The 114,145-nt window shown below is 56.3% G+C and carries 103 protein-coding genes and 18 pseudogenes (1 of these 121 only partly in view); 54 read left to right on the top strand and 67 right to left on the bottom strand.

All coding sequences use genetic code 11. The features are described 5' to 3' along the window. The 5 genes from FHT86_RS04045 to FHT86_RS04065 all read left to right on the top strand — a co-directional run. Positions 1–896: the 3' portion of a metallophosphoesterase gene (locus FHT86_RS04045; RefSeq protein WP_133705641.1), read on the top strand. It extends 409 nt beyond the left edge of the window; the window shows 896 of its 1,305 coding nt (coding positions 410–1,305); its start codon lies off the left edge, out of view; the stop codon is at positions 894–896. Next, positions 889–1,956, top strand: coding sequence for a GTPase-associated system all-helical protein GASH (locus tag FHT86_RS04050; protein WP_133705642.1), 1,068 nt, complete (start codon positions 889–891; stop codon positions 1,954–1,956). The genes FHT86_RS04045 and FHT86_RS04050 overlap by 8 nt, the downstream gene beginning before the upstream one ends. 71 nt (positions 1,957–2,027) lie before the next feature. Further along, positions 2,028–2,972 (top strand): TRAFAC clade GTPase domain-containing protein, encoded by a 945-nt coding sequence (locus FHT86_RS04055; RefSeq protein ID WP_133705643.1) that lies wholly within the window; start codon positions 2,028–2,030, stop codon positions 2,970–2,972. Positions 2,973–2,974: 2 nt separating this feature from the next. Further along, positions 2,975–3,850, top strand: a complete 876-nt coding sequence (locus FHT86_RS04060) for a hypothetical protein (RefSeq protein WP_246779371.1) — start codon at positions 2,975–2,977, stop codon at positions 3,848–3,850. Then, positions 3,840–5,759, top strand: coding sequence for a hypothetical protein (locus FHT86_RS04065; protein ID WP_133705644.1), 1,920 nt, complete (start codon positions 3,840–3,842; stop codon positions 5,757–5,759). Before FHT86_RS04060 ends, FHT86_RS04065 begins: the two co-directional genes overlap by 11 nt. 309 nt (positions 5,760–6,068) lie before the next feature. On the opposite strand, the gene FHT86_RS04070 is transcribed toward FHT86_RS04065, so the two are convergent. Continuing rightward, entirely contained in the window at positions 6,069–6,794 is a 726-nt protein-coding gene (locus tag FHT86_RS04070) for a hypothetical protein (RefSeq protein ID WP_133705645.1), read from the bottom strand. 1,169 nt (positions 6,795–7,963) lie between these two features. Here FHT86_RS04070 and FHT86_RS04075 point away from each other — a divergent pair. The 3 genes from FHT86_RS04075 to FHT86_RS04085 all read left to right on the top strand — a co-directional run bounded on the left by FHT86_RS04075 (position 7,964) and on the right by FHT86_RS04085 (position 9,705). Continuing rightward, complete coding sequence (locus FHT86_RS04075) at positions 7,964–8,323, top strand: hypothetical protein (protein WP_133705646.1); 360 nt, start codon at positions 7,964–7,966, stop codon at positions 8,321–8,323. Between the two features lie 238 nt (positions 8,324–8,561). After that, entirely contained in the window at positions 8,562–9,095 is a 534-nt protein-coding gene (locus tag FHT86_RS04080; protein ID WP_133705647.1) for an HIT family protein, read from the top strand. Between the two features lie 112 nt (positions 9,096–9,207). After that, positions 9,208–9,705, top strand: a complete 498-nt coding sequence (locus FHT86_RS04085; RefSeq protein WP_133705648.1) for an HIT family protein — start codon at positions 9,208–9,210, stop codon at positions 9,703–9,705. Between the two features lie 604 nt (positions 9,706–10,309). Here FHT86_RS04085 and FHT86_RS04090 read toward each other — a convergent pair. Then, positions 10,310–10,726 carry a GNAT family N-acetyltransferase gene (locus FHT86_RS04090; protein WP_246779372.1) on the bottom strand — a complete coding sequence of 139 codons (417 nt, stop codon included), beginning with the start codon at positions 10,724–10,726 and terminating at the stop codon, positions 10,310–10,312. Between the two features lie 267 nt (positions 10,727–10,993). Next, positions 10,994–11,908, bottom strand: coding sequence for a LysR substrate-binding domain-containing protein (locus FHT86_RS04095; protein WP_133705649.1), 915 nt, complete (start codon positions 11,906–11,908; stop codon positions 10,994–10,996). Between the two features lie 92 nt (positions 11,909–12,000). Between FHT86_RS04095 and FHT86_RS04100 the strand changes: the two genes are divergently transcribed. Next, complete coding sequence (locus FHT86_RS04100) at positions 12,001–12,528, top strand: GNAT family N-acetyltransferase (RefSeq protein ID WP_133705650.1); 528 nt, start codon at positions 12,001–12,003, stop codon at positions 12,526–12,528. A gap of 738 nt (positions 12,529–13,266) precedes the next feature. Here the strand turns inward: FHT86_RS04100 and FHT86_RS04105 are convergent. Then, a complete protein-coding gene (locus FHT86_RS04105) occupies positions 13,267–13,941 on the bottom strand; it encodes an IMP cyclohydrolase (RefSeq protein ID WP_246779374.1) in 675 nt (224 codons plus the stop codon). Between the two features lie 146 nt (positions 13,942–14,087). Further along, positions 14,088–14,504: an NUDIX hydrolase gene (locus FHT86_RS04110; protein ID WP_133705651.1), complete on the bottom strand. Its 417-nt coding sequence runs from the start codon at positions 14,502–14,504 to the stop codon at positions 14,088–14,090. Between the two features lie 250 nt (positions 14,505–14,754). Between FHT86_RS04110 and FHT86_RS04115 the strand changes: the two genes are divergently transcribed. Beyond that, complete coding sequence (locus FHT86_RS04115) at positions 14,755–15,297, top strand: NUDIX domain-containing protein (protein WP_133705652.1); 543 nt, start codon at positions 14,755–14,757, stop codon at positions 15,295–15,297. A gap of 193 nt (positions 15,298–15,490) precedes the next feature. Here the strand turns inward: FHT86_RS04115 and FHT86_RS04120 are convergent, their stop codons facing one another. From FHT86_RS04120 to FHT86_RS04170, 11 genes are all read right to left on the bottom strand, one after another. Further along, positions 15,491–16,288 carry a class I SAM-dependent methyltransferase gene (locus FHT86_RS04120; protein WP_133705653.1) on the bottom strand — a complete coding sequence of 266 codons (798 nt, stop codon included), beginning with the start codon at positions 16,286–16,288 and terminating at the stop codon, positions 15,491–15,493. A gap of 231 nt (positions 16,289–16,519) precedes the next feature. Next, on the bottom strand, positions 16,520–17,392 hold the full coding sequence (locus tag FHT86_RS04125) for an ornithine carbamoyltransferase (protein WP_133705654.1): 873 nt from the start codon (positions 17,390–17,392) through the stop codon (positions 16,520–16,522). Positions 17,393–18,082: 690 nt separating this feature from the next. Beyond that, entirely contained in the window at positions 18,083–18,565 is a 483-nt protein-coding gene (locus FHT86_RS04130; RefSeq protein WP_133705655.1) for an NUDIX hydrolase, read from the bottom strand. Between the two features lie 551 nt (positions 18,566–19,116). Beyond that, positions 19,117–19,869: an aminoacyl--tRNA ligase-related protein gene (locus FHT86_RS04135; protein WP_133705656.1), complete on the bottom strand. Its 753-nt coding sequence runs from the start codon at positions 19,867–19,869 to the stop codon at positions 19,117–19,119. Positions 19,870–20,151: 282 nt separating this feature from the next. Then, positions 20,152–20,343, bottom strand: coding sequence for a GNAT family N-acetyltransferase (locus FHT86_RS38735; RefSeq protein ID WP_409527579.1), 192 nt, complete (start codon positions 20,341–20,343; stop codon positions 20,152–20,154). An 18-nt stretch (positions 20,344–20,361) separates the two neighbouring features. Further along, positions 20,362–21,699 carry an LLM class flavin-dependent oxidoreductase gene (locus FHT86_RS04145; RefSeq protein ID WP_133705658.1) on the bottom strand — a complete coding sequence of 446 codons (1,338 nt, stop codon included), beginning with the start codon at positions 21,697–21,699 and terminating at the stop codon, positions 20,362–20,364. A gap of 12 nt (positions 21,700–21,711) precedes the next feature. Beyond that, a complete protein-coding gene (locus FHT86_RS04150; RefSeq protein WP_133705659.1) occupies positions 21,712–22,437 on the bottom strand; it encodes an ABC transporter ATP-binding protein in 726 nt (241 codons plus the stop codon). After that, positions 22,434–23,300 carry an ABC transporter permease gene (locus FHT86_RS04155; RefSeq protein ID WP_133705660.1) on the bottom strand — a complete coding sequence of 289 codons (867 nt, stop codon included), beginning with the start codon at positions 23,298–23,300 and terminating at the stop codon, positions 22,434–22,436. Before FHT86_RS04155 ends, FHT86_RS04150 begins: the two co-directional genes overlap by 4 nt. After that, positions 23,300–24,286 carry an ABC transporter substrate-binding protein gene (locus tag FHT86_RS04160; RefSeq protein WP_246779375.1) on the bottom strand — a complete coding sequence of 329 codons (987 nt, stop codon included), beginning with the start codon at positions 24,284–24,286 and terminating at the stop codon, positions 23,300–23,302. The genes FHT86_RS04155 and FHT86_RS04160 overlap by 1 nt, the downstream gene beginning before the upstream one ends. Before the next feature lie 629 nt (positions 24,287–24,915). Continuing rightward, positions 24,916–25,167: a DUF982 domain-containing protein gene (locus FHT86_RS38740; protein ID WP_133705662.1), complete on the bottom strand. Its 252-nt coding sequence runs from the start codon at positions 25,165–25,167 to the stop codon at positions 24,916–24,918. A 271-nt stretch (positions 25,168–25,438) separates the two neighbouring features. After that, positions 25,439–26,344, bottom strand: a complete 906-nt coding sequence (locus FHT86_RS04170) for an NAD(P)H-binding protein (protein WP_133705663.1) — start codon at positions 26,342–26,344, stop codon at positions 25,439–25,441. Between the two features lie 11 nt (positions 26,345–26,355). On the opposite strand from FHT86_RS04170, the gene FHT86_RS04175 reads away from it, so the two are divergent. Both FHT86_RS04175 and FHT86_RS04180 read left to right on the top strand, forming a co-directional pair. Continuing rightward, positions 26,356–26,850 (top strand): helix-turn-helix domain-containing protein, encoded by a 495-nt coding sequence (locus tag FHT86_RS04175; protein WP_312862255.1) that lies wholly within the window; start codon positions 26,356–26,358, stop codon positions 26,848–26,850. A 332-nt stretch (positions 26,851–27,182) separates the two neighbouring features. Continuing rightward, positions 27,183–28,352, top strand: a complete 1,170-nt coding sequence (locus FHT86_RS04180; protein WP_133705664.1) for a low temperature requirement protein A — start codon at positions 27,183–27,185, stop codon at positions 28,350–28,352. Between the two features lie 459 nt (positions 28,353–28,811). Here the strand turns inward: FHT86_RS04180 and FHT86_RS04185 are convergent, their stop codons facing one another. The 7 genes and pseudogenes from FHT86_RS04185 to FHT86_RS38745 all read right to left on the bottom strand — a co-directional run bounded on the left by FHT86_RS04185 (position 28,812) and on the right by FHT86_RS38745 (position 36,890). Beyond that, positions 28,812–29,375: a GNAT family N-acetyltransferase gene (locus tag FHT86_RS04185; RefSeq protein ID WP_133705665.1), complete on the bottom strand. Its 564-nt coding sequence runs from the start codon at positions 29,373–29,375 to the stop codon at positions 28,812–28,814. Between the two features lie 229 nt (positions 29,376–29,604). Next, positions 29,605–30,408 (bottom strand): hypothetical protein, encoded by an 804-nt coding sequence (locus FHT86_RS04190; protein WP_133705666.1) that lies wholly within the window; start codon positions 30,406–30,408, stop codon positions 29,605–29,607. Positions 30,409–30,820: 412 nt separating this feature from the next. Further along, complete coding sequence (locus tag FHT86_RS04195) at positions 30,821–32,500, bottom strand: adenylate/guanylate cyclase domain-containing protein (RefSeq protein ID WP_246779376.1); 1,680 nt, start codon at positions 32,498–32,500, stop codon at positions 30,821–30,823. 264 nt (positions 32,501–32,764) lie between these two features. Next, positions 32,765–32,974, bottom strand: a complete 210-nt coding sequence (locus FHT86_RS04200; protein ID WP_133705668.1) for a hypothetical protein — start codon at positions 32,972–32,974, stop codon at positions 32,765–32,767. Positions 32,975–34,105: 1,131 nt separating this feature from the next. Then, positions 34,106–34,627: a GNAT family N-acetyltransferase gene (locus FHT86_RS04205; protein ID WP_133705669.1), complete on the bottom strand. Its 522-nt coding sequence runs from the start codon at positions 34,625–34,627 to the stop codon at positions 34,106–34,108. A 68-nt stretch (positions 34,628–34,695) separates the two neighbouring features. Continuing rightward, entirely contained in the window at positions 34,696–35,385 is a 690-nt protein-coding gene (locus tag FHT86_RS04210) for a hypothetical protein (RefSeq protein ID WP_133705670.1), read from the bottom strand. A 998-nt stretch (positions 35,386–36,383) separates the two neighbouring features. Continuing rightward, positions 36,384–36,890: pseudogene (locus FHT86_RS38745) on the bottom strand (NUDIX hydrolase). A gap of 1,678 nt (positions 36,891–38,568) precedes the next feature. Between FHT86_RS38745 and FHT86_RS04220 the strand changes: the two are divergent. Beyond that, positions 38,569–39,393 carry a methyltransferase gene (locus FHT86_RS04220; protein WP_133705671.1) on the top strand — a complete coding sequence of 275 codons (825 nt, stop codon included), beginning with the start codon at positions 38,569–38,571 and terminating at the stop codon, positions 39,391–39,393. Positions 39,394–39,611: 218 nt separating this feature from the next. Here FHT86_RS04220 and FHT86_RS04225 read toward each other — a convergent pair whose 3' ends face one another. Beyond that, on the bottom strand, positions 39,612–39,749 hold the full coding sequence (locus FHT86_RS04225; RefSeq protein WP_166656743.1) for a hypothetical protein: 138 nt from the start codon (positions 39,747–39,749) through the stop codon (positions 39,612–39,614). A 216-nt stretch (positions 39,750–39,965) separates the two neighbouring features. Here FHT86_RS04225 and FHT86_RS38750 point away from each other — a divergent pair, with 216 nt between their 5' ends. Next, positions 39,966–40,289, top strand: coding sequence for a hypothetical protein (locus FHT86_RS38750; RefSeq protein WP_409527564.1), 324 nt, complete (start codon positions 39,966–39,968; stop codon positions 40,287–40,289). A gap of 127 nt (positions 40,290–40,416) precedes the next feature. After that, the gene (locus FHT86_RS04240; protein ID WP_133705673.1) at positions 40,417–40,674 is read left to right on the top strand and encodes a GlsB/YeaQ/YmgE family stress response membrane protein; all 258 of its coding nucleotides are present in this window, start codon (positions 40,417–40,419) and stop codon (positions 40,672–40,674) included. A gap of 539 nt (positions 40,675–41,213) precedes the next feature. Here FHT86_RS04240 and FHT86_RS04245 read toward each other — a convergent pair. The 3 genes from FHT86_RS04245 to FHT86_RS04255 all read right to left on the bottom strand — a co-directional run bounded on the left by FHT86_RS04245 (position 41,214) and on the right by FHT86_RS04255 (position 42,828). After that, on the bottom strand, positions 41,214–41,375 hold the full coding sequence (locus FHT86_RS04245; protein WP_166656744.1) for a hypothetical protein: 162 nt from the start codon (positions 41,373–41,375) through the stop codon (positions 41,214–41,216). A gap of 314 nt (positions 41,376–41,689) precedes the next feature. Beyond that, positions 41,690–42,232 (bottom strand): YidB family protein, encoded by a 543-nt coding sequence (locus FHT86_RS04250; RefSeq protein WP_133705674.1) that lies wholly within the window; start codon positions 42,230–42,232, stop codon positions 41,690–41,692. Positions 42,233–42,309: 77 nt separating this feature from the next. Then, the gene (locus FHT86_RS04255; RefSeq protein ID WP_133705675.1) at positions 42,310–42,828 is read right to left on the bottom strand and encodes a ferritin-like domain-containing protein; all 519 of its coding nucleotides are present in this window, start codon (positions 42,826–42,828) and stop codon (positions 42,310–42,312) included. Between the two features lie 502 nt (positions 42,829–43,330). Between FHT86_RS04255 and FHT86_RS38755 the strand changes: the two genes are divergently transcribed. Then, positions 43,331–43,516, top strand: coding sequence for a DUF982 domain-containing protein (locus FHT86_RS38755; RefSeq protein ID WP_409527580.1), 186 nt, complete (start codon positions 43,331–43,333; stop codon positions 43,514–43,516). A 308-nt stretch (positions 43,517–43,824) separates the two neighbouring features. Here FHT86_RS38755 and FHT86_RS38595 read toward each other — a convergent pair whose 3' ends face one another. Both FHT86_RS38595 and FHT86_RS04265 read right to left on the bottom strand, forming a co-directional pair. After that, on the bottom strand, positions 43,825–44,013 hold the full coding sequence (locus FHT86_RS38595; protein WP_133705677.1) for a hypothetical protein: 189 nt from the start codon (positions 44,011–44,013) through the stop codon (positions 43,825–43,827). A gap of 341 nt (positions 44,014–44,354) precedes the next feature. Beyond that, positions 44,355–44,498 carry a hypothetical protein gene (locus FHT86_RS04265; protein WP_166656712.1) on the bottom strand — a complete coding sequence of 48 codons (144 nt, stop codon included), beginning with the start codon at positions 44,496–44,498 and terminating at the stop codon, positions 44,355–44,357. Between the two features lie 59 nt (positions 44,499–44,557). On the opposite strand from FHT86_RS04265, the gene FHT86_RS04270 reads away from it, so the two are divergent. Next, positions 44,558–44,812, top strand: coding sequence for a DUF982 domain-containing protein (locus FHT86_RS04270; protein WP_133705678.1), 255 nt, complete (start codon positions 44,558–44,560; stop codon positions 44,810–44,812). Between the two features lie 416 nt (positions 44,813–45,228). On the opposite strand, the gene FHT86_RS04275 is transcribed toward FHT86_RS04270, so the two are convergent. From FHT86_RS04275 to FHT86_RS04315, 9 genes are all read right to left on the bottom strand, one after another. After that, positions 45,229–45,471, bottom strand: coding sequence for a hypothetical protein (locus tag FHT86_RS04275; RefSeq protein WP_133705679.1), 243 nt, complete (start codon positions 45,469–45,471; stop codon positions 45,229–45,231). Between the two features lie 16 nt (positions 45,472–45,487). Beyond that, positions 45,488–45,745 (bottom strand): DUF982 domain-containing protein, encoded by a 258-nt coding sequence (locus FHT86_RS04280; protein WP_133705680.1) that lies wholly within the window; start codon positions 45,743–45,745, stop codon positions 45,488–45,490. 581 nt (positions 45,746–46,326) lie between these two features. Further along, positions 46,327–46,560 (bottom strand): hypothetical protein, encoded by a 234-nt coding sequence (locus tag FHT86_RS04285; protein ID WP_246779377.1) that lies wholly within the window; start codon positions 46,558–46,560, stop codon positions 46,327–46,329. Between the two features lie 23 nt (positions 46,561–46,583). Next, complete coding sequence (locus FHT86_RS04290) at positions 46,584–46,772, bottom strand: hypothetical protein (RefSeq protein ID WP_133705681.1); 189 nt, start codon at positions 46,770–46,772, stop codon at positions 46,584–46,586. A 1-nt stretch (position 46,773) separates the two neighbouring features. Beyond that, on the bottom strand, positions 46,774–47,070 hold the full coding sequence (locus FHT86_RS04295; protein ID WP_133705682.1) for a hypothetical protein: 297 nt from the start codon (positions 47,068–47,070) through the stop codon (positions 46,774–46,776). Continuing rightward, a complete protein-coding gene (locus FHT86_RS04300; RefSeq protein ID WP_133705683.1) occupies positions 47,063–47,806 on the bottom strand; it encodes an SOS response-associated peptidase in 744 nt (247 codons plus the stop codon). Before FHT86_RS04300 ends, FHT86_RS04295 begins: the two co-directional genes overlap by 8 nt. A gap of 388 nt (positions 47,807–48,194) precedes the next feature. Continuing rightward, positions 48,195–48,800, bottom strand: coding sequence for a hypothetical protein (locus FHT86_RS04305; protein WP_133705684.1), 606 nt, complete (start codon positions 48,798–48,800; stop codon positions 48,195–48,197). A gap of 12 nt (positions 48,801–48,812) precedes the next feature. Continuing rightward, the gene (locus tag FHT86_RS04310) at positions 48,813–49,016 is read right to left on the bottom strand and encodes a hypothetical protein (RefSeq protein ID WP_133705685.1); all 204 of its coding nucleotides are present in this window, start codon (positions 49,014–49,016) and stop codon (positions 48,813–48,815) included. An 840-nt stretch (positions 49,017–49,856) separates the two neighbouring features. Further along, entirely contained in the window at positions 49,857–50,588 is a 732-nt protein-coding gene (locus FHT86_RS04315; RefSeq protein ID WP_133705687.1) for a hypothetical protein, read from the bottom strand. 400 nt (positions 50,589–50,988) lie between these two features. Here FHT86_RS04315 and FHT86_RS04320 point away from each other — a divergent pair, with 400 nt between their 5' ends. Together FHT86_RS04320 and FHT86_RS04325 are read left to right on the top strand one after the other, a co-directional pair. Beyond that, the gene (locus tag FHT86_RS04320; RefSeq protein ID WP_133705688.1) at positions 50,989–52,800 is read left to right on the top strand and encodes a PAS domain S-box protein; all 1,812 of its coding nucleotides are present in this window, start codon (positions 50,989–50,991) and stop codon (positions 52,798–52,800) included. A gap of 176 nt (positions 52,801–52,976) precedes the next feature. Then, on the top strand, positions 52,977–53,288 hold the full coding sequence (locus FHT86_RS04325; protein ID WP_246779485.1) for a DUF6894 family protein: 312 nt from the start codon (positions 52,977–52,979) through the stop codon (positions 53,286–53,288). Between the two features lie 766 nt (positions 53,289–54,054). On the opposite strand, the gene FHT86_RS04330 is transcribed toward FHT86_RS04325, so the two are convergent. Further along, positions 54,055–54,561, bottom strand: coding sequence for an Hsp20/alpha crystallin family protein (locus FHT86_RS04330; protein WP_133705690.1), 507 nt, complete (start codon positions 54,559–54,561; stop codon positions 54,055–54,057). A gap of 65 nt (positions 54,562–54,626) precedes the next feature. After that, complete coding sequence (locus FHT86_RS04335; RefSeq protein ID WP_133705691.1) at positions 54,627–55,088, bottom strand: Hsp20 family protein; 462 nt, start codon at positions 55,086–55,088, stop codon at positions 54,627–54,629. A 361-nt stretch (positions 55,089–55,449) separates the two neighbouring features. Here FHT86_RS04335 and FHT86_RS04340 point away from each other — a divergent pair, with 361 nt between their 5' ends. From FHT86_RS04340 to istA, 3 genes and pseudogenes are all read left to right on the top strand, one after another. Continuing rightward, complete coding sequence (locus FHT86_RS04340) at positions 55,450–55,677, top strand: DUF6894 family protein (protein ID WP_133705692.1); 228 nt, start codon at positions 55,450–55,452, stop codon at positions 55,675–55,677. Between the two features lie 471 nt (positions 55,678–56,148). Continuing rightward, positions 56,149–57,089, top strand: a pseudogene (gene ligD, locus FHT86_RS04345) (non-homologous end-joining DNA ligase); the annotation flags it as partial. After that, a pseudogene (istA, locus tag FHT86_RS37760) lies at positions 57,049–58,575 on the top strand (IS21 family transposase). The pseudogenes ligD (FHT86_RS04345) and istA, both read left to right, overlap by 41 nt. A gap of 39 nt (positions 58,576–58,614) precedes the next feature. Here istA and FHT86_RS37765 read toward each other — a convergent pair. Beyond that, positions 58,615–58,963, bottom strand: a pseudogene (locus FHT86_RS37765) (transposase); the annotation flags it as partial. Positions 58,964–59,266: 303 nt separating this feature from the next. Between FHT86_RS37765 and FHT86_RS04360 the strand changes: the two are divergent. The 3 genes from FHT86_RS04360 (at position 59,267) to FHT86_RS04370 (ending at position 60,776) form a co-directional block, all read left to right on the top strand. Next, entirely contained in the window at positions 59,267–59,425 is a 159-nt protein-coding gene (locus tag FHT86_RS04360; protein ID WP_246779379.1) for a hypothetical protein, read from the top strand. A gap of 45 nt (positions 59,426–59,470) precedes the next feature. Continuing rightward, complete coding sequence (locus tag FHT86_RS04365) at positions 59,471–59,758, top strand: hypothetical protein (RefSeq protein WP_133705694.1); 288 nt, start codon at positions 59,471–59,473, stop codon at positions 59,756–59,758. Positions 59,759–60,527: 769 nt separating this feature from the next. Continuing rightward, a complete protein-coding gene (locus tag FHT86_RS04370; RefSeq protein WP_133705695.1) occupies positions 60,528–60,776 on the top strand; it encodes a DUF982 domain-containing protein in 249 nt (82 codons plus the stop codon). 157 nt (positions 60,777–60,933) lie between these two features. Here the strand turns inward: FHT86_RS04370 and FHT86_RS04375 are convergent, their stop codons facing one another. Continuing rightward, complete coding sequence (locus tag FHT86_RS04375) at positions 60,934–61,875, bottom strand: YsnF/AvaK domain-containing protein (protein ID WP_133705696.1); 942 nt, start codon at positions 61,873–61,875, stop codon at positions 60,934–60,936. A 431-nt stretch (positions 61,876–62,306) separates the two neighbouring features. Beyond that, positions 62,307–62,553: pseudogene (locus FHT86_RS04385) on the bottom strand (cold-shock protein). Positions 62,554–62,737: 184 nt separating this feature from the next. Here FHT86_RS04385 and FHT86_RS37770 point away from each other — a divergent pair. After that, positions 62,738–62,921 (top strand): annotated as a pseudogene (locus FHT86_RS37770) (hypothetical protein). Between the two features lie 651 nt (positions 62,922–63,572). On the opposite strand, the gene FHT86_RS04390 reads toward FHT86_RS37770, so the two are convergent. After that, positions 63,573–64,499, bottom strand: coding sequence for a LysR family transcriptional regulator (locus FHT86_RS04390; RefSeq protein ID WP_133705697.1), 927 nt, complete (start codon positions 64,497–64,499; stop codon positions 63,573–63,575). A 72-nt stretch (positions 64,500–64,571) separates the two neighbouring features. On the opposite strand from FHT86_RS04390, the gene FHT86_RS04395 reads away from it, so the two are divergent. Beyond that, complete coding sequence (locus FHT86_RS04395) at positions 64,572–65,480, top strand: DMT family transporter (RefSeq protein ID WP_133705698.1); 909 nt, start codon at positions 64,572–64,574, stop codon at positions 65,478–65,480. A 35-nt stretch (positions 65,481–65,515) separates the two neighbouring features. Here FHT86_RS04395 and FHT86_RS04400 read toward each other — a convergent pair whose 3' ends face one another. The 3 genes from FHT86_RS04400 to FHT86_RS04410 all read right to left on the bottom strand — a co-directional run bounded on the left by FHT86_RS04400 (position 65,516) and on the right by FHT86_RS04410 (position 66,966). Beyond that, positions 65,516–65,749 carry a hypothetical protein gene (locus FHT86_RS04400; RefSeq protein ID WP_133705699.1) on the bottom strand — a complete coding sequence of 78 codons (234 nt, stop codon included), beginning with the start codon at positions 65,747–65,749 and terminating at the stop codon, positions 65,516–65,518. Between the two features lie 124 nt (positions 65,750–65,873). Beyond that, complete coding sequence (locus FHT86_RS04405) at positions 65,874–66,083, bottom strand: hypothetical protein (RefSeq protein ID WP_133705700.1); 210 nt, start codon at positions 66,081–66,083, stop codon at positions 65,874–65,876. 565 nt (positions 66,084–66,648) lie between these two features. Continuing rightward, positions 66,649–66,966, bottom strand: a complete 318-nt coding sequence (locus FHT86_RS04410) for a helix-turn-helix domain-containing protein (protein WP_133705701.1) — start codon at positions 66,964–66,966, stop codon at positions 66,649–66,651. 594 nt (positions 66,967–67,560) lie between these two features. Between FHT86_RS04410 and FHT86_RS04415 the strand changes: the two are divergent. Both FHT86_RS04415 and FHT86_RS04420 read left to right on the top strand, forming a co-directional pair. Further along, positions 67,561–72,970: pseudogene (locus FHT86_RS04415) on the top strand (HAMP domain-containing protein). A 10-nt stretch (positions 72,971–72,980) separates the two neighbouring features. Next, positions 72,981–74,660 carry a response regulator gene (locus FHT86_RS04420; RefSeq protein WP_133705702.1) on the top strand — a complete coding sequence of 560 codons (1,680 nt, stop codon included), beginning with the start codon at positions 72,981–72,983 and terminating at the stop codon, positions 74,658–74,660. Positions 74,661–74,744: 84 nt separating this feature from the next. Here the strand turns inward: FHT86_RS04420 and FHT86_RS04425 are convergent, their stop codons facing one another. Next, on the bottom strand, positions 74,745–74,918 hold the full coding sequence (locus tag FHT86_RS04425; protein ID WP_166656746.1) for a hypothetical protein: 174 nt from the start codon (positions 74,916–74,918) through the stop codon (positions 74,745–74,747). A gap of 156 nt (positions 74,919–75,074) precedes the next feature. Between FHT86_RS04425 and FHT86_RS04430 the strand changes: the two genes are divergently transcribed. Continuing rightward, positions 75,075–76,532 (top strand): PAS domain S-box protein, encoded by a 1,458-nt coding sequence (locus tag FHT86_RS04430; RefSeq protein ID WP_133705703.1) that lies wholly within the window; start codon positions 75,075–75,077, stop codon positions 76,530–76,532. Positions 76,533–77,432: 900 nt separating this feature from the next. Here FHT86_RS04430 and FHT86_RS37655 read toward each other — a convergent pair. Together FHT86_RS37655 and FHT86_RS37660 are read right to left on the bottom strand one after the other, a co-directional pair. Continuing rightward, complete coding sequence (locus FHT86_RS37655; protein ID WP_208116635.1) at positions 77,433–77,864, bottom strand: helix-turn-helix domain-containing protein; 432 nt, start codon at positions 77,862–77,864, stop codon at positions 77,433–77,435. Positions 77,865–77,893: 29 nt separating this feature from the next. After that, on the bottom strand, positions 77,894–78,463 hold the full coding sequence (locus FHT86_RS37660) for a DJ-1/PfpI family protein (protein WP_208116636.1): 570 nt from the start codon (positions 78,461–78,463) through the stop codon (positions 77,894–77,896). 89 nt (positions 78,464–78,552) lie between these two features. Here FHT86_RS37660 and FHT86_RS04440 point away from each other — a divergent pair, with 89 nt between their 5' ends. The 3 genes from FHT86_RS04440 to FHT86_RS04445 all read left to right on the top strand — a co-directional run bounded on the left by FHT86_RS04440 (position 78,553) and on the right by FHT86_RS04445 (position 80,931). Next, positions 78,553–79,929, top strand: a complete 1,377-nt coding sequence (locus FHT86_RS04440; protein WP_133705704.1) for an FAD-binding oxidoreductase — start codon at positions 78,553–78,555, stop codon at positions 79,927–79,929. A 405-nt stretch (positions 79,930–80,334) separates the two neighbouring features. After that, entirely contained in the window at positions 80,335–80,466 is a 132-nt protein-coding gene (locus tag FHT86_RS38385; RefSeq protein ID WP_281413631.1) for a hypothetical protein, read from the top strand. Positions 80,467–80,586: 120 nt separating this feature from the next. Then, complete coding sequence (locus FHT86_RS04445) at positions 80,587–80,931, top strand: hypothetical protein (RefSeq protein WP_133705705.1); 345 nt, start codon at positions 80,587–80,589, stop codon at positions 80,929–80,931. 675 nt (positions 80,932–81,606) lie between these two features. Here FHT86_RS04445 and FHT86_RS04450 read toward each other — a convergent pair. After that, positions 81,607–82,212: a CHAP domain-containing protein gene (locus FHT86_RS04450; protein WP_133705706.1), complete on the bottom strand. Its 606-nt coding sequence runs from the start codon at positions 82,210–82,212 to the stop codon at positions 81,607–81,609. 420 nt (positions 82,213–82,632) lie between these two features. Then, a complete protein-coding gene (locus tag FHT86_RS04455; RefSeq protein WP_246779380.1) occupies positions 82,633–82,878 on the bottom strand; it encodes a hypothetical protein in 246 nt (81 codons plus the stop codon). A 200-nt stretch (positions 82,879–83,078) separates the two neighbouring features. On the opposite strand from FHT86_RS04455, the gene FHT86_RS04460 reads away from it, so the two are divergent. The 4 genes and pseudogenes from FHT86_RS04460 to FHT86_RS04475 all read left to right on the top strand — a co-directional run bounded on the left by FHT86_RS04460 (position 83,079) and on the right by FHT86_RS04475 (position 84,906). After that, positions 83,079–83,231, top strand: a complete 153-nt coding sequence (locus FHT86_RS04460; protein WP_166656747.1) for a hypothetical protein — start codon at positions 83,079–83,081, stop codon at positions 83,229–83,231. Positions 83,232–83,333: 102 nt separating this feature from the next. Next, positions 83,334–83,579: a DUF6894 family protein gene (locus FHT86_RS04465; RefSeq protein WP_133705707.1), complete on the top strand. Its 246-nt coding sequence runs from the start codon at positions 83,334–83,336 to the stop codon at positions 83,577–83,579. 375 nt (positions 83,580–83,954) lie between these two features. Continuing rightward, entirely contained in the window at positions 83,955–84,269 is a 315-nt protein-coding gene (locus FHT86_RS04470) for a PepSY domain-containing protein (RefSeq protein WP_133705708.1), read from the top strand. A 39-nt stretch (positions 84,270–84,308) separates the two neighbouring features. After that, positions 84,309–84,906 (top strand): annotated as a pseudogene (locus FHT86_RS04475) (hypothetical protein). Positions 84,907–85,038: 132 nt separating this feature from the next. Here the strand turns inward: FHT86_RS04475 and FHT86_RS04480 are convergent. Further along, positions 85,039–85,767: a class I SAM-dependent methyltransferase gene (locus tag FHT86_RS04480; protein ID WP_246779381.1), complete on the bottom strand. Its 729-nt coding sequence runs from the start codon at positions 85,765–85,767 to the stop codon at positions 85,039–85,041. A gap of 755 nt (positions 85,768–86,522) precedes the next feature. On the opposite strand from FHT86_RS04480, the pseudogene FHT86_RS04485 reads away from it, so the two are divergent. From FHT86_RS04485 to FHT86_RS38760, 9 genes and pseudogenes are all read left to right on the top strand, one after another. Continuing rightward, positions 86,523–86,699: pseudogene (locus FHT86_RS04485) on the top strand (alpha-amylase family glycosyl hydrolase); the annotation flags it as partial. Positions 86,700–86,960: 261 nt separating this feature from the next. Beyond that, positions 86,961–87,542: a nutrient deprivation-induced protein gene (locus FHT86_RS04490; protein ID WP_183868529.1), complete on the top strand. Its 582-nt coding sequence runs from the start codon at positions 86,961–86,963 to the stop codon at positions 87,540–87,542. Further along, the gene (locus tag FHT86_RS04495) at positions 87,535–87,951 is read left to right on the top strand and encodes a phage holin family protein (RefSeq protein ID WP_133707069.1); all 417 of its coding nucleotides are present in this window, start codon (positions 87,535–87,537) and stop codon (positions 87,949–87,951) included. Before FHT86_RS04490 ends, FHT86_RS04495 begins: the two co-directional genes overlap by 8 nt. After that, positions 87,951–88,949: a DUF3618 domain-containing protein gene (locus tag FHT86_RS04500; RefSeq protein WP_133705710.1), complete on the top strand. Its 999-nt coding sequence runs from the start codon at positions 87,951–87,953 to the stop codon at positions 88,947–88,949. The genes FHT86_RS04495 and FHT86_RS04500 overlap by 1 nt, the downstream gene beginning before the upstream one ends. 586 nt (positions 88,950–89,535) lie before the next feature. Further along, entirely contained in the window at positions 89,536–90,063 is a 528-nt protein-coding gene (locus FHT86_RS04505; protein ID WP_133705711.1) for a sigma-70 family RNA polymerase sigma factor, read from the top strand. Between the two features lie 332 nt (positions 90,064–90,395). After that, a pseudogene (locus FHT86_RS04510) lies at positions 90,396–92,347 on the top strand (ABC transporter ATP-binding protein/permease). Positions 92,348–92,428: 81 nt separating this feature from the next. After that, entirely contained in the window at positions 92,429–93,256 is an 828-nt protein-coding gene (locus FHT86_RS04515; protein ID WP_246779382.1) for a Crp/Fnr family transcriptional regulator, read from the top strand. Positions 93,257–93,574: 318 nt separating this feature from the next. Next, a complete protein-coding gene (locus FHT86_RS04520) occupies positions 93,575–93,736 on the top strand; it encodes a hypothetical protein (RefSeq protein ID WP_166656748.1) in 162 nt (53 codons plus the stop codon). A gap of 307 nt (positions 93,737–94,043) precedes the next feature. Next, positions 94,044–94,431 (top strand): annotated as a pseudogene (locus FHT86_RS38760) (DUF72 domain-containing protein). 304 nt (positions 94,432–94,735) lie between these two features. On the opposite strand, the pseudogene FHT86_RS04530 reads toward FHT86_RS38760, so the two are convergent. Further along, positions 94,736–95,654: pseudogene (locus tag FHT86_RS04530) on the bottom strand (DUF72 domain-containing protein). A gap of 182 nt (positions 95,655–95,836) precedes the next feature. Between FHT86_RS04530 and FHT86_RS04535 the strand changes: the two are divergent. The 4 genes from FHT86_RS04535 (at position 95,837) to FHT86_RS38610 (ending at position 99,276) form a co-directional block, all read left to right on the top strand. Then, positions 95,837–97,258 (top strand): phospholipase D-like domain-containing protein, encoded by a 1,422-nt coding sequence (locus FHT86_RS04535; RefSeq protein WP_133705712.1) that lies wholly within the window; start codon positions 95,837–95,839, stop codon positions 97,256–97,258. 346 nt (positions 97,259–97,604) lie between these two features. Continuing rightward, positions 97,605–98,339, top strand: a complete 735-nt coding sequence (locus FHT86_RS04540) for an endonuclease/exonuclease/phosphatase family protein (RefSeq protein ID WP_133705713.1) — start codon at positions 97,605–97,607, stop codon at positions 98,337–98,339. Positions 98,340–98,583: 244 nt separating this feature from the next. Next, entirely contained in the window at positions 98,584–99,075 is a 492-nt protein-coding gene (locus FHT86_RS38605; protein ID WP_312862259.1) for a sigma factor, read from the top strand. 18 nt (positions 99,076–99,093) lie between these two features. Beyond that, positions 99,094–99,276, top strand: coding sequence for an RNA polymerase sigma factor (locus FHT86_RS38610; RefSeq protein ID WP_312862260.1), 183 nt, complete (start codon positions 99,094–99,096; stop codon positions 99,274–99,276). A gap of 33 nt (positions 99,277–99,309) precedes the next feature. Here FHT86_RS38610 and FHT86_RS04550 read toward each other — a convergent pair whose 3' ends face one another. The 5 genes and pseudogenes from FHT86_RS04550 to FHT86_RS04570 form a co-directional block, all read right to left on the bottom strand. Then, the gene (locus FHT86_RS04550; protein WP_133705714.1) at positions 99,310–99,702 is read right to left on the bottom strand and encodes a response regulator; all 393 of its coding nucleotides are present in this window, start codon (positions 99,700–99,702) and stop codon (positions 99,310–99,312) included. A gap of 800 nt (positions 99,703–100,502) precedes the next feature. Continuing rightward, positions 100,503–100,901: a DUF1236 domain-containing protein gene (locus FHT86_RS04555; RefSeq protein ID WP_133705715.1), complete on the bottom strand. Its 399-nt coding sequence runs from the start codon at positions 100,899–100,901 to the stop codon at positions 100,503–100,505. A gap of 532 nt (positions 100,902–101,433) precedes the next feature. After that, positions 101,434–101,931: pseudogene (locus FHT86_RS38765) on the bottom strand (hypothetical protein). A gap of 1,186 nt (positions 101,932–103,117) precedes the next feature. Beyond that, a pseudogene (locus FHT86_RS04565) lies at positions 103,118–103,325 on the bottom strand (cold-shock protein). A gap of 231 nt (positions 103,326–103,556) precedes the next feature. Then, the gene (locus FHT86_RS04570) at positions 103,557–103,919 is read right to left on the bottom strand and encodes a hypothetical protein (RefSeq protein ID WP_246779385.1); all 363 of its coding nucleotides are present in this window, start codon (positions 103,917–103,919) and stop codon (positions 103,557–103,559) included. Positions 103,920–104,032: 113 nt separating this feature from the next. Here FHT86_RS04570 and FHT86_RS38615 point away from each other — a divergent pair. Both FHT86_RS38615 and FHT86_RS04575 read left to right on the top strand, forming a co-directional pair. Then, positions 104,033–104,239: pseudogene (locus FHT86_RS38615) on the top strand (hypothetical protein); the annotation flags it as partial. 307 nt (positions 104,240–104,546) lie between these two features. After that, positions 104,547–104,807, top strand: coding sequence for a DUF982 domain-containing protein (locus tag FHT86_RS04575; RefSeq protein ID WP_133705717.1), 261 nt, complete (start codon positions 104,547–104,549; stop codon positions 104,805–104,807). A gap of 537 nt (positions 104,808–105,344) precedes the next feature. Here FHT86_RS04575 and FHT86_RS04580 read toward each other — a convergent pair. The 3 genes from FHT86_RS04580 to FHT86_RS04590 all read right to left on the bottom strand — a co-directional run bounded on the left by FHT86_RS04580 (position 105,345) and on the right by FHT86_RS04590 (position 106,262). Next, positions 105,345–105,590, bottom strand: coding sequence for a hypothetical protein (locus tag FHT86_RS04580; protein ID WP_133705718.1), 246 nt, complete (start codon positions 105,588–105,590; stop codon positions 105,345–105,347). After that, positions 105,580–105,735: a hypothetical protein gene (locus FHT86_RS04585; RefSeq protein WP_166656749.1), complete on the bottom strand. Its 156-nt coding sequence runs from the start codon at positions 105,733–105,735 to the stop codon at positions 105,580–105,582. The genes FHT86_RS04580 and FHT86_RS04585 overlap by 11 nt, the downstream gene beginning before the upstream one ends. Before the next feature lie 206 nt (positions 105,736–105,941). Then, positions 105,942–106,262, bottom strand: coding sequence for a hypothetical protein (locus tag FHT86_RS04590; protein WP_133705719.1), 321 nt, complete (start codon positions 106,260–106,262; stop codon positions 105,942–105,944). A 382-nt stretch (positions 106,263–106,644) separates the two neighbouring features. Between FHT86_RS04590 and FHT86_RS04595 the strand changes: the two genes are divergently transcribed. Continuing rightward, a complete protein-coding gene (locus FHT86_RS04595; RefSeq protein ID WP_133705720.1) occupies positions 106,645–106,941 on the top strand; it encodes a PRC-barrel domain-containing protein in 297 nt (98 codons plus the stop codon). Between the two features lie 49 nt (positions 106,942–106,990). On the opposite strand, the pseudogene FHT86_RS38770 reads toward FHT86_RS04595, so the two are convergent. The 3 genes and pseudogenes from FHT86_RS38770 to FHT86_RS38775 all read right to left on the bottom strand — a co-directional run. Then, a pseudogene (locus tag FHT86_RS38770) lies at positions 106,991–107,278 on the bottom strand (catalase); the annotation flags it as partial. 1,992 nt (positions 107,279–109,270) lie between these two features. Continuing rightward, the gene (locus tag FHT86_RS04605) at positions 109,271–109,897 is read right to left on the bottom strand and encodes a PRC-barrel domain-containing protein (protein WP_133705721.1); all 627 of its coding nucleotides are present in this window, start codon (positions 109,895–109,897) and stop codon (positions 109,271–109,273) included. Positions 109,898–110,217: 320 nt separating this feature from the next. Then, complete coding sequence (locus FHT86_RS38775) at positions 110,218–110,814, bottom strand: BA14K family protein (protein WP_133705722.1); 597 nt, start codon at positions 110,812–110,814, stop codon at positions 110,218–110,220. A 1,228-nt stretch (positions 110,815–112,042) separates the two neighbouring features. On the opposite strand from FHT86_RS38775, the gene FHT86_RS04615 reads away from it, so the two are divergent. Continuing rightward, positions 112,043–112,225 carry a hypothetical protein gene (locus FHT86_RS04615; protein WP_133705723.1) on the top strand — a complete coding sequence of 61 codons (183 nt, stop codon included), beginning with the start codon at positions 112,043–112,045 and terminating at the stop codon, positions 112,223–112,225. A 468-nt stretch (positions 112,226–112,693) separates the two neighbouring features. Here the strand turns inward: FHT86_RS04615 and ligD (FHT86_RS38390) are convergent. Continuing rightward, positions 112,694–113,738 (bottom strand): annotated as a pseudogene (ligD, locus tag FHT86_RS38390) (non-homologous end-joining DNA ligase). A gap of 61 nt (positions 113,739–113,799) precedes the next feature. Further along, positions 113,800–113,907: pseudogene (locus FHT86_RS38620) on the bottom strand (Ku protein); the annotation flags it as partial. Positions 113,908–114,145 lie beyond the last annotated feature (238 nt).

Genomic DNA, 114,145 nt, shown 5'->3' on the forward strand with positions numbered 1-114,145 from the left:
TCAGCAGGATCGAAAACTACAACCGCTTCGCAGCACGGTTTCTCTGTGAAGTCGGTAAGTTCGACAAGGTCTCCGGGAAAATGCCATTTGTTCGAAGGGATTTCGAACTGAACGACAAGTCAACCCTTCGCGTTTGGGGTTTCAATTCAGTGCTTGTTTGCGACGAGCACGATAAACCCGAGAAGATGTTTGTCGATCCCTCGGCCGCCCAGATTGAGAGAGGGGGCCCAAACGTGGCGCATCTTGTCATGTGTCATCACCCGTTTAATTGGCTGCGCAACGCACAGCCATTTCAGGATCGAGTGGAAAAGATTGCCAAGGTCCATCTCTTTGGCCATGAACACACACTCCGTGTGAACCCGAGTGTCAACTTCACGCGCATCAAAGCTGGCGCTTTGCAGCCGGATCGCGACGAGCCTAATTGGAAGCCAGGCTACAATATCATCGACATCGACGTCCAGGGCACAGATGCCAAGCGAGAGCTGAGGATCGAAATTTGGGTCCGCCAACACGAACTGGGCAAATTTAGAGCCCTTCCAGACGACGATGACAACATGACGTGGGAATTCACCCATAAACTGGCCACGTGGACAGAGCCGGTTAGTGCGGTCGCAGCGCCAGTAGAGCAGCCCGCGATACCTCTTGTGAAAGAGGAGGTGAAAGTGAGTGGAAAGCCTCCGACTGCCCGGTCAGTTGCCTTTAAGATGCTCGACCTAGCGGCGGCTGATCAAAAGGCGATCATCAAGAGCCTTGCCCTCGGCGGTGATGGCGACAAAGGCCTATTGGACTACGAATCCGCGCTCGCGGCCATCAGACGAGCCGAGGACAAAGGCGTGCTTGTCGAATTGGATCGGGCGATAGACGAAAAGCAGACATCTCGGAGCGCCAATGGCTGAATTCAATTTCATCGATCGTTATCACAATCTTCAACCGAGCGCACCCCGCGATGTTATGGCGGCTCGGCAAGAGGCGTTTAAGGTTGTTGCGCAAGAAGCTACCCAGCCCGAAAAGATAGTCGATTTGACAAGGATCGCGCTCGGATTGCCTCACCCGGTTGGAAGCACTGCTCCAGCTTGGCTCGCGTCCGCCATCAAGGCGAAGGACGAGATGTTCGGCATGCTCGACCGAGAAGAGGCTGCTCGGATGGCCTCCCTGGTGATGTCGCAGCGGCTAGCTCTTGGAAGCTTGGGTGCGCATGTTGCGATCCTTGCAGCCTATTTTGGTGAAAATCGACGCGGACCGGAAGCGGAGTCACTCGCTACCGAGGCAAGAAATGGACTTGCGCGTTTAGTCCGAACGCGTGGCGCTGACATCAAGATCGCCGACCTAGAGATGCCGACGGCGGCGACGTTTTCGGAAGAAGTTACAAAGTTCGATGCAGACAACGGCCCGATCACGGAAATTGTCGATGCGATTGCAAAGGATTACCGGACGCAGATAACCACGTTGGTGAACGCCGCAAACGCGGCTATCGGTGGCCTTCGCACCGCGAATCAACGGCTCGCCGAGGAGGTTGACTTGCTCTGGTGGCATTTGGGCGGGCACAGTTTCCTTCTGGATAAGCCATTGTCGTCGCTGCCGCAGGCTGTGTTGCCAATCGTCGTCGGGATGGATACCGCAAGCATGGTCAATCGGCTGCCAGGCCCTTACGGCACCTATGGCGTCATCCGTAGGGCACTTGGTGAGAATGCTGACAGGGCCATGAAATTGTCTGAGCTGATTGAGCAGCTCCAGGCCCAGAACTATATTGGTATCGTAACGGCGACGGTCAAAGATGCTGCGATGGCACCAATTCACGCCGTAGTTGCTGAGGTCGTCCTAAATCGTGCCCCTATGACGAATGACCAATTCCGGATGCGGACGGGTCTTCACCTCGACCTCGTTGCAAGCCAATACGAGTTCGCGCTCCAAGCCTATCACGAGCGATTGCTCATCAAGCAAAATTGGGTGCTTTGAGCTTGAACGTCTGTTCCAACCCCAGCTGCGATGTGAGAGTCAGCGGGAAATGTGTCCTGGGGAATGACCCGGTGGACGCTTGTCCGCAATACAGCGAAGATGATGAGAAGCTCCTTGATTCCGGTGACGATGAGCCGGGTCCTTCTGCGGCGACTGTTCCGACGGCGACTGACAACGTTCGGCTGTGCCCGAACGAACGAATTCTAACCGCCGAGTTGACGGCTCTTCGAAACAGGGTTCCGACGCACACGATCGTTTTGGTCGGCGAACAGAAGGCCGGTAAGACCACGCTCCTTGCATGTCTCTATGGGATGTTTTGCAAAGGAAGCGTAGGCGAATACTCGTTTGTCACCAGCAAAACGCTCCGGGCCTTCGCGGAGCGTCACCATTTGGCGCTCGCAAAAACCAGGCGAGCGACGCCCACAACGTATCGTACAAGCCGCGCTGACAACGTGGGTTTTTTCCACCTCTGTCTCAGTAGCGGCAACAATACGACCGACCTAATCATATCGGATCGATCGGGCGAGGATTTTGATGACGCCCGCGTCAACACGGCGCTGATACCCGAGTTACGGGAGCTGGCTTTGGCTGACCGCGTTTGCTTTTTGCTGGACGCCGCCAAGCTGACAAACATCAAAACACGCGCAACCTACCGGCGCACGTTCAGTCAGTTGATCCGAGCGCTCATCGATAATCGAGCGGTGCCCAAGCGAGCGAAAATCGAGGTTCTTGTGACCAAGCTCGATAAGGTTTCGCGGCCCGAAAGTGATCCGGCGCTACTTGAGGCAGTGAGAGCTTACGAAAAGGAGTTGATGGACGAATTCAAGCCGCATTGGCCCGGGTTTGCGACATATGAAATATGCGCGCTGCCCAGCGCCAACCATTTGATCGGGTTTGTAGGTCTACAAGAGCTGGTCGCTCGTTGGTGCGAAGCTCCCGTTGCTATCGACACTCGACCGTTACCTGTCGCGGATGGTTTGCGGCAATTCGACCTGTTGTTAGGGCGGTGGAGCTAGTTTTGAGCGAAACGATACGCCATGTTGTCATGGGATTGCAGTCTACCGGAAAGACCACCTTTGCGGCGGCGCTATGGTATTTGGTTGACTCTGGCCAGGTTCCGACGTCCCTGAAGCGCGGGCTGCACATCGGGGACCATGCGTATCTTGAGCGGCTTGCACAAATCTGGGCCGACGGCTGGCGGGTCCCCCGAACCTCTCAGCAGGAACTTGCTCAGATTGCGATGAACCTTCGCGATCCGAAGAGCGGATCAAATATCGCGTTGAAGTTCGTGGACTTAGCGGGTGAGACATTCGAGCGCGCCTATGCTAGTCGCGAGATGAGCAAGGACGCAGCCGGGGAGTTCACCGATGTTGGTGGGCTCATGCTGTTCGTCAGCGCTGGTCACGTCCGTGATGATGTCACATTGCTCGATATGGCCCCTTACGTGGGAGATACCTCTGAGGACGTTCCCGAAGATGAATCGATGGTCGAAGACTTCGATCCTGCCAAAACGCCACGGCAGGTCCAGCTTGTCGATCTGTTGCAGTCCTTCTCCGATGTCCCGGTCAACTGTCGACCGGAACACATCGCGGTCATCATATCCGCTTGGGACCTTGGACCAGATCACGACGATCCCCAACGCTGGCTTCGGGAAGAGATGCCTCTTCTAGATCAATATTTGCGAAACTCGCGAGTGGCGACGAGAGTATACGGCGTGTCCGCCCAAGGCGGCGAGGTCCCAGAGCAAGGCGATGAAACCGGAAAAGGTGATCGTGAGAGGCTCTTGCAACTTTCGAAAGCTAGCGAAAGAATTCGGATTGTCGGAAATGGAGCGAGCGAGCATGATCTAACGCACCCAGTTCGTTGGTTGAGTGGCCTAGAAAATGGTGAGTGACGACTACAATGCAGTGGATCAGGCGGTCTTTGGTTACTCCAATGGCCATCGCCAACTGCGGTCCTCTGTCAGCCTTTCGTCGGTCGATCTATACGAACTGGCTGCCATATCTGATCTAGCGCCCGGCGCTCGCCTCACGGCTTCGCAAAGCTATCTGACAGGGGCGCTATTGCCGGACAGTAAACGGTACGCGCTTATTCGAACCTGGCTTGCTCCGGAGATGCCACGTCCCGGCTGTGTGTGGAGTCACGTCCTGCTGCTGCCACGACCAGTCCTTTCATCGCAGATCGACTTGAGCACGTTTCACCCGCTGTTCCGTCGTCCGGACGACTACGAGACGAACAACTTTTACTCGTCCCAAGTAACTGTACTTCGGAGAGCGCGGGACGGTTCGCGGGCCGAGCCGGATACAATTGAGCGACTCCTCGCTGCGACTTATCTGCGATATCCGCTCCGTTATGATGACATCCCGAGCGAAGACTGGGAGCGGGCGATCCTGGCCATCTGGTCGCAGCAATGGCCCCGATTACGGGCCCAGTTCGGTTTTCGTTCGATACCCTCCACGTCGGTTATGCGCAGCCAGTCCTTCCGGTTCGACGAACACCCGTCCGCGAATGAACATAATCTTTTCCCTCGGTGGCTGCCGTACGCTGTTCACGATGCCAATGCTTCTAACGTGACGCCGTTGCGGCGGTTTTTGTGGCGGTATGGAAAGGACATCGATAAGCCCCAAGAGGCGTTTGCTGATCTGGTGAATTTCTTTGCGATGAGCAACGATCCTGAAGGTTTGCCGCAACTTGCAGAACAGGTGTTTCAGAGGTTCGGAGACGGCGAGGCTGAAACGCTGAAACGCGATCTTCTTGGTCTCGGTGTAAGCTCGTTGTCGCTAGTTCCGCATGTGCGCCCGGCCGAAATGATACGCCTTGTCAGTGATCATTATATGGACCGGGCCTCGACGGCGCGAAATGAGATCGTTTCGCTGTTCGTAGACATACCGGCTGAAACTGTTCCGGATGTTGCGGCGGCCTTGCTAGAACGCAAGGATCCGCTCGGACCGATAGCTCAGGACATCTTCGAAGCGCTCGCCTGTTGCCTGTCGACTGAGATACTCGCCTCAGATCGTTTCCCTGCCGAACTTTTGGTCCCTTATATGCGACAGCGACCGGATTTGATCGCGGATGTTGTCTTGGAACGTGTTTCGACCGGTGATTTGTTCGATCTTGTGCTCTCTGTCACTGACGAGAGCCATCTTGTCATCTTGAGAGCTATCCTTGAGCGGGATCGGGAGGCGTTCCAAGGCGCTCCTAAAGCGGTTCGGATGGAAGCCGTCCTTGAAGTCGCTGTGGAACTTTTCCAAGACCGGCTTTTGGGTAGAGGATGGCAAAAAGCCTTCGCAGAGGGCTTTGTCGACTTTCTTCCCTTCGTCAACGAATTGCGAAGTGGGAGTGCGGTCGCCGCATGTGCGCGGCTATTCGAGTATCCAGTTGGCGGTCCAAACGCTGCCCGGACGTGGTTAGAGGGAATCAGAAAGAGCGACCTCGAATATTCGGACGAAACGCGCATGCTGAGCTTCATTTTCGTGCTCTGTATCGCCAATGGGATTGGAAACAATCATGGTGTTTTGGCAAATGTTTTGCCGATGCTTCGGCCGCGCGTTCTTGCAGGGGAAGTGTCACAAGAGTCGCAGGATTTACTCAGCCGCTGGTTGCCGCACCACGATAAAAATTGGGACCTTGATCGCCGAATTCTTAAATTGTTGCGGCGGCACTACAAGGACGGAGGCAACGTTGATGATGTAGTCGTCGCACTAGGTCTGTCCGAGGAAAATCTTGCATACGCCACAAACCGAGACAAAGAAGAAACGCTCAGCCTCTTTAAGCCCTTTCAGCCGTGGTCGTGGTTCAACTGAGCCGCGCTATCGATGTGCTCCGCGCGGTGCCAGCCTTTATCTCAAAGCTTGGGTATCTCATGTACTTCTGGGTAAGTCTTGTGCTGGCACCAATGGCCGATGAAGGGACGTTTGCTCTGGGCACCTATCATTAGGCCAGGGTGTAATTACTAACGTCCTGATATACGACTGCAAAGTAATTTTGGCTAGGAATTGAATCCTCCCGGATATTAGTCCAATTTCCGAGAGTACTTACTGTAATGATGCCGGTTGTTCCGCTAGCGTCATACGCATTCATTGCAAGTACAGCATCCATTAGAGCTGCGTCCATTACCAGTCATTCCTTTCAAGAAACCGGGGATAATCAGATTGCAATGGCTTCGATTTGCTGTCTGTTTCTGGATAGCGAAAATGTGACGTTGATATATTTTCGTTCGACTTCTGCACGACCTCCTGCTTTTTGACCCAGGGAAGCAAGTGATCGATCCCCGTTGAAACGTGGTCGTCCGTCAGCTTCACCGATACGTTCATCAAGCGCACATTTTCTCCCACGAGAGTTTGAAAATTGTCCTGGTTGGCGATGACCGCGCTTTCGGGATCCGCCATATCGGCGAAGTAAATGATTGTGGGAACATACTTCGGTGGGACGTTCAAAGGATTACGGGGAAGTTCGCTTATCTTCCTATACGGCGGAAGAGGCCTAAACGCTTGATACGGCATGTTTCCGGATCTAAACGAGTGGTCGGCGACACCGAGTAGAACAAACAAATATTTTCCGTTGGAAAGCCCGACAGGAATTGCCTCGCCTTGAACCGCTGTGGTGTATCCGCAAATCCCAATACAGGGCATGTTACGCCGCAGAGCAATGTGCACGACGTTAGAGACGGTTATGCCAATCCCAACATTCAGGACCACCAATGGCACGGCAACCCAATCGCTTGGATATAGGGACATCGCCACATATGAAGCGGCAAGAAATGGGATGAAATATCTCCAGGTGATCCACGCCCGGTGCAAAATATCCCTGATATCAGGCTTTTTGAGCTTGTCCCACACCTGTTTCAGCCCTTTCTAGAAAACAGCACGTCCATCATTTCGGTGTCTCCTCCGAACGTGTCGCCCAATGCCGAAGCATCATGAAACCCACCCAAATGGGAACGGCAAAAGCCAAAATTCCGAAGTAGCAGGCGTAGTAGACGTTAGAAAACGGGCCATGGACTCCCATTATCATTTCGCCATTCATGCACCTCGCAGCATCACGCGAATAGGTAAGGTCCTCGCATCGGGTATGATAAAATATCATCGTTAGACCATCCCAGAGAACCAGCAAAGCCATCCCGTACAGTAGCGTCTTGCGGACTAGCTGAAGATCAGGCCGTGGCCGAATCTTCAAATGGTGCGCGGAATCCTTGCTGACTTGGACGCTTCGCAAGAGGAAACCCAACATGATGGATAGGATTGCTGACGTAACTTGTGCGAGCAAGACCGTCAAAAGCGGCCACGTGGGAGGTGGCCAAAGATACAACGCACCAGCAACTGCAAAGGCTGCGAGGGCCGGGCAACTGAGGAGCGATCCCGCCGTGAGCCCTCTGCGTGTGATAAGCGAACCTAAGAAAGAAATCACCGCCGCAATCGTCGCTAGCCAAGCGACTGGGCCGATCACCCAAGGCTGAGATAGATCAAGCATGCAGGAACGCCTACCTAAACAATCTTCGAAATATGCCCAATAATTCTAATCGGGCCGACTCTATCCGGAGTTGCGCAAAAGTCGAGATAGACGTTGCGCTTACAGCGAACGGCTCCGCCTTTCATGAGTGCATAAAAAACCCGCCTACTAGGTTTCGGCGGGGGAGGAAATATTCCGGAGCTTTAACTTTAGAATGCTCGAAGCGGGATGTCGCGTGACAGATTGCGTGACGCGAAACGCCGTCAAAAGTGAGGGCAACCGTACTTCTGAGCATACACAGAGAGCCACCGGTTACTTCAGTCACCACTTCCGTGAACCACGCGGCTTTGTTATTTTATTGAGCCGTCCGCGTATCGATCGTCCCACTAGTTTACATGAGGAAGCGGATCTCCTTCAGGTTTGGTCGGGGCTCGGGCCCCAGCCTCGGGTCAGTGCGAAGGCTTGGTCAAACGAGCCAGTCGTCGGAACAACTGGTCAACGATCTAGCCTTGTTGCCGTCGGCTGACTATATTTCCTCAACGAATAGTGGTGAAATAGCATGAAAATGCTCGGGTGGTTACGTCAAATATCAGCGTCAATATGGGGCGAACCCATCAAAGGCGACGGCGATAGTGACCTGGATAGTGTTTGGGATGCAGCAGCGGCGGCGGAAGCAATGATTCGCCAACATGAGCAATACCTGAGAGCACGCGGCATCACGCAAAACTCAACTGCCGATGTTCTGAAAGGAATTCAATTGGACGTGGCCGAGCTTCGCAAGGGGCCCATCGACGATGCGATTCACAGTATGGCATTGGCCTACACGCAGTTAGAGCCTCTTCTCGGTTCTGGCGACGAGAATGATCCGTTGCGGGAAGCTTGCAGGCTTCTGGATCAGGCGGTAGGCGAGCTGATCTGAACGTCAATTAATTCCAGCATGGAAGAGAAGATTAGGCTGACTACGATGATGGCCGCATTGGATCGGCAGGTGACGATAGTGATCACTGCGGTCGGTATGCGGTCGATTGGATTGCGCGGGAAGCGAATTTTCTCAGCACCTGGGAGACCGAACAGTTCGTTGATCGTCTATTCTGAATGCAGTGTTCGGTCGAACCGGGATGCGGATGCAACCCACGTCTAATAAGGGGAGGGCAGTCGTGACGGAACGCCAGCGATTCGACCTAGACGCTTACCTCGACGGAATTGGATCAAGGCCATGCTTCATCTGCCGTTGCGTCGCCAATGACCCAGCCTTCTTTCATCATCGTGTCTACGAAGACGCTCAAGCGATCATTTTCTTGAGCAAATATCCAACACTACAGGGGTATTGCCTAGTATGCCCTCGTGAACATCGCGAGGACCTTTCGCACGACCTTTCAAAAACCGAATACCTTCACTTGCAGGAACTGGTGTACGTACTATCCCGCGTTCTGAAAAAGATGTTCGACGCGGAGCGCATATACGTTCTCTCACTCGGCAGTCGGCAGGCAAACAGCCATGTTCACTTCCATGTTGCGCCGCTACCGCAAGGCGTTCCCTTGGAAGCGCAACAATATCATGCTCTAATGGCCGAGAACGGCGTCTTGCGTATCGATGACAACGAAATGGCACAGCTGGCCAAGCGTATCCGTGCTGCCTTTATCGCTGAGCTTGCACATCAGGGTGACGGTTCAGCGGCAGGCCGGAATTAAATCTCGTCAATTTGAAACAGTCGCGATGTCCGGGACAGCCTTGGCAGATGGCTGAACGACGCCGACGCGGCTACGGTCGTTGCCTAGGGTCCCAAACTTGTTAGCTTGGCGCATGGGCACAGTTTACGATATTCCAGAACGCTTCCAGATTGCCGAAACCGAAGGATGGTTGGTGAACCATCGCATCAACTCGGTGCTGCCCGGCTATCTCATGGTCAGTTCCAAGATGTTCACCAATGACCTGAGTGAGCTTTCGAGTGAGGCTCTGGCTGAACTTGGACCGTTGCTTGCCAAAGCTCAGAATGCGTTGAAATCGGGTCTGGGTTCCGAGCGAGTTTACATCGGCCGCTACGGTCACACTCCGGGATATCCGATCCACTTTCACGTGATCCCGATATATGGCTGGGTCGAGGAATTGTTTTGGAATGATGCCCGTTATCGGCTCCTCGAAACATTTGCAGATGGGCCAGGAGAAACGGTTACCGATGGGGCGGAGATGACCTTGTTCGTATGGCGCGAGTTTTGTGAGCGAACGGACCCACCTCCCATAAAAGGTCCGTCTGTGTGCGATGTCATTGAGCTTTTGCGCAAAACGATAATAACGTTATGATGGAGCAGGCCGTACGCGCCGCATTTTAGCCGAGGCGCTGCAAACTGCTCAAGCGGCCGGGCGAGTTTCCAAAGCCACAAGCAACCCCTTCAGCTCTGGTTCCTCTACGCGGGTCGCCGCTTCGACGGGCGACATCCATTCTGTGGTGCGCTCCTTGAATTCAGGGAATTTATCGGAGACTTTCTCGACTGCAAGATGTACTTCCACCAGTGCGGGAGCCTTATTCCCGTCGGCGAGTGTCTCTCGAGGTAGATGTAATAGCCAAGGGGTCTCTTTTTGGCCTTGCCTTTGACACCCGCTTCCTCCCCAAGCCTCATGCTCGGCGACCTCGTGTGGCTTCAATCCCTTGATTGCCCATCCCTTTGGTATCGTCCAGCGGCGTGTTTCGCGAGTGGCAACAAGTAGGATTTCGACCCGCCTTTGCGAGCGGGTGCGGAAACAGACAGCGGGCGCGAAGCAGTCATCGCCTGCCCTCAACGCACCTTAGAATATAAAAAGGCATCTCTCGGTATATCCGAAATATTTGGGTGCAGAAGGTAACGCTGGAGCAGTGCTTCTTTTGTCATTCCGGCCTTTTCCATAACCCTAGCTGATGCTCCGTTCATCACGTCGCAAGATGCTTCAGTACGAAAGATGAGGGGTGCGAAAGCGCATGCTCTACAACCCACCTGACAACCTCACTCGCAACCCCGTCGCCCCACCGATCTCTACGAATAAGCCATCCGTAGGATACCTTATGACCGACAGGTCGCGCATCTACGCGCCCGACCAATTCGTTCGGCTGGTCGCGAAGGCAGATTACGGCAGGAAACGATGCTCCTGTATCCCATTCGCGATGACTGCGTTCAGCCGCCTCTCGCGTCTGGTGAACCTCTGAATGTGGCCTCCAGGTCAGATATTTCGTTACTTCTGGATCGGTGTTCCAGCCATCAAAGATTGCCTGAGCGTCAGATGGGACAATGCGCCTTACCAGAAATCGGTTGGTAAGAAACTCTTCAGGTAGCCTATATTTTTCCGACATTTTGCTGATCGTTCTCAAAATGCAATTTGTATGGGATTGTGGTCATCCGCCGCCAACTATAGCCGAGCAGTCAGTGACAGCAACGTCCGGTTTTGGCGCGTAGTTGCCGCGTCCATCATGGCTGCTATAAGCGACCTCTACCATAGGATTTCGGTCAAGTGCGAGAGGCACGCCGCCTGCTCCTGTCGGCCCATTGCGGTCATTAAACGCTCAAGAAAGTCGGCCGTGAAACCCCGATTTTGTGGCCGATAAATGGGACGGCGATTGCTAGCCTAGCGATTTGGAGAATCTGTCGAAAAACTCAGCATCCTGTGATCCCTCAGTTATCAACCAACGCTGAAATAATCCGACATGACGTGCTATGCCAACAGCAGGCCGCACGAGTACATGAAAGTCTTCCATAGTCAGAGGTAGTTCCGGGAACAATCTGACGAGCCGACCAGCAGCGATATCCGCCGCCACAAGTGCGCTTGGTCCCATCGCGACGCCTGCGCCATCAATCGCCGCCTGTAGAGAATGATAAAGCGGCTCGAAACGCAATTGTGCTTTTCCGGTCAGCTGCGGGTGTCCTGCCTTGTCGAGCCAACGCGGCCATAGGGATGCTACGGACTCGGCGTGCAGGAATGTATGTGCGCCAAGGTCTGCAACGCAGTTTACGGGCAGTGCCTTGATGAGCCGGGGGCTGGCTACGGGAACGCAGCTTTCGGATAGGAAAGGCGTACTGCCATCCTCGATTGGGCCGCGCCGTATAGCAAGATCGAAATGATCGGTGACCTTTTCGATCGGATCGATCGAAGCCGCCAGGCGAATCTCAATTCCCTGATGGGCCTTGGCAAAAGCAGGCAAGCGCGGGATGAGCCAGCGCATCGTGAAGGTTTGAGGGGCGTTGATCCTGAGAACTTTGCACTTCTCACTGCCTGTAAGGCGTTCGCTCGCGAGTGCCAGCCCGTCGAGGAGTTTTGTAGCCTCTTCTAGGAACTGCTTTCCGTCCGCCGTCAATGTGATTCTCCGCCCCTCCTTTATGAACAGACGAACACCTAGCCAGTCTTCAAGAATCTTGATCTGGCGGCTGATTGCGCCGTGCGTCACGCCTAGTTCATCCGCGCCGCTCATCAAGCTCCCGTTGCGAGCGGCGGATTCGAACGATTTCACAGAGTTCAGCGGAGGGAGCGATCTGGGCATATGTGAGATTTCCTGACAGATCGCTCACGCTAACTCAATTGTAAATTAAGGGGAAGACAGCCACAACAGGTTGATAGAAATGGACCTTTCCGATGACAGAACTCGCCCTGATCCGACTGTTGCAGCCGTCTGATTCCATCTCAGAGCTGACGGCCCTTCTCCACAATGCTTATGGACATCTTGCACGGATGGGACTGCGATACATGGCAACCCATCAGACAGAGACCGTCACACGCAACCGCATCGGTCAGGGTACCTGCCTTGTCGCCGTGCTAGATGGGAAGGTTTGCGGGACCATCCTGTTCCGATCCGCAAAGCAGACAACTGGATGCCCTTGGTACGACCGACCAGACGTTGCTTCTCTGGGCCAGTTTGCGGTCGATCCGGCACTTCAAGCACAAGGGATCGGACTACGTCTACTCAAGGCGGTCGAGAGCCGGGCGGTCGCAAGTGGGGCCGGAGAGATCGCGCTTGATACCGCCGAGTCTGCCAATCATCTCGTCGAATGGTATTCACGCTTGGGCTATCGCTTCGCGGAGTATGCGCAGTGGTCGCATACGAACTACCGAAGCGTGATCCTGAGTAAAGCATTTCCTGCCGCCGGAGCTGCACAGTGCTGAAGCTCGTAGATCTTTCCGATCTTCATCTTACGACACCTGGCGAGGAGCTTCACGGGCTACGCCCCGGCGAGCAGTTGGAACGATGCATTTCCCGAATTTCTCGCGAGCATGGCGATGCTGCCTTGTGCATTATCACTGGGGATCTAACCCACGATGGACATCCGCTCGCCTACGCTGAAGTTGCGAGACAAGTGGCCCGACTTCCAGGTGATCGATACGTCGTATGGAAGGCTGATCCTTCTTGACACGCATGAACCGCAGAGGGCGGAGGGCAGGCTATGCGAAAGACGTCTAGCCTGGCTGCGAGATCGAATAGCCGCTGCTGCATCTTACAACAAAGTCGGCAGCCAATGGCGTGGCAAACCGATTTCGAAATTCCAGGACAAGTTTGGCGCACCGACGAACCGCAGCAATTCTGGCGACGCGACCGTTCTAACCTGGCAGCGATCTCGCGTGGCGCGGATATTGCACCATGCTGTCGTCATCCAGATCGAGGGCTCAAGCTACTGGCCCCGTCAACATGCCGAACTCATGCCGGAGCACGTCCGCTCAAAAGCCCTCATCGCTCGGCCCGCCTTCGCGCCGCCATCAAAACCGCGCGGCAGGCCACCGAAAAATGGCCATCTCTCCCTCTCGTCCACGTCGGCATAATTGGGGAATTTTACTTCGGCACTTTTGAGGATTTTTCAATCGGCATTGACGATGTCGGCCCGAAGTAGGTCATCCCATTGCATGAAGTCAACGGATAGAGTTGAGCGTCGCGCTTTCATGTTCTGATGCTGACGCGATCCAGGACGTGGCGCAAACAGGCTTCTCGAATTGAGAGAAGACCGATGCATTGATTATATGGCGGCAAATTGCATTCGGGTCAGCAGCGTCGAAGTCGATATCGATTTGTTCAACACGAGGATGAGGAAACTCATAGGTCGTGATATACGCGAGCTGGCCAGGCTGGGCCTCTATCGGCATAACTGATAAGCTGGTAGCGGTTATGCTGCCGAGCCAAAGCCTGTTTTCGGCAAGGTCAACCAAACCACAAATTCGGGGCGTATCGTGCTGATCGAACTCACGGTCTAAGCCAACGAGAACGCTCACAATCGCATCTCGCGGGGCATTGCCTGCCTGAAGCCGCTCATAAATCGGTCTTGTGTGAGTGCCGTTGCTTACAACTGCAAAACGCGCATTCCAAATTAAACATTCATAGGCGATGTAAGGGCTGTCTGATGCTGCGTCGGCGCTACCCGGCTGAGCAATAATTTTCACAGTGTTGCCCAGCTTTTCTGCATTCCTGTTAGGGTATGATCTGCTTGAAACCCTATAGGCAGCGGTCAAATCGCCTTTTCGATTGCGACCTACTCCAACAATTCGACCAACATACATCTCTAAAATTCTCCGGGTTAATACGGCGGCCATCGTAGCAACCAATTACCAGCCTGCCCAGTTTGCGAGGTTTGGATACACAACTGACTTTTGCGTCGCCTGGATTTAGGGGCATTCCTGCCGAGCGACTTAGGCCCCGGACCGATCAATCCGACGTGACGCCATAATCGCTGTGAGGCTTAAGCGGACTCCGCTCTTCGGTGCATAGCTAGATTCCCGAGCATTTCAGCAAGCTGAGGGAGCGCCAACTCGGCTTCGAATCCTATCGCGGCAGCGGTAAACCATCTTAGCTCGGTATGTTCATCATCGATGAGGCGCGGACAGCCGCGCCACTTATCGACGTGATAGACATGGAACGTGGCGGATGCCTCGGGCGGCGATTCTGAAACGAATCTCCCGACAAACTGCCAATGCTCTGGGTTGACGCCGATCTCTTCCATCAGTTCTCGACACATCGTCGTCTCAGCGTCTTCGCCATTCTCAATGTGGCCGCCGGGGAGGCTCCAACGATTTGGATGCGCCTTGCGCTTGGAACCTCGTCTTGCAAGCAGAACGGTTCCGTTCTGGGTTAGGGCACCCATCGCAATGTCGGGCATCTATGCTTCTCCGATTCATCGACATCGTGCCGATGCTGCCTGTCGCGCCGCCGCTCGTTACAATGAACCAGCAGTAACCGTCATTTTCAGGCTCTGATCAAGCAGTCCTGACCCCATTTAGCTATGGGACAACACAACCATTGCGGTTCCGTCCGAAGTTAAGTTACGCTCGCAACACAGGTTACATTCATGTGGGAACCCAGACAAACCACATGGCAGGCCTTAATCTTGCTTGGGCAAGGAGGAATTAATGAGCGGCTTAATCGACGTTCTTGATGAAAACGGTTTGCGCACAGGAGAGGTCCTTACTAGAAAAGAGGTTCATGCACTAGGTAAGCCTCATCGCGTGATCCATCTCTACCTTTTCAACCAAGACAACATGATTGTCCTCCAAAAGCGGTCACAATATGTGGACCATTATCCAGGTGCATTCACCATTTCAGTTCTATGTCACATCGATGCAGGCGAGAGCAGCATGGATTCGGCGAGAAGAGAGATAAAAGAGGAGCTTGGTTTGAATCCGGATGGATATGAAATTGATTTCTTGTTTTCGTATAGAAGAGACGCGATCCTAAGCCCCACATATATAGATAAGCACTTTAACGATATTTATATTGCACGAGGTACATTTTGTTTTGAAGATATTTCAATTGATAAAGGAGAAGTAGAATCTGTCGAACTCGTTCCGTATGAAATATTCATTGACATGATCAATGATAAAACAAGCAAATTGGCAGATATATATTTCGACGAATGCCAAGATGTAATCTATTTTGTGGGGAATTCCAAATAACAACGCGCCTGACGTTCCCGAAAAAAGCCACCGCGTTATCGACCAAAGGCCTCCTTATCAGTCCCCCTTTTGCGCCAGCAGCCTGAGAATGGCCCCGAACGGTGGTGCTGTCGATTATGCGTTGCCAGTCGTCTATTGGGCCGAGTTCAACGTTACCTAAGACTACGATCCGCTGCATGAATTTCGCGACAATTCAGGACGCTTTCCGGCTGATAAACAGGCCGGTTTCTTTCTCGGCTTCAAGCACGCCGTCGCCCACCCGAAATGCCTCGGTGATCGCATCCCGAAACGCGGCAAGCCGTGCCTCGTCGGCTTCGTCACCGGGCGGATAGGACGTGAGCGCCAGGAATACGTCTTCCGGCTCCGTTACCCGTAGCCGGGCTGGATGCTGCGTCATGGTGACATTCCCGAACTGGGTTTGCATGAGCCGTTCAGCAGTGTCATAGCCGAAAGCGGCCCCGGCAGGATCATAGGGAGGACTGCCGAACACGGTTGTCAGCTCATACATCTTGCGCATGTTGCCAGCCCCGTTGGTCGTCACCGCAAGGAAACCGCCCGGCTTCAGCACACGATACATTTCCGCGATGGCCTGCGGCTGGTCCGGCAAATGGTAGAGCATGTGCATTGCTATGACGGCATCAAAAGAGCCGTCCTCAAGGGGCAAGGCGGTCGCGTCGGCTTGTTGACCTGTGACCTCACCGAACGCCAATGACTGACAGCGCTCAACCGCCTCTTGCACCATACCTGGGGAGAGATCGGAAAGGGTGAGGTCGAGACTTTCCGGCAGTTCGTTCACCGTCGCCGCCCAGAACCAGCCAGGGCCGCAGCCAACATCCAGAATGCGATTTCCGGCGTTGAGGGGTAGCTGTCTCGCCACCCATGGAAACCAGCCGATTTCGGCAATCGTATATTCGCTGTTGAGGCGAGCGCGGGCGGCAAGCTTTCGGCTGTCGCTATACTGCTTTTCATTGCCAGTGGTTATAGATGACATGCGGTGCCCTCGGTGCCATTGAACTCAGATTCGCAAGAGTCCCGATTAAAGCTACGGTATTTCGACTGAATGCGACGTCACAAAGATAGGCATTCTGCGACAACTGAGTCCTCAGAATGCTTGACGAAGATATTCTAAGCAAGAAAAGCCGCCGGGAACGCCCATGGTGCAAGCGGAGTTAGCACCAATATCTACTTTGATTCCACATTTCGGTTAGGGGCTGGCCCTCTACTAGGCAGCAACCCATTCAAGCAAGGCGTTCTGTGCGTGCAAAAGATATGCCTTTGCAACGCCGCTCTGGCAGGCTGGATGGCTCATTGCATCCACTGTCACTTCCTGTCCTCTAGCGACAGGCGGGCAGGGGAGGAAGATCACATCGCGGCGACACGTTTCAAGCATTGATGCTGATATCTGATATCGCAGCATATGGTGTTCACTTGCCCCGCTGGGCCAACAATCCGTTACGATGATATCTGCATTCGACATCTCACTCAGATCGGTGCTGGCGGCAAAGTTGGGGTTCAGTAGCGACACGTCCCGAACATGCCAGTTTTCCGGATAGACCTGTTTGACCTGGATCGGCAACGATATGGACGCTTCAACCCAGGACCGAAGAATATTCGCATCCGGAGCGACCACGGCGATTTTTAGTCCCTCAAGGGTTCCTCTCTTGCTTTGGATATAAGCGAGATCGCCGAGCGTTTCGCACGGGTGATTGGATTTTGTTCGTGCGTTGATCACCGGAGCTTTGGCGCACGATGCCAAGTCCTTCAGCATCGATAGTTCCTTGGTTCGGACAACCAAAATGTCGAACCAGTTGTCGAGATATTGCGCCAAATCAGCTGTCGGTTCGCGGAGATTAAAGCTGATTGGAGAGGTCACGCAGATGCCGCCCAGAGCCTGTACGCCCAGATCAAAGGCGGTCGTGTTTCTCCAGCCACTATCATCGGCAATCAGCGCAACGCGTTTGCCAAACAAGCTTTGGGGCATCGTTCGGTCGGTCCAGGCCGTTGCGAGGAACTGAGCACGGTCGATGATGGATAAGATTACGTCTGGCGGTAGTCCATGGAATTCGAGAAAGTCCCTGTTGGAATTTTTCGGCATTCTCACCTCAGCATTCATCAATCCGAATAGCCCTCGATGGCCGCTAACTTAAACGCGAAATATGCTGGCGAGGAAGGGTGGAATTCCATCGCCGTAGGTTGCGATCTCAACCTACTAGTAGTGGCGGGGATGACGCGCTTGTAAGCGTTTGAACCATGATCGGGGCTTCCATAGCAGGATCAAAACAACGCCGAGAGCAGCCCTGAAGATCGGATGGAGACCCAAGGCTCCTACGCCTAACAAGCCGACCAGCATTCCGACGCCAATGAAGAATCTTGTAACAAAGGGTCCCTTTAGGGCATCCCATAGTTCTTCATGCATTATTCTTCCGAAAAAGCTGCCCCTCGTTGGCAATCTCGGCATGTTTCACTTGCTCCAGGTCCTGGGAGATCGATCCCGCGTTTGCGTGACGCATTGCTCCCAGTTGTATGTCCGCAGCCATGGCAGCATAGAAGGACAACTTCAATTTTCGAAAAGGTTTCGGCGCTACTAGGGCTGATTTGGGCGACGGGATGCGCCTGTGAGTCGGGGTAAAACGGCAGAGTTTTCCAAATGGCCGACAGTTCTAAGGAGTCGGTATCGAGCCTGTTATTCCCGACCGGATCACGGAAGGGGATTTGCGCAAGGGTAATGACGTCATGGTGGAGCAGGCCGTACGCGCCACATTTTAGCCAAGGCGCTGCAAACTGCTCAAGCGGCGGGGCGCGTTTCTAAAGCCACAAGCAATCCCTTTAGCTCTGGCTCCTCTACGCGGGTGGCCGCTTCGACGGGAGACATCCATTCTATGGTACGCTCCCTATATTCAGGGAACTTGTCGGAGACTTTATCGACTGCAAGAAGATGCACTTCCACCATCGTGGGAGCCTTATTCCCGTCGGCGAGTGTCTTGAGATAGGTGTAATAGCCAAGGGGTCTCTTCTTGGCTCTGCCTTTAACGCCCGCTTCCTCCCAAGCTTCACGCTCCGCGACCTCGTGCGGCTTCAATCCCTTGATCGGCCACCCCTTTGGTATCGTCCAGCGGCGCGTTTCGCGGGTAGTAACAAGCAGGATTTCGATCCGACCTTGTGAACCGGTGCGGAGACAGACAGCACCGAACTGTTCAAACGTCTCGCCACGTATCATCACTTCTGTGTATTCAGCGAGACGTGCGAGGTGGGGTCCGTCTTTGCTCATGGGCTTGATCCAGTCATTCCATAAATAATGGGGTGCAAATTGATTCCTGACGATGGCCGGTAGGGTAGCTAGTTACCGCGTCGAGAAGCCCTTTGGCAACGCCCGTCCCAGTCGCAAGATCAAAAGGCTTCGAGCGGCGATCTGGACGCCATGACTGCGGTGCTTCTGAAAGCCGGGCCGCTCGGAAAAATCGTTCGTCAGAACCCAACCCTGCGAGCGATTGCCGAACTTCGCTTGTGCAAGGCTTTGGCTGAATTAGGCGAACTTACGAAGATGGAACTCATGGCTTCCATCTGCATACTGACGGCGCGAGCGGAGAAGGCGATCCGCCTATGGGCGTTAAAATCGACAACGGCTGACGGGACTGAGTGGCGACGCCGCAAAGTCCCCTAATTGGCGTGTTCGGGGTGGCGCTGGGCTTCGCCTATTGGCGCTCCGGAAGTGGCCGTCTTCCGCTGTCGGCCCAATTGTGGTCATCAAGCTGGAGACCCAGCCATTGAATGTGTCGCCTCAGCTCAGACCGAGACGACAAAGGCACCTGTTGATCTCGATTAGGCCCGGTCTGCGGCGATTGACCAATTGTGAAGGCAACGGTCTAGGCCGATGGCTATCTCTAGGACGAGGACGTCGTGTTCGCGGGTCGCGCCCCCCTTCGCTCGGGAGACGAACTTGCGTGGGAAGTCCGTCCTACGTGAGATTGAGCAGATCTCCATCCACTTGAAACCGTTGTCAACCTCCACGTCCATTGTGACCTGAGAGTAGCTCGGCAGACGGTCGGATTCCACAATTCGAGTGGGAAGATTGATCACCGAGGCGATCATCTTCCGGACGGGCTCAAGACATGCCGCGTGGTAGTCCATGTCGCTGTCGGCGGAGAAGGCCGCTTGGAACTCGATCTGCCAAAACTCCTTGAGCCGCATGTGCGCGGTCGTCTGCTCCTGCTCACGACGGTAAGAGCGTCCAGCCTGCCAGACGCAGAGCGGCAACTTAGCACCGGAATGAGTGTTGAGGAGATGCGCCATGTAGGCGTAGGTAGAAGGGGTGGTCTCTGGACGAAGGACAAGTTCCGTTTCGGTGCCCGTCAGCTTCTCTTGCACCCAGACATCGGCGTTCTCGTAAGCATCGGAGATGAGGTGTCGGGGGACGAGCGCGGGGGCTTCCACGCGCCGCGTGTCCCAGGCCGGATTAATGGACCGGAGGAAGGCGCGGACTTCCTCCGAAAAATATCGGATAAACTCTTCACGTCGGAGGATTTCACGTTCCTCCCAGTGCACGAGCGAATTTACATTCAGAATACTGAGCATGGCCGAATCTCCATGATGGCCATTAAGAGGATGGGGTGGATGCTTTACGTCCAGTCGGTCGCGCGAATACGCGCGGCATCACGACCGGACGCGAAGACCTCGTCCTCCGAACACGCATGCGAAGACGGCCCGCTGGTTGCGGCCTTCATTCATCGATGCTGCGTGTGTGTTGCTCATAACGCGCATGAATGCATTCGTCAGTGCAAAGGGTCAATCTTTATTTTGCCAGCGTCTGGCATAGAGCTGTCGATGTTCTCGTCTGCTTCCGGCCTTGTGCGGTCATTACAAGGTCTTCGTCATCAGAGGGCTCGCCCGGTCCGCGTCGACCATTTCCCAACCAATCCGCTCGTAGAAAGCCACTGCATCGGATGCAGCGTGGACTTCGAGCACACTTACATTTTGCGTTCGGGCTAATCTCTCGACAGCGTTCATCATCGTTCTACCAAAGACTCTCCGGCATCGCGGATCGATCACCGCCAATCGCCATTAACGCTATGCGGATTGGGCGAAGGTACGATCAGCTTCGACCTCGCCGAGCCTGAAATGCGATCTCAAGGTATCACCTTCGTAATCTGTCCTGAACAAACCGCGCTTCTGGAGGATCGGCACGACCTCGTCCGCGAACAGCGAGAGCTGACTGTTTATGATTGGCGGCATGACGTTGAAACCGTCGGCAGCGCCCGACTGGAACCACTCCTGGATGATGTCGGCAATCCTCTCCGGCGTGCCCGAGATGGCAAAATGGCCACGGGCGCCAGCGAGCTTGCGCAACAACTGCCGGAGGGTCAATTTCTCCCGCAAGGACATGTCGACGTAACCGATGACGCGGCTCTTGGATGCCTCAACCGCATTGGGATCTGGAAAATCTTCCTTGGTGAGCGGACGGTCCAGCGGAACGTGGCTGAAGTCATGTCCGCCAAAGCGCGCCCTTAGCCGGGTGAGGCCGACTTCGGTGCTCGTGAGTGCATCAAGCTCCTCCCAGATCTGATCGGCTTCGCGCTGCGTCGAGCCGATGGCTGCGCTGATCCCTGGCAGGACAACGATGTCCTCATGACGGCGGCCATAAGCGACCGCTCGGTTCTTCACATCTGAATAGAAGGACTTTGCGGAATCGATCGTCATGTGAGCTGTGAAGATTGCCTCGGCCCATCGAGCAGCAAAGGACCTGCCTGAATCCGATTGCCCGGCCTGGATATAGACTGGCCGTCCCTGCGGGCTCCCCGGAACGTTCAGAGGGCCTTTTGTCCGGTAGTGTTGGCCTTGGTAGTTCGCGGGCGTGATGCGTGAAAGATCCAGATACTGGCCAGCATCGCGATCATCGACGACAGCATCTGAGGGGAAGCTCTTCCAGAGAGCGTCTACCGCCTCGACAAACTCCTCAGCGAGCTTGTAGCGGTCGGCGTGATCGAGGTTCTGCTGGAGTCCGTAGTTGGCGCCTGCTTCAGGTGCCCAGGAGGTGACGATGTTCCATCCGGCGCGGCCTTTGGACAGGTGGTCGAGCGTGGCAAACTGGCGCGCGAGCGTATAGGGCAGGCTGTAGGTCGTTGAAGCTGTGCCGATGAGCCCGATCTTCCGTGTGTGGGCCGCGAGCAGAGACAGCAGGACGATCGGCTCCAGCGAACCGGAGGAAGCCAGTCCACTGCTATTCCCGGCGGCCAAGGTGTCCGCCAGGAAGACCGCGTCGAACTTCGCGGCTTCGGCGATGTGGGCAGCCTCGACATAGAGTTCGAGATCGGTCAGCGCCTTGTGATTGGAGCCCGGATGGCGCCACGCGCCCTCGTGGTGGCCGCGCGACATCAGAAAGAGATTCAGGTGCAATTGCCGGGACATTATCGATACCTTTCAAACGCGCTCAGTGACGCCGAAGCTCAGAAGGAGCTTGGCACGGAGCGAAAGCAATTCGGGGTCATGGGCGCGTCGCGGATGCGGCGCGGGGACGAGGTGGTCTTCGGCTATGTGCCCCTCTTTCAGAACAAGGATGCGGTCAGAGAGAAGCAGCGCCTCGTCTACGTCATGCGTCACCAGGATGATCGTCGGTCTTTCCCTTTCCACCAGGCGCATCAGCAGTTCCTGCATGCGCAGTCGGGTGAGGGCGTCGAGCGCTCCGAACGGCTCGTCGGCGAGCAACAGTTCTGGAGAACGGAGGAGGGACCGCGCCAGCGATGCACGCTGCTTCTGGCCACCCGATAGGGTCGAAGGCCAAACATCCGACTTGTCGCCCAATCCGACGGCGTTCAGCATGTCGAGTGCGGCGGGCCGGGCGTCCGGGCGGCGCAAGCCGAGGATGATGTTTTCGATAACGGACTTCCAGGGAAGCAGTCTCGAATCCTGGAAGAGGACCGACGTGTTCTCCGGAACATAGAATTCGCCCAGGGTTTCGGCGTCGTCGTCGAGTCCCGCCAGGGCACGGAGAAGCGTGGTCTTTCCGGAACCGGATTCGCCGAGCAACGAGACGAATTGGCCATGCGGTATCTCTAGCGAGACACGGTCGAGGATCGTCTTTCCCTTGAAACTGCGCGACAGATCCCGAAGCTCGACGGCATTTGGAATGCGAGCATGTGCATTCATGACCCGAGAGCTCTCCGATAGGACAGAGCGCGTCCCTCGATGAACCGCACCACCGCGTCCGATACGAGGCCGAGCACCGCGTAGATAAAGATACCGACGACGATGACGTCGGTCTGGCCCCAGTCGCGTGCCCGGTTCATCAGATATCCGATGCCAGTCTGGGTGTTCACGAGTTCGAGCACAACCAACGCGGTCCAGGAGATTGCGACTGCGAGGCGAAGGGCAACGAAAAAGCCGGGTAACGCCCCTGGAAGCGCGACGTGGCGAATGAACTCCAACCGCGTCAGCCCCAGCGTGCGTGCGAGCTCGACATGTCCGATGTCGATGGCGCGAAGTGCCGCGTGGGTGTTGATATAAACGGGCACCAGAACGGTGGTGAAGATCAGGAATATCTTCATCTCTTCGCCGATTCCGAGCCAGATGATCACCAGCGGAATCAATGCAAGCGTGGGGATCGCTCTTTTGATCTGGACAACGCCATCGATGAGAGCCTCACCGGTTCGCGTCAGTCCGGATAGCAGAGCAAGGGCGACGCCGACGATTACGCCCAGAAAAAGGCCGGTGTACGCCCTACCGGCGGAGGCGAGAAGGTGCGGAAGCAAGGATCCGTCGAGGATCATGTCGTACCCGGTCTGCAGGGCAGTCGAGGGCGCCGAAAGAGTATATGGCGACAGAAAGCCGAGCCGTGACGCAGCCTCCCAGACGATGACGATCAGCGCTGGGCCAAGCAGCCGCAATCCTGCGGGTAGTTTAGCCGGGGTAAGTCGGACTGACTTCGTCGCGGGGGTCGCAACCCCACGCTGTTCGCCTTTGCCATACCGGCTGGGCGAACGCGCAACAGAAGATTGGAGTACGTCGGCCATCAACTTCCTCCCTGGCGGGCTTGCTCAATCGCCTGATCGAACGTATCGGTGAAGGAGGTCTTCGCATCGAAGCGTTCCTTGATCGACCCGGCCTGATAAAGGGTGTCGATCAGCTTCTGATGGTGCGGGACTGCCTCCACCGATGTCTGGAAGATCAGAGGCGACTGACCCCTGATGATCGCGTCGGCATCAGGCGTCGGAATATGCTGAAAATCGGTGTAGTAGAACTTCGCCCATTCCTTTTTGTGTTCGTTGCTCCACCTGCCAGCACGCACGAATGCAGTCAGGAATTCCTTGATGGCCTCGACCTTCTTCGGGTCTGCCAGAGCTTCCGGCCGGGCGTAGAAATAGGAGGTGCTGGGAAGAAGCTTGCGCTCCTCGGGGTCCAGGACCGGCGAGGCTCCCGCCTGCTTAGTCAGTCTGGTGACGAATGGTTCTTGCAAGACGGCGACGTCGACCGCGCCCGACCTGACTGCATCCGGGAGATCCGCAACGCGTAGATTGACAAGCTGGACGTCGCTGAGTTTCAGTCCGGCCCGGTTCAGGGCCTCGATGAGAAATACCTGCCGCCCGGATCCTTCGACGTAGCTAACCTTCTTTCCCTTAAGCTCGGAGAGCTTGTTAATGACCAGTCCGGGCCTGGTCGTCAGGCGGTATTCGGCGACGTCACGCGTGAAGGTTCCGATAATCGGGAGAAGGGTGCCGGATGCCCTGGCCTGGATTGGCGGCGTATCTCCGACGTATGCGATGTCGAGCGCGCCTGCTCGAATAGCCTCCAGGATCGCCGGACCACCAGCGAAATTAGGAAATTCGATATCGAAATTGATGTTCTTCCGCTCTCCGCTGGCGTCTAGCAGATTGCGAACGAGCTCGCTTTGATCTGCAACGACTAACTTGGTTGACGGGTCGGCAGCGAACGAGCCTGTTGCTCCTGAAGCAGCAAGCAGACCAATCATGACAGCTTGCAACAAAGTCCTACGTCTCATCATGGGCTCCGTGTCTGATCGATCGCGCTCCCCATTAATGTATAGTGACTTTATAGATATAGTAGGATTGAGATTTTATCTCACGGCCGGAAGCGCGAAAACTCTTCCGTTGTCACCGCCGATGCATGAAAGATCGTTTCGTCCCAGGCGCACGGGGGCGTGTATGTCCTTCTGATCGACACCGCTAGTTCAAGTGCGCTTCTGCATTATCGCGCGGGAGAGGGATGGCGAGAGAGAATTTACGACGGGGTGGGAGTGAGCGTCTCCAACGCAATTTCAGCGATGCCTAATATAAAGATAAAGTTGTGCGTGTGCCGCTAGAGGGGTGACGTTCCGATCGGGCGGATCTTCCCGTTGCCGGACGGGCATGTTCTCACAGTTTTCCGAAAGGTAGAATCCCCCGTCCAAAACACGACTTTTGGGGGGCCATATTCGCGCAGATAAGTACTGCCTTCCCGAACCCAGGCAATAACGCCATCGTGTTGGTCGGCGATCTCCCGGGGGTCGCGTATGGCCTCGTGAAGAGACTCGATTGACCGCTCGAAGACCGGAGCCAGTTCTCAGTCTTCATCCCTATCGAAGGCAGCAAGGTAAATCAGCTTGCTGTCGGGTGGCATTTCGAACTGTCCTTAATTATGACGTTTCGAAGAAAAGTATTCCCGCTTCCTCTGCGCCGCTGCTATCAAGGCGCTACGAGCGGATTCAATTGAGGCATTTCCTTCGTAAGCATCGAGCAACACTCGTTTGGCAGTTTCAAAAGTCTCGCCGCTCTGCTCTCTCGGCCACTCCTGCAAGACGTGATGGGCTGCTCGTTCCATACTGTCGATTGTGATGTATTTTCCGATCTGACGACTTTCGATTGTTATTGGTTCGTTCCACACCGCTGATGCTCAAAGGCCAAAGCATAAGTGGACTTCGCGCGCCACTTCGGAACAAAGGCACTCAAGGCTGGAGAGATGAGGCGAACCTTTAGAAGCATCCGCCTCATACCGTGGCCCTAACAAAGGCCGTTGTGACCATTTCGATCTGATCACCTTCATGGGAAGCCTTGGGCACGCCGCCGCGATAGGGTGCAGTCGATTATCACTACCACGCCGAAGAACAGACAAGGGCGGAGTAACTGTGTCCGGTAGCCCAGGCGCAGTCTAATTGTTACCGCTTCGCAGCATTCAGCAGTGCTCCGCGGTTTGCTCTCAGAAACTCAGCGAACGTGCGAGGTGGGGTGCCTGTTAGCCGCAGGACGGTGTCATTGGCGGTGTCGAACGCACCATCGCGTATCGTCGCGTCCAAAGCGGCCAGGTTTTTAGCGATGGGGCTCGGGACGCCTGCGGCGATCAATCCGCTCTCTCGCTCCTCGTCAGTGACGTGGATCAAGTCGACTGACATATCGAACACCTCCTTCACTAAGGAGACAAGATCGCTTGCTGAGAGCGCTTCTGGTCCGCTAATATTCAAGCAGCCGAGTTCATCGGCGCCGGTGAGTGCAGCGGCGGCTACCCGCGCAACATCGAGGCGATCAATGTACGCGGTGCGACCGTTGCCCGCTGCCGTAACCCAGCGCCCTGAGGCAAGGACTGGAGGCAGCCAATAGAAGACGTTGTCGGCATAGCTGTTCACACGGAGGATCGAGAACGGAATTCCCGACTGCTCGATCGCCTGCTCAGTCTGGTAGTGCGTTGCAGCAACCGCAAGGAGTGCGCCGGGTTCTGGCTTGTGCATCGAGGTGTAAACAATGCGCCTAACCTTGGCAGCAGCTGCCGCTTCTACGGCCGATAACTGGCTGCGCACCCGTTCCTCCGGAGAGCCTTGCCTTGCATCCAGCGAAATGATGAGGGCGCGGTCGATACCCCTAAAAGAAGCGGAAAGCGAACCAGGATTATGAAAATCCAAGGTCGTTGTATTCGCGCCCGCACTGGCGAGGTCAGAGATGAGATCCGTATTCCGCGAACCTGCCACGACATTTGTTGCCCCTGCTAGAAGAAGGTTTTTCACTGTCGCGCGTCCGAGATTACCGTTGGCTCCGGTCACGAGCAGTCTAGGGTTTTCGTGAATAGACATAGGTTGCCTCTGTGGTTTCGATTGAAGACCACACCCATATAAAGAGCAGCGAAACGGCGCGTAAGGAGGCACTTTTGTCAGACCAGGTAACGAAAAGGGGACCTTTAGAGGGAGGAGTTCACGAGCTGGTTGAATCCTTCGCACGCCATGAGCCTGAAGGGCGCACGACCGAATGCGCGGTCCGTGGGCTTTTTGACAAGATCGGCGACAAATGGACAATGCAGTTGGTCATAGCCCTTGCTGTTAAGCCCAGAAGGTTCGGTGAACTTCGACGAGCCGTCCGAAACATTTCCAAGCGCATGCTGACGGAGTCATTGCGTGAATTGGAGCGCGACGGGTTCATCACGCGCCACGTATTTCCGACAAAGCCACCAAGCGTTGAGTATCGCCTGACCCAGATGGGAACGAGCCTTCTCGAACCATTGGGTCTGCTGTCGAAATGGGCCGATGCTCGTCAACATGAAATCGAAGCCGCCCGGCTTCTCTATGACGGGGTGCAATCGTGATTGCTATCATTGATCGGTGCGTTGCTGTTCTTGACCCGGCAAAGGTAGGTGCTGGCCTCAACCCCCTAACCGAAGCGTGAGCGATCCACCATCTGATGAGCGAATAAAGGCCGGGCGCGTTCATGCTGTCCGTGCCTTCCTCACCGGACGGTGGCATAGATCCGCGATGCGCCTTCTCATCGGCAAGCAGCGTCGTGTTTTGAACAAGCAATTGTCACAGCAAACTCGCGCCCTACTTTTCCATCGTCAGTCGAGTGGGACTTCGATGCAATTGATTTTCATCATAAGCGGCCCGGACCTTCGCAACGTGATCCTCGGGAACGGCGCTTTACATGGCGAGTGACCGGAGCAGAAATTGGGTTCGAAAGCAGGGTGCAGATCAAACCAAATCCAGCTTTCCCGAACTTTTCTTCGACCTGGTTTTTGTGTTCGCGCTCATTCAGCTGTCACATGCGCTCGCATCCGATTTCAGTTCGACGGCCGCGATTGAATCGCTTCTCCTAATCTTTGCGATCTGGTGGGTCTGGATCAACACTACATGGGTCACAAACCTCTTAGACACTGACAAAGACCCTGTCAGGCTGCTGCTTTTTGGCCTGATGTTCGGCGGCATTCTGCTGGCCATTGCGATACCCGAAGCCTTTGGAACGCAAGGTCCGGTCTTTGCCGTAGTCTATAGCGCTATGCAAGTCGGGCGCTCTGTCTTCACGCTCTATGCATTTCGCGGCGTCAATCAGGCATCATTCTTGACTTTCTTGCGCATTACCCTGTGGATGCTGGTGTCGAGTGTATTTTGGATAGCGGGAGCGCTGGAAGTGCGTACGGCCCTCTGGTCGCTTGCGCTTCTGATCGAGTATGCATCACCAGCCGTTCGATATTACGTTCCCGGCATGGGAAAATCGGCGCGTGAGACTTTGGATGTCTCAGGCGAGCACATGGCCGAACGCTGTGCACTGTTCGTGATAATCTGCCTCGGCGAGACAATCCTGACGAGCGGCCGCAATGCCGCCGAACACATGGGGGGCGATTTGACGTTTGCTGTCTTCTGCAGTGCTTTCCTCAGCACAGGGTTCATGTGGTGGATTTATTTTCATCACGGCCAGGAAAAGGCAGCGGACAAGGCGGAAGCGACGTCTGAACCGGAGAGTGTCGCGCTCAACCTTTTCACATACGGCCATCTGCCAATTGTTGCAGGCATCATCATCGCGGCCGTTGGCCAAGACTTGAGCCTTTCGCATGCGAGCGAGGAAAGCACGCCCAAGGAGGCTCTCGCGATACTGGGCGGTCCGGCGCTCTTTCTCATAGGGAATATCTGGGTGAAACTAGTCGCTGCCCGCGAGATGCCTGTCTCGCATATTGTTGGGCTCGTTTTGCTCGTGATGGTGGCGCTGCTGCTGCCCATAACGGACAACTATCACATCCAGATGTTCGCAACCGCCGTCCTTTTTGTGGTGGCTTTGTGGGAATATATGGCGTTGCGTCGCATAAGAGCTGTTCTCTGAGTGGGAGCGCGGCCAACCCGGCGGTAGGCAACCCGGTCACCAAGGAAACGCCTCTCCTGCCGACGAGGCAGACTACACGGTTGATCTTCTGAACCGCCACGACGTGATTCGTAGGGGAGTCCTTACTCTGCACTGAAGTTTTCCCGCGACAAAAAGACTATCGCAAACGCTACGGGAGCACATTAAGGTCACCTCATGAAGACCCGGAGGTTTCGCCCCAAGAAAACAGGCTTTGGATTTTGGTCGGTGATCGACGTGTTCACGGGAGATGTGGTCGTGCTCCACGATATTGAGGTTGCATGGCTGGAAGACAAGGACGGGGCCGACGATACGGCTGATCTTCTGAACCACCGAGACGAGGAACGTAGGGGTGTCCTGAGGAGCCCCTGAGGCTACCAGAAGAGATTCTTGATGGAGTTCTTGAGGACCTTGACCCAAGATTATCCAGGCGCGTCGGACTCAGCGTGGCCCGCCATGGGAGCTGGCAAAGTAGTCTCTGGAAGCAAGCATATAGCGACACTGGACGATGGTCTCACCTCGGGGACGTGAGAAAAGTTTCGTGCTTTCAATCTGGGTGAAACCCAATTTTGTCAACACGCGTCCCGACGCAGGATTATCAGCCGCGTGACCGGCTTTAAGCGTTGGTAGGCCAACATCAGTGAAGACAAAGCGTACCAACTCTTGCGCGGCCTCGAATGCATAACCGTTACCCCAGCTTGCCCAATCCAGCCAATAGCCCAGTTTTCCGTCGTATTCGGTAATGCCGTCGACGTCGGCAATCCCGATCATTTGTCCTGCTTGCTCGATGGCAAAACGATACGCCGTGCCAGCGATCCATTCGCTTTCGTGCTGAAAAAACCATTCCTCAATCTTTCGTCTGTCGGGAGGGAACAAGGCGTTGCTCAGCATACGCGTCACTTCCCAGTCGCTCCTGATCTCGAACGCCCGCTTTGGATCGGCAATGGACGTCGGCCGCAAAAGCAAGCGAACTGTTTTCAACAAGGACCGTGGAATCACTAACATCTAGCCAACGCCCTAATTCGCCTCATCAGTGTCTTGCCGCATGCATATACAGTTTCAACATTAGCCTTCCCGTCGCATACTTTTCCCGGCTGTCGTTACATAGTGGTAGCCCACTTGCACCATGTCCTTCGATTTCCGCGCAAGGGAAGCCGTCCCGCTGGAAAGCAGATACCATTCGGCAGATCTCGGTTGTCTTTGAGCTGAAGGCCAAGATGATGAGGCGTTCTCTTCAAGGTTCCCGAGTTTCTTCATTTGAGGCGAAAACCTCTTTGAGCATTTCTTCGAGATCGTGATGCGTATCCTTCCGACCATCTACCGATCCGGCAATCACCTCATATTTGTCCGCATTCAGGAACCGTGCGCCCTGAAGCCGTTGATCGGCCATGGCACCGAGGCTTGTTTCCGTCCCGGGTTCAACCAACGCCGGGACTGGTTTCCGCTTAGGTTTGATCTCTGCCAGTCGACTTGGCATCTCGCGTCGCTTCTCAAATATGGCCCGCAACAGATAGGCGTCCTTTGCGACTTGCCATTGATCGTTCAACTCTTTCGGGAGCGGTTTGCAGAGTGCCAAAACCTCGTCGATCGATGACATGAGATCGGTTTGATCAAGATTCGGCTCGGCGAGGTCATGTTCGACCTTCTCCACCGCCGAGGTGAGACCCTCACTCATCTTTTTACGTCGACGGGCATCCGTGAGTGTATGGATCACATCCGATGCGATTGCATGAACGTTGGCGACAGGATCGAATGACATCTTGAATTGACAGACAAAGGCCTGGGTCGCCAGCTTGCCCAATATGTCCTCGGTTCGACCTGACCGTGGATAGTTGGCAGCGAAGATGGTTGCGGCTGACTGACCTGAAGTGTTTACGCCAGACCGAAAAAGAGCGAGCCCATCCTCGTCAGCGCAAGCCCGCTCGGTCACCTGTGCTATTTCTTTTAACGACACCGCAGCAGAAGACGAACGCGTAAGCCTGTAAAGACTTGTGCTGACGAAATCGAGAGCATCTTTAACAGCAAGCGTGAAGGACATAGCACCACCCCTATGTTTACTGCAAATAAAGTAGTCGAATGGTACTATTGATCAATGGCGCGTTCGGTCGATTGGAAAAATCCCTCTCTGACGACTCGATTGAATTTACAATTTTCAGGAAATTGCAAAACGCACCAGACGAATTTTCGTCCAATAATTGAAATAGTCTTCAGAAGAACATGAGATATATAAGAATATAATAAATAAATTGCTTTATAAAGGCAAATAAGTACACAATGGTTGTGCCACGTTACAAACGTTGCCTAGATGTGCTTCACAACATTTGGAGGATATGCGCAAAGACTGGGTACAATTAACTCTCGACCGATTAGCGAAAAATACTTAAACCATTCGACGCCCGGTTTCGGGTCGCCGTTCACTTGAAATGCCGCGTGTGTGAAGGGATACTCAGCTAGTTGGGCAGGTCAAGTTGGTCGAAACCCTCTCGGAACTGCAGACGCTGGCCCTCAGTCTCGACCACAACGCCATCCCGTAAGAATTCATTAATAGTGAAATCAGGATGGGCGGCAAGAAGAAGTCGTGCTTCGTCGGCTGCCTCCTTCGACCGTCCCGCTCGATTGAGGCAAGCTACTATCCGTCCCCAAGTAAACTTGCCGGGATTGGGAAGCCGACGAAGTGCGGCCAAAGCCTCTTCATAGGCACCCCTCAAATACATCGCATTCCCTATCACGGCATAATACCAGTGCGGCGGAAATGGATTGAGCCGCAAACCCTCATCGATCCATCGAACACCCTCCTCAATGCGGTTGCGCCGCGCCAGGAGTCCGCCCAATTGGACGGCGGCGTTCGCGTCGCTTGGATTGAGTGCGCATGCCCGTCGAAGCTCCCCTTCCGCACCATCGAAGTCCTTCAAATATAGAAGGGCGAGACCGAGCACGCGGTGTGAACCCGACTCTGCTTCATCAAGGAGAACTGCCCTTCTCGCAAGGGAAGTGCAATCGCGAAGCACATCGGGCGAAGCCTTGGCGTATCCGTGCACCGCGATTTGCGACAGAGCGAGATAAGCGTGGGCGAGAGCAAACCCGTTGTCGCGATGGACAGCAGCTTCGAACATCTCGCAGGCCTTAAGATTGTCATCGGATTCATACCCTCGAAGATGCGCGAGGCCACGCAGGTAGAATTCGTAGGCCGCGAGATTGTCGGGTGCCTTACGAAAAGACTCCTGGTAATCGATGTTGTGAATTTGACCCACGAGACTTGAGACGAGCATTCTGACGATTTCGTCCTGAATGTCGAAGATATCCCCGGCGCAGCGGTCATATTTTTCCGACCAGATGAGCCGAGCGTTTGCCGCCTCGATCAAGCGGACGGTTACCCTGATCACACCTCCAGCAAGCCTGAGATCGCCCGTGACGAGATAGGTTGCGCCCAATTTCCGAGCGACCTCGGTAGTATCTTCGGACAAATCCTTGGCCGCGAACGACGAAGCGGCTGCGATCACCGATAGACTTCGAAAGCGGGCTAGACCTCCTATGATGTCTTCTGTGAAACCATCGGCAACAAATGGCTGATCATCAGCTTCCCTTAGGTTTCGGAAGGGCAACACCGCTACGACCGGTCTCCCCGAGGCTCGCGGAACGGGAGCCTGAGGCCAATGCCAAACATGGACCGGTTTGGCGATATTCTTCAGTCGAATATTTCCCCCGTCCTTGAATAGTGAATGCGCAGTTCCTTTAACCTGAGCATATGCGGCATCGCTGATGCAGATGCCGCCCGAACTCGCTTCCCGCTCAAGACGGGAGGTCACATTCACCCCTTCGCCGAAAATGTCACCCTCAATCAAGGCGACTTCCGCAAGATTGATACCAATTCTCAAGCGGATTTGTTCTTGGCAGACCGTAAGTTCGGCTTCGCTCCCGAGAAGCTTCTGGATGTTCATGGCACAGGACACCGCCTCGCTCGCGGTATCAAATACCGACAGAACCCCATCGCCGATAAGCTTGACGATCCGTCCTTGGTGCGAGCCGATTTCGGTTGCTAGTATGGTGCCGTGCAATCGTGCGAGAGCGGCAAGCGTTTGTTCCTCGTTGGCTTCCATCAGCCGCGAGTATCCGACAATGTCGGTAGCCATGATTGCCTGTAATCGCCTCTGGGTCATCCGCCACCATTGCTCAACGGCTGCACCGTGACACTATCACATCCCCACAGTCGAAGCACCGATTCGGTCAGGGCGAACCGTTAGGCGGCCAGTCGGTATTCCAACCAGACCGTCCCGCACGTCCATCTCCACGTCATTGGCCGCTTTCCTGACGAACCACCCGCGGGTCAGGGCATTCGACATCATATAAGCAGTTGATCAACAGACGGGCGTAGAGGCGGCTTCCAATCAATCGGATTATTGAAGCGTGGCGAAAAAATAAGTGCTCGGCTTACAGCTGTCGTCTACAAAAGAAAATTCACTGACTTCAAAATCAGAAAGCGGCAAAAAGTCCGGAGCCGCATAGGACCAGTTATAGAATTCACTCTTTCCTTCCGCTTGGATCAGAAGCACGGCGGGGAATCCGAATTGATGATCGCCATGTAGCCCACCGTAGGGCGTCTGCATCGTCAAGCTCTTTAGATCTGCCCACTGCTCGACCTGCCTGTACCAAATTGCGTCGTCCTTCCAAGGGACCAATAAGCAATATGGATTTGTCCGAGCGATAGCGAGTGCCCGCCACTCTACGATCTTCGCATTGAGCGATGAACCCAGAAATACCGCTGCCAAAGGGCCGACGATCAACAGTAGGATCGTCGCGATCAGACCAACAACACTTCGATCAACTGTTCTCTCATCCCTGAGAACCAGAATGGGTCAATCGAGCATTGCAGCGAACATAGCGGACATGACCAAACGGGCAGCCCATGGCGCAAGCAGAACACTCAGGCTGATAAGCAGGCAAACTCCGAAGTGTGCGGCGATGATGCGCGTTACAAATTGAGATGGCGGACGCCTGAATAAAAACAAGATGACCGACAAGGTCAGGGCGACGGCAGGGCCAGATATCCACAGCGCCGCCATCGTGACGGTGTAGGAGTTCCACTGAAGGCCATCGACCCAGGGAACTGTGAACGCGCACAGTAGTGCCATCCACACACACCAAGCAAAGGAGAGTGATGCGGAACGACATGCGTTATCGTGCTCATTTCGTGGCGATTGAAAGGGGTGCATTGTCTGTAAAGTATTAATTAGAAAATTTTAAATTGTGGGATTGTCGTACTTGCTGTTGGGTCGTTTTTTAGGTGAAAAACTGAGCTGTATATTTATTGATCGGCAACGCAGGTGACGATGTGGCGAATATATTGAAAATTGCTTTACTGAAGACCTGCGGCAATGAGCTGACATCATCAAAAAGATTTGAATCCAAGAAATAATCTGCCACTTGCAAGCAAACCGATTTGAGTTACGTCGGCAAGGCTGCAGTGCGACGGTCACAAAGAATGCGATGACAACGGCTTCGGCTATGACGGTGACTTGGCGATTGGCTCGTTGAAGGACGCGAGATTGCCGTCCCCATTTCGCGCGAAGGCGATACCCTCGGACAGGGACGGTACTGGAACGATCTTGCTCCTTTCTCCCGGACGTGGCTGCCTCCCAGCAGAAGATGCCCGCTTCGGAATATAGCCGCCGACGGCACATTTTCACCGGTTGAACCAGCGCTTCGAAGCGTCAACGCGCATCTATCGATCGGCCAAGTTAAATCCGCTTTGAGGAGGAGATGGGCGGAATGCGATAGACGACCGAGCGATATTTTGGATTGATCCGTCGCTCCGCAATATGGCCGCCATATGCCTCAGCAATCCTTCTGCTGGCGATGTTATCCTCTGCAACCGGGTATTCGAAATATTCAATGGCAGCGTCTTCGCTTGCCCAAGCCGCGACCGCACCGATCAGCTCGCGGCCGATCCCCATTCCATGGGCATCATATCGAAGCCATATCCCAAGCTCCGGAGTACCAGATTGCAGAGCGTGTAAGCCGACAATACCGAGACATCGGCCGTCACTTTTGTCGCGGGCGACCAGATGAAGATCGGATCGGTGCTCAATGGCGGGAAGCCACGTTTGCCAAACTTCAGCGAAGTCGGCCTCTGATGCCGGAGGTTCCCAGGCCATGAACCGGGTTATCTCGCGCGATATGCAGGAGAAAACCTCGGCGGCGTCTTCCGGTGTAAAGGGTCTGGCGACAGTTCGGGTCGACGAGATTTCAATGTTTATCATTCTCGCCCTCTCGATCGCTCCGGCCAGAAAAGTTCTCGCCGTCAACTTGTCGCATGTTGGTGGTTGGGTCAGACGCGGGGTTTCTCGATGTCCTCGCCGTTCACTTGATCACGATGCACCGGGGGTTTGACGTTACCAATCCGGTCTCCGCCTAATATCTCGTTGATCTCGTTTAAAGAATGTCCTGACTCGTGGGTCTTGATTTCAGCAATCTTTGCTCTAAAAAAGTCCTGAAGGCTCATCAGCCAAAACAAAATTGCCGAATATGCAATGAGAATATGGGGCAACGTCTTTGTCGCAAGCAAAGCTGCCCCATTGGAGGTTTTGTAAACCAATTCGGCGTGGCGACCATGGTACTGGTCGTCAAACTTGCTGAACAATGCGCAATAGCCTATCGCGAACATGAGACCGAACGTGGCCGGTACCAGTTGGTTACCCTTGTAAGGTGGCTGATGTCGCCAGCCCATACAAATCAGTAGTCCGGTCAGCGCAGCGGCATAAGCGGAAAATATCGACCGTCCCGCCAGGATCATGCATTTGTCCACGTCGGAGAAGTGCAGAAATTTCAGCTCCTCATAGGTGATTGCATTCCACGGCCACAGCATCCGCAGCAGCCAAACATTTTGGAAAGAGCAGGCGACTTCAGGCGGAAGTTCGCGAAGTGCGAGCCAAGTGGCTGGAAACAAAAACGGAAGAGTCCAAACGATCGTACTTACAATGACAGTGCGTCGGTACTTCGCCCGCTCAAACTCGTCCATTTCTGTCCCGGCAGTTGGTCGCTCATTCGCAATGACGATGCGGCAATCCTAAGTAATTTTCGGCGAGAAGTGCAAGTTCTCCGATTTTGTTTGATAGCTTTGACTTTGGGCGATGCGTCGCCAGCCAAGCCAATCGACAACAACTGCAGTTGAATCGAGGTTCGAGACTGTATGCATGACCCCATCGGCAAGGGAACAGTCGCCTATGTATGTTTGTAGTCTACTCGCCTGCATCGCCTTTAGTTCGACCCGGACGGCGTCCTCGACCGCAATCACGGTCATGCCTAGAATTCAAAAGCGAGCTGGGTCGAGCATGCCTTATGAACGGCAAACGAATCGTCGAAATCCACCAACATATGCCCACCCACTCGCCCACTCGAACAACGAACAACTCGATGTTGAAATTGGCAGGGCGTTCCATTGAGCGAAAACCTTCAGTATCCACTTCTGGGCATTCTCAATACTCCGTCGGCGATCCTTGCGCACGTTCGAACCAGCTGAAGACGATATCTAGCGGTTACTTGCTGCTTCGTATCTTGACAATCATTTCAGCGGCCAATTTCGGGCCGGATTGACTGGAGCCATCTGCGACCCCCTTTACGAAGTATCTGCTCTCGTTCTTGCTTATTGCTTGCAGGCCGAGCAAGCGGGTGCTCTCACATGCGGATGCGGCGATCGTGCCCAACTCTAGTGGTGATCCCTGCTGAGGCGCATATGCCTGCGCTCTAGCATAGAGACAATCTTGATACGCAACCCACTCTGGATAACTTTGCAAGGGCTTGTGGCTGCTCTGTGTTTCGCAGCCAACGAGGAAAACGGTTGTCGCAGCTATCACAATATTGGTTTTCAATTCATTCCTCGCGAGGCAACTGGACAACCATACGACTACGTACTGTTAAAATGCTATGTCAAGTAGACGCCAAAAGCTGCACGAAGGATCGAGAACGCGAGGCGCTTGTGTGGCGCCGACTAACGCAGCGTCGGGCACCCCGAGCCCATCATGAGACAGCGTTGCGCCGCACCACGTGCTGGACGCCCGATGGCATAGTCTCGATCAGGGCACGCAGTGGCAGAGGCATCAGGTCGAATTGATCCAGGACAGCCTTGCGGGGGAATGCCCAGCGAAATTCCAGGTCGGCGCTTCCGTCCCGGACGCGGTGCACAATGTCGGTCTCGTGGAAGGGCAGGGGTTTGGCCAACTCGGCTTCATAGTAGAAGCCAACCTCGTGAAGCTTTCGTCCCACCAATTCGAAAAAGTTCTCGATAACGAAACGCAAGTGACCGATCATATCCGAGCAGCCGATCTCCTCTTCGATTTCGCGTGCGAGTGTTTCGGCTCCCGCCTCGTGAAACTACACGCGCCCACCGGGCAGGACCCAGAATGGGTCACCGACAGGGCGATGGATGAGAACGTCCCCGTTAGACCGGATCAAAGCACCGGCACGGAGCTGGAACCAGGATTCTCCCGCGTCCATAACGATCATCGTTCGCGTGGCTTGTGTCATCGATTTACCTACCGGCTGTGAAACCAGATGAAAGCGTTACGGCAAGTACTCGTTGTAATCTAGTCTTCCGATGCTTTAGCCACCGGCCAGGTGGCTGTCCGATTGTTTCATGTACAGCCCGAAAGATCCGGTAATCTGTTAGGGCAATTGCCACTAAATAAATTCCCCTAAGAGCAAGCCAACAAGCTCTGGAGCGCATGTCGGGCTTTGCCTTGGGGAAGGGCTGATCCACATTGGCCGACCTACGCCCCCACTAACGGTCGACCAATGCGCCCCCGGTTACAGCTGCACCGTGGGGACAACTACGTTGCCACGCATATTAGAAATATACAACCATATCGAATTCAGGTCCGTCTGACAAAGATGCTACCTGATCACAACTGACATTCTCCAGCAGCCCGTTTTGCCAGTGCGATTAGCCGAACGTTTGCGAAACGGGATAGAAATGATCACCCATTTTGTCGACGCTGGGCTCTGAGGTGTAATCGTTCGGCGGAAACTGGCCGCCGCCCTGGTTATAGTCCTTTCCGGGTTCGCGCGGCGGTTGATCGAACAGTCTGCTTCGAAACGCGGCGGACCAAGTTAATGGCGGCAATGTAATCTGTCCGTCTCATCATAGACCAAGTCGATTTCGATACTTGCGCTCCCAAATCCACCGCCCATCTCTCCCCATCCCCACTTGATCAAAACAGGATGCCCATGGGTCGCAGCGCTCTCCGCGACATCTTTCAGAAAGTCAGGTTTCGATACTCAAACCGGAGCTTAACTCCCAGCGAAGCATGGAGATCATGTTCAACCGGTTTGCCTTTCGATCTCCAGTTCGCTATCGGCGGTAACGATGTTAGGTAACTCTCCGAGGTCGTCTTCTAGAAGATTTAGGCGGCGGATGTCAGCGACTGTGGCCCCCTCGCGATCGTGCTCCATCGCGGCGGCATAGTGTTTGCCAAAGATGATGTCCCCAGCCTGATAGACTCCGATGCTCTCAACGTGGTGGCCGACATGCGCATCCACCGCTTGAATGGCGACGACAAGTTGGGCCCAATCCCTCCGCGAAAACCCTCTGGGAGCATTCCATCCCCCCGGTCGACCAGCTTCGTTATTCGATCACCCTCCGCAAACTGAATGCCCCAACCTGAGTTGTGGTGAGAGCCTGAACCGATGCGCGGCGGCGTTCGCAGCTTGCCTCAGCCTCTCATGGTGATCGAGCAATGAGCTTAAAGGACAACCTCGTTTAGATCAGCGACCTGAGACCCGCAGATGATGTCGACGACGACGTCAGGTAATACGACGACCCCGCGGCCGGATTTCTTCGAGACGCGAAGCTGGCGAATTCTCCTCGTTTCAGTTTCTACTGACGAGCGCCAAAAACTTCAGAGAGTTTCGACGCTGCCAAGCCAGCGCACTCGCCATGGAGTTTTGGCCGGATTTGCCTTATTGTGAGTTATGATGTCGCATCAACGCGTTCCCTAAACGCTAAAGGCGCAACTCCAATGGCGGAGTTTGACGACAATCGTTTGGCGCTGGACCTCTTCATTCGAGGTTTCCAAATATCGCGAGTGATCCGGCTCATTGCCGACTTGGGGATCGCCGACAGGATATTGCCGGAAGCCGTCTCCAATGTCGCGAGCTTGCGGCAGCCAGCGGCGTCCTTCCGGAGCCGCTGCTGCGGGCGATACGCATGCTCGCTGCTTTCGGAATCTTCCGCATCGACAGAGAAGGCGCGATCACCCACACATCACGATCTCTCCTGTTGCGGACCGATGTCCCGAACAGCATGCACTACGGGGCGCGTTCTTGGACAGTCACCGGTTCTTGGCGCGCCTGGGAGGATTTAGACGCCGCTTTTCACGGCAAGGTCCCGCACGAAGTAGCGTGGGGGACGGGCCGTTTCGACTACCTGCGCCGCATTCCCGACGAAGCCCGCATCTTCGATGCGTTCATGGCGAACTTTCCGGACAAGCGCCACAGTGTCGTCGCAGAGACCTATGATTTCTCGAAGGCTCGGCTGATTGCCGATATCGGAGGCGGCAATGGCGAGACGCTCCGTCGAATCCTGGCCCTCTATCCGGCGACGCGCGGCATTGTCTTCGATAGGACAGACGTCGTTGCGGCCATACCGCGCGACGCGCTCGCCGGGGGCCGCATCACTACCCACGATGGCAATTTTTTTGATGGTGTGCCGGCTGATGCCGATATCTACTTGCTCATTCGCGTGCTGCATGACTGGCCGGATGACGACGCGTCGCGAATTCTGCGGTCTTGCCGGGCAGCCATGCAGAGGGACGCCCGGTTGCTCGTTATCGAAGGGCTCATCAATCCCGATCCCTGCTACGGATCACCGACGGAATATTTAGTCGACATGCAGATGATGGCCATGTTCGGCAGTGCCCGCGAGCGAACCGAGGCCGAGTTTCGCGAATTGCTAAACAGTGCAGGGTTCGACCTCACTAGCGTCATCGGAACAGCCTCTCCTGTCTTCATTCTGGAGGCATCACTCCGCTAGCAATGGCAGAGCTCTCGCTCGAGTCAGATCATGATTTCCCCGCCCGTGACCGGGACGACGGCGCCCGTCGCCAACGCCCCAACCCAATGATCGACCAATGCCTCCATGGTCACACGGAGTATTTGATTCGGGACGGCTACTCTTCCACGTGTTTCAGATGGCTACAACTAATTAGATCGTGATTTTGATGATAATCCCCACGAGGATGGCCATGTAGATCAGGGGCCACCAGCCGGCCTTGCCGTACCCGCCTTGCCGTACCACAGGCCACCAACGCCCAGCACGGCCAGCATCTCGAGCATAAGGCACACCATCGCCACGCCCGCTGCGCCGACAGCATATTCCATTCCTGCCATATTGGCCCCCTGCGCGCACTGCGGTGGCTACGGTTACCTGAGGTGGGTGCGGTCTCCTAATGTTTTGGTGGGCCAAGGTTGGACCGACGCGCTTCGCACGCTTCACCCGGAGTATATCATCTACATCTCTGGGCCTACTTCCGAAATACCTACGCCCGCGACGAAGGCCTGAAGATCGACCATTTCCTTCTGAGCTCGGAGGCGGCCGAGCGTCTGTTGAAGGCCGAGGTCGACAAGCACGTGCGGGGCTGGGAACGCAGCAACGATCATGAGTTTGTCTGGATCGAGCTTTGCCGACTAACCTGTGAAGAGGAGGACGCGCAGATGACGGATTCCGGCTGTAGAGGCGGGATGCGTTTGAAACTCGAAGATTTCATCGACGGCTTCGTGGCGGCCGGCGCGAATCAGAAGGACACCTTCGAGGCGATAGCGGCCGAAATCGAAAACATGCGGGTCTCCTACGAGCGAGAGCTCGATCCGGCGGATGACGACGCCGCGATCGTGGACGAGCCCTCCAACGACTGCCCGACGGACGATTGATTGGTTGGCTGCGGAACCAACCGTCTTCACGAGTGTTTCGATGTTGGACGTCTCCTCAAAGCGACGAGACATGACAATCCGTCGGACGAGACGGCCACATTTGCAAATTCACATACAGGGGACGCACATGGAAAACGCAGGCATCGGCTGGATTGCAGCTATCATCATCGGCGGCCTTGCAGGCTGGCTCGCAGAGATGTTCATGAAGTCCAATATGGGCGTGCTCATGAACATCATCTTGGGGATCGTTGGCGCCATCGTCGCCAACTTTATCCTTTCGCTGTTCGGCGTCGTGCTGGGCGGCTGGCTCGGTTACCTGATTGCCGGTTTCATCGGAGCCTGCATCCTGATTGCGCTTGCACGCATGGTTCGGCGGACTGCGTGAACGAAAGTGCGGCGGTCTTTGACCGCCGCTCAAGCGTCTTCGCGATTGAGGATTCTCAGAGTTCGTATCTGGGCGGCCCGGGCCAGAAGCGACCTCGACATCTCCGACACGCCGCGCGATATCTTGGATCCTGTTCCGCGGACCGATCCAGCGGCGCAACATTCCCAGTCTTTGTCAGCAGGCCGCGAACGGCCACCGACGCCAGGAGTCCTCGCGGAAAAGGCGGCGTCTCTCGCCATGGTCCAATCTTGCGACGCCACCTGACACGTTTAATGGCGAGGTTGGTGGTGATCGTCAAAGCGGATCTGGGTTCCCCCTCGAACCGACTGGAATTCACATCCCTCGACACCGGGTGGTATTTAAGCCGTTCATCGAGGTTCGCCTTCAACAGTTCGTTCGCCTCCGATACGCGGCCGGATCAAGGATCACGGGCTGCCTAGCTTCGAACGCGAACAACAGCCGGGCTGGTTGGTTCCAGAACTCAGCGCCAAAAGCGCTTCGCATCGAGCACCTCGTCGACGAGGCCTGCGCCTTGGCGATCAACGAATCCTTCGAACGACTTCCTTCGATCCCTTGAACGTCTTCGCGAATCCAATGTAGGTCGCCAGCTCGGTCGCAGGCAGATTGCATTGCGCCTTCAGGAAAGCCTTCGCCTCGGGCGCAGAACCGACGTCGAGCAGCTTTTCCAATTCGGCGGCCATCTTATCTGTTCCTGAAGCCCGGTGACCCAGGACGTCGAAGGCCTGTTCAACGAGCAGATGGTGTTCGCGACGCACCTGCTACAGCGAAGCCTTTCCGGAAGACGGGCTGATCACCCTGGCGACGCGGGTCGACATCGCGAGGCGGCCGTCGTCGCCGAGGTGATAGAATGGCGCCACCGTTGAAGGTTGGACCTGGGCAAAACAAGTCGCCGACCCGCCTGATTACACTTCTGAAATCGCGAGCATACCTCAACATGTAAACGCCGCCAGTTCGGCGGCGCCGTATTCGACCTGGCGATGAGATCCGCGAAACGCTAGATCGTTGTTCCGCCACCCGGATTGGTGGCCCTGCTGGCGGAAGAAAGGAAATCGTCCTGCGCATCTGGAATCTTCCCATCCGGCGTGAGGTCATCGACCGCCTTCGGCAGGTCACGCTTCAAACGGCTGAGGATCTCGTCGGGCGTAAGCCCTGTCTTTGCAGCGAGCTCGTTCAGGACGTCGGGCCCGAGAGCCTCGCCGAGCTGCTGGTCGTCGATGTCGGCATTTGGACCGGGCCGCACCCACGATTCGGCCTTCTCGCCGTGTCCGTTCTGCTGGAACGTCTTTAGCAGGTCGCCGAGCCCCCCGCTCAGAATGCCGCCGGTCGACAGACCCCCAAGCAAGTCGCCGAAGCCGCCGGGGCCACCGAAAATGCCGCCGAGTCCACCGGGCTGCTGCCCGCTGGCATTTCCTTGTGGAGCGCTCGTGCCTCGCTGCGGGTTTTGAATGCCCCGTAGCAATTCACCGATCTTGTCGCGGTTCTGATACCCGGCGACGGCAAGCACGCCCAAAAGGGCTTTTAGTGGTCCGCTCATCATTGACTGCTCTCCTTCATGTGAATGACGGCACATTCGAATGTTCGCGTAGCGTGCCGTCTGGTTGCCGGGTTTAAGGTTTAGGCGGCCTTAGGCCCTTTTTCCTTGCCCTTGACGTTCGCCTGGGCTTCCGTAAGCTGCGTGAGCTTGGCGTCGGTCGCTTCTTCTTCTTCGAGATTCGCCTGCAACAGCGGTACAGCGTCCGTCAGGCCGAGCTCGTTCGCCCACGCGATTAGCGTGCCGTAGCGCGCAATCTCGTAGTGTTCTACGGCCTGTGCCGACGAGATCAGGCCGGCGTCGAGAGTTGGCGAGCCCTTGAAGTCCTCCATGATCCCTTCGCCTTCGGACAGAATGCCCTGGATCGCTTCGCAGGGCTTGCCGCGGGCAGGCTGGCCGAGAATTTCGAACACCTGCTCGAGGCGCTCGATCTGGCCCTGGGTTTCGTCGCGGTGCTGCAGGAATCCTGCCTTGCCTTCTTCGGATACGGCGGCGCGGGCTAGCTTCGGCAATGCCGTCAAGATCTGCCTTTCGGCGAAGTAGATGTCTTTCAGAGTATCTAGGAACAGGTCGTCGAGAGTCTTCCTAGAGTTCGTTGCCATGGGCCGTTTCTTTCTTTACTGCGGTTGTTTGATCGACACATCCGCGGCCTGGAGGCCCGGTCAGGTGCACCTGCGTGATCGTCACGAGTGCTAATCTCCCGGATCGCCTTTTGTTCCGGTGTTGCCGAAAACGAGGACCTGATTCCTTGAGCGAGGCCGCCTCTGCGACGCCTCAAGACCCGCCCCAGATACTTCTTGGTCGGGGCATCCCGTTGTGTTGGCCAGCGGCAGGACGATTGGGGGTTGCCTGAAAATATGCCTGACAGACCACGCCTGACGAAACCTTCACAAAGGAAGAGCTGGAGGAAAGGTAAGTTTCTCTGCACTCGCGCCGCGAGCGAAGGAGATTTGCAAAAAATGACGTAAAATCACGACTGTAAAGAAAATCCCTAAGGGAGGAGATCCGTTCACGTTCCCGCACCGAAGGAGGATGTGAGATGCCACCTCTATAGTGGAGCGATCCTATAACGATCGAGACCGATAAGGTTGGCGATACGCAACGATCAATGGCACCGAAAGAGTCGCTGAGTGCATGCTGCAACAATGGCCAAGAAGAGAATTCGCAAGGGTTTCGCCGCGGCAAAACAGGCGTTTATACGCCCACGACGGAAGGTTGACATCCGCTGAGGCGCGCGCCGCCTTTCTTTCCGCCGCTGAAGAAGCGCAGATATTTTTCTTCAAGGAGTAGCTCCGGCCAACGATAGGGAGGTGCCAAATCGAAGCCCGCCGCTGCGGTTGTGCCGCAAGCGACGGATAAGACGCAGATCTTCAATACTGACAATCATAAAGCCCGGCGGATATCAAACCCGATAATGACAAACGGCGCTGCAACTAGCAACGCCGCGAATGTCATGCCGCCAAATGAAAACGCCAAGAAGCCCGCGGTTGGGCGTCGTAAAAACCTCGCCTACATTCACTCGAAATACCCGCCACCATACCGCTCATTTCATCACCGCTCGCTACGATCTATCTGTTCAATGGCCTCCCGTCAGGTGTTCAGGCAGCACCGGACGGATCCCCGGTTGGCAATAGGGCTGGATCAAGCGGCGGGTCGTTTGGATTTTTGGTGTCGCCCGGATCCTGAGCCGGCGTTAATGGCGGCTTCTCCTGAGTACGATCTGGCACTCCGGGAGATGGTGTCGGGCCACGAGGCGATTTAACAGACGTCGGAATATTTGTCGGCATATGCTTTTCTCCTTTTGAAGGGGAACGACATTTCTGTCCCATTGTTCCGAGCGGGCGTCTCAAGCTGATCCGGTACAGTCGCCATCCTCATCTAGCGCCCGCACCGGCAGATACGCGTCCGTCTCCAGCCATTCCTTATCGCATCTTCCACGTTGGCATCCAGCGTGATCGAGGCTGATTTTCTGAGCATTCGTTTGCTCATTTGTAGCTCTCGATCTTGATCAACGGGCTTTTGCGATCGACGCCAGCTCCAAGCTGAAGCTTTCGCGTCTTGCCTCCTGCGGATCTCGCGCAGCTCGGCACGAAGCCGGAGATTATGATGGCGGCGATACTCGACCGGATCAAACACCTGACGATGCTCTTCTCGTATCGCTTGTTAATTGCGGCGTTGATGAGCCGATCAGCGTGTGCGGCTTAATGCCCATGGCTTCGGCTATTTTTTCGACATCGGGGCAGTAAGGAGCGTAAGCTTTGGAGAACGTCATGCCGCCCTTCCCGGAACATTCACGCATGCCGCACGTTCGCCGAGCGGAGGATTGATCAAATGGCACTGCATTTGTGGACTAAGCCCGTCACAGTCGAAGCGAGAGCGACCGGCGGGAGGATAAGAATTCCGAGCCCCGATCGCGCATTGGAATACATGATGAACGAGTGGCCAACACTGGAAGAAGGTCAAGCGTACAAGGAGGCCAAGCAAGCGATGTTGGACGCCGCAGAAGGAAACATCGACCCCGAAAGTGCGAGGCAGGCTTTCATTGCCGCGCTCGAGGAAGGCGAGGTTTACGTGTTTGATAAGTGAGGTCAGGCCGCCTGATCCCTCGTGAGAGCCTTCAGATAAGCGCCTTTGATCTCTTCAAACCGCGGCGCGGTCATCGGGATATGTGACACCACCCCTGTGACCCACTCGAAGAACTTGCCTATTCTGGAATGGTTCCGGCGAAAAATCGCTCCTTATAAAAAAGGCCTCACCTTCACGGGCACGCAGGTGAGGCTACGGAGTTACATCCAGACCACACCAACTATAAGCTTATTAGCCAATAGGCACAAACGGTTACTCCAAAAAGAACCCCCGTCTGAGCGACGGGGTGGAAGTGAGCACGTGCCTAGTTTAATTTTTAGCGAAGCGCGAAAAGGAAGATCAAGTTCGTGGATGTGCTGTGCTAGAGGGAAAGGTCACATTCAGATCGGTGGATCTTTCTGTTGCCAGACAAGTTCTCACAGTTTTTCAAGAGGTAGATCCCCCGTCCAAAACAAGACTTTTGGGGGACCATATTCGCGCAGGTAAGTACTGCCTTCCCGAACCCAGGCAATAACGCCATCGTGTTGGTCGGCGATCTTCCAAGCCTCGTCCAGGGCCTCGTGAAGAGACTCGATTTGCCGCTCGAAGACTGGAACCAGCTCTCCGTCTTCATCCCTATCGAAGGCAGCAAGGTAAATCAGCCTCCTCTCTGGTGGCATTTCGAGCTGTCCTTAATTACGACGTTTCGAAGAAAAGTATTCCCGCTTCCTGTGCCGCTGCTATGAAGGCGCTACGAGCGGATTGAATTGAGGCATTTCCTTTGTAAGCATCGAGCACCACTCGTTTGGCAGTCTCAATAGTTTCACCGCTCTCCTCTCCCGGCCAATCCTGCAACATGTAGTGGGCTGCTCTTTCGGTACTGTCGATTGTGACGTATGTTCCGATCTGACGACTTTCGATTGTTATTGTTTCGTTCCACGGTTGGTGTGCCATTGTCGTATCCTCCCGATGGAAAAACAACAGCACAGCGAACTAGTTCCGCAAGGGACGCCCGGAGGTCACGTTCAATTTCGGGCAAGGAAGGGATGGAAACGTCCCCCGACGTCAGGGATGCTGAAGCGTAGCCTTTGCGTTTCAAGAAGGGGTCCCGGCCAATAATAGCGGAGATGCCAAAAAATCGAAGCCCGCCGCTGCGGTTTGGGACGCAAGCGACGGGCTAAGGGTATCGCCGTTTGGTGAGGTGCGATACCGGGCGGCCCCCCATGCCACCATATAAGCCGGCCTAGGCTGGAATGTCCGGCGCGTTTTTGAACGATGTGCGGACAGGACAATAGCGCCTCTGGAAAACCTCACCGCTACGGGGGGGCGCAATGGTGAGGTCGAAAACCCAAGGCAACTAATGCTGAGGATACGGCATTAGGCTAGGGACAGGGCGACCGAAGGGGATTCAGTCACCCATCACAACAATATGCTTATTAGCCGCGACTAACAAAAGCAAAATATCGAAATCCACAATCGCCTTGGTCCCTCACTGCGGAAGTTTTATTTCCGCTGCGGGTGGGGACTGGCGAGGGTCACGAGCTTGTCTCGTCATGTATTCCCTGCTGGTACAGTGCAATAATGGTTGCTGCTGTTTGCTCGGCGTCTTCAGTATCGCGCGCGATATTCCATTTTAGTAAAACGGCATCAAAAGCGCGTTGACAGACGGCCAGGTCGGTTGAGTCCAGAACAATGCCAAGCTTACCGAGATACTTGCTGATCATTTTCGATTGATGATCTCGTTTGTCATCGCCACAATTGGCGGTCAACTTATCGTCTACTTAAATTGACTTCATGACAATACCGTTTTCGGCAGCAGATATTCCAGCCATCGTTGCTCATAGCAAAACCAGCAGGTTTCACCCCGCCCGATTTCATACCCATGACTACACCATTTGCTACAGCCGCCGGCATGTTCGCAATAGTGTTCAAAATGAACCGGCGCGGCTGGTCTCGTATCGGTCTGCGTGTCGTCGGTCATCTCAATTTACCGACTTCTCCGGAATTGCCTCAATTGCTTGTTGCATCATTGTGGCGAACTTCGCGAAGCTTTCGAGCGCATAAGCCGTGCGCTGCGCGTCATCCTTGTTTGTCACTATGGCCGCTGCTTCCTTAAAATCGTTCGCCACAAGCTGCATGACGCCATTGACGAAAAGGTGCGGGTCGCCCGTTACCATGCCGACACGCGCAAGCAGTTGGGCGATGAACAGTTCCTGCACTTGGCATCGCGCATCTATGTCCCTGACGAGATCCGCGAGTTCATCTAGTCGTTTAGACATGGCTCTTGCTCCTCTCTGGCTCTTCCGAGAAAAGCAATAGCAGCTCGTCGTCCGGCAGGGGACGTTGAAGCCGCTTTGCTTCCTCCCATGAGGCAGTCATCCATAGTTCGATCTCTTCCACATTCCGAAGAATGACCGGCATCGCCTTTTCATGGATTTCGCCAACGACCCTATTCGGCTCTGTTGTCAGGAAACCATAGAGATCGACGGTAACCTCGCCCTCTCTGATCTTTCGAACCGATCGCCATTGCGGCACCCATATGCCCGCAAAGAACAGGAGCGGCTGATCCTCGTTTCCGGCAAACCAGGCGTTCGGAACGCGGCCCCCCTCCACACGGCTTCTGTGGTCCGGCTCAGCAAACCGTGTGAATGGCACAACACATCGGTTTTCGACGCCGAGCCAGCGGGTCCAATGTTTGCTTTCGGTGCGCCTGACATTGGTCGTGCCGCCATCTGGCTCCATCCTCAATAACTGGCCGAAGTCGAATGGTGTGCCCTTTGCCTGAAGCTTGTCGGCGCGCTTTTTAGTGGCCTGCATCAGCGCCTGTTGCGAACTCGGAAGTCCCCATCTCACCATCGCCAATTCACGACCGGCCCCTGTGTTCCGGACGATCGGACCCATTTGGTCGGGATAGAGGTCGAGCGATGGTTGTAGGTTGCCGATGCTGTCGATCATCGCCCTGGTGAATTGTCGGATGGCTTCCTGGTTGGTGGTGACATTGTAGAGATTACACATACTGACCTCCGTCGGCGACCATATGCTAAACTTCCCAAACTCCTCAGGATAGACGATTTCGCGCCTCGGCCGATCACCGAAAGCTGGTGCCTTCTCCCGCTCGGCAAACAAAGCACCTGGTCGCTTTCGCCGCAATAGCGCGCGTGCAGCGTTCTGTAAGTCCCCAATCTCGGCGCGATACATGCAGTGCCCAGAGACCGCGGAAAGTCATAGTTTCTGTGCGAACAATGACGTGGTGTGGCCGGCACCTTGATTGTTCTGACGCGGCTCTTTGTCTTGATCGCCCGCGAACAAAACATCGTCATCCGGTATTGCGTCGAGGAACATCTGAACAGTCGCGTCAATATCGGCACCGGATTTTATCCAACTCGGTCCGGCGATCAGTACCTCAAATCCATTCGGTATTAGAAACAGCCCGCAGGCCTCGCCAGCCTGCTCGTCGACAAAGAATTCCAGTGACCCGAACGGGATGGCGTCCGGAATGGAAAATACACTGGCGTAGTAGCCGCGAAGGGATGATCGTTCCCCAATCTCTACCGTCAACAACGCGTTCAGCGTTCCCACGCGCACTTCGCACAGCGGTGTAAAATCCTGTCTCCACCTCCGGATAATCCATGAGCTTGTTCATGACTTCGCGCATGCGATCCATATGTTTCATAAGAGGCAGAGATTTGGACCTGGCACCATTGGGACGGGGAACGTCAAAGCAGTCTCGACCGACAAAGTTGTCAAAGTCATGGATTGCCTTCGCGCCGTCCTGGCTGATAGTTCGATCCTCGCCGATCTCAGCGAGTACCGCGCGGATCCTAGCAAGATGCTTCATCAGTAGGTCCGACTTGCTGCGGGTGCCGTCTCTATCCCAAACATCAAAGCAATCGCCGCCGACAAAGACCTCGAAATCATGGAGCGCCTGTGCATCTTCTTGGCTTATTGTTAGAATGCCGGCCTTTGGCGTTGTTTCGTCGAAATCATTGTCAAGATCTTCGTTGCTCATGGCCTTTCCCCTTCAGGTCTGATCAAAGCTGGGTGTCCAGCCGCGCGTCATTCCTTTGCTCACAACGACTGAGGCGATTGAAAGCTGATATCTCAGGTGCTGGCACCGGCCGACGAGATCGGCGATAGCGGCCCGCGCATCGCCGCCATGGGCTTCAAGAATTGCTTCGATGGGATCGAACTCCGACTCGTCAGAGGGTGCTAATTCAGCGCTCATTGGACATGCGTCTCCATTCGCCGGCATTGCGGCCGGCTGTCATCAATTGCGAATTCGGTTATTTCTCACGCGACATCGAAGCCAGTGACGTTCGCGCTGCCCTTGTTTGTTCTCATAATGTTCTCATGGGATGCGGGAGTCAAGACGCGGAAAAGAAAACGCCCGCCGCGACCGGGAGAGGAAGCGCGACGGGCATTAGCTGCATTGCAGTTTTGCGGGATGGGACTTGACCCGCACTCATTCAACACTGGGCTGGGGCGTATGTTCCCTTGGTGCGCTTGATGAGATCAAAAATGGTTTCGGCTTCCCGGTCGGTGGTTTATTGGACCCGGTTTATGGCAAAGGGTGACGCGGGAACCCGATTGGATTGGTCTGACCCCGGCGCAACAAGTATTCCGGCGGCGATAACGCATCCCACTGCGATGATCGATCCAACGTAGCACATAAACGCGGTGCGGCTGTGTTGCATTGCCATGTCTTCAACATTCCAAACTTAACGGTAGAGAGCCGAGGCCGGGGCTCCAGCCTTTATCCAATCACTACTGTGCGGGTGCAGTCGCAGGCGGCGTCGCGGTAGCTGGAGGTGGCGTCGTGGTCGTCTGAGCGGCCGGGACGCTGGAATTTATTGTGCCGGCGTGGGGCCAGAAGTTCCAAGCTAGCGCCGCGACTATAATAACCGCAAGGACCGCGATCCACGATTTCCAAGGCGAGGGACGCACGGGCGTGGTTCTGAGGTCGAGGCTGGGTTTGTTGATATCATCACTCATGGGAGTACTCCTTTGCGACCTAAACCTTTGGCTGTAACAAAGGTTCCGCAGATATCGACGCACGCACACATGGCTATGCTATTCTCTTCCCATTCAGCCGCATGATGGCTTCATAACATTTTTCGGCTCGACAGGCGGCCTCTTTGGCGGTCCACTCCCAACCTGCCGAAGGGCATCCGCGTTCGGGACGCTCCAGCGGCACATGCTCCACAAGCCAGAACCATTTCTCAGACTGCATCGTATAATCGATCCGGAATACCCGTCCGAGACAGGTCGTGCCATCGTAGCCGACAAAGTCATCGCCTTTGTCTCCGGCCCAGGTATGCCGCCATTTGTACCGCGGCTTCTCATCCGACTTGATGCATTCATGGGACATCCAACCGTTCGTCTCTTTGGCCGGCGGCGGATTCTGCTCACGCTCGATTTCCGTCACGGTGTAGGCGTTCAACACGGCATCGCGCACTTGCTTGGCCACCTCCTCAATGAACCCGTGCCGGTCTTCGGTGTTCACGCTTGCCAGCTTGAACGCCTCTTCGTCCGTGGCGGCCAACAGGATCGCCTCGATGCGTGACGCAATCACTGGCGCGGAGACTTCCTGGCCATCATCGGCGATATTCACGGAACGCACTATCTCGCTCGCCATGTTCAGCGCGATATGCGGAACGACCGACAAATCGCGGCGCTTCCCGATGCTATAGCCTGAGAAATCTCGTCTGGTTTGCTGGCGCAGCCGGCCGAAGCAAGCGGCGACGACATTGCACAGTGTCTCGAAGGGTGGCGTTGAATCGCGGATATCGCGCGGCATGATTTCCTCGTCATTTTGTTCGTAGCGCCGCCTGCCACGTTCCCAAAATGTTCTGGGTGAGGAAGAGAGTCAAGATAGACAAATCAAAAGCCCGTCACCCGGGGAGTGCGTGACGGGCTACCGCGGAGGCGACGCCGCGGAACAAACTAAAAGTTCGCTAAAGTTCGAACCGCTCCCTTGGTTATATGTTCCCGCCGCTTGCAAGGAAATCGGCCGGTCCAGCTCGAATAGTGGCGATAGGGTATTCCCGCTAGCGAACGGTTAAGGAGGCGGACTCCGTAGCTGGAGTCGAGTGGGCCCGTCGCCAACACCTCTTGCCATAACTGCTATTTAGCATAAGTTTCAGTCAAATAGCGGAAGCGGCACGCATGCCGGCGCCATCGGACTGGATTGGGTAGCGATGTTTACCAGTAAGGGGGAGGTTCTTTGGGGCAAGGACGAGATCTCGCGGCTTATTGAGAGCGGCAATTGGGATCAATCTATCCTTGGCCCCCCGTCGGAGTGGCCAACGTGCCTAAAGACAGCAGTCGATATCATGCTGCCCTCGATGGCACAGATCGTTTTGTTCTGGGGGCCTGATTTTGTGGCTCTCTATAACGAGCCCTACGCACCGACGATCGGGCAACGACATCCAAGGGCTTTTGGCCGTCCGGCAAAGGAGAACTGGAGCGAGCTTTGGGATGACCTTGAGCCACTTTTGCGTCGGGTGCTCGAGACTGGCGAGACGGTGGCCGCCAAAGACCGGCCTTTCTACATCGAGCGGCACGGATATCCCGAAACTGTTTACTTCGACATTTCCTACTCCGCGATCCGCGATGAGGGGGGAGCAGTGCGCGGTGTCTTCTGCATCGTAAACGAAACCACCGACCGCGTGGCGGCCGATCGGGCGCTAGAGGAGAATGAGGAAAGACTGCGGGCTGTGGTGTCGCAGTCGGCGGCCGGGATCGGGCAAAGCAGCCTGGATGGGCAGATCCTGTACGTTAACAAGCGGTTCTGCGAGATTGTCCGTTACCGGGAGCAGGAACTTCTCGGTAAAAACATCAGGGATATCACCTATTGCGATGATTTGCCCGAGCAGACCAGGCTGTTTACCCGTCTAGCAGAGACGGGCGAAAGCTTCGACATGGAGAAGCGATACATCAGAAAAGACGGAAGCCTCGTCTGGGTCAACAATACGGTTTCGGCTCTTCGAAACAAGGAAGGCCGGATCCAACAGGTTGTTGTCGTTTCCGTGGATATCACCGAACGAAAAAAGGTCCAACAGGTCGAACAGCAGTTGGCCTCAATCATAGCGTCGTCTAATGATGCAATCCTCGGCATTGATCTCGCAATGACGATCACAGCCTGGAACGCCGCGGCTGAAAGGCTTTATGGATATACGGCTGAGGAGATCATTGGGCAATCCGTCTTGGGTTTGGTCCCCAATGATCGGCTCGCTGAAGAGCCTGCGCTGTTGAATAGGATCAAGGCCGGATCGGTGGTACAACCCTATGAGACAAAGCGGCGGCGTAAGGACGGTGGTCTCGTCGATGTTCTTCTCAGCGTATCGCCCATCTATGATAGCGCCGGAAAGGTCGTCGGCGCCTCGAAGATCGCCCACGACATTACCGCAAAGAAGGAGGCAGAGCAGCTTCAGGCAGTCCTGGTTGGTGAACTGCACCATAGGGTGAAGAATGTGTTCGCGACAGTGATCGCCATTGCGCGGCTGACATTCTCGAAGGAGGTCGAAGCGCAACAAGCGGTCGCCGCATTCGAGGCGCGCCTCTCAGCAATGGCGCAGGCTCACGATTTGCTCGCCGACGGCAACTGGCAGCGCGCCGAACTCGGGGCGGTGGTTGCGCAGGCCGTTGCCCCATATCCGTCTGAGCGTTTCGATATTTCCGGGCCCGCTGTCTTGCTGCCCCAGAAGGCTGTTGCGTCCCTTTCGCTCGCTCTTCACGAGCTCAGTACCAATGCCGCCAAATATGGCGCGCTTTCCGTGCCGAGAGGCAAAGTTTCGATCAAATGGAACTACGATATGGAAACCGGAAATCTGCAGCTGCGTTGGCGGGAAAGCGGTGGGCCTGACGTAGTAATCCCAACAAGGAAAGGCTTTGGCTCTCGCCTCGTCGAACGATTGCTGGCTGCGGAGATGAACGGCAGATCGACGATTATATACGATCCCGGCGGGGTGATCTGCGAGATTGAGGCGATCCTGTCACCTTCACATTGACGCGCCCGAGGAACCAATTCGTCCGCCGCGACTTTTTTCACGGCAACAACCTTTACGCGAAAAAAAGGATCAATATCAAACCGATGCCCTCGATGCCGGCAATCGCCTTGTCGCCGGCCACGTGAGCGAGGATCCATTCGCGGCCGCCTTCAAGGCGACACGCATTCGAGCGGATGATGGTCGGCCAGGTCGACAAGTGCGACCGCTGTCAAGAGTTGGGTGCCGGAACAAACCACTGGTTGATCAGTTTCAGCGGCATGCCAAAGTATTATTTCCATAGCCGCACCAACGACACCTTCCTCCCGGACGATCGAGGTTTCGATTTTCCAGACTTTGAAGCGGCCAAAAGAGAAGCAATGACGGCGGCCCGCGAAATGATTACGGAGATGGTGCTCGACGGCGACCCTATCGATGGCATGCGGTTTGAGGTCACTGACGAAAGCGGCAATGTCGTCCTGACATTACCGTTTAGATTTGTACTTGACTGATCAGTGAGGCCGTTCGTTTTGAGAGGCTGGAATAGTTTGTAAGTGTAGCGAGGCGCCGCTTATTGAGGATGAGGCTGATCAACATCTGATCTTCCTCGCACAGGGATCGACCTTCCGCTTTCTTGCAACATACGGTGATGGTATCCACTAAGCCATCCACGTCGTCAAACGCGCGAAAATAATTAAAATCGACCATGCCGTTCCTCCCAGAGGCCGCAGCACGAATGGTCTCCCAAGCGGCCGTGGCCAATAAATGCCGACCGATCAAAAAAATACGCTCCGAAGGCAACGATGGCAATCTCTCCATCGTCAAGAGTTTCGCGGCTGCACCCGCTATCGACCGATAGAGAAAGACCAAAAAAAGCCCCGCTTTGCGCAGATATGGGGGCAAGACGGACAAATTAAAAGCCCGTCACCCAGGGAATGGCGCGACGGGCTCTCCCACCACACGGGAGGCGCCCGAAGGGATACCCGACCGTCGCTAGAGCCAAACTGCGGCCTGGCTCATATGTTCCCGACGATCAGGATTGCTTTCGGATCGCCTCAACGATGGCTTCGACTTTGCCTGTCGTGATGAGCCCGAGCATGTGATCGGCCAGGTCGACAAGAGCAGCCGCCAACTTTCCGCTCGTTCCAGTCGGACGCTACGGCATAGCAGCGACCTGAGGCGGCGTGCAAAGCGAACTGACACGATGTTGCCGATTGGGATGGTTAGCGGCAAACTCTGTTCCGGGCCTTCCGCCCCCGGCTTGCTTGGCGGTCGATATTATTTGGTTTTGTCGATGGTGATCCGCTTGACATTGGCTCGCGCCTTTTCGGTCTTCGGCAACGTCACTGCGAGGAGACCGTTCTTGAACGTCGCGGCAACCTTATCCTCATCGATTTGACGGCCAAGAGCCAGCCGCCGCTCGAAGCGTCCGTGGTAGCGCTCGCTGAACCGACGATCCTTGTCCTCGGTTTCCAATTTGTTCTCGCCGCGAAGCGTTAGCATACCATCTTCCACCAGCACCTCAATGCCGTCGGGTTCGATGCCCGGAACTTCGGCTATCACACGGATCTCGTTGTCATTCTCCTCGATCTCCACGCGCGGCCACGAGTCATTGAAAGGCGCCGTGCCACCAAACAACGGTGGTGGTCCGAAGCCGCGGAAGACTTCATCGAACAGACGATTGACATTGCGGTGCAGCGTTAGGAATGGATCCATGTCATCACCGCGGTAGCTAGGTTGGCTGTTGTTGCCGCGGCTCCATGGGATCAGGTCACGTACACTCATGACTGTCATCCTTTCTTCCGTTTTTCTTTTCCTATGGTGCAAACAGGCGAGGGTCGAACACAGCGTTAGGCTGCGTTGTTGCCTTCGATCTGCTTCGAAGCTGGCTTCGTCCTCTCGGATTTGATGGGAATCCGACGGGGCTTCATCTCCTCAGGTATTTCCTTCTTGAGATCGATGACGAGTAGTCCGTCTTCGAGCTTCGCGCGCTCTACGATGACGTGATCGGCGAGTTCAAATCTGCGCGCAAACGGCCTTAGAGCGAGGCCTTGATGGAGGTACTGCACCTCCCCGTTCTCCGATTTAGCGCCGTTGACCACCAGCATGTTTGCCTCATGCGTGATCGTCAGTTCGTCCTCAGCGAAACCCGCCACCAAGACGGCGATGCGGTACGCATCTTCGCCAAGCCTGATGATATCATAGGGCGGCCAGTTCTCAGCGTTGAGGTTGGCGTTTTCAAGAAGGTCGAAGATGCGGTCGAAGCCAATGCTCGACCGGTAGAAGGGGGAAAAGTCGAGATTTGTTCTCATAGCTACATCCTCCGTAGAGCAACATAGGTACAAGGGAGCGCCAAGAAGCTGGGGCTCCCTGACTTGTGCCGACCCCACCTGGGCGTCGACAAAAAATAAGTTGGGGATCACGATGCCTTTCGTCAAGAGGACCCATGGGCCGCCGCCACTTCGCGCTCACTCCATCCGGCCGCCACCGCACACGCGGCGACCTCGACAAGTGCGGACTGCAACGCAAATTGGCACGCGATGTGCCGGTCTGGATGATCATCAGAAACGGAAGGCGGCGGAATATGGCTCTTAGCTAAAGTCTCGTAAGATCGACAAAGCCGTCAAGGCTATTCGGTTTGGGAACAAACCTGGGTCAGCCTGTTTCAGCACAATGGCAAGATATTTCTTTCACATCCGTAACACTGGCGCCTGCGAAAAAGACGACGAGGGTTTCGAACTACCTGGCATCGAGGCGGTGAAAAATCTTCGCATGGCAGTACGCAAATTGGTCATGCATATGGCGACGCACGGCGAGCCGATAGTTGGGTTATCCTTTGAGGTCGCCGACGAAAAGGGCGACATCGTGCTGGTGTTGCCATTTGAATCTGACCTTGACTGATCAGTGAAGCCGTTCGCTTTGAGATGCTTTAATCGCGGAGTAGTTTGCCAAGCGTTAGTTGATGCCGCTGCCTATGCGAAGATGTTGGCATAAAGCGATCACCCTAAACCGCGGCAAGGTCGGTTCGGCCCGTCGCACCCCCACGCGACGGGCCTGCTGCGTCGTCAGACTTGGTCATTGCCGACCCAGCCGCGAGTTCCGGAACGCCCCCGGCACCTCGCGCGTCACCAAGTTGCCGAAAATCTGTTGCTGACGCAAGTGACCCGCCGCAGGGGCTGAGAGACGATGTTTCGCGGCGGGTCGGGGAAACCGAACCGGGAAGGCTGGTTGATCTCCTTGCCTATTGAACATTTCGGCGGAAACAAAGTTCCCACTCATTGCAGGCACGTCGACAGCGCGAACTCGACTCTTTGACTTTTCGGTGCGCTCAATAAGCTAAAGACACCGAAATCGCAGGCACCTCTCCGCGAAATCGAAAAGCACTACCCACCAGGCCGCGCAAGCCGCGCGATCCTGGCCAGCCACGACTTCCTTTCGACCCAATGCGGGACCGTATCGAGCCGTGCCTTGCTTTGTCCGTCGCCAAGCCGCCGAAGGGGCCGGAATGGGTCTATGAGATCAAGTGAGATGGTTATCGCCTGGCTGTCCATATCGAGCCGCAGGGCGTTCGCATCCTGGCGCGGGGCGGCCACGATTGGACGCGCAGCTTTCCGGCTATCGCAGAAGCTGCGCGCGGGATTGGTGGGACCGCGATCCTCGACGGCGAGGCGGTCGTGCTCGACGAGGTCGGTCGATCGGATTTCGATGCCCTTCAACTGGCGCTCGGCGGACGCGGCTGGAAACCGAGTAGGAGTGAAGCGATCTTCTACGCTTTCGACCTCCTTTATTTCGACGGCCACGATCTGCGCCAAATGGCGCTATCCGAGCGCCGCCAAATATTGTCCGGATTGGTCAAGGCGGATGCCGGCGTTATACGGCTGTCGGAAGAGATTGAGGGCGACGGCGACGTTCTTCTCGCAGCGGCATGCGAACACGGCCTTGAAGGCATCATCGGCAAGAAGTTGGACGCGCCCTATCATTCCGATCGGCGCGGCGACTGGGTGAAGATCAAATGCATCCAGAGCGACAGCTTTTTCATCGTCGGATATGAGCCGTCGACGGCTGCTCGGGGTGGTATAGGCCGGCTAATACCGGCTGCGCGCAAGGGCAATAACCTCGTCTATGTTGGCGGGGTAGGGACCGGGTTTAAGCTGCGCGAAACGATAAAGCTGCGCAAGGATCTCGATACCCTGAAGACGTCGAAGCCACCTGTCCCCGTCAAGCGCAAGGGCGCCATATGGGTGCAACCGACACTTATCGCCGAGATCGAATATCGCGCCTGGACCGAGGACCAAATACTGCGGCACGCTACGCTGGCATTTTCGAGAGCATCTATCGATCCGGGAGGAATGCAGCCGGACGGGCCGATCCCGGAATACTATCCGCAGGTATCTGCGTGCGGGCGACGTGGAGCCGAAGTTCAACGTCCCGGAGCGGCCGAGCAAGCTTGACCCGTTTGCGGATCGGTTATCGGCCTGGCTGAAGACGGAATCCAATAAGAGCCGCAAGCAGAAGGACGATAAAGCAGTTGCATTCTGGTCTGGTGAGCCCTGGGGTATGACGGCTCCTACTGCCGCGTTGCGGCCTTTGCTCGAGAATGGAAAGCGGACCGGCAGAGAGAACTCCAGACGACCGGTCGTGGGACGTACGTACCTTTGGCGTTTGAGCCCGGCGAAGCCTTCCAGTTCGATTGGTGGGAGGATTGGGCGGTCATTGGCAATGAGCGCACCAAGCTGCAGATTGCTCACACGAAGCCGAGCTACAGCCGCGCCTTTGTTGTCCGGGCCTATCTGCCGCCGACGCACGAGATGCTGTTCGACGCGCACAATCATGCGTTCCGCGTCTTCGGCGGCATCGTGGCATCTACGACAACACGCGCACGACGACCGACAAGATTGGCCGAGGAAAGGAGCGTGACGTTAACGTCCGCTTCTTTGGCAATGGCCAGCCACTATGTGATCGAACCCGAGTTTCTGCAATCCTGCGTCCGGCTGGAAGAAGGGACAAGTCGAGAAGAATGTTCAGGATGCCCGTCATCGTTTCTTTCAACCGATCGTACGCTTTCCATCGCTGGAAGACCTGAACGACTGGCTTGAGCTTCGCTGCAAGGAGTTCTGGGCAAAGACCCCACATGGTCAGATGCGCGGCACTATTGCCGACATCTGGGCCGAAGAAGCGCTGGCTCTCATGCCCGTTTCCAGGCCGTTCGACGGGTTTGTCGAATATACGAAACGGGTCACCCCAACCTGCATAGTGCATCTGGAGCGCAACCGCTATAGAGTCCGGCATCCTTTGCCAACCGACCGGTAAGCCTTCGAGTCTACCCGGATCGTGTCGTTGTCTAGAAGGCCAGATCGTCTGCGAGCACCGCCGCGTCATCGATCGTTCCCATGACCGACCAGGGCCGACGATTTACGACGGCATTATCTGGCGGTCGTGCAACGCAAGCCGGGTGCCCTCCGCAACGGTGCAACGTTCGCCGAGCTACCCGACGCATTCAAGAACCTGCTGCAATATCCGCTCAAGAAGCCGGGCGGCGACCGCGAGATGGTCGATATCGTGGCTCTTGTCCGTCAGCACGATGAACAAGCTGTGCTGTCGGCGGTCGATATGGCGCTGAAGTCCGGTGTTCCGACCAAGACCCGTGTGTTGAACCTGCTGCATCGCCTCGTGGATGGGAAATCCTTCACGCCACCGACCCTCGACGCACCCCAGGCACTGACGCTCACCAACGAGCCCAAGGCAAATGTCGAACAGTACGACACCTTGAGAAAGACGGAGGCTCGCCATGCGTCATAATCCGGCAAGTGGGGCGATAAGGAACTTGACTCACGCCCATCGGATCACCGTCATCGCGCCGATGATCAGAAGCCGCCGGATGTCACGCTGGCCCATCTTCGACGTTCGGCCGAGAACCTGCTTTCCTCCACTCGAATGCTGCCTGGGGGACAAGACCGAGCCAGGCCGCAAAGTCTCGCCCCTTTTGGAATGTCGTCATGGCCGGGGCGAACTCCTCGATCGCCATTGCGGTGATCGGTCCCATTCCGGGCATGGACGTCAGTCGGGCCGGATTCTCTAAACGTTTCGCTTCGGATCTGAGCGCCTTCTCCAAGGTGGCAATACGACAGGAGAGCACGTCGATCTGCTCAAGATAAAGCCGAGCGGTTTCCACGACGAGGAGCTCAAGACCAGCGTTGTCAACTGGACGAGGAGCGGCGTGTTGGCAACGCGGCGAATGAAGCAAGGCCAACTGGTCTACCAAGAAGCTCCGTGATCCAAGGCGGTGTCCCAGTGCGTCTCAGCTGCAATCAGGTCTTTCCGGACACGCGTCCCAGTTCTCTCTGTCTCAAGGAACTTCGAATGTCAGTTTGGAGTTCCTGTATCGTCGGCTTCGGAGAAACCAATCCCAGCAAGTGACCCTTCCAAAGAACCTGTCGCGGAGCTCCCCTCACGGCTTGAGGCTATGACGGATGATGAGGTCTTTGCCGCAATGGACGCGCTGGAAACGGCGAGCGGAGATTCGCAAGATGCCAAGCGGGAGGAGATTCTTTCGCGTATCGCGATGATCGAGGATGAAATCGAACGGCGCTTTTCCGGGCAAGTACTCGCGCCATATCGCAATTGGAAGAAAAGCCGGCCGCTGCTGTGAGCACGTTCGTCGCCGCGGCGGGCAGAAACAACCAAGGAGGAAACGATGAGCACTTCTGACACAACGACTGACCACAAGACGATCCAGAAGTGGGCGGAAGCGCGGGACGGGCGTCCTTCGGTGATCCGCACGAAAGGGAAGGGCGGCGTGCTTCGCATCGACTTCGGAGAGAAGGACGAGGAGTTGGAGGAAGTCAGCTGGGATGAGTTCTTCAAGATCTTCGACCAGAACAAGCTGGCGTTCCTTTACCAGGACAAGACGAAGGACGGAAAGACTAGCCGCTTCAGCAAATTTGTTGAGCGGGATCGAATTGGCGGTGCCAAGAAATCATGATCCTGGTCTGATCGGAGCCTGAGCGGGAATGGATAGGTTTTTCGGGTAAGGACCGTGCTGCGATCAGCCTAGCCCGCCCCGCTCGATCGCACAGGTTACGTCGACTGGGTATCGGCTTTGCACTACCAGCGAGCAGTGTCTGCCGGTCATTCGGATTTCTGCGGGTGGCGGCCATTCGGTCTGGAACAGCGTCGCGTGGACAAAGGATGATGACTGCCCCCAACGGACGATGATAGGTCAATCAACGAGGTAATAGCGGTGTGCAGTTTTTCCGGCTCTGCGGGCTTTGGCAGCAAGATACCGGCTTTGAAGTAGGCATGAAGGTCCGCAGAGGAACTTCCCGAATACAAGATAAATGGCACCGACCGATCGCTGAGTGTGCGCGCAAAGTCCGTACAATAGCCATCCCGCAATTGCGGGTCGACGATGGCTAAGGCGGGGTGTTGGCCTTAAGCCACTCATCTGCGTCATTGCAGCTCGAAAATGTCGCGACATCGGTCCATCCGGCTCGATGCAACAGATCCTCGACGTCAATGGCAATGAGTGGCTCATCCTCAAGCAGGAGTATAGGACCGGACATGTCAGCTCCACTCTGCATTCGGTAGGAGGCGAAATTGGAAACCACTCGCCCGATACGATAGCACACAACCCTCAAATTCAAAGCGTCATTCAGTTGGGTCGAAAATATCCTTTCACAAATTTTGTGACGTGGCCTCCAGACGGAACACTTGGAAGGTGACCGTGTTAGTTGTCAGTGGGAGACAAGCCGATGACGCACATTTCTATAACGCCGATCCAAGTGAAGGTCTTAGCCGGCGGTGGATTAAAAAAAGCCTCAACCGTCCATGACCTCAAGATGATCTTGCTGCATTATTGGCCGGCGACCGACGGGCCATCCTTCGTCAACGCTTTGGTAGCGTGTCAAGAAGCGCTGGACGGCGGCAAGTCCGTGGAGAAGGCACGAGAAGCATTCTTTATGGCCGCTCGTGAGGCTGATGTCACCGTTGTCGGCGAGTAAGCAAATATTCCTGCGAGCGGGTATCACAAGATAGCCCCACGAGATTTTGTTGAACGGAGCATTGAGTACCGTCGGGCGTGACTGATGAGCTTTGAAAAGCGGCATCCAAAAGCCCGGCGATGTGGCCGGGCTTGCGCATCAAGGCGAGCTATTCCGTCTAGTCGCGTCGGAAGCCCTGATCCTGGCTCTGGCCGAACCGATTCTGCGACTGCGACTGACCGCCGGTCGGCTTATCGTCGCCTTCCACCTCCGTCTTTCGGACGGTGTCGTTCACGGTCTCTGTGCGGTCACTGGCAGTCTTGCGGGGGGCCATTTCCTCGATGACACTGGCGTCCTTCGGAACAACGGCCTCTTCGTGATGCTCCTCGGCCAAGATTGTACGATCCTGGAAGGAGCGGTCAGCATCCGTCAGGGGGCGGTCCAAGGTCCGACGCTCGGTCTCGGCGTTTTCGTCGCGAAGTTTGACGTCCTCATGAACGGGCGTTTCGATCGTATATGCGCGGACACGTACCGAACCATTGTTGACGTCGCGTTTGCCGACGCGGAGTTTCTCCTCGACCACGGGAATCGTTTCGTCGCGATCCGTAGCGAACGCATCCTCACGCGAGGCGGCAGCCTGCTGCGTGCGCTCGATAGAGCTCACACCGGCATTGCGTTCGTAGCTCGCGAACGCTTCGTTCGACCGCTGGGCATCCCAACCTTCCTTGCGCCAGGTATCGGCACGCTCGTCGATATCGATCGAACCTTGGTCGTCGAGGATATCGTGCGCCGTCTCGTAGCTTGCATCGTCGACCTGTACGCAGACCAGGAACCCGCCGCGGCGAAGACCTTCGGCGTAGGTCGCGCGGTCTTCTTCAGGGAAGAACCAGTCCGACAGACTCGCCCAGAAGCCAGAGCGGTCGTCGCTAGCTGTTGTCGCTAAATCGCTATCGGACTCATAATCCGGCATAAAACGGATGGCGCGCTCGGGAATGCCCGCCCCCTTCAGACGTTCGACGGCGCTCTTGGCGTCAGAACGGCTGTCGAAGAATGCCGTCAGGGTGTTATTCGCGGTGCTCGCCGCCACCGACGAGGTGGTCTCATTGTAGGTGCTAACCATCTGATATCTCCTTCTGCGAGCCTAACGAAGGCGATTCCCGATAGTTCCCGAAAAATCCAGGTCGGGATCGAAGCGGCTCGTTATGACTTGCACACGCGACAACCCGTCCTGTCGAAAGCGGTAAGGCGACCCCGTCGCGATCTGGAAAAGTTGGGCGGACGAGGTGACTGGGTTCGGTATGGAAAGCCGATATCATGTCGCCGAGAAAAACCGCAGCGACCTTGCGCGTGCGATCTCCGATTTCCTGCGGTCCGAGATGGAAACACGCCGGATGTAGGTGGCCAGAAATGTACTGACGCAGAGACGCTGTTTGACTGGTGTGGCTCGGTCTCGGTGCCCACCAGACTTGAACGCTATTTCGGTCGAACAGCTGCGATGGAGCGCGCAGTGTGGGTGACACGTTCGGTGTCGGCAAAGGGGCTTACGGACGCCTACGTCCAGATGGGAGCGATGCCAACCTTCGCCTGCGCTCCCCATCTGCCGGACTGTCGCGCGCTAGAGAGCCCGAAGGTCTTCTTCGTCGGCTCGTAACTGAGCTTCTGCCGGTCCTTGAGGGCCTTGCAGGCCCGACCGCTCGGCTGCAGAAATATGCACGAAAACATCCGGCGAACCATCGTCCGGTTGAATGAACCCATAACCCTTTTCAGAGTTGAACCTCTTACCAGTACCCGTTGCCACCTGAAGTCCTCGCATGCTTCCTGCAGATCGAGAATTAGGGCGCGAAAGCGCGCCCGACAAAACCCCTGCCCAAGGGAACGATTATGGTCGAGGAGTGCGGCATCGCCCAATAGCTCAACGACCACGAAAGCCCGAAGCGTTACGAACGGTTCCCGTCGGTGTTGTGCTTGAAAGGAGTACGACCATGGGAACCAACGACACAAATGCCACCCCGAGCAACGTCGCCCGAAAGACGTAAGGACGATACCGGAAAAGCCCGAGCCGGGCGACAAGGAATCGCTTGCTCCTCCTACCGTGCAAAGGCCGGGAGCCAAGGATATGAAAGCGAGCGCCCGATCGTCAATCCGGTGACGGGCGGCGCGCTTTGACGTGGCGGCCATGCTCCACCCTGTCTCGTGGGCTACCAAACCTTTGCTGATGTTTGGTCGAGAGATTGCCGAGTACTACAAGACTGAGATGCAAAGCGGCTGCCCTTGCCCCTTGACCATAGATCGCCAGAGGAATTTGAAACCCAACTCGTCCAGTAGGCGGTCCGGCTCGGAGGACCTCATTGGTTCGAAGCCCTGATACACCAGAGGCGCTGCGGTTCCTCTACGTCATGTGCCGGCGCTGTCCAACAGCGGCGGGCAGCGTGGTCGCGCGCGACGCCAAGCGGGCCTTGTCATATCCTGGAAGCGCAGAATAGCTCATCATTTCCGAATACGGAGCGTACCGACGACGCGGGCGAGGGATGTCGCCGGTTCGGATAGAAATGTTATAGAGCAAACGGCTGGCACCAGTCTCCCAAACTTGCAAGCTGGCCCACCCCTAGTCCGCGGAGCGCGGCGTCGCGCCTTCTGGATTGAGAACCTCGGCGATCAAAGGGCTTAAGGACGCAGGCAGCGGTCGCTGGGAAATGACGGTCGGCTTTGTGTCGAAGTAGAGATCAATGAAACTCTGCGCTATGTCGATCGGGCGAGGTCGCGAGCATGCCGCGACAAGACTCGGAAATTTGACATTGGTATTCCATCACCAGCAACCTACCTCGCCCTGGCCGGCGCGGTAAAGGCGGTGATCGCTGCCTCGGCATGCCCCGCCTCGCGTAAGAGACGCCGGGTGAGTTCCACTGTCGGTCCGCTCAAGGCACCGTCAGGTCGGATAAGGTGGAATGAAACGTGGTAGTCCAACGACCGGTCGGAAATCGGAACCAGGCTACCGCAAGCCAGCGCTGCATCTGAAAGCGGCGGCCGCGCCAACGCAATGCCTACACCCTGAACACAGGCATCAATGACAAGATTATAGTCCTCGAACCGACGATCCTGGCCGCGAGGCAGATACTCGACATCATCGACCGCGAGCCAGCGGCGCCAACCCTCAATATTGGAATCGTGCAGGATCGGCATCTTGAGCAGCGATTGCGCGTCGCGGTCCTGCCCGAGCCGCTCCATCAAGGAAGGGGCCGCAATCGGAAACGATTTCTCGTGCCACAGAGCCATGGCGCGTACACCGGCCCACGGCCCCTTTCCGCAACGAATGGCAAGGTCAGTTCCTTCGCTAAAATCCGCCAGCCGATGCTCGAGCACAAGATCGAGGTGAATGTCGTCGCGTTCAAGCTTTGGCAAACGCGAGAAGAGCCATAAGGAGGCGACAGAAGGCGTCAGGGAAAGACGAACCGTTGTCTTGTTTCGCCGGGGCACCCAACGCTCGTCGGTATCGCTAAGGAGAGCAAGCGCCTCTTGCGTCCGGGCAAAGAAGCGCATGCCCTCCGGAGTAAGGCTGACACCGCGAGCCTGGCGCGCGAAAAGCCGAACGCCTAACCAGCGCTCCAATCGTGATATTTGCCGGGAAACCGCACCATGCGTGACGCCGCCCTGTTCAGCGGCCGCGGAGAATGAGCCAAGGCGTGCGGCTCGGGAAAAGGTTTCAAGCGTATCGAGCGGTGGAAGGGTTTGCGAGCTATGAACCATAATCACATCAGATCATTGATTGCGGTGCTTTTCAAGCCGTGCTTCGAAAGCGTAATTCAGCTGGATTAACGGATGGAGGCGACGATGACTGTGATGACGGGCGAATCAGAAGCGAAGAATAGATTTGACTTGACGGCCATTCTGGCCATCGTCGTCACGATTGTCCTTTGGGCCTCTTCATTTGTCGTCATTCGCGTCTGTCTCGGTCCTCTGACGCCGGTCGAACTCGCCACCGCGCGCTACGTGACGGCCGGTCTTATCGCTCTTGGCTATCTGGCGGTCCGGTGGACTGCACCGAGTAGGAGAGATCTCACGCGGATATCCATCGCCGCTGTGCTCTTCATTGCCGCTTATGCCGTTCTACTCAATACCGGCGAGCAAACTGTGCCGGCGGGGCCGGCGAGTTTCATCATCAACACGATGCCGGTCTTCACCGCGTTGATCGCCACCTTTGCCCTGGGAGAGCGCTTCGGCTTTTGGGGATGGGTCGGCACGGCAGTTTCTTTTTGTGGTGTGGCACTGATTGCCGCCGGCGGGGAAGACGGGTTCAACCTAGATCTCAATGCCATTCTGATCCTCGGCGCTGCTGCCTGCTCGGCCGTCGCCAGCGTTCTCCAAAAGCCTGTTCTCGGCCGCTTGCCAGCATTGACAGTGACCGTGTGGGTTCTGCTGATTGGTTCACTTCCTCTTCTTCCCGCAGTTCCCGCGACCCTCAAGGCCCTACTGGCTGCGCCGGCGATCGTGAACTGGAGTATCGCCTATCTGGTGATCTTCCCGACAGCAATCGGTTATGTGACCTGGGCCGTCGCTCTAAAGCGGCTTTCCGCTGCGCGGGCAACCAACTTCCTTTACGGCGTGCCGCCAACGGCAACGCTGATCGGCTTCATCTGGTTGGGAGAAAAACCCTCAATAATCGGTGCGATCGGTGGCATCGCCGCTATTTGCGGCGTTGTGATCGTCAATGCATTGCGGCGGAGTTGACGCTGCGGGTAGAGGTGAGACGAGGATCCAGCTATCTACGTGGACCGCTTCGATGTGTCGACGCTGGCCCTTTTCTTAACGACCTTATGAAGCTCTTCCCGGCTCAAAAGAACACCAGTCTCCCCCGGCTTCTTGTCCGGATGGCTGAATTTCATGCCCTGTTCTGCCGGCATATCCAGCGCTTGTTTCGTATTCATGAGACCGACCGGCACACGCTTGCCGTCCACCTTCACCGTGGCTTCAACGATTTTCTTCTTCGTCTTTTTCATATTTCGCGCTCCGTCTCTACGGCAAACGCCGTCGAAGCGCGATCGTTCCTGAGAGCAAATCAATCGCGCCATTTGGCGTCCGCGTGGACGGACCTGCGGCAGCGTACTTCGATAGCGCCAACCACTATTTCGCGGGCTTTTCTTCCTCTGACACCCGGTCAGTCTTCTTGAGCAATACAAGCTCATCAGATGTCGTCTGATTGTCCGTCGTAACGCTCGCTGTGGTCATTTTTTCGTCGACGGCCGCATTGTTCTTGGCGTGATAGGCGCATTCGGCAAACGCCATTGGAGCGGATAGGCCAAGGGCCGCCGCCACTACTAGAAGCATCTTCATGGTCTTCTCCTTCTGGCTAACCACAGATAGTAACCGACCATCCCCTAAGCCAGAAATCACAATTCCGTACCGGGTGTCAGCAGTGATAGCCGCTCCCAATCCTGGAACGATGCGGGATTTATGCAGGCGCGAGAAGGGTTAGTGGGATGCAGTGGCTCGATGGCTTTAGCGATCTTGATCAAATGGCAAGACGTAGCCGCTCTGGTGCTTCCGCGGCTGCGTCAATGCTATCTAGCGGCCGTGCGTCATTCTGGCCCCTTCTAAGGCCTCAAACCAGCTTGAAATAATTTTGGATTAAATGGGCCAATACAAACGTTTTAAGCACTTGAAAACTCACAAACTTGTCAAGGCGGCCTACCCGACAGGCGCACGGTAAAGCTAATCAGCTTAATCGGAACTTCCGGTAATCTCGTCGACCGCATCTATACGAAGTCAATCTCCCCGTTTAAGCCAGCGCCGAACGCCTCGCGCACAGCCGAATTGAAGGCGCATGGCCTCGGTGACGTGTTCGGCGGCCTGAGTGGCGTCATGGATCCATCTGTGGTCGCTTTATTGGGAATATGCTTTAGCCGCCACTTCCCGGGCCGCCGTCGCCTTCGAGGAATTCCGGATATTGAATGACTTGACCCTCGTTCGTGTCGATCGTTGATCGGGAAGCCAGGCGTACGCGCACGCCTGGTCCGCCAGGGGTGGTTGCGCCGTCTTCTAAGAAGATCACATCCTTCTCCAATACCGCTCGCAAGGCGTCGAGCGTCGACTGTTTGGCATCCGCGCCGTTCTCAATGCGAGTGACCGTGTTTGCGGTAACTCCGGCCTTTTCGGCTAGTTCCCTCACACCCAAACCGGCCGCGGCTCGCGCCATTTTCAATTGAATTGGCTTCATTTGTGTACCCTTACAAACGCATGTTGACATTGAACCAGAAGCGGTCGAGCGATCGGTACAGTGTACAAACACACTACGACAAAAGCAAATCGGCCATGCCAACCGGGAGGATGTTGGTGAGGCGCGATATTGGACGCCTAAACGCCCAACCATCGCCGTGGCGGCGATCTCTCATCCCCGCCAATTCCCGCGAAGAAAGAGCAGCGCCGGCTAGTCATGTGGACGCCGCACCGCTCCATGGCTATCCCCAGCCGAACACTGTCGGTGTTAGGACCACATAGCCGGCATTTTGCGCGCAGCGCAAGGAAAGGCCCTTTGATCGCATCGCCGGCAGGTGGTTAGCCAATTCTGTTTTTACTAATATTGAGGAAGGTTAGCCGCCTCCCGATCAATTATTTGCAGCGGCTGTAAGTCCTAATACTGCATCGCCTCTGCATGCGACAAGAACTATGCCGCCGACCTCTAGTCTCCATACCATTTTTCGGAAGCAGCACTAGTTAAATCGACACTTTAACGGAGGGGATTTCTGTGAGCAGACAGGGCAGTGACGTTCAGCGCAATGACGCGGATTCAGGCGAGCTCCAAAAATTGGGCATGACGGCAATGGTAAGCGATGACGCTCGGGTTTTGCTGGAGGTCCTCCTAGCCATGCGGCAGGGCGACTTTTCAGTTCGAATGCGATCAGATCTGACCGGGGTCACCGGAAAGATCGCCGATACCTTGAACGATATCATTGCCGCGAACGAGAAAATGGCCGCGCAGCTGGAAAATGTCGGTCAGGTTGTCGGGCGCGATGGGCGAACGAGCACACGTGTCCGCTTTGGTCTTGCGAACGGCGCATGGGCGGACATGGAAGGCTCGATCAACACGCTTATCGACGACCTGCTTTGGCCAACCACCGCTGTGACGCGCACCATTACAGCTGTCGCCAAGGGCGACCTCCTCCAGACCGTTCCCCTCGATGTTGACGGCAGACCGCTGAAGGGAGAATTCCTGCGCTCCGCCGACATCGTCAACACAATGATCAAGCAGCTCAGCGTTTTCACATCGGAGGTAACACGCGTCGCCCGTGAGGTTGGCACGGATGGCAAGTTGGGCGGCCAGGCGCAGGTCGCGGAGGTGACGGGCGTTTGGAAAGACCTGACGGAGAGTGTCAATTCTATGGCCTCGAACCTGACAGCGCAGGTTCGCAACATCGCGGAGGTGACAATCGCTGTAGCCAACGGCGACCTTTCCAAGAAGATCACCGTGGACGTTCGGGGCGAGATCCTGCAGCTGAAGGAAGCGATCAATACAATGGTCGATCAACTCCGCTCGTTCGCATCGGAAGTTACCCGCGTTGCGCGGGAAGTTGGTACAGAAGGCAAGCTCGGTGGCCAGGCGCTTGTGCCCGGTGTCGCCGGCACTTGGAAGGATCTGACAGACTCGGTCAATGCCATGTGCGGCAATCTGACGGCACAGGTCCGCAACATCGCGCAGGTGACGACTGCCGTTGCCCGCGGCGATCTTTCCCGCAAGATTACCGTAGACGTGTCTGGCGAAATTCTGGAGCTGAAGGAAACGATCAATACCATGGTCGATCAGCTGAATGGTTTTGCAGGCGAGGTCACGCGCGTAGCACGCGAAGTCGGCACCGAGGGCCGCCTCGGCGGCCAGGCGCAGGTGCCAGGTGTCGCCGGCACCTGGAAAGACTTGACCGACAACGTCAACTCCATGGCGTCCAATTTGACGGCCCAGGTTCGAAACATTGCTGAAGTGTCGACGGCAATCGCCAACGGTGACCTATCGCGCAAGATCACCGTCGATGTGAAGGGGGAGATCCTGCAGCTCAAGGAAACCCTCAACACGATGGTGGACCAGTTGAACCGGTTCGCCTCCGAAGTCACCCGTGTTGCCCGCGAAGTCGGCACGGAGGGCAAGCTCGGCGGTCAGGCCCAGGTCCCAGGGGTCGCCGGAACCTGGAAGGATCTGACGGAGAACGTCAACTCCATGGCGTCCAACCTCACGGGTCAGGTGCGAAACATTGCCGAGGTGACGACCGCCGTTGCGCGAGGCGACCTGTCGCGCAAGATCACCGTCGACGTGAAGGGCGAAATCCTTGAACTCAAGAACACCATCAACACGATGGTGGACCAGCTCAACGCCTTTGCCGGTGAAGTGACGCGCGTGGCGCGAGAGGTCGGCACGGAGGGAAAGCTCGGCGGACAGGCGCAGGTTTCCGGCGTCGCCGGCACTTGGAAGGACCTGACCGACAGTGTGAACTCTATGGCCGGCAATCTGACCGCTCAGGTCCGCAATATCGCCGAGGTCGCCACCGCAATCGCCAACGGCGATCTGTCGCGCAAGATTACCGTCGATGTGCGCGGCGAAATTCTGCTCCTGAAAGACACTCTCAATACCATGGTCGATCAGCTGCGCTCGTTTGCTGGTGAAGTCACCCGCGTCGCACGCGAGGTCGGCACCGACGGCCGTCTCGGCGGTCAGGCCGTTGTGCCAGGCGTCGCGGGAACCTGGAAGGATCTAACGGACAACGTCAATCTGCTTGCCGCCAATCTCACCACGCAGGTGCGCAACATTGCCGAAGTGACGACGGCAGTTGCACGAGGTGACCTGTCGCGCAAGATCACCGTCGACGTGAAGGGCGAAATTCTCGAACTCAAGAACACCATCAACACGATGGTGGACCAGCTCAATGCGTTTGCGGGTGAAGTCACGCGCGTGGCGCGCGAGGTTGGCACGGAAGGAAAGCTCGGCGGCCAAGCGCAAGTACCCGGTGTGGCGGGCACGTGGAAGGACCTGACCGATACGGTCAACGTCATGGCCGCCAACCTCACCGAGCAGGTACGCGGCATCGTCAAGGTCGTGACAGCCGTTGCCAACGGCGATCTCAAGCAGAACCTCACTGTGGCATCCAAGGGCGAGGTCGCCGCACTTGCGGAAACCATCAACAATATGACCAATACGCTCGCAACCTTCGCTGACCAGGTCACGACGGTCGCCCGCGAAGTAGGCGTCGAGGGCCGCCTGGGCGGTCAGGCGAACGTGCCGGGCACGGCCGGCACTTGGAAAGACTTGACGGGAAACGTCAATCTACTCGCCGCAAACCTCACGACACAGGTCCGTGCAATTGCCGAAGTCGCAACAGCGGTGACCAAGGGCGACCTAACCCGCTCGATTCAAGTCGAGGCGCGGGGCGAAGTTGCCGAGCTCAAAGACAATATCAATACAATGATCGATAACCTGCGTTTGACGACCGAGCAAAATACCGAACAGGACTGGCTTAAAACCAACCTTGCCCGATTTACCAATATGCTGCAAGGTCAGCGTGACCTTACGCTTGTCGGAAGACTGCTCCTTTCCGAGCTGGCACCGCTGGTTGGGGCACATCAGGGCGTGATCTACCAGGTGGACGCAGAGGAGCACTATCCGAGGCTCTCGCTGCTGTCGACTTATGCCGACGGGATCGATGCCACACATCCGCCCTTGCTCCAGTTCGGCCAAGGGCTGATTGGCCAGTGCGCGAGCGATGCTCGCCGAATCCTTATCACCAATCTTCCTGACACGGTCGTACCCATCAGTTCCGGAATTTTTTCGACACTCCCAAAGAGCGCCATCGTCTTACCGGTTCATTTCGAGGGGCAAGTGAAGGCGGTAATTGAGCTTGCATCGGCAAGCGAGTTCACGGAATTGCAGCTTTCCTTTCTGGACCAACTCACAATGTCCATCGGCATCGTGCTCAACTCGATTGAAGCAACGATGCAGACGGAAGGATTGCTCAAGCAGTCGCAACAGCTCGCAACCGAACTTCAAACACAGCAGAGGGAATTGCAGCAGACCAACGAACAACTGGAACAGAAGGCCCAGCAGCTTGAGGAACGGAACGTCGAAGTCGAGGCAAAGAACCAGGAAATCGAGCAGGCGCGGCGAGCGCTGGAGGAAAAGGCCGCAGAGCTTGCGCTCACATCGAAATACAAATCGGAATTCCTCGCCAACATGTCCCACGAGTTGCGTACGCCCCTGAACTCCATCCTTATCCTCGGCCAGCAACTGAGCGAAAATCCCGACGGCAATCTTTCTGGCAGGCAAGTCGAATTCGCCAAAACCATCCATAGTGCCGGGACGGACCTGTTGAATCTCATCAGCGACATCCTGGACCTTTCGAAGATCGAGTCGGGAACGGTTTCCGTCGATGCCGAGGAGATCTTCATAAACAACCTGCTTGAAGTTATGGCCCGACCGTTCAGGCATGAGGCCGAAAACCGCAATCTTTCGTTCTCCGTCGATGTCGGAAAGGATGTCACGAGGAGTATCATCACCGACTCCAAGCGGCTCCAGCAAATCCTCAAGAATCTGCTGTCAAATGCCTTTAAATTCACGGCGGAGGGCGGTGTTACGCTTCGGGTCATGTCGGTGACCGAGGGTTGGTCTTCGGATCACCCCTCTTTAAAGCATGTCCCCTCCGTCATTGCTTTTGAGGTCGCCGATACCGGCATCGGCATACCACCGGAGAAGCAGCGAATTATCTTCGAGGCATTCCAGCAGGCCGACGCCTCGACAAGCCGACAATATGGCGGCACCGGGCTTGGGCTCGCCATCAGCCGTGAGCTCGCGAACCTCTTGGGGGGAGAGATCCAGCTCCGCAGCACCCCAGGCGTGGGCAGCACGTTTGTGCTCTATCTCCCCCTCACATATGTTGGCGCCGGCTCTGGCGCGCCAAAAGCTATTCCGGCGCAGACCAATGTGGTGCAATTGGCGGAGGCGGCCGCAGCTCGCCGTGCAGACAAACCCTTGGAGGTTGTCGAGGACGACCGCAGCGATATCAGACCCGGGGGACGCGGTGCTGCTCGTCGTCGAGGACGATGCACATTATGCAAGGGTCCTCGTGGACCTGGCACATGACAACGGTCTCAAGGCGCTGGTTGCCATGCGCGGAAGCGATGCTCTGAACCTTGCGCAGGAATATCGGCCGACTGCGATCTCACTCGACATCTTCCTGCCGGACATGCTCGGCTGGACCGTCCTCAGCCAATTGAAGCAAAGTGCGGCAACGCGCCATATTCCCATTCAGATCATCAGTCTTGACGAGGACCGGCAGCATGGTTTGACGCGCGGAGCCTTCGCATTCATGAGCAAGCCGACAACGACGGACAGCCTCGCCCGGGCATTTTCCAGGCTTAAGGCCTACGCGGAACCCCGTCGTAAAACGCTCCTCCTTGTCGAAGACAACGAGGCGGAACGCCTAAGCATCGCCGCGCTTCTCGGCCATGATGATATCGACATCACCAGTGTCGGATCCGGCGCAGAGGCGCTGAGCGTGCTCAAGCAGGCTCCGGCCGACTGCGTCGTGCTCGACCTTTCCCTGCCGGACATGTCTGGTTTTGAAGTGCTCGAAAAGATTCGCGACGATGGAGAGATCGCAGAAGTTCCCGTCGTTGTATTCACCGGCCGTGAACTTTCCCCGGAGGAAGATGCGCAGCTGCACACGATGGCCCGCAGTGTTGTGGTCAAGGGGGTGGAATCGCCGGAGCGATTGTTGGACGAGACGGCGTTGTTCCTCCACCGAGTTGTCGCCGACATGCCGCAAGCCAAGCAGGCAATGCTTGAGGTATTGCATAGATCCGATGAGGATCTCGTCGGAGAGACCGTGTTGCTTGTCGATGATGACGCACGTAATATTTTTGCGTTGAGCAGCGTGCTGGAGCGTCGAGGAATGAGGGTCCTTACTGCTACCACCGGCATCGAGGCGATCGAGGTGATCAATATGGATCCGGCGGTCGCCATCGTCCTGATGGACATCATGATGCCTGGAATGGACGGATATGAAACGATGCAGGTCATTCGCTCAGATCCAAAATTTCGGCGCCTTCCAATCGTTGCTCTGACCGCTAAGGCCATGAAAGGAGACCGCGAAAAGTGCCTTGAAGCCGGTGCCTCGGACTACCTGGCAAAGCCTGTCAATACGGAGCAATTGCTTTCAGCCCTGCGCATGTGGTTGCATCGTTGAGGACATGGCCATGACCCCCGCTGTCAACATTCTTCTCGTCGATGATCAACCGGCAAAATTGCTAAGTTATGAGGTGGTCCTCCAGGATCTTGGTGAAAACCTTATAAAGGCTCAATCTGCCAGAGAGGCACTGGAGCAGCTCCTGCGCAACGAAATCGCCGTTATTTTGGTTGACGTGTGCATGCCTGAGCAGGACGGCTTCGAACTCGTCAGCATGATCCGGGAGCATCCCCGTTATCAGAATACAGCCATTATTTTTGTATCTGCCGTAATGATGGCAGAGCCCGATCGTTTAAGGGGCTATGCGGCGGGCGCTGTCGACTACGTCGCCGTGCCGATCATTCCAGAAGTGCTGCGCGCGAAGGTGAGGGTATTTGCGGACCTTTACAGGAAGACGAGGGAGCTCAAGCTTCTGAATGCAGATCTTGAGAATCGGGTACGCGAGCGTACTGCGGAACTCGAGGCTTCATCGCGACAGTTGCGCGAGCTGAATGGAGAACTCGAACAGAGGATCGATCAAAGGACGCGTGAGCGCGAAGAAGCGCTTGCGCAGCTATTCGAGGCGCAAAAGCTGGATGCGGTCGGAAAGCTGACAGGTGGCGTCGCACACGACTTCAATAACCTGCTGATGGCGGTGTTAGGCAGTCTCAATCTGCTCGAAAAGCGGCTTCCGAAGGACGAGAAAACCGCGCGGCTGCTTGCCAACGCGATACAGGCGGCCGAGCGTGGCGCTGCGTTGACGCAGCGGCTGCTGGCATTTTCGCGCCGCCAGGAACTAAAGCCCGAGGCGGTCGATTTCGTCAAGCTCTTCGACAATATTCAAGACCTTCTGAGTAGGGCACTCGGGCCAGGAATAGACGTCAAGAAACAGATCCCCTTACGCATTCCGCCGCTATTGGTCGATAGTAATCAGCTGGAACTTGCATTGCTCAATCTTTTTGTAAATGCCCGTGACGCTATGCCGGATGGCGGCACGATTACCGTTTCTGCGCTGGAGAATGACGTTTCCCGCCCCACCAGTCTCATGGCGGGACGCTACGTGCGCATCTCAGTATCCGACAACGGGGAAGGGATGGATGAAGCGACCGCATCTCGCGCAACTGAGCCTTTTTTCACCACGAAAGGTCTCGGCAAAGGGACAGGCCTCGGCTTATCCATGGTCCACGGTCTCGCCGCGCAATCTGGTGGCGCCCTAGAACTAAGGAGCGTCAAGGGTGATGGGACGACGGCCTATCTGTGGTTGCCAGTCGCCGAAAATGCAGCGCTTGCGGCGCCTTTACCCGAAACAGCACCGCAGGAGAGTGTCCCGGCGCACGCACATGCCCTAAAGGTTCTCGTCGTGGATGACGACGTCCTGGTCAGCATGGGGACGGCCGCGATGTTGGAAGATCTGGGCCATGTCGCCGTCGAGGCATCTTCCGCAACCCGAGCGGTCGAAATCCTGGCCTCTGAGCATGGTTTCGATCTTGTCGTAACCGATCATGCCATGCCGGGAATGACCGGGGCTGAATTGGCTCGGTTCATCTTTGCATCATTCCCCAGGCTGCCAGTGATTTTGGCTTCGGGTTATGCCGAGCTGCCAAACGATGATGCACTTTCGAGGTTATTGCGGTTGACGAAGCCGTTTACGCAAGAGCAGCTTCGAACCGCGGTCGAACATGCAATCGCCAGACACGGGATCGGAGCTTGAGGGGTGATTTCCGAACTGTTCCCCCGACAGTTGGCGCGGACATAAAGCGTCGGAACTCAAAAACTCAGGCGCGGGACGCCTGGTTTAGATGTCGTTTTCGATGCCCTGCGCGAATACCGCAAGGCAGGAGTACGCATCCAAACGACCAAAAGGATCTTCCTTGGCAGCCCGGCGCTCTTTGATGTGTCGGCCGCCGAAGCTCGAGCGGGAAACCTGCGGTGATCTGGTGGAATCCTCCCCTGCAGCCATCGCGCTCAAGGAAGCAACTCTACTGTATTCCGTCGTGTGAATGGGATAATACTATGACATCATCGTCTAAGTGGAATGGTCGTCCACTAACTGCGTTCACCCAGCCATACCGTCCGGGCATCCGGTTGGGAGGCGAAGCAGCAGTGCCGGGTAGCGGAGAACGCCATGAACCATCTGCCGATCAACGAGAACGACTTAGCCGACATGAACTTCGACGTGCCCGCCGGAACTGGATCGCAACCCCATCCTTTTCAGCATCCCCTGGCACTTCCGGACGTCCTGGAAGCCTTGCCGGAGGCCGTCTACACGACTGATGCCATCGGTCGGATTACGTTCTACAACAAAGCGGCCGCCGCAATGTGGGGCGTCAGTCCTGAGCTCGGAAAGAGTGAGTTTTGCGGCTCCTGGAAACTCTATTGGCCCGATGGGACGCCACTTCCGCACGCCGAATGCCCCATGGCGACCGCATTGAAGGAGCAACGTCCAATCAGAGGGCGTGAGGCGATTGCCGAGCGGCCGGATGGCACGCGTATCCCGTTCCTCGCATTCCCAACGCCGATCTTTGACGCGGCCGGGAACCTTATCGGCGCCGTCAACATGCTTGTCGATCTGACGGATCGCACAATTGCGGAGGAGGCCGCCCAACGGTTCGCGGCGATCGTTGAATCCTCCGACGATGCGATCCTCGCAAAAGACCTGAACGGCAAAATCATCACCTGGAACGGCGGCGCCGAGCGGCTGTTCGGCTACACGGCGGAGGAAGCAATCGGCCAGCCCATTGTCATGCTCATTCCGCTGGACCGGCAGAGTGAGGAGCCGGATATTCTGGCTCGCGTGCGCCGTGGCGAACGCATTGATCACTATGAAACCATTCGGCGACGCAAGGACGGCAGCCTCGTCGAAATATCGCTATCGGTCTCGCCGATCAAAAATCGCGAAGGTCGTGTAATCGGCGCATCCAAGATCGCACGCGATATAACCGAGCGGCGGCGCGCTGAAGAGCAGCAACATCTTTTGATCAGGGAGATGGATCATCGCGTCAAAAATCTATTTGCCCTTGCAAGCAGTGTTGTGTCGTTGAGTGCCCGTACCGCGTCAACGCCTGGCGAACTTGCATCAGCCGTTTCCGCCCGTTTGAATGCATTGGCGCTGGCGCATGCCTTAACGGTTCCAAGGACGTCCGGCGCAACCAGCAGACATGAGCAGACGACCACGCTGCACGCGCTCATCCAAACGATCGTGGCACCCTATGATGTCGGCACCGGCAGCCGGCAATCCCGGGTCGCCGTTACCGGTGCCGATACTGCTATTTCTGGCGCAGCGGTTACGAGCTTCGCCTTGTTGATGCATGAATTCGCGACCAACGCCGCAAAATATGGGGCTCTCTCCACCCCTGACGGGCGCGTCGATATCGTATGTGTCGATGAGGGGGACCGCTTTGTCTTGACCTGGAGTGAAAGCGGCGGGCCGCCCGTCGATCGGCAAACCGACGGCGATGGCTTCGGAAGCGTCCTCGCCAAGGCGACGGTACGAAATCAGCTCGGCGGCGAGATTTCTCGGGAATGGAACCGCGACGGTCTGTCGATACGCCTTGTGGTCGCATCAGACCGTCTCTGCGCGTAGGCCGAGTTCGCTCTAAAGCGTGCTCGGCGTCTACTGATCTCGAGCGTCGGGATGCCGCTGAGTGCCATTCGGCAAACGATGCAGCCGCGTCAGCCTTAAGTTCCTTCCGACTTCCTGGCGAGGAAAAACGCTCCCGCTGAGCAACAAAGCAAGCTTGCAAACAAAAAGCCCCACTTCGGATGAGGCTAAGCACCGTGCGGAAGTGAGCTAGGTTAGATAACTCACCGGGAGGACGTCCCAAGAATTTCTTTATTCCATCTGCGATCGATGCATAAAAAGCCCCCGCCTACGCGGGCTTCGGCGGGGGGAGGAAATATCGCAGTAAACGAATTTAGAAGTGACGAATTCAAGATCAAAGTCAAAACCGCGAGCCAAGAGCCCTGTTCGACCAGTTTGGGTAACTTTTTATTTCCGCGTGGGCTCGTTGTCGTCTTCGTGCCTGGAGTCACGTTGGCCACTTCCGTGAGGCCTTTCCCGGTCACCTTTGAACAAAGCCGCACATATCTCTGCATAAGGGCGACCTGTGACAGCCTTCTCTGGCGTTTGCCAATGTCGGGTTTCCCAGACCTTTTTGACGGACCGACTCACTTTCGAGACTTCCACCATGGAAGTGCAAGTCCTTCTATTCCGATGCAGCAATCGTTTGCAGCGCCAACTTCGGGATCTCGCGATCGAGCAATTGCAGCGATCTTTGCCCGATGAGACGGGTGATCACGCGTCGCGTCGGGAGACTCGCGGGTGGTTTCCTCGTCAAAAGGCGTGTGTTGTCGGCTAGCAGATCCCCCGCGATCACGCTGGCGCCAGATGAAGCTGTAGGGCGTGGCATGGCTGACGGGAAGGACCAGCTGAATTCGTTTGTGCCCCAGCCGGAAAGCCAGGCAATTCGCACGGACGCCTCGCCTAGATGTGCTTGAGCGCCTGGCGCAAGGAGCCAAAACGCAGACGATAGTGGGCCGGGGTCAGGCCCGTTTCGCGTCGAAAAAGGCGGCTGAAGAAGCTTGCATCCTCGTATCCCATTTCGTTGGCGATGGCTTCGATCGGCAGATCGGTTGTTTCCAGCACCTGTTTGGCTTCCTCGAGACGCAGCGCGTGCACGTAGCTGAGCGGTTTCATGCCTGCGGCCTTGGTGAAGCGGCGGATGAACGAGCGTTCCGGAAGGCCGGAAAGGGCAACCATCGCGGCGACCGGGCTCTGAACCTTATAGTTCATCGCCAACCACTCCTGGCATCTGTTGATCGCCGCATCCGTCGTCTGCCGGAGGCTCATGAGCGACGCGAAGGGCTGCTGTCCCATGTCATGCCATTGCAGCATATACACCTTGGCAACCTCCATCGCTTCCTTCAGGCCGACAAACCGCGCGATCAGATAGAGTGCGAGATCCTGCCAGCTCGATCCACCCCCTGCCTGACAATGCGTTGCGCCTCGCCACTCAGCACAAGCGACCGATTCACCCTGACCTTGACGCCTGGATAGTTGTTGGTGAGTGTCGCGATATAACCCCAATGGATCGTCGCCTCGCAATTGAAGAGTAGCCCGGCCTCGCCAAGCAAGACAGCACCGGAACAGGCGCTGGCCAGCATCGCGCCATCGTCGTGGGATTGCTTCAGCCAACTTGCTTCAGGTTCATACATCCCCGCGACGCTTTTGCCCGGATTGACGAAGAAATCCGGGATGCACACGATATCGGGTGAAGGGCAGTCGCTGAAACCATAGTCCGGCTTCACCCAGATGCCATTCGCAGCCGCGAAGCCGTCGGTTGAACGCGCGACGACATAGGGACGCATGCGCTGTTCTCCCGCTTGGCCCGTTACGATGAACGACCAATCTCGCCCAGGTGAAGAAAACAGGTCGAACATGCCGAACAACGCGGAGGCCGTGACCTCCGGCACCGCGAGAATGGCGACATTGATACGATTGTCTTGGCCGCGCATGGCAGAAATGACCGCCTTTCAGCATTTTCGACTTTAGACCCAAACCTCCGGATGTACTAGGCTCCTGCGCACCAAGAGGAGATCTGGATATGACCCATGAAGAACTCCGCAGCACATTACACGGTGAACTGCTCGAACCTGGAAGCGCCGGTTACGACGCTGCGCGGATAGTATGGAATGGGATGATCGACAGACGGCCCGCTCTGATTGTCCGATGCCGCAATGCCGCCGACGTTGTGGCGTCGGTAAACCACGCTCGCACCCAGGGGCTCGCCATCGCCGTTCGCAGCGGCGGACACAATGTCGCCGGTTACGCCGTCTGCGATGGCGGGTTGATGATTGACATGTCGCAGATGAACTCCGTTCGCGTCGCCCCCGGACTCGATCGGGCAAACGTTGAAGGGGGAGCCACCTGGGGCGATGTCGATGCAGCAACCACGCCATTCGCACGCGCCACACCTGGCGGGCTGATTTCGATGACGGGGGTGGCCGGACTGACGCTGTCCGGCGGCATCGGCTGGCTGCGGGGTACTCACGGTCTGAGCTGCGACAATCTGATATCCGCTGATTTGGTCACTGCCAGAGGGGACCTTATCCGTGCGAGCGACAGCGAAAACACAGATCTGCTTTGGGCGCTAAAGGGCGGCGGCGGAAATTTCGGCATCGTCGTGAACTTCGAATTCCGCCTCCATCCGATCGCGGACGAGATCATGTTCTGTGCTCCCGCCTATCCCGAGGAGCACGCCAGAGATATCCTCCCGCAATGGCGGGACTACATGGCCACGGCACCGGACGAAGTCAGCGGCCTTGCGGAATTCTCCACCATACCCACTGATCCGGCCTATCCTGAGGAGACATGGGGCAGGCGTGTGCTCGCCCTTGCCACGGTCTACGACGGTCCGGCCGACGAGGGTGAGTGCGCGACCCGGCCGCTGCGCAGCCTTGGCGAACCGTTGTTGGATTTCAGCGGCCGCACGCGGTATCGTGTGCTCCAGAGGATCTATGATGGGCTGTTCCCCAAGGGCCGAGACCGCTGCTATTGGAAATCGACTTACCTTTCCGGTCTCGATGATGATGTCATCGGCGCGATGATCAATCGGTTGGCAAAACGGCCCTCCGATATGACCTACGCTTCGATCTGGAAATTCGGCGGTGCGGTCCAGCGTGTCGCAGCCGATGCCACCGCCTTTGGTGATCGCTCCATGCCGTTCATGCTCAGCCTCGATGCGATCTGGTCCGATCCTGCAGATGATGATGCCAACATCGGTTGGGTTCGCGAGTCTTGGCGCGACATGCAGCCCCATTCCACGGGCCGGCTCTATCTCAACTTTCCCGGCCTGGGAGAGGGCGACAGGCTGGTTCGAGATGCTTTCGGTGCTAAAACCTATGCACGGCTTCAGCAGGTCAAACGTGCCTACGACCCGGATAACATCTTCCAAATGAACCAGAATGTTCTGCCGCATTGAGGTTCATCCGGTCACAGACTTTGAAGCTTTGCCCATGTACGTCGCGAGATCATGTTGCTGGAAGGATTGCAGCCGGACGATTTCCTCGAGAGGCGGTCATTGAGTGAGATTGCCGGATAAGCTCGCCGAGGGGCTACCTGTCGAGCGCGGGACAGCCCTACACTCGAATGGCCATCTCTCGTATGCTCGAACGACAGTCGGAAGCCAAAGGACGTCTTAGTGGTTGGCGTGCAGGGTGGAGCCCAGCCATTCCGGTCAATGGCCACGCGGGGGTGGGGTGGAAAGGGCCTACTTCTCTCACAAAAATCGTGGAACAAAGCCCATCCGCAGCGATTTAAACCCGCCAGGGTATGGGTTTGATTGCCCACCCCGACAAATCCCGCCCTTGAGGCGCCTCATGGTAGGATGACGATTTTGAAGCAGTATGTCGTCTACACCTGGGTCTCGGCGCGGGAGCAGCAGAAATCCGGTCTGGTGGCCCAGTTGGCGGGACCGATGCCGAACAGGGTCTCTCCCTGCAGGCGATATCCGAGCTGAACGACATGAATGTGCCGACTAGCCGAAATGGAAAATAGGATGCCAAGGCGGTCAGCCGGATGCTGGAACGGTTGGAGGAGAAGGCATGAGAGGAAGATTGTCGAGGAAGTCCGGGCTAAGATGAGTGCTAACCACAAGGCTCGCTGGACCCCCGAAAAGCGCAAGGAGGCCAGCGTCAAGGCCAAGGTGCGGGCCCAGGTGCGGACCCAGACGCGAATTGCCAGCGAAAAGGAGTTCCGCCGGCTGAAGGCTATTTTGCCGCCGCTCCGGCAGAAGGCCTACAACGAATGCTTCGCCAACAAATGGCCCTACGTCAACCTGGATGAACGCCGGTTCGGCTGGGATGGCGAGTTCTACTGGGGGCGCTGGTGCGGCAGTTGTGGGCCACCTCGCGAGGAGCCGCTCAGCGACGTGGTCCGAGACAGAACGCGAATTATGTCAAGCTGCAGCGCTGGCGGCGGATAAAGGGATCAACTGCGAAGGTAGAGGGAACGATGCAATGAACAACGAAACACAGACGAAAATCACCGAGTACGAGCGCGCCTACCTCGTCTTGTTGGCATTGCAGGCAGGCCCCAAGTGGTCGAACTCGTCTGCCTGCTGATACTGGCGGCCGAGGAGGCGGCAAGAAGACCGAGGCGCGCCGGCTTCAGTGTTGCGCAAGGCGGTGCGGACGGTCGATGATTCGATCGCGCTGGTTTATGGCGAAGTGCCGCAATGACGGATGGCCCCGCCCTGCTGTAAATGGCGGGTATACTCGAGAACGCCTTCAAAAAGCTCTTTGAATTGTATCCATTGGATTGGCCTTTATGAACGTACATACTAGTCAAGGGACGAGATTCCGGGGGATCGACCGAACGACCCTGGGGCAACGTAGTTGGCGGCACGCGGGCGTGGAAGTACGAGCACGCTGATCAAGTCCTGGCGATGCGCGCTGCGTGCTACCGAGCGAGCCTTAGCGGATCTCAAATCCTAGTGATCAGGGAGACTGGTTTACTTCCCCATTGGTTGACACTTGACGAACAGAAGAGAAATTTGCCTCCGCAATTAGCTGTCGTCGATACCGTGGCTCAGCCGCTAGCGGGGCATTAGAGAAATTTAGATAGACGGTGGCGGAAATTCGCCTTCCAAATCCAATCGCTAGGGCCTTTCGCGTTCATAGAAGCTACCTGGCCGGACAAACATGTTCAAACGCATCCTCACCGAGACGACAGCTCCGGTAATAAGGCGTCTTCGCACTGGTTGATCGCCAAGCGGCATGATCTTCTCGGAAATAATGCTGGAATACTCTTGAGTCGCTTGGTTGCCTCCGACCACAACAATGCGCTCCTCATCCACGAAGCGCCTGAAAAAGGCGACGTGGCCTAGTCCGATATTCTGGCCCTTAGGTTCGCTGAAGCAGGTGAAGATCGCCACGTCGCCTTCTTGGGGACGATCGACAGCGGCAAATGCCGGTGGCAGAAATGATTGAGAGGATGCGCTCAAACTGCCCGCTCCGCCGTTGCGGCAAATGCAAAAATTGATGAATGCGGCACACCATGGAATCGGATCATTATTGGAGTAAGGCGATGTAGGCTTGAGAAACTCGGCGATCAAAGGGTTTAAGGACGCAGGCGGCGGACGCTGGGAAATGACTGTCGGCTTTGTGTCGAAGTAGCGATCGATAAAACTCTGCGCTATGTCGATCGGGCGCGGCCCACTCGGCGTCAAATCGATGATGTCGCGAGCTTGTTTGATCTCGACCATGGTCGGCTTCGAGCGCTCTACGGAAGGCTTTGCTGACGCCGTAGGCGCCGGATACTGAAGCTGTAAAATAGGTTCCCGGCCGACTTTCCGTGCGAAAATGGAGTCCGGCCGGAGCGTCGGAAAAGCTGCCATCAATGCTACGAGCGTCCGTCGCGTGATCATCGCTCTTTCTCATGAACGGCCCAGCGTTCAGTCTTAAAGCCAGCCTAAAATAACGTGCAATCAAGGGCCCTGTTCCACAGTGCAAATAGCTGATCCTTCTTTGCTGCAGCGTTGAAAACTCCCCGGGGAGGATACGGCCGACCACGATGGGAGGGTGGGTATCCGCTTCGACACGCGCTCCATGGCGATTCCTCCGCCGCCATTGTTCCCCCTGACGCCAATGCTTCCGCGGCAGGTGCGGCCGTCGGCGAAATGAGACTAGTTGGCAGCTTTGTTGCCGCTGGCACCAGCTTTGAGGACGGCGTGGCCACTTGAATCCATGGCTTGCCCCGTCTCTTTCGCGTCCCTCGCCATGCCGCGCATCGTGTTGGCGCATGCCGAGAGCGCGAGCAGCGCTACCAGGACTGTAGCGATCGACGGCCGAAACATCTGAAAATCCTCCGCTCCGCCGAGCCCGCGCGCCTCATAGAAGCGGTGGGTGACGCCGACTGTGTTCACCGCCAAAATCGCTTCGCGTCTAGAACGTTGTCAAGAGAAGCCTGTGCTTGGTCTATCAGAGCACCCTTGTCCGCATGGGAGGCGACACTGTCACAAGCTGGGTGGTTAGTCAGGCCATGCTTTCGTAAAACATTAGGACCGGTCGCAAGGTCGTTCAGCAATCCAAGATAGTCCTGAAGCTTCGCCATTGCGCCAATGAGAAATCGGTGACGACGGATGCCACGCTTGTCGCCAAAAAGAAGTTCGAAGAACTAGGCCACGTATCGCAGCTTCTTCGCATCCTTACGAGCCTCGTGGCGTTGCTGGTCGTCGACCGAGCGCTTGCCCGTGCTTCTTCAGCTTCTTGGGCGTCCGGTTGAGTGTCATTGCGGCAAATTCCGCCGTGCTTTCAGGGCAATATTGTGGGTAGCCATTGAACTTTCATCCCCGTTGAGTGTTTCGATGTATCAGCGAGGATGACGATGACGACGTTTTTCTTCACAACGACCGATAAGGATGGAGTCATCGTTGGCGATACCGGCTATGACTATCCGGATCTCATCGCCGCCATCGCGCAGGCGAAGGCGACGTTGGCCGAGATGGCGTCAGACAACATACCGTTGCAAGCTGGTGATGTCTTGTCGGTCTCGATCGAAAACGTGCGGCGAGACACAGTCGCCACAATGCGCCTCGTGTTTCAGATTGAATTCCCAACCAGCGCTGTCTAGCCCCGACCCATCACCGGGATGCCATACAGCTCCAGGTCGCGGATATCCCTTGGACTGACACAACTTCTTCGCTGAGGATCTTAACTTCAGCGTGTTACTTCGCGGGTGGCCGAGGTATCCGTAAGGTGCAATGGTGTGCTGCATCTGCTGCCGACATGACCCGGCTGACGGCTTGCCGTTCTTCGGCGACTGATGATCCACTATCGGCCGCGTTGGATCCACCGGCTGAGTTGCGAGCTATAATTCCAACAGCCTTCCTTGCTTTACGAACGCTATTGAGCTCCAGCGGATTCTTCTGATGCACGCGGAACATAAGCGCCCTCACTTGATTAGGTTTGCAGACTTCAATTCAGAAGACGACAGCGAGGAACTCCAATGAGGAAAATTTTGCTGATTTCGACCGCTCTTCTTATGGTCGCATCGGCTGGCTTTGCACAAACCGAGCAGCCGACGGCCACCCAGGAGACGCCTGCGGTCGCAACGCCCGATACAAAAAACCCCGGGGCGCCGGTGGAGGGCAAGAACAGCTTTACCGAAAGCCAAGCGAGGTCGCGACTGGAGAAGGCGGGTTATTCCAACGTCACCAATCTGCAACTCGACGACCAAGGCGTGTGGAGAGCATCCGCAATGAAGGATTCGAAGCCAGTCCAAGTTGCGCTCGACTACCAAGGCAATATCGTCACGAAGTGAATACCGGTCGCAATCAGAACACAGAGGAAGGAATATCCCATGGCAATCGTAACTGGACTTTTCGATAACCATGACGATGCCAAGCTTGCCGTTGAGCAGCTGGAAGACGCTGGTATTGCGTCGGGTAACGTCAGCATCGTCACCAGGACCAGCGAGGGTAGCAAGGTCGAAGAACAAGGCAATAAAGCCTCTGAGGGCGCCAGTGCGGGAGCAGGTGTCGGCGCGGTGGCCGGTGGAGCGGGCCGCCTACTTGCCGGGCTTGGAATGCTTGCTATCCCCGGTGTCGGTCCTGTGGTGGCCGCAGGTTGGCTTGTCGCAGCCTTAGCGGGCGCAGCTGGAGGCGCTGTCGTGGGCGGCGCGGCCGGTGGGATGGTCGGTGCTCTGGTAAAGTCGGGAGTGCCGGAAGAGGATGCAAATGGCTTCGCTGGTCGTAGCGCGTGTTGAAGGCGACGAAATCGTCGCCGCGAACCAAATCCTTGAAAGTCTGCCACGGGTTAACCTCGGCGAGCGGCGGGCACTTTATAACGAGCAGGGATGGGAGCGCTTTAACGAAACGCTGGATCCTTACGCTCAATTGGGCCGTGATCCCGACGATTACTCGACTCCGCCACGCGCATACCGGTGTCTCTATCGCTGAGCCGGTTTTCGCGCCGGCTCAGCGCGCCAACACAATAATGATGATTTGCGTGGAGGGAGTATGGCACGAGCATTGAGCAACGATCTTCGCAGCCGGGTTCTGGCGATGACCCTGATTAAAAGTGGACTGCTCTCAGATCGCCGCGTTCCTGCAAACCGTCAGAACAAAGAATTCGCGGTAGCAGAAATCAGGCTGATCAAGCAGGCTCTCTGGATTTGCTGCCAGTTCCTTCCAATAATACTGATCGCTTTCAGGGAGGTCGTAATCCGGCGCTACAGTCGTGAAATAGGAGATTAAGTCGCGTACATAATTGCGCGTGTGCTCGCCAGTCGGGGCCCACCGTTCAACGAGCCAGCCTTTGCGCCATATGATCTCCATCCCTGCGTCCCGCAAACGTCTTGGAAGCGAAGAGCCACAATCGGTGCCAAGCACGCCCTTGTCGCGGAACGTCTGCAATCGCGCCGCCATGAAGCGGGTAAATACGCCGCGATCCATAGGCAATATCTGCAGAAGCGTTGAATCGAAATCCTTCACGGCGAGGATGCCGCCGGGCTTCAATACGCGTTTTGCCTCATCGGTCGCCTGCTGAAATTCCGCTGGCGTGAGATATTGCATAACATTGGCCGACCACACGCAATCGAAGGAAGCATGATTGAAGGGAAGTGACAGAATGCTGCCGACGCGGGTGATCACCTTCGGCCCATAAGGAACCTCCTTAATCAAGCTCTCGGCGCGTTGAATGTTCTCAGGCGCAAGATCAAGTGCTGCCACGGACCCGTTGGAGCCAGTCAGCTGGCAGATGAGCGGAAGGAAGCTTCCGCCCCCGCATCCCGCGTCGAGCACGCTCCAGCCATGTTGCATTCCAACCTGGGTAAGTGCGTCTTCGTATTCCGGCCGCGATGACTCGAAATGAAGATCGAGCCAGCTTGCGTCACTCGCTTCATGGCCGGTCGATGTTAAATTTTTGCTGGTACTGATGTTCCCCTCCGCGAATCGCCGACAATATCGGACCTCGATAACTGGCCCAGGTAAACAGACGCGGCAACTGATGACAACTAATCCGTTATCGCCATAAGACGCCTGCCGGACGCATAGCGAATATGACCCTGATTAAAACGGACGTGCTCTAGACGCCCCGATCGACGCTGGAGCCAACTCATGTGTTCCACCGCCGCCATATCGGGCGGGCTTATAATATCTCTCCAACGAAAACTGTCCGTCCTCTCCCTAACGACGAGGTCGTTGTGGAGGACGCATCCCGAAATCCTTCACCAAGGTGAACTGGGTATAAATGACCTGAAGCGCCGAACGCGATCCTCAACAGTGGCGACCGGCGGTTTCTTGCCCTCACGGAAAGATAAATGTCGATCGCAGTTGAAACTCAGCGCCGATCCATTGCCAGCGCACCGAAAAATACGCAATCCAGAGCTTTGGCGCGTGCAAAACCACCTCGCTGCAGGACATGCCTCGACCTTCGAAGGTCTGAACGTTCCCGTTGGCTATTCGCGCCGCCGATGAAAAGCCGGACAGAATCCTCCTGGTACAACACGTCCATCCTTCGCGGGAACAATCTGTGGGCGACGCCATTGCCCATTGGGGAACCCTCGGAGACCGATATGATCAACGACCTCTGGTACAAGAACGCAGTCATCTACAGCTTGGCCGTCGAGACCTTCATGGACGCCAATGGCGACGGCGTTGGGGATTTCCAGGGGCTGATGCATCGCCTGGATTATCTCGCTGGCCTCGGCATCACGGCAATTTGGCTAATGCCGTTTCAGACGTCCCCCGGGTTGACGCGAGATTTGCGCCCGATAGGCGCCACCTAGGGCCGTGTTGATAACCGATCAATTTGGAACGGCCGAAGGCGTCTGCCCACCAGTTCATGGCTATTGCGCAAGCGCCGTTTCCGCCGAATGGAGCGGTCCCAATCTCACATCGCAGGATGATCGGTGCGGTCGCGCCGTTCCGGATGGCTCTGGGCGGAACAAAAGTACTTCCGCTTGGTTCGGCGTCTACGGCAGTTGCCGCGCTAACTAATGTGGGAGGAACAAATGCCAGACGAAATCACACGGTCTCCGGTCGACACAGTGCCGGCGTTGGACGAACCGACAAACAAAGCCGGCAGCGATACATCCACCAGTTCGCCGCCCAGTGTGCAGGACCTTAAGGCCAAGGTGGGCGCCGATATCAGTGCGGCCACAGAGGCCGTCAAGGACGGCGCCAGTTCGGCCATGGAGAAAGTCCAAGACACGGTCGTGGAACGGAGCAACTTTGCCGCACGTCAGGTCGGTGGAATCGCATCTGCGTTGCAAAAAGTAGGTGCTGAATTGGCAAATAGTGATCAACAGGAGGTCGGCCGTTATGCAAAGGAGATTGGCGACGGCGTTCAGTCGTTTGCGAGAAAAATCGAAGGTCGTAATTTCGGTCAGATAGTCGGCATGGCGGAAGAGTTCGGCCGCAAGCAGCCACTGGCCTTCCTGGGTGTCGCAGCGCTTGCTGGGTTGGCGGCAAGTCGATTTCTGACGGCTTCCGCAAAACGCAGCTCTTCTAGCGCTGCAAACGAGCAGACCGGAGCTAATGCCTCGCAAGGAATGGCCCCTTCGCCACTGTCTGGAGGGCGTTATAATGGTTAAAACGATAGACAACACCCCTCTTTCTGAACTGATTGGCGGCCTCGTCTCTGATGTCACCGGCCTTCTGCGCAAGGAGATCGACCTTGCAAAGACGGAAGCGTCTGAAAAACTAGCAAAAGCGCTGAGCGGCGTCGAAGTCTTGTTAATCGGCCTTGTCCTCGCAATAGGCGCCGTTGGCGTCCTCTTGAGCGCCATGGTGAGCGGTATCGCGGCGTTGATGGTCGACCAAGGCATGACCCAGGTCGCTGCAAATGCGCTTTCTGCCTTGATTGTCGGCGCGGTGATTGCCGCTATCGCCTGGGTTTTGCTGTCCAAAGGACTGGATGCATTGCGCGGTAGCAATCTCAAGCTTGATCGGACGACCGCATCGCTTCGCCGTGATGTTGATGTCGTTAAGGAGAAAATGTGATGGATCACTCTTTAGAAAAATCGTCAGCCGACATTCAGCGAGAAATCGATGTCGATCGCCAAAGGATCGAAGATCAGCTCGGCGCTATCCAGGAACGACTGTCTCCAGGGCAGTTGCTCGACGAAGTGCTTGGCTATGCGAAGAGAAGCGGTGGCGGCGAGTTTGTCAGTAATCTCGGAAACGCTGTCAAGGCCAATCCGCTCCCCGTGGCCTTGGTCGGTGTCAGCCTTGCGTGGCTCATGACCAAACAAAGTGAAACACCGGCGGCACGTTATTCCGCTGCTGCGCCCGATGACGATTATCCGCTATACCCTGCTCATGGGAGCGTACGTCTTATCGGTCCACCCGAAGAGATTGGCGGCGCCCGCTATAGTCATTTCGTTGATGATGCGGGGCAACGCTTCAAAGCTTTGACAGACGAAGCCGGGCGTCGGGCAGGTGATTTTATCGATTCAAGCGGAAAGACCTATCGCGGCTTTGCAGACGCCACCGGCAAGCAGATGACCTCTATAAGAGATGAGGCCGGCGCCATGTTGGACGCATCTGCAGGTTGGGCCTCAGAATCTTGGAAGCAGGTCAAGGATGCGGCGGGAAACGTCGCTCAAAAGGTGAGCGACGTGGCAAGCTCGGTTTCAAGTTCGTCATCATCGGCAGGATCGAAGCTCCTGGATCAGTCAAATCGTCTCAATGAGACGATCTTGATGCACCTGCGCGATCAACCCTTGGTCGGCGGCGCGTTGGCGTTTGCTGTCGGCGCGGCAATCGGTGCAGCGCTTCCCCATACCGAGAAAGAGGATGAAGTCCTCGGAGATGCAGCGGATACGGTGAGAGAGAACTTGGTCTCTCAAGCGTCTGATATTGTCGAACAAGGCAAAGGCATTGCATCGGACGCCTATGACAAGGCTGTATCCATCGTTTCCGACGTCCACGACACGGCAAAGGACCGAATCATCGAAGAGGTTGGACAGCTAACGCAGGAGAAAATTACTCCACAATAAGTTGTGGTGCCTCGGCTTTGCGCGGGAGACAGAGCGCAGAGCAGAGGTGCCGGATTCACGCATAGGGCTGCTCAGGCACGGACGAGTCTCGGGCTCGAATGGCAAAGGACAATTCCTTGTCGTTCGGAATCCAGATCAAGCCCGAGCCAGCAATATAGCGATCGGTTCAGATGATGCGGTAAGAACCGCATCCGGGCAAATGCGCGATCTGCGAAGAACTCACGGATATTCCATCACCCTGGGACCGTGCGAGGCCTACACTCGCGGCAAGGGCAAACTTTCCCACCCTGTGCAGACAGTTCAGGCGGTGATTTCCCTATTTATTGCCAAGGTGAGAGACGCCTTCAGAGTTGTTTCATTCGTTTTCGTGGTACTTCCGTCACGGCGTTTGTCCAATGCGTGGTCCCGCCAAAGGCAGCACAGTTCCCTCCCTAAGCCCTGCGAGACAGATTGCTCCTAGGAGAAATGTACTGAAGCGTGATCCATATTGAAAATATTGCGTATTTTGGGATCTCCCACTGTACGATAGCGGACAGGAACAACGTTTGTTGCCGGGCATTCCCCAACTTTAAGGGGAGACCACAGGATGTCTCATGCTGCATCGGCATCGCTCAGGATCGAGGAGCAAATCGTTGCCCTCATACCGGCACTTCGCGCATTCGCCCACCGCTTCGTTGGTTCCAACAACGATGTTGACGATCTCGTCCAGGAGGCCGTCTCCCGCGCACTCAGCCATCTTGACCACTTCAGACCGGGGACCAGCATGAAATCATGGCTGTTTACGATCATCCGTAACACCTATTGCACCGGATACAGACGTCACGTGAGGGAAAGCTGCGGTCGTCTCGATGATGCTGCGAGCTACGACCTGCCGATGTCAGCGACACAGGATTGGGCTATGCGCGCAATCGACGTCGATACTGCGCTCGCGCAGCTGAGTGCCGGGGAGAGAAAAGCCCTTCTGCTCGTGGCAGCCGGTGCTTCCTACGAGGACGCCGCATTGTCCTGTCATTGCAAGATCGGCACTATCAAAAGTCGGGTCTCGCGGGCGCGGCTTCATTTAGCTGAGATACTGGGAGAAAGTGATCTTTGTCACGGGATTTCAATGAGCTAGGCGGTGACTGTGGAGGAGAGCAAGAAGAATTTGGAAGCGGAGGATTGAGGTTTCTCGCCTTGCAAGAGCCTTGCTGCCAAAGGACGCTGAGATCATGAAAGCGAACCCTCGAGGAGACGAAGATGAGTTTGCCATCGGGTAGGCTCGCTGCATTCTTGGGATGATTCTCGAAGAGCTGGACCGAGATGTGGCCAGCTTGATGCTCTTGGGGTGAACAGGCCCTCTAAGGGCTTTTGAGTTCGACCAACGTCTGCCTCATTTTCTCGACCCTCCGATGCCAGTGTCGAACATGGCATCATGAAACCTTTTGATTTTTAGGCCGTTGCGTGCCTATGACCAACGCTAAATTCGATCCGAAATCGGTCGACGGTACCGAACCGTATGGCGCCGAGAAGTCGCACCAAGAGAAGGCATCGACTGAGGTCGCTCCGCCGCCAAATGTCATCGAACCCGATCGAGAGTCGACGCCCGAGGGGGCCGAGCAGGCGCGCAAGAAGTACCTGCTAACGCGCTTCTGGATCAGCGCGCGCGGTTACTGGGGCCGCGGCGGGGACGGGCTCGCTTGGCCGTGCTCAATCGGGCTATTGACCCTGATCGGCATCAATGTCGGCTTCCAGTACGGAATCAATGTGTGGAATCGCGGGATCTTTGACGCCATAGAACGACACGATGCGAGCACCGTCTACTTCCTGAGCGCCGTGTTCCTGCCACTCGTGCTCGGAAGCGTCGCCCTTGTCACTGTTCAAGTCTCCGTTCGTATGATGATCCATCGCCGGTGGCGTTCCTGGCTCACAACGGCAGTGATCGGGCGCTGGCTCGCAAACGGCCGTTATTATCAGTTGAACCTCATCGGCGGCGACCACAAAAACCCCGAAGCGCGTATCTCGGAGGATTTGCGGATTGCCACCGAGTCACCCGTCGATTTCATCGCTGGTGTCATATCCGCATTTCTGTCCGCTTCAACCTTCATCGTGGTGCTCTGGACAATCGGTGGGGCTCTAATTCTGACAATAGCAGGCTCGACCGTCACTGTTCCCGGCTTCCTCGTCATCACTGCGGTACTCTACGCCGCGATCACGTCCAGCTCGATGGCGGTCATCGGCCGCCATTTCGTCCACGTCTCTGAGGTCAAAAATCAGTCGGAAGCGGAATTTCGCTACACGCTGACGCACGTGCGGGAAAATGGCGAGAGTATCGCATTGCTCGGCGGTGAAGAGGAGGAGCGTACCGACCTCGACAAGACCTTTGCCAATGTGCTCAGGCAATGGGCACTCCTTGCAGGCCAGCACATGCGCACAACGCTTGTGTCCCAGGGGTCGAGCCTGTTTGCGCCAGTGGTGCCGATTTTGCTTTGCGCTCCAAAGTTTCTCGAAGGCAGCATGACTCTTGGACAGGTGATGCAGGCTGCCTCTGCCTTCGCCATCGTTCAGAGCGCGTTCGGATGGCTGGTCGACAACTACCCCCGTCTCGCCGACTGGAACGCCTGTGCACGGCGCATTGCTTCGCTAATGATGTCGCTCGACGGGCTCGAGCGCGCGGAACAGAGCAACGCCTTGGGGCGCATCCAGCGCGGTGAAACTGAAGGCGAAGCGATGCTGAGCCTAAACGATCTCTCGGTGTCCCTTGACGAAGGCACCGCCGTGGTCAAGGAAACACAGGTCGTGATCGAACCAGGCGAGCGCGTGCTCGTAGCCGGAGAATCCGGTTCGGGCAAGAGCACGCTGGTGCGGGCCATCGCAGGTCTTTGGCCGTGGGGTGACGGTAGTGTCAATTTCCACGCCGACAGACGACTGTTCATGTTACCGCAACGGCCTTATATCCCTTCCGGGACGCTTCTTCGTGCTGCCGCCTATCCCCGTGCCGCCGATAGCTGGACGCTGGATGAGATCAAGGCAGCCCTCGACAAGGTGGGACTCGATTATCTGAACGACAAGATCGAGGACGATGGCCGTGGGATCAGACGTTATCCGGTGGCGAAAAGCAGCGGCTCGCGTTTGCGCGTCTCCTCCTACACAATCCCGATATTATCGTGCTGGATGAAGCAACGTCAGCACTCGATGAGAAAAGCCAGGACAAGATGATGGAGATGGTGATCCATGAAATGCCGACGGTCACCATCATAAGTGTAGCGCATCGAGCAGAGCTGGAAGCCTTCCATAGCCGAAAGATCACATTGGAGCGGCGCGAGGGCGGCGCAAAGCTTGTCAGTGATATTGATCTTGTCCAGCGCAAGAGAAAACGGAACTTGCTTTTGCGCGTTTTGGAGAACCGGCGCTCACTATAGAAAGGGAGCACGACCTCGAGTAACGCGGCGCTGTCTCAGAATAGAAATTGAAGACCGCCGGGTCCGGGACTTGGGCCAGCCATGGATGGGGTCGGGAAGTTTTGGCGCAGTGAATCCGTGCGTGACGGGCAGGTTATCAAGGCGTATCTCGTCGCGCATGGCAAAGCGGGAGGCAGTGCGATGGATGATAGGCTAGGGACCGACAACGGCTTGATCACTTTACTCCCGGAGACCGAGCAGCGATCGTTTATGGAACGCTTGGAAAGGGTCTATTTGCCTCGAGGCTTGCAGATTGCCCAAGCGGGAAAGCCATTGGAATCAGTCTACTTTCTGTCTTCGGGAATCGGTTCTGTTCTGGCCGTCTCAGAGACTGGCCTGAAAGCCGAAGCCGGTATGTTTGGGCGAGAAGGTTTTGCCCCAACTGCGTCGTCGGTTGGTGCAAACACCAACCCCTACGATATCGTGATGCAGGTTGAAGGATATGCGCACCGCCTTCCTGTCGTCGCCTTTCAGGACATCGTTGCCACAAGCACGGCGTTCAGCAATTTGCTGTCTCGCTACGTTTATGTTTTCGCCGCGCAAGTAGCGTACACCGCGCTCGCAAATGCTGCGTTCAAAATTGATCAGCGCCTGGCACGATGGGTCTTAATGTGTCACGACCGTCTGGACACGGACAATATGCCGATCACGCATGAATTTATTTCCTTGATGCTGGCGGTCCGACGGCCAAGCGTGACGACGGCCCTGCATATCCTGGAGGGCGAGGGTCTAATTCGGTCTGAACGCGGACGCGTCGTCGTTAAGGACCGACCAGGTCTGGAGCAATATTCCGCTGGATCTTACGGTCAGCCAGAGCACGAGTATTTGGTGTTGCTGCAAGGCGCCGCGGATAGCGATGAAAAGCAGTGACTGCAAGGCTTGGTTACCCTTGAACCTGCAACACCCTTTCGGCCAACTGTGTCAACCGCCGCAGTGTATGCCCTCGCTACGCCTCAACAAAGGAGGGTTTTCGCGGAGTGGCGAATTCCATACGGATCATTGCGACGTTTGACCGATAGGTGGTCAGAGAGGGCTTCGGTTCCATGATTCCCTCGGGTGGCGACAGGTTTGTGCTATCGTCTGATCGTCCCGTTTCAAAAATTTGATGCCATCGGCGGAACACTTCCTCACGATCGTGGTTGGCTTTGCAGGGATCAATCATGATCTCGATCGACGGAGGAGTATATCATGCCATCTACCAGCGGAACGCAGGGCAGCAAAAGCGGCTCTAAGTCGGAAGGAAGCAAAAGCGCTTCGGGCAAGGAAAGCGCGAGCTCGACCGGCAAGCAGGGTGGATCACACGAGCAGCATGTCAAAGCTGGCCAACAGAGCCATAAGGACTCCAAGTGAGCAATGAAAAATGAAAGAGCCCCATATTGGGCTCTTTCTACCCTCTGGTTTGGCGCGGCGCTACTTCAAGATGGTTGCATGGAAAGGCAAGCTATCCGATCGAACGATCGCGCCCCGAAGCCCGGTTTACCTTGTCGGGGAAGCTGACGTGAAAGAATCCTCGTGGGAAGAAATTGAAAAGCGGAGGTTGCGCCGAGCGGAGCGTAGGCAAAACCAGCGCATTGCAAATCTTAATCGTGCCGAAAAGATGCACGTGGCACGGATGGCAAGCGAGCGAGACGCTGAGCCTGCAGCACCCGAACACCGCATGTCTGGGGCCACCCATATCGGCTGCTCGGGATGGTTCTATTGGCATTGGAAAGGAGAGTTTTACCCGGCAGACGTCCCGTCGAGCTTTCTTTTTCAACTGCCGCCAAGCGTGCGCTATGATCCGGACAGACTGCAACTAATTCTGACGCAGCTCGACCCCCGTCACCGCAACGTCGTTGAATTCCGCGGCAAGAGTTGGTGGAACGAGGAGACTTTGTCCGCGTTTCGAGGGTTCCGCATTTTGTTCCTGCAGCGCTCCCCGCCTTCCAGACCAGTTAGTAAAAACTGCCGATGACATTTACATTCGTTTCGACGGCACCACCCGGTGGTATCGCCACGACTACAGCGAGCCCGAACTCATGGTATGGGCTGAAGCGAGCCGGTAACGGTGTACGTTGCTATGATCTGGCCTTTAGCAGCCAATCATCAGTGTCATCATCACCGCTACGACACCGTTGAAGACTGCGCATAGCGTTGCCGAAAGTGTCGGCGCGGATGCGCCTGGCGCGGCGGACGCTTTTCCAGGCGCCAACAAATATTTGTCATGATCGACGAGTTCGTCCTCGGCGTCCTCGGACCTTGGGAAGGACAAATAGGGTCTCAGAAGCGATTTTCTGGGGTGGACGGGGACGGCAGACGTGACGTGGTTTCGTTAGGTCAGTCTTTCTCGGCGCCAGGATAACGGATATATTAAGCCGCAACCAATTTTGAATGTTTTTTGGCAATGGCGGGAGCTGCCAATCCAAGCCGTTCGGCAAGCGCCCGCGCGTCTGCGGGGGCGCGCACTTTCACATCATTGTCGAAATAGACATAGACGTCGCGGCCTTTGCGTGCCCGCTTCAGCGGCTTAAGGACGCGATTGGCGTTCGCCGGCTCGCGACCGTGTGTCCAGTCATCGATCCTCCCTGCCCAGATATCCAGGGCCTTATCGTCATAGCCACTGACATAGAGCTCCTCAGAGCCGTGGAGACGGCAATAGACGAAGTCGGCCGTCACGTCCATCGGCAGGGGCCACTCGACCGTGTCCGCGCAGACAAGCCCGAATTCATGCTCGCGAACAGGTCGATAAAATCCGGGTCGACGAAGCTCTCGTGGCGGATTTCGAAGGCGTGGCGAATAGGTCTTTCGCCATCCGCCTTCACCCAGTCGCGACCATTTAGTCGTCGTCGTGCCGTTGGGCAAGTTTGGCGGCGGCGACCGTGTCCTTCGGAAGCATTCTCATGAATGCGGAAAAGAGATCGGGGTCGAACCGCAGTCGGGGCGGAAATTGCCAGAGGATGGGTCCGAGCTTGGGGCCTAGGCGTAACACGCCGGAAGCGAAGAAATTGGCGAGCGGAGTTTGGACATCGCGAAGCCTGCGCAGATGAGTGATGTAGCGGGAGCCTTTTACCGCAAAGACGAAATCGTCCGGCGTCTCGTCGCGCCACTTCGCAAAGACCTCCGGGTGTTGCAGGCCGTAAAAAGTGCCATTGATTTCGATCGACGAATATTGCCTGGACGCAAAGGCCAACTCGCGCTTCTGCGTCACACCCTCCGGATAAAAGACGCCGCGCCAAGGGGCGTAAGTCCAACCCGAGATACCGATGCGGATCGTGCCTGTCTTCGCCATTCAATAGGAACTGTGACGCTGGCGACTTGTTCCTCCAATCCGGCTTTGATGGCGGCACTATCGTCAAGCGCCCTTCGGCGGAACCTTGGAAAAATCCGGGCGTTTGGTTAGGGCAAAAGCGACAAGGACCTGTCGGGGCTCGACCGGCTGTCGGACACAGAGAGGAGTGAAATGGTTCTGCCATGTCGCTGAAAGCCGAAGATGTACGGTTGGAAGGTATTGCGGCGCAGGCGGCCTTCCTAATCAATGGCAGTGCGTATTTCTCTCGGTTGGCCTTCAGTTTGCGCCACGCGCGAAAACGGATCTGGATCATCGGATGGGACTTCAATCCCGATATCCGCCTGCAGCCCGAGAAATCCAGCGAAACGCTGGGGGATCTCCTGAATACTCTGGCGGACGCCAATCCCGATCTTGAGATTCGTATTCTGATCTGGGCCTTGGGACCGCTTTATTCCGAGAAATCCTTGAAGGTATTGCGCAAGAAAAGTTTTCCGAAGAACAATCACATCAACTTGCGGTTCGCCATCCAGCCCTCCATTCGAGGATGTCACCATCAGAAACTTGTCTCCATCGACGATTCCGTCGCCTTCGTCGGTGGAATCGATCTGACGTCGCGGCGTTGGGACACGTGGGGCCACAGGGTTCGCGACAAGCTGAAACGCGATCCGGAGGGGGTATTTTACGAGCCGCTTCACGATCTGCAAGCCATTGTAACGGGGGACGCCGCAAGGCTTATCGCCTCTGTGGCGAGGCGACGATGGACGGATGCCACTGGCGAAGAATACAGGGCCTTGCCGGCGCAGACGGCCGTCGACTGGCCAGGCGATCTCGCGGTATCGCTTGAGAATGTGCCGGTCAGGCTTGCGGTAACCGAACCGGCCACCTTCTTCAGATCGGGCCTGGGTCAAGGAATCGTCGTGACAAAGGAGGTGATCGCCAGCGCGAGACGTCAGCTTTATATCGAAACGCAATACCTCGCGTCGTTTAATGTCGCAGACGCCATCGCAGCGCGCCTGTGGGAAGACAACGGCCCGGAAGTCGTCATCATCTGCACGCGCAAGTCCCATGGCCTGATCGAAAACTTTGTCATGGGACGGAATCGCGACAGGATAATTCGGCGCCTCATGAATGCCGATCGTCACGGTCGGCTGCGTGTCCTCTATCCGGTCGTTCCCGATGGCGAAAAGCAGGTCGAACTGCTTGTTCACTCGAAACTCCTGATCGCCGACGACAATCTGTTGCGCATCGGCTCCTCTAATCTCAACCACCGATCCGAGGGGCTCGACACCGAATGCGATGTTCTCTTTCAGGCACTTAGGCCCGCCCACCGCTTGGCGATCGGTGAACTGCGCAACCGGCTCGTGGCGGAATATCTCGGCTGCGCCGCCAGCGCCGTTCGAAATGCTTTTCGACGGAGTGGATCGCTGATCGAGACGATAGCCGAGCTGAATGTCGGGGCCCGGTGCCTCAAGCCATTTGCGGCGACCTGCGAAAGGACGGAGCCGATTGCGGGAACCGCGATATTTGATCCCGCCCGTCCGCTAGGGCGACGGGGTTCTCGTCGCCTTGTCGGCCGCCTTCGCCGGCTCCTTCGTTCCAACTGAGCGATGCCGAAACGCCAGTTCGCTGGCGATCAGGAGGGTCGTTCCCAGCATGAGCGGGATTAGGCAATAGATGCAGCGGAATACGATCAAGGCGCCGATGGAGGCCACATCCGGCGTAATGTAGGCGACGGTCGACTCAAGTACGCCGAGTGCCGAGTCCGCCCGTCCTGATGTCATATACGCTGTAATGCTGGAGGATGCGATGCAGAAGGAAGAATGCGAGCGATATCGCTGCGATGACCAGGCTATTCCAAATCAGGCTTTCAAGGTCATCGGCGATTCCTCTGGGCATGGAACTCCGCCCTGATAATGTGGAACGATCGGACGAGTTTGGTGTTCCCCGGCCATGCCCCACGGACGATCGATCAGAATTCTGACCTACAACGTGCACAGTTGCATTGGTACGGATCGCAAGATCGACCCTGGCCGGGTCGCCGCGGTCATTAAAGAGGCACGGGTAGACATCGTGGCACTGCAGGAGATTGACGTTCGCCGCCACAGAACCGGCGGCGTCGATCAGGCGGGCATGATCGCCTCGTTGCTGAAGATGGAGGCGCACTTCAATCCGGCCTTGACGCTAGCCGACGAGCAATACGGAGACGCGCTCATCACGGATCTGCCGACAAAGGCGATCAAGGCCGGTCCTTTGCCTTCATCGGGCGAACCGCGGGGGGCGCTTTCCATCGAAGTCATGGTGGGAGACAGGCAGTTGCATCTCGTCAACACCCATCTTGGCCTTCGAGGACGCGATCGGATCCACCAAATGACGACACTCCTAGGGCCTGCATGGCTGAAGGGTAGCGGCATGGACCTTCAGTCGACCATTCTCTGCGGAGATTTCAACGCCGTTCCCGCCTCGGCAGCCTATCGTCTCGCCGCCCGCACATTGAAGGACGTCCAACTTTCCGGCAATCAACCGGTGAGGCCGACCTTTCCCTCGCGCTATCCGCTGCTACGGCTGGATCATATTTTCGTCAGCGCTGATCTTGCCGTCCTTGGCACGTCCGTACCTCGAAATCGGTTGACGAGTGTTGCTTCCGACCATCTTCCATTGATTGCGGAAATCGACCTTGGCGATTGACGCGCCCAACCTCTTTTCCTGCGTGTTTTGCCATCGGCATTCATTCTGGCGGGCCGCCCCGGGCCGAAGGTCAGCTGTAAAAACATCGGCCCACCCACGTTTCGAGCATCAAGATCAAGCCTTACCAGTGAGGCGAAGCAAGCCGTCATTCCTAATAGTTGTCTCGCCGTCGTATATGAGGTGATGCTAAATAATTTTATGGACCTACACGGAACAACCTGAACATGGTGCCGTTCCTTAGGGGATGCGAAGAGCGCTTGACAAAGCCCGAAGGGATTCAGGCGTCATCGGAGCGACTCGCTCAATTTATGATCGTTGGAATGAACCTACCGGCATCCGCAAGGTCGCCGAGCCAGATTTTTGTGGCGTTCCAATAGGTGCGCACACAAACATCAACAGCATCGTTCCAATGATGCGGGTGGAGGAGAGTGTTGTGATCGACATGTCCCGGTCAGGGGATTTGCAGGCTGAGATTGTTAGCCTCATTCCGGCTCTTCGCGCTTTCGCCAGGACCTTCCACAGAAATTCTGTTGATGCCGAGGACTTGGTTCAGGAAACCCTGACAAAGGCGCTCGCCAACCTCGGGCAATTCGATCCTGGAACACGGATGAAATCCTGGCTGTTTACCATCATGCGCAATACGTTTTGCACGAAGTTCCGCATTGCCAAACGCGAGGCGCCCGGCAGCAAGAAATGCGTGTCCGGGTCCGGCGTGGAATTGCCGTCCCAGGAATAGACAATCCGAGCAAGAGAATTGGAACGGGCCTGCAGCCTGCTACCCGAGCCCTATCGAGCGGTACTGGAATATGTGGTGATCGAGGGTCGCTCTTACGACGATGCGGCGGATAAATTCGGCTGTGCAATCGGCACGGTGAAGAGTCGCATCAACCGAGCCCGCCAGCAGCTTGCCGCTCAACTCGACAAGGATATCGGCTAACATCGCCCAATGCGTCGCAGCTCCAAAATAACTTCAGACATCCCACTTTGGGCTGCCAAACAGCGCCTTGGCGATATACTCGATTTCGGCTGCTTTTTCACAGAGAACAAAACCGGTAAATCCGACCGGAACGACGGGCATACCGTGGCCTATCGCGAACAAATACGGCAGGTTCAGCCTCTCGAGCGTTTCCACAACTGGAAGCACAAGGTCCGCGCCGAGATGCAGGTCCAGAATCGCAGCATCAACGGTTTCGCTCTCGATTAGCTCAAGAGCGTTCCCGACATCACGGATGGGGCCAATCAGAATAGCGCCCAGTTCCCGCAATTTTTGGAGCGTCTCGTCCGCGAGGAAATCCCCGTCCTCAACGATCAAAAGCCGCTTGTCCGAAAACATCGGGCTATATGTGATCGTCGAATCGTTCATTAACCGCTCCAGATTAACTTGACCACTTATAGATGGGCCTCGTGCGAGCTGAAAGTGAATCTACGAGGCGGGCCTAAATCAGCACCATTCTGTCGCAATTCACCCCGGAAGCCGATGAAGGCGGATTTTGGCCCGGAATTCCAGCTTCACGTCGCAATTCCCACGCCCACACGCGGAGGCAAATGGTTGTTCCGCCAATATCGGCGAGAGCATGGCGATCGTCCTGAATGACAATAACTCCTCTATCATGCGAGCGCTTTGGAGGCGCGGAAAAACCTCGAAATCCGGGAACATTTTCCGGAATGTCTGATGGCCTTCGAAGAGGCACATTCCATCCGCTGGCTAGGGAAAGATGCCTTGCTGCGTTTCGCATCAGGCGACAGTCGAGGCTGCGCGAGAGGCCTTGTCCTGGACTCTCTTGATGCGCAGCTATACCGATGACGGACATTTCGCCGACAACCGCAGCGGACGTCGGCGAACCGCCCGATAACTTACGCTTTCTCGAACTATCGATCGCGTCAAGGTCGATGTGCTCGTCCACGTACGCTGGATCTCCGCTGATGCAACGGTCTTCGGGAGGACCGTTGCATATTGCGCTGTTTGTGACTGTCACTGATCTGGCTGAGGTCGGAAGCGCCGTTGTTGTCGACGCGCTCAGTCCACGCGCACCCGCGACAAGAATGTTCTCGATTGTTTTTCCCATACGGGGCGCAAACCAGCCACGGCGCCGAGAGACGCCGGGCTTTGCATCTTGCTCGAGAGGTATGAACGGAGAGCCGGCCTCACTCTCCAATAGTCGATCAGTCAAGTACCTTGATCACTTTGCGTGAAGAAGGCTCAATGATAACGCGCTCGTGGTTGACCACAGCGTAGGCGTATTTCGGATTTTCCGGAATCGTTCGTATCACGACGGCATCCGGCAATGGCTGGCCGACTACGACTTTTTCCTTCACGACAACCGCATCATCGGGCAAAGGCTGTTCACGCACGTAGGTGACAACCTTCTGCGGCGGCGGATCGATAGCAGTGCCAACGATAGCGCCCGCAACACCGCCGACTGCGGCCCCTACCGGACCACCCACGACGGCACCCGTCACCGCCCCGCCTGCGGCGCCGGTAACGGTAGAAGACTGTGCAAAAGCGTACCCGCTCGTCAATGCAAGGGAGAGGGCAGCTATGCTAAGTGCTTTCGTTTTCATCAGATTCTCCTTTGTGTTTCCTATTCCTCCGCATGAAACGGAGCTAGGGTAGAACATCTGAGAACCCGGTCTGTTCCGGTTGTGAGGCTTCAGTCTGGGGTGGGTAGGACCTTGGTCTGGCCTGGCGCGGACTAAGGTCCCACACCGTTCGACAGGCTACCGAAGCTTGTGTGCGGCAGGTCGCCGGTATGCTCATCATCGTCCCATCAGCCCTCGAAAAAGGGCTTTCCCGCTCGACCCCTGGTAGGTTAATTCAACCAGCGGTCGGTCACAAGACGTTCGGCCAGATGACGTGTTTTTTGCTTCCTTGGCAAACGATCTGGCCTGTTCGGCAAGCGGACGTTGCCGAGAATAAAACGCCCCTGCGAATGCCGGCGAGGCTTAAAAAGTGTACGGCACGTTTTGGAAGTGCAAGCGTCAGGAAGTGGCTGTCGACCGCCGAGTGCACCAGCCAGAGCTGCGACGGCCGCATTCAACACATCGGAACTATCGTTTGGATCGTGCCGATGGCAGCTGTATCGAGTACGGTGCATCACAAATATGCGCCAAAAAGCAATAGAAGCGCCCCGGCGACGATAACCAATGGTGCCAGCCAGTTTCTCGACAAACCGAGAAAGCGGAGCCCTTGACGCTGCGGATTACGCGCTGCCATCGATCGCAACCGGCGGGCGACCGGTGCCGCACTGACGTGTGCGCCGAAATGGCAGTAGTATACAAGATTGTGCAGCTGGTGATCGGTCAGTTCAAAGAAGCGCTTGGCTTCTCCGTAGCTATCGGTTTCCATTCCCGCCGCCCGTAGGACCGGATCAGCATATGCGACGGCAATCGGCGTGTAGTCGCCTCGCATGGCTGCCTGCTCCGCTGCGGGCTGTTATTCGGTTTCGTAAGGCGTGTTGAGAAACGGTCGGGCACTGCGTTCCAGAACGTCCGCCCATCGTTCAAGCCGCTTAGACTGTGATAGTTCCAGGCGAGCGTATGTCGGCCTGATCTTTGCGACGGTTTTCAACTGCTCCACGGTATGCTGTTCCATTTCGGCCTCCTATCTTGGGGAAAATAGATGGTCCGCTCCCAGGAGCAGCGTCGCGCAGGCGGCGATCGATATCCAATAGCGATCTGAACCGGCCCGCTCCAAGATGTTGGCTTCAGGCTTTGGTCTTGAAAGGATTGAACTGCGGAGAGCATCGGCGAACGTCGTCTCCTGCGAATAGCCCAGATTGCCCACGCAATGCGGGCGGTTCTTTCTGGAATGTTTCCTTTTGCCGGGAGGACGAGACCTCCAACGTTATCGCGTTAGAATGATGACACGAAAGCCTGGTTCGTCCCGGGAAAGGCGGCCGAGGCGCACATTGCTGGCTGGATTTGCAGGCTGTCGCCTTGAATGCGAGCGGAGCAGGGCGATAGTTACCCGCGTTCTCATCGGACGGGAGGCGCACACGGTGATGGAAATGTCCGGTATCGGACATTTCCTTTCAAGATGTCGTATTTTACTTTTATCTAAAATAGCGTCGTGTATGTTAGCCCGCGTTCTACGAGGAGGAATTGAATGCAGCGCATCCAGCCGAAAGAGGTAACTGGCGAAGTCCCAATCCGTGTTTGGGCCGTTACGGATTTCTGTGAACGGCATCAGCTAAGCAGGGAAAACGAAGTGAGGCTTCTCCAGCTCTTTGGTCCGTTCGCGACGGCCGCGGAACTAAGGTACAACGTAGAGCACCCACCGAAGTGGCGGTAGTTGAGAAACGTTTTGAAGCAGCTGTTTGCTTCAGGCTCTGGGCGCACAATGGCGCCATTTGGTCCCCTGGCGGTGTCAGCGATTCTCTTATCAAGACCCGCTATTCTGCGCAGTTCGGCGGTCCGCTGTTACGTTGAAAACCGCACCGCCGACCATTTGGATCCGTCCAGCCGATCGAAACCATGTTCCATCTGAAACTGGAACAGCGCGGACTGGGAGCCAGCGAGCCATGATGGAATCGCCGCCTCAGCCACAGGCGGCGTAACCGCTTCTCATGATCCAGCGCAATTCGTGTTACGGACTTATCGCTTGATGAGGTACGCGCGCAAACCGCGAGCCAGGGCCGATTCACGGACCCGTAAGACTGCGCTCAACTGCTTTCCTCTCCTGATCGAGCCTTAATCTCAGCGCCAAACGACCGCCGATCGCTTGTCCGTCAAAGCCGCCTTTGAGCAGACTTTGTGCGGCGCATCACTTCGATGACCCATCAGGCCTCCAGGTTGTCAGCCGACATTTTGCCGGACTTGCGATCCTTCACCAGTTCGTAAGTGATCTTCTGACCATCGGTCAAACCGCGCATGCCGGCACGTTCCACTGCCGAGATATGAACGAATACATCCGCGCTGCCGTCATCCGGCTGAATGAAGCCGAAACCCCTTCGTCGCATTGAACCATTTTACACTGCCAATCGCCATTGTCGGCTTTCTCCCAGTTTCATTTTGCAGCGGCGCGCTGACGGAACGGTGGCGTAATATAGGAAGCAGACAAAAACAACCATCTCCGAGAAGCGTGTTGCAGATTTTCAACTGCAGATCGAGGTCAGCCTATGAACAACCGCCGGCCTGGATATCCATGACTTGATAAAGATAATTCCTTCATCATCCCTTGCTTGCCACAAGAGGGTGACCTTGCCACCGATCGGCGAATCAATAGGACGGTGTATCGAGACTGATGATTTCTCCTCTCGCCCAGCCCTCGGCCAAACCCATCAGAATGTCCATCTCCTTCTTAAGGGCGACGGTTCGGATCACTTGGGCCACATGCTCGCTGTCGCCGTGAACGTAGTAGAATTCTCCTACTTCCATCCCCGTCGCTTTCCGCGTTTTCTCGAGCGACGACTTCAAGTCTGCCAGCTCATCTTTTATAGCGAAATAGCGCCGCATAACGGCAATGAAACGCAGGTCGTTCTCTCCGGCATCCATATTAGCGTCTTCCGATTTGTGCGGAACCTCGAAGAACCAGATTTTCGTCGCGCTGTCACTACTCCGGCCGTGCACTAAGGAAATCATGCTGACTCCGAAGAGGAGGCGCTTGCACTCACGGATCGGCGTACTGCGTTCCGAAACATTGAGCCTCTCGCGACGGTTTACCCGCATCTGAAAAGGAGGCTGCGGGCATAGAAGACACACGCTCTCCGAAATTGGCGAAGAAATATCTTAGCCTGGGCGGCACCCGGAAATCGAAAATCGACGACAACATCACTGATACCCGAAAATGGGAGAGCGAGCCGCAAGAGGCGGCAAAGTTCTGGAAAGAAAACATCGAGAGCCTGACTGACGACGAGAGGAAGCAGGTCGAGAACTTCCTACCGTCAATAAATGACAGATGATCCCGGAATGGGATTTCAAGATAAATTGTCAGAAGGCCATTGCCTTGTTCACCCATGGGCGGCGCGTTTCGGGCTCTCTGAGTACCCGGAACAAGCCATAGCTATGAGGCATTTTCTACCCCATTTCGAAAAAAGGCCCCGCTGGAGCGGGGCTAACGAGAGTGCGGAATTTGGGCCTTGGCTTAAAAAGCCCGCGATAAAAACGAGCAAGTCATTAGTTTGTTCCCAATTGTTGCGGCCGTGTTGCTGGTAGTTTCGGGAACATTCGCCTTCCCCGGCTGTTCTGTAGCTCAAATATGGGGCGCAAATGGCCGAGGTTATCAAAGTCAATTTCAAACTTGCCTGGAAAGTGCCGGTTTACGTCCGAGTTGGGAGCGGCTTTCGCGAGGAAGTAAGCGGCCCGGACGCTGCGCTCGAGTTCCTTAATCACCGGTGGCCCGAACGTGAGAGCTCCTGGTATTGCGCGGCCAAACGGTGCTGCCTTCTTGCATTGCGCGACGAAACGAGTGTCGATGTCGCGCGGCAAGCGTTCGTTGATGCCGCCGCCCACGCAAAGATGCTGGCATAAAGTCAGGTCAACCAGTTCGGCGGCAACAGGCCCCACGGCGCGCCAACGTTTTCGTGCAGGACAAAAGGCAATGCAAGCGCTGTCTAGCCGCGGATAACGTCCAAAAAAGCGGAGTGCACCGCAAATTGGCACGAGGGATGCCGCTCGGCATGGTCTCGCTGACGGACGGCGTCCGGCACGACATAGCTTCGCGATTCAAGGCGCACAAGACGGTGGCCGGTCACCCAGCCACCGAGATCTACCCAAACAAGCGATAGGTCGTTCCTCTCGACTCCATGGCTACCATTGAACCACGAAGCGTCTGGATTTTCACAAGTGGTGGCCACGGGTGGGCGCATCATTTTCTTTCGATCGCTGAGGCCGCGCCCGAATTGGCGGCACTGCGACACTCGTCTTAAAGGTTACGCGAAAAGAAGCAGGATCATGCAGCTGGCTATGAGATTGAGTAAAAAAATGTCGCTTCGTCTTTTCCTGTCTCTGCCCGGAAGACGACCTCCTCGAGTTTGGTAGCCCAACGTGATGACCTTTAGGTGGTTGTCAGACGAGGGGGCTCGCGCGGCCTTCCGCCTCGCAAGTATTGAGTTCGTCCGCAAGGTCCTCGGCGTCCTGCTTTCCAAGCCGGACAAATTCCCTGCCGTTCGACGCTGCCGGCAGGTTCGTCATGGTGTCGATGACCTGCCATGTATCGTCAGCATCGACCGCCACTTCGTATCGCTTCTCGTCCTTACCTGACTTGTCGTCCTGCCGATCTGCCGGGGGATCCCCTTTGCGCTCAGAGCACATGAGAAACAAACACCGCGCGTTCCGCCACCCCGATCGCAAGCAACCAGGGGATTGCTTTCGCCCGTGGTTTGGTTCGAACCCTGCTGGTGAGATTCCACGTCCGCCCCAATTCGTTAGGCTGCTGCGCATCCAGATTTCCTGTCATTATTGCCTCCTGACCTTTCAATGAAAACGTTCCGGCAGGATGCCTGTTCCAACGTGAAAGCCCGAGCCTTTGGATCGTGTTCGAACTGGACGTTGCACAAGTGCGTCGGCCGCATGCGATTGAGACAATGGCGCACGCTGTCTTTGGGCTTCGTATCGCCACCCGAAAGCGAGGCAGCGACGCGACAGTCGCTGCCTCTGCCTGCTTCAATTACAGCTCGAGGAGGCGGCTGGATTGGCGGCTTGGCCCTGCTTCAAGGTGGTGGTATTTTTCGATGTCGAGTCGGCGTTGCAGTCACTTGCTTTGCCAGCGTCGTTCGATGCTCCGCTGCTTCCCGATGCGCCAGCGCCGCTATCGGAGGCCGCTCCGGCGCCATTACTCTTGGCGCCAGCGGCGCCGTTGTTGGAGCCCGAATCGCTCGACGAGCCCGAGCTGCTACTGTTGTTGCCGGATTGCTGTGCGACAGCCACGGTTGCGAGGCCAAGCGACAGCGAAAGCACTGAGACCGAGAGGATTTTCAGGAACATTGTCTTCTCCTAAGTAGGATTGACGGCAGCCCAACCTCAAAGCTGCGCAGAGGTCCCCGTCCTGATTAGGACTTCGGCAGAAGCGGCACGCTTTCGCGCATTCGTTGGCGATGTGTATTCGGACGATTGGGTGGTAATGTTCCTCGACCATCTCGCCACTGTCGTCGACATCGGCACCATGCCCATCGATCTGACGTTGGGCGGGATTTTAGTCACTTCGGCCGTTTTCACAGAAACAGTGCAAGGATGAACGCAGAATCGAATCCCGTCCGCCTCGGCTGAAGGCCACGCTCACGGTTGCGAGCATCGAGAGACGTCCGCGGGTGGAACAAACGACCTTCATACGGGTTGGTTCAGTCTGACCAACATGGAGGAACACGAAATGGATCACACCAATCACGTTCGACTGGAGCCTGCCGAGCTCACTCCTGCGATCCTTGAGGGTGCAACAGTCTATGACACTGATGACCACGAAGTTGGCAGCGTAGACCATGTTCACGGCACAGGTGGCGGCAGTACCGCGGTCATCGATGTCGGCGGTTTCCTCGGCATCGGAGCAAAGCCAGTAGCCGTTCCACTGACCGATCTCGACTTCATGCGAGACGAGGACGGTAATGTCCACGCGCTCACCACCTGGACGAAAGATCAGCTCAAGCAAATGCCCGAGCATCACGACTAAATCTCATCGCCCGGCCGTAGTGCCGGGCTTTTTCTGCCAACAGAGTTAGTTACCCTAACAGTTTGAGGCCGTCCTCGCCACTGCGTACGGCCAACGGTAGGTCTGGCAACAAATCGGCAGGCGCCAAATCAAAACCCGCAGCTGCGGTTGGGACGCAAGCGAGTCGATGGCAATCGCGAGCCATCACAAGTCCGAACTGCGACCTAAGTGGCCGATTGGGTGTATGCCTGGCAGCATGGACATTGTCAGGAAATATGATCGGATCCTGGATCAAGAATAGCGGACTATTGTTTCCCCTCAGATCCCGTTTGCCGCGGCGTGTAGAGCCTGCAAGACCGCAAACATCGCGCCCGAGGTTGTGTCAGCCTCCTGGCCCGCTCACGGATAGAAATTGGCCAAATCGCGAAATCGACTGCTGTCGCGGATTCCCATAGCGTATATAGAGAGCATTACTGTGGATAGGTCCTGAGCCTTGTAGCTATTTTGACGTATTCCACGGCGCAGACATGCGCTTTTAAAGATTTCTCGGACTTTCGAAATGGAAATAGGAAGATTTATTTCTTTTGCGGGTAAGCTGAACATGGCTTGCCCTTTCGTACTTCAGGGCGAGAGCGCTTGCGTCTCTCGGTCGCAGCCGCCCGTTCAGTTGGGCAACGATAAGTTACGCTACGCCCTTAGATGAGGACTGGCAAACTAATTCCAATGAGATGGAGATATCGGACGCATCGAACGAAGGCGCCTATCTTCCCGGCGGTTTGTCGCTGCTTCTGACTTTTTGGGCGTCTAGTTGTCCGTGTTCAAACGACTTGGCCGCGGAGCTGCCTTCGGAGCAGGGGTTGCCATCTTCCGGGTTCTACTGTTGGCCGGCTTTCGCGCCACGCCCATATGCGCCATCATCGCGTTTGTCAGCTTGCTTCACATCCGTTGCGCTCACTACCGGCGGTTTGTCATCTTTTGCCAAAGATTCATTTTCCTCTACTGCTGGTGGACCGTCTCTATTGCTGAGCAGGCGCCGGCGCGGACAGTGTTGATCTTGCGGGCGGCTCGAGGCCTTGCAAAGCTTCACAGATGGCTCTCGTCCCCAGAAGACCGCCCCGGTGAGGCGGCCTTCGAAGCGAACGCTCAGCGCGCGATATAGACTCCCTCGTTGCGCACAACGTGCGTGGTGCCGACTGGCGCTCGGATCCAAGCCGCGATTGCGCCAATAGCCAGAGCGATAAATGCCAGGATCGCTCCTGCCGAGAATGCCTTCGCCGCAGTCTGGCCAGCGGCATTTAAGGACGCCATGCTCCATCGACAAGGAACCCGCGTCTTACCAGGTGCCTGCGTCCTGACTCTCGCGCAAGACCAGCCAGGCGGCGTCGGACGATGGACGACACCTCCGCCGAGAGCCAGTAAAGAAACGCGCAAACGGCCGCCATGCATAGAGGCGTCAAAACCGCGCCCGGGGAAACCCCTAATGCCTCGATGTTCCTTGCGACCCACAAGACGCATTCGACGATGCCCCACCAGGCCATGCCGGCCGCCACGGACATTCCTCCGACTTTGACACCAATTCTGGCGATCCGGTTTGCTCTGGAATTCCAATTCGTCATTGCCGCGTCTCCTTGTCACCAACATCCAAAAACAGACCGCCGCGCGGTCTGGCGCGGATCGGGGCTATTGACGATCATGTCGCTTGGATCGGGTCTCGAACGCGTCATGCGAAGAGCTCTAAAGTCGACGGACGGATGAACTTCTCATCGTCGATTGTAAATGCTTCGACGATGCTTCTTTTCGGTTGTAGTTAAGGAAATGTCCATTTCGGTGCCTTCGACCGATAACGGCATTTACCGGCCACGGATGAAGCGTACCCCTAAAGCCATGGCTTGATTGCGGCTCGCCTTCCGCTATTCATCTCTCGATAAACCGGAGGGGTAAGCAGATGAATGGATGGTTCATTGTCGGCCAGGTTATCTGGGAGCTCGGAGATATCGCGGCAATCGGGATGTTCGCCGTCAAGGCAATGCGGCGCGACTGGGCGTGGGTTGCCCGATTGGGTTGAATGTTGGGTATCTCTGCCTTCTGGCTCGTATTCGTGTCCCGAGTTTTCACAACGGAGGCGATGATCAACCGAGAGATATCAATCTCGAAGAGGTTGCCGCGAAAGCCGACTACACCGCAACCCGAATATCAGAAGCAGCCGGGCGATATTGCCGCTTTCATCACAAATCTCAAACGACATCTAATCGCTGAAGGGCGCAAAAGCCCTAAACGCTACCGCTGCGACAGATACGAAAAACGGCGGCCCGCAAAGACCGCCGTTTTTGATATTGCACGAGAACCTTCATCATTTATTGGTCGTCGACGAGGTCGTCGTGCTGTCGGTTCCAGGCACCGCGGCGGTTGCCGGGGTCTGTGCGGCCTTTTCAGAGGCCTGCATCGCAAGTGTCTTGAACTCCGGTGCGGCCTTCAGCGAGTCGGCCGTTTCGGTCGTCGTCAGCTTGATGGTGCCGTCCTGGGCGTTTTGCGCCAGGTCGATCTTGTCGAAGGGAACGGCGACATTCTTCTGGCCGATGCCAAGGAAACCGCCGACGCCGACGACTGCAGCGATAACACCGCCCTGCTTCTGCAGGATGAGGTCGTTGATGCTACCAATGCTTTCATTCTGACCGTTATAGACTGACTGGCCCATATAGGTCTTGGCGCTGATCTGGTCGGCCGATTGCTCGGTCAGATACCCACCGGCCTGCGCCGTGGTTGTTGTCGGTGCCGGGGCCGGAGCCTGGGCATCATTTTGCGGCATTGTGGTAGCCGGCTTGGTTGTGTCTGGCATTGCCGGGGTGGTCTGTGTCATCGGCGCGGCACCGTTGTCGGTCGACCGCTGCTGTGATTGAGCAAAAGCCATCGGCGAAAGAACCGATGCTGTGGCAAAGATTGCGCCAGCAGCGGCGGAAGTGAACAGTTTGCCAGTCATCGTGAACCTACCTTTCATTCAGATGGGCACGTTCACCAGCTCGGGCGGCGCCACTCTTTTGGCTGACCATCACCGTGCCGGTTCGTTAGGGACAATGGTCGAAAAGAGGTTTAGTTCCGGCAAAAGTTGCGGGAAACGGCCGCAAATGGCCTCGGCGAGGTCAAAATAACGCGAAAAATCAACGGACAATGTCTAGATTAATACAACCGAGACAATTGATTCTGCAGCCCGGTTGCAGCGATGGATACGCGGATGACGTCCGTCTCGTGGACGCGAAAGGCGCATAAAGAAGGTCCAAACAGTGTCAACGCAGACGGCGATCAATATCCGCTCGCCGTGACTTGCTCCGGCGCGGGTCGCGCGATCCGAGATATGCATTTGGTTCGAGAGCCGGAGTAGGGCTGGTAGGTATCGTCCTCAAGCCGATAGGATGCGTATCTGGTAGAGCACCACGCAACATGATCGTCGGATGGCCGAGACGCTGCAAACGGTGACACTGCTTCATCCGAGGGCGACGATATGCAGGGACGTTCCTCCCCACTGAACGATAGGTAGGTATCAGTTTTGGCATTGTATGAGCGATACCTTGCGGTGCACCATTCAGTGTGTCTTGTTGTGGAATCGACAAGGGTACGAGCCTCATCGGTCGATGGACGCGAGGTAACCGTTTTCGCCGTGCGAAGCTGATTGCGTAGTTGATCCTCTGCATAACTGGAGAGCAGGGGCGGCAACCTTTGATAGCGCTGCTTGGACAGGTCCACCGGACGGGGCTCCGCGGTCCAAAGGTCGGGCTCCTCCTCCACGCGCAAAGCGGCGCGGTTGGGCTGCGCTACCATATGGGACGCAACAGAGGCGCCACCGACGCACAGGCTTGTTGCGCTTGCGATCGAAAATGCCAGTGATGCCACCGCCTTCATTCGAACCTCCAAACCATCTCAGTGCCAAACTCGACATCTGCCGCAGCGGGAACGCGGGGCAAAAACGTTGAGTTCCATGTCTGGGCTTAGGTCTGATGTACGACGGACTTTGGTCTTAAGAGCACTACGATGGATGCCTTCAAAAGTGTCAAAACTGAGCGAGCAGCCATAGACAGTGGAGTTATCGGATCACGCCGAACACGGGCGAAACCTGCACCGCCGCCATTTCAGCGTGCCCAGTAATAGCCGTGAGGGCGCCGCTGCCTGGGATCTTTTTCGAGGCCGTTCTGACGCCGAGTGACGTCAGAAAGACAGAAGCGCTGCCGAGGTATTTTCGAACAGCGCCAAGGCCGGCGAAGATATCCGCATGCGTCGCGTCCGTGTCATAAGGGGTTACGGAATGTTTGACCGGCGCGACGCTCCTCAGTAGACCTCGGCGTTCGAGGCTTCGAACCAAGGGGCAGAACTTGGTCGGACTGCCCGCTCATAGCAAGGGGAACACCCGCCCTGAGTTGGAACTGGTCGGCACATTCGACCGGATGAAGCCAAGCCTCGCGACAATAGCCGATCCACTTTCCTGCCGGCAGTTCCATGCAAGGGCAGATACCGGTCCGTTTCGGCTGCCCTCGAATCGAGATCCGCGCCTTCCCGTATCAGCAGGATCCTGTCAGAGTGCTCACGATGACAATCCCTTGTCATCGTCAACGACCTTGGTGTCGGGGCGGTCACTTGAGACCGTCGTTGACTGCCTCACCGACGAGGAGGCGGACTATCTGGTTGACCTCATGAACCTGCAAGACATGCTACACCGGAAGGGCCTCGAACTGGACAGAGCATTCCGAGTAGGAGTGGCGGCTATTCCATGCCCGATGGGACGCAGAAATTTCTATCAAACATTCTGGAGTAGCGGTAAAATCGCCCCATCGCGACGCTCTGGTACGATGTCAAGAAGAACGAGCACAACAGTTACTGGACGGTGGTAGACGTACGCACCGCAGAGCCTGTTGTTATGGGGTACGTGTCCGTTGCCTCACTGCCGAAGAGGCAGACTATATGGTTGATCTCCTGAACCGCCACGAGCTGATCCGTAAGGGAGCCCTTACTCTGCACTGAGCGTTCGGGGTGTTGTCACCGAACGCGCCTCTAATTGCGCGCTCAGTCGTTTCTATCAAAACATTATTATGGTTGGGACGTTAACCTCACTACTGCCTTCCTCAGGTGAGCGATCATGGCCCCCATCAGGTACTCGGCAAAAGAAGACCTCCACGGCAATTGGTCCGTATTCGATACCGTTACCGAGCACGAAGCCGAGATACTTGGTGTGTTGCTCATCGGCTTAAGTGGACAGTTGGCCTTTGACATGGCCTATCTGCTGAACCTGGAGGAACGCAGGAAGAATCCGACCCAGTGAGACTGAACCCGCGACGAAAAAGACTATCGCAAACGCTAGGGGAGCACGTTAATGTCAGCCTATGAAGAACCGGAGGTTTCGCCCCAAGAAGACAGGCCATGGCTTTTGGTCGGTGATCAACGTGTTCACGGGAGATGTGGTCGTGCTCCACGATATTGAGGTTGCATGGCTTGAAGACAAGGACGAGGCCGACGCTACGGCTGATCAACTGAACCACCTAGACGCGGAATGTCGAGGTGTCCTGGAGGGCACCTGAGGCTATGCCCTACGCCGTGAGGCTCTCGCCTGTGTCCTGTGTCTCTTCGGGTACCTGATATCAAATCGCCGACCGTAGGTACTGTTCCGGCTCATCTTGTGCTACATGGTATCCCAGGACACATATGACATGGTGACATGGGCCAGGTCGCGGATGTTCTCTCTCCCTATTTTCACGCGCGTTGAAATCTTGCACCGGACTGATCCGAGCCGTCAGCTTCGAATGAAGCCGGTCATATCGAAGACAGCTGCATTGTCCTGGACTTCCCGAAGCCCCTTGTATGAAGCATGTCGAAGATTGCCATCATCGGTCCAGCCGCGAAACTCGATCTCGGCGATGAGGGCCGGCTGGACGAAGACGAAACGGTTGCCCTTCACGGCCACGACCGGCCGCCTCGCTTCAACCGGCGAGGGTCTTCTTCAGATAACTCAGCATCCCCGCACTGAAACCTGTACCGACCGATCCGACGTAGATCCAATCGAGGCCGCGTCTGCCGGCGTGCAGCAGGCTGCCGATGCCGCCACGGGCCGATGTCGATTGCTCGTAACCGACGATCATGAAGCTCTCGCTTTGGACGCACTTAATCTTTAGCCAATCATTGGTGCGGCCACTGCGGTAGCGCCCGTCTCGATGCTTGGCGATAATGCCTTCCAGACCAAGATGGCAGGCGTGTTCGAGGAGCGTTGATGCGTCCAGCGGAAGCTCATCCGAGAGCCGGATGGCACTCGATTCCGCCTCGGGCACGAGATCCTCGAGCAGGTGGCGCCGGACTGAGAGCTCGGTACCTGTTAGATCGTGCCCGTCCAGATAGAGCAGGTCAAAGGCGTAGAGGATGGATTCGGCCGAACCCGCTTTCCGCATCGACCTCCCAGCGAGCGCTGTAACGCACCGAAATCCGATTTCCCCTAATCGTCCAGAACCACGGCTTCCCCATTCAGTATGGCGGTCGTCACGCGGAGCTGTTTTGCAGCTGCGACGATCGCCGGGAAGCGGGCGGTCCAGTCGTGACCTCCGCGGGTGACGATGCGAACCGCTTTCGGCTCGACGTGGATGGCCAATCGATAGCCGTCCCACTTCACTTCGTAGAGCCAATCGTCGCCCCGGTACGGTTTGCTTCAGTAGCGCAAGGCAGGGCTCGATCCTCGCGGGCATGGGGTCGAAGGGCAGACTTGGCTGGTCGCGATCGCGCTTGCTGATCGGACGAGACTGCAGCGTTGAGTGGGCCTCTTCGAGCACGGGGCGGCGCGGGCGCATGATGTTTAGCGTCCACGGACCTCAACAGTTCAGCCACCGCCGCCTTATAGCGGTCGTCGAACCTGTTGAAGGCGATCCGCTCCGTCGACGATGCCGCCGTGTAAAAAGCCACGGGAAACGCGACTTCTCCAAACTTGATATAGCCTTTCCAATTCGCTCGCGGGGCAACGATCTGCGCGGACTCCTGACGCAGCCAACGCGACTCAACCCAACCACCGAGCAATTGTTCCGAGTAGAAACGAATCTAGATTCAAAGGCCTAGGACGGATGCGCCGTCCGTCTGGCCGGTCACGAACAGGCCTTTGAGTTGCTGCATCTTTTGAAGGGGCGAGCGTTTTCATTGGCCGGAACAAAGACCAAGCGTGTCATCGATTCTCTTAAGATCAAACGCTCCACATGCGGGAACGAGA

Source organism: Rhizobium sp. BK313 (assembly GCF_014193655.1).
Classification (GTDB): domain Bacteria; phylum Pseudomonadota; class Alphaproteobacteria; order Rhizobiales; family Rhizobiaceae; genus Rhizobium.

Coding starts and splice junctions, on each gene's coding strand:
- FHT86_RS04305 (WP_133705684.1), bottom strand. CDS start 48,800: ATGAGCAACGAAGATCTTGACAATGATTTCGACGAAACAACGCCAAAG.
- FHT86_RS04225 (WP_166656743.1), bottom strand. CDS start 39,749: ATGGCAGGAATGGAATATGCTGTCGGCGCAGCGGGCGTGGCGATGGTG.
- FHT86_RS37655 (WP_208116635.1), bottom strand. CDS start 77,864: ATGGAGGTTGCCAAGGTGTATATGCTGCAATGGCATGACATGGGACAG.
- FHT86_RS04145 (WP_133705658.1), bottom strand. CDS start 21,699: ATGTCCCGGCAATTGCACCTGAATCTCTTTCTGATGTCGCGCGGCCAC.
- FHT86_RS04595 (WP_133705720.1), top strand. CDS start 106,645: ATGGATCACACCAATCACGTTCGACTGGAGCCTGCCGAGCTCACTCCT.
- FHT86_RS04205 (WP_133705669.1), bottom strand. CDS start 34,627: ATGATAAACATTGAAATCTCGTCGACCCGAACTGTCGCCAGACCCTTT.
- FHT86_RS04110 (WP_133705651.1), bottom strand. CDS start 14,504: ATGCCCGACATTGCGATGGGTGCCCTAACCCAGAACGGAACCGTTCTG.
- FHT86_RS04195 (WP_246779376.1), bottom strand. CDS start 32,500: ATGGCTACCGACATTGTCGGATACTCGCGGCTGATGGAAGCCAACGAG.
- FHT86_RS04240 (WP_133705673.1), top strand. CDS start 40,417: ATGGAAAACGCAGGCATCGGCTGGATTGCAGCTATCATCATCGGCGGC.
- FHT86_RS04330 (WP_133705690.1), bottom strand. CDS start 54,561: ATGAGTGTACGTGACCTGATCCCATGGAGCCGCGGCAACAACAGCCAA.
- FHT86_RS04130 (WP_133705655.1), bottom strand. CDS start 18,565: ATGAGCAAAGACGGACCCCACCTCGCACGTCTCGCTGAATACACAGAA.
- FHT86_RS04390 (WP_133705697.1), bottom strand. CDS start 64,499: ATGGTTCATAGCTCGCAAACCCTTCCACCGCTCGATACGCTTGAAACC.
- FHT86_RS04340 (WP_133705692.1), top strand. CDS start 55,450: ATGGCAAGATATTTCTTTCACATCCGTAACACTGGCGCCTGCGAAAAA.
- FHT86_RS04520 (WP_166656748.1), top strand. CDS start 93,575: ATGCCATCTACCAGCGGAACGCAGGGCAGCAAAAGCGGCTCTAAGTCG.
- FHT86_RS04500 (WP_133705710.1), top strand. CDS start 87,951: ATGGATCACTCTTTAGAAAAATCGTCAGCCGACATTCAGCGAGAAATC.
- FHT86_RS04120 (WP_133705653.1), bottom strand. CDS start 16,288: ATGTCATCTATAACCACTGGCAATGAAAAGCAGTATAGCGACAGCCGA.
- FHT86_RS04160 (WP_246779375.1), bottom strand. CDS start 24,286: ATGAGACGTAGGACTTTGTTGCAAGCTGTCATGATTGGTCTGCTTGCT.
- FHT86_RS04360 (WP_246779379.1), top strand. CDS start 59,267: ATGGACGCGCTGGAAACGGCGAGCGGAGATTCGCAAGATGCCAAGCGG.
- FHT86_RS04550 (WP_133705714.1), bottom strand. CDS start 99,702: ATGAACGATTCGACGATCACATATAGCCCGATGTTTTCGGACAAGCGG.
- FHT86_RS04255 (WP_133705675.1), bottom strand. CDS start 42,828: ATGGCAACGAACTCTAGGAAGACTCTCGACGACCTGTTCCTAGATACT.
- FHT86_RS04105 (WP_246779374.1), bottom strand. CDS start 13,941: ATGGCCGCCGTATTAACCCGGAGAATTTTAGAGATGTATGTTGGTCGA.
- FHT86_RS04075 (WP_133705646.1), top strand. CDS start 7,964: ATGAAAATGCTCGGGTGGTTACGTCAAATATCAGCGTCAATATGGGGC.
- FHT86_RS04275 (WP_133705679.1), bottom strand. CDS start 45,471: ATGCCACCAGAGAGGAGGCTGATTTACCTTGCTGCCTTCGATAGGGAT.
- FHT86_RS04100 (WP_133705650.1), top strand. CDS start 12,001: ATGACAGAACTCGCCCTGATCCGACTGTTGCAGCCGTCTGATTCCATC.
- FHT86_RS04290 (WP_133705681.1), bottom strand. CDS start 46,772: ATGACCGACGACACGCAGACCGATACGAGACCAGCCGCGCCGGTTCAT.
- FHT86_RS04490 (WP_183868529.1), top strand. CDS start 86,961: ATGCCAGACGAAATCACACGGTCTCCGGTCGACACAGTGCCGGCGTTG.
- FHT86_RS04535 (WP_133705712.1), top strand. CDS start 95,837: ATGTCGCTGAAAGCCGAAGATGTACGGTTGGAAGGTATTGCGGCGCAG.
- FHT86_RS04090 (WP_246779372.1), bottom strand. CDS start 10,726: ATGTCGGAAAAATATAGGCTACCTGAAGAGTTTCTTACCAACCGATTT.
- FHT86_RS04095 (WP_133705649.1), bottom strand. CDS start 11,908: ATGCCCAGATCGCTCCCTCCGCTGAACTCTGTGAAATCGTTCGAATCC.
- FHT86_RS04480 (WP_246779381.1), bottom strand. CDS start 85,767: ATGCAACATGGCTGGAGCGTGCTCGACGCGGGATGCGGGGGCGGAAGC.
- FHT86_RS04430 (WP_133705703.1), top strand. CDS start 75,075: ATGAACCATCTGCCGATCAACGAGAACGACTTAGCCGACATGAACTTC.
- FHT86_RS04570 (WP_246779385.1), bottom strand. CDS start 103,919: ATGATTTCCTTAGTGCACGGCCGGAGTAGTGACAGCGCGACGAAAATC.
- FHT86_RS04615 (WP_133705723.1), top strand. CDS start 112,043: ATGGCCCCCATCAGGTACTCGGCAAAAGAAGACCTCCACGGCAATTGG.
- FHT86_RS04265 (WP_166656712.1), bottom strand. CDS start 44,498: ATGACGTTCTCCAAAGCTTACGCTCCTTACTGCCCCGATGTCGAAAAA.
- FHT86_RS04470 (WP_133705708.1), top strand. CDS start 83,955: ATGAGGAAAATTTTGCTGATTTCGACCGCTCTTCTTATGGTCGCATCG.
- FHT86_RS04540 (WP_133705713.1), top strand. CDS start 97,605: ATGCCCCACGGACGATCGATCAGAATTCTGACCTACAACGTGCACAGT.
- FHT86_RS04410 (WP_133705701.1), bottom strand. CDS start 66,966: ATGAAGCCAATTCAATTGAAAATGGCGCGAGCCGCGGCCGGTTTGGGT.
- FHT86_RS04315 (WP_133705687.1), bottom strand. CDS start 50,588: ATGCCGCGCGATATCCGCGATTCAACGCCACCCTTCGAGACACTGTGC.
- FHT86_RS38775 (WP_133705722.1), bottom strand. CDS start 110,814: ATGAAGGCGGTGGCATCACTGGCATTTTCGATCGCAAGCGCAACAAGC.
- FHT86_RS04465 (WP_133705707.1), top strand. CDS start 83,334: ATGACGACGTTTTTCTTCACAACGACCGATAAGGATGGAGTCATCGTT.
- FHT86_RS04210 (WP_133705670.1), bottom strand. CDS start 35,385: ATGGACGAGTTTGAGCGGGCGAAGTACCGACGCACTGTCATTGTAAGT.
- FHT86_RS04590 (WP_133705719.1), bottom strand. CDS start 106,262: ATGTTCCTGAAAATCCTCTCGGTCTCAGTGCTTTCGCTGTCGCTTGGC.
- FHT86_RS04335 (WP_133705691.1), bottom strand. CDS start 55,088: ATGAGAACAAATCTCGACTTTTCCCCCTTCTACCGGTCGAGCATTGGC.
- FHT86_RS04375 (WP_133705696.1), bottom strand. CDS start 61,875: ATGGTTAGCACCTACAATGAGACCACCTCGTCGGTGGCGGCGAGCACC.
- FHT86_RS04365 (WP_133705694.1), top strand. CDS start 59,471: ATGAGCACTTCTGACACAACGACTGACCACAAGACGATCCAGAAGTGG.
- FHT86_RS38595 (WP_133705677.1), bottom strand. CDS start 44,013: ATGCCGACAAATATTCCGACGTCTGTTAAATCGCCTCGTGGCCCGACA.
- FHT86_RS04170 (WP_133705663.1), bottom strand. CDS start 26,344: ATGTCTATTCACGAAAACCCTAGACTGCTCGTGACCGGAGCCAACGGT.
- FHT86_RS04585 (WP_166656749.1), bottom strand. CDS start 105,735: ATGACAGGAAATCTGGATGCGCAGCAGCCTAACGAATTGGGGCGGACG.
- FHT86_RS04190 (WP_133705666.1), bottom strand. CDS start 30,408: ATGTCCTTCACGCTTGCTGTTAAAGATGCTCTCGATTTCGTCAGCACA.
- FHT86_RS38385 (WP_281413631.1), top strand. CDS start 80,335: ATGACGATTTTGAAGCAGTATGTCGTCTACACCTGGGTCTCGGCGCGG.
- FHT86_RS04115 (WP_133705652.1), top strand. CDS start 14,755: ATGAGCGGCTTAATCGACGTTCTTGATGAAAACGGTTTGCGCACAGGA.
- FHT86_RS04245 (WP_166656744.1), bottom strand. CDS start 41,375: ATGGCCGCCGAATTGGAAAAGCTGCTCGACGTCGGTTCTGCGCCCGAG.
- FHT86_RS04155 (WP_133705660.1), bottom strand. CDS start 23,300: ATGGCCGACGTACTCCAATCTTCTGTTGCGCGTTCGCCCAGCCGGTAT.
- FHT86_RS04405 (WP_133705700.1), bottom strand. CDS start 66,083: ATGAAGATGCTTCTAGTAGTGGCGGCGGCCCTTGGCCTATCCGCTCCA.
- FHT86_RS38605 (WP_312862259.1), top strand. CDS start 98,584: ATGCGAAGAGCGCTTGACAAAGCCCGAAGGGATTCAGGCGTCATCGGA.
- FHT86_RS04505 (WP_133705711.1), top strand. CDS start 89,536: ATGTCTCATGCTGCATCGGCATCGCTCAGGATCGAGGAGCAAATCGTT.
- FHT86_RS04065 (WP_133705644.1), top strand. CDS start 3,840: ATGGTGAGTGACGACTACAATGCAGTGGATCAGGCGGTCTTTGGTTAC.
- FHT86_RS04445 (WP_133705705.1), top strand. CDS start 80,587: ATGAGTGCTAACCACAAGGCTCGCTGGACCCCCGAAAAGCGCAAGGAG.
- FHT86_RS04420 (WP_133705702.1), top strand. CDS start 72,981: ATGACCCCCGCTGTCAACATTCTTCTCGTCGATGATCAACCGGCAAAA.
- FHT86_RS04575 (WP_133705717.1), top strand. CDS start 104,547: ATGGCCGAGGTTATCAAAGTCAATTTCAAACTTGCCTGGAAAGTGCCG.
- FHT86_RS04495 (WP_133707069.1), top strand. CDS start 87,535: ATGGTTAAAACGATAGACAACACCCCTCTTTCTGAACTGATTGGCGGC.
- FHT86_RS04300 (WP_133705683.1), bottom strand. CDS start 47,806: ATGTGTAATCTCTACAATGTCACCACCAACCAGGAAGCCATCCGACAA.
- FHT86_RS04150 (WP_133705659.1), bottom strand. CDS start 22,437: ATGAATGCACATGCTCGCATTCCAAATGCCGTCGAGCTTCGGGATCTG.
- FHT86_RS04325 (WP_246779485.1), top strand. CDS start 52,977: ATGGTCGGCCAGGTCGACAAGTGCGACCGCTGTCAAGAGTTGGGTGCC.
- FHT86_RS04185 (WP_133705665.1), bottom strand. CDS start 29,375: ATGTTAGTGATTCCACGGTCCTTGTTGAAAACAGTTCGCTTGCTTTTG.
- FHT86_RS04250 (WP_133705674.1), bottom strand. CDS start 42,232: ATGATGAGCGGACCACTAAAAGCCCTTTTGGGCGTGCTTGCCGTCGCC.
- FHT86_RS37660 (WP_208116636.1), bottom strand. CDS start 78,463: ATGCGCGGCCAAGACAATCGTATCAATGTCGCCATTCTCGCGGTGCCG.
- FHT86_RS04280 (WP_133705680.1), bottom strand. CDS start 45,745: ATGGCACACCAACCGTGGAACGAAACAATAACAATCGAAAGTCGTCAG.
- FHT86_RS04605 (WP_133705721.1), bottom strand. CDS start 109,897: ATGACTGGCAAACTGTTCACTTCCGCCGCTGCTGGCGCAATCTTTGCC.
- FHT86_RS04450 (WP_133705706.1), bottom strand. CDS start 82,212: ATGGTCGAGATCAAACAAGCTCGCGACATCATCGATTTGACGCCGAGT.
- FHT86_RS04310 (WP_133705685.1), bottom strand. CDS start 49,016: ATGAGCGCTGAATTAGCACCCTCTGACGAGTCGGAGTTCGATCCCATC.
- FHT86_RS04370 (WP_133705695.1), top strand. CDS start 60,528: ATGACGCACATTTCTATAACGCCGATCCAAGTGAAGGTCTTAGCCGGC.
- FHT86_RS04200 (WP_133705668.1), bottom strand. CDS start 32,974: ATGCAGACGCCCTACGGTGGGCTACATGGCGATCATCAATTCGGATTC.
- FHT86_RS04125 (WP_133705654.1), bottom strand. CDS start 17,392: ATGCCGAAAAATTCCAACAGGGACTTTCTCGAATTCCATGGACTACCG.
- FHT86_RS04220 (WP_133705671.1), top strand. CDS start 38,569: ATGCTCGCTGCTTTCGGAATCTTCCGCATCGACAGAGAAGGCGCGATC.
- FHT86_RS04580 (WP_133705718.1), bottom strand. CDS start 105,590: ATGTGCTCTGAGCGCAAAGGGGATCCCCCGGCAGATCGGCAGGACGAC.
- FHT86_RS04135 (WP_133705656.1), bottom strand. CDS start 19,869: ATGCTCAGTATTCTGAATGTAAATTCGCTCGTGCACTGGGAGGAACGT.
- FHT86_RS04555 (WP_133705715.1), bottom strand. CDS start 100,901: ATGAAAACGAAAGCACTTAGCATAGCTGCCCTCTCCCTTGCATTGACG.
- FHT86_RS04295 (WP_133705682.1), bottom strand. CDS start 47,070: ATGTCTAAACGACTAGATGAACTCGCGGATCTCGTCAGGGACATAGAT.
- FHT86_RS04515 (WP_246779382.1), top strand. CDS start 92,429: ATGGATGGGGTCGGGAAGTTTTGGCGCAGTGAATCCGTGCGTGACGGG.
- FHT86_RS04050 (WP_133705642.1), top strand. CDS start 889: ATGGCTGAATTCAATTTCATCGATCGTTATCACAATCTTCAACCGAGC.
- FHT86_RS04395 (WP_133705698.1), top strand. CDS start 64,572: ATGGAGGCGACGATGACTGTGATGACGGGCGAATCAGAAGCGAAGAAT.
- FHT86_RS04270 (WP_133705678.1), top strand. CDS start 44,558: ATGGCACTGCATTTGTGGACTAAGCCCGTCACAGTCGAAGCGAGAGCG.
- FHT86_RS04320 (WP_133705688.1), top strand. CDS start 50,989: ATGTTTACCAGTAAGGGGGAGGTTCTTTGGGGCAAGGACGAGATCTCG.
- FHT86_RS04440 (WP_133705704.1), top strand. CDS start 78,553: ATGACCCATGAAGAACTCCGCAGCACATTACACGGTGAACTGCTCGAA.
- FHT86_RS04180 (WP_133705664.1), top strand. CDS start 27,183: ATGGCGAGTGACCGGAGCAGAAATTGGGTTCGAAAGCAGGGTGCAGAT.
- FHT86_RS04085 (WP_133705648.1), top strand. CDS start 9,208: ATGGGCACAGTTTACGATATTCCAGAACGCTTCCAGATTGCCGAAACC.
- FHT86_RS04400 (WP_133705699.1), bottom strand. CDS start 65,749: ATGAAAAAGACGAAGAAGAAAATCGTTGAAGCCACGGTGAAGGTGGAC.